109 protein-coding genes and 15 pseudogenes (2 of these 124 cut by a window edge) are annotated in these 110,579 nt (G+C 69.1%); 64 read left to right on the top strand and 60 right to left on the bottom strand.

Annotated elements, in window-relative coordinates:
• Window positions 1-601 carry the 5' portion of a metal ABC transporter ATP-binding protein gene (locus EDD30_RS05095; protein ID WP_071805045.1) on the bottom strand. 170 nt of this gene lie to the left of the window's left edge, so 601 of the gene's 771 nt are visible here — the first part of the coding sequence; it begins with the start codon at window positions 599-601; its stop codon lies off the left edge, out of view.
• Between the two features lies 1 nt (window position 602).
• A complete protein-coding gene (locus EDD30_RS05090; RefSeq protein WP_071805044.1) occupies window positions 603-1,547 on the bottom strand; it encodes a metal ABC transporter substrate-binding protein in 945 nt (314 codons plus the stop codon).
• Between the two features lie 671 nt (window positions 1,548-2,218).
• Between EDD30_RS05090 and EDD30_RS39785 the strand changes: the two genes are divergently transcribed.
• Window positions 2,219-2,485 (top strand): hypothetical protein, encoded by a 267-nt coding sequence (locus EDD30_RS39785; protein WP_211277760.1) that lies wholly within the window; start codon window positions 2,219-2,221, stop codon window positions 2,483-2,485.
• Window positions 2,486-2,677: 192 nt separating this feature from the next.
• Here the strand turns inward: EDD30_RS39785 and EDD30_RS05080 are convergent, their stop codons facing one another.
• Both EDD30_RS05080 and EDD30_RS05075 read right to left on the bottom strand, forming a co-directional pair.
• Window positions 2,678-3,145 (bottom strand): hypothetical protein, encoded by a 468-nt coding sequence (locus EDD30_RS05080; RefSeq protein WP_143162646.1) that lies wholly within the window; start codon window positions 3,143-3,145, stop codon window positions 2,678-2,680.
• Between the two features lie 1,165 nt (window positions 3,146-4,310).
• Window positions 4,311-5,189, bottom strand: a complete 879-nt coding sequence (locus tag EDD30_RS05075) for a hypothetical protein (protein ID WP_071810307.1) — start codon at window positions 5,187-5,189, stop codon at window positions 4,311-4,313.
• A gap of 117 nt (window positions 5,190-5,306) precedes the next feature.
• On the opposite strand from EDD30_RS05075, the gene EDD30_RS05070 reads away from it, so the two are divergent.
• Window positions 5,307-6,230: a trypsin-like serine protease gene (locus EDD30_RS05070; RefSeq protein ID WP_123678080.1), complete on the top strand. Its 924-nt coding sequence runs from the start codon at window positions 5,307-5,309 to the stop codon at window positions 6,228-6,230.
• 860 nt (window positions 6,231-7,090) lie between these two features.
• On the top strand, window positions 7,091-7,417 hold the full coding sequence (locus EDD30_RS40370) for a hypothetical protein (RefSeq protein ID WP_244945124.1): 327 nt from the start codon (window positions 7,091-7,093) through the stop codon (window positions 7,415-7,417).
• 39 nt (window positions 7,418-7,456) lie between these two features.
• Here EDD30_RS40370 and EDD30_RS41950 read toward each other — a convergent pair.
• From EDD30_RS41950 to EDD30_RS05040, 6 genes and pseudogenes are all read right to left on the bottom strand, one after another.
• Window positions 7,457-7,729 (bottom strand): annotated as a pseudogene (locus tag EDD30_RS41950) (Rieske 2Fe-2S domain-containing protein); the annotation flags it as partial.
• 72 nt (window positions 7,730-7,801) lie between these two features.
• Window positions 7,802-8,011: pseudogene (locus EDD30_RS05060) on the bottom strand (protein-tyrosine phosphatase family protein); the annotation flags it as partial.
• Between the two features lie 615 nt (window positions 8,012-8,626).
• Window positions 8,627-9,061 (bottom strand): helix-turn-helix domain-containing protein, encoded by a 435-nt coding sequence (locus EDD30_RS41385; protein ID WP_280526215.1) that lies wholly within the window; start codon window positions 9,059-9,061, stop codon window positions 8,627-8,629.
• A gap of 428 nt (window positions 9,062-9,489) precedes the next feature.
• Window positions 9,490-9,873: a DUF2625 family protein gene (locus EDD30_RS05050; RefSeq protein ID WP_071807350.1), complete on the bottom strand. Its 384-nt coding sequence runs from the start codon at window positions 9,871-9,873 to the stop codon at window positions 9,490-9,492.
• Window positions 9,861-10,019, bottom strand: coding sequence for a hypothetical protein (locus EDD30_RS38765; RefSeq protein ID WP_170047462.1), 159 nt, complete (start codon window positions 10,017-10,019; stop codon window positions 9,861-9,863). Before EDD30_RS38765 ends, EDD30_RS05050 begins: the two co-directional genes overlap by 13 nt.
• Window positions 10,020-10,078: 59 nt before the next feature.
• Entirely contained in the window at window positions 10,079-10,978 is a 900-nt protein-coding gene (locus EDD30_RS05040; protein ID WP_084556696.1) for a 2-hydroxyacid dehydrogenase, read from the bottom strand.
• A gap of 660 nt (window positions 10,979-11,638) precedes the next feature.
• Between EDD30_RS05040 and EDD30_RS05035 the strand changes: the two genes are divergently transcribed.
• From EDD30_RS05035 to EDD30_RS05025, 3 genes and pseudogenes are all read left to right on the top strand, one after another.
• Window positions 11,639-12,157 (top strand): SigE family RNA polymerase sigma factor, encoded by a 519-nt coding sequence (locus EDD30_RS05035; protein ID WP_071807354.1) that lies wholly within the window; start codon window positions 11,639-11,641, stop codon window positions 12,155-12,157.
• Window positions 12,158-12,159: 2 nt separating this feature from the next.
• On the top strand, window positions 12,160-13,389 hold the full coding sequence (locus tag EDD30_RS05030; RefSeq protein WP_071807347.1) for a hypothetical protein: 1,230 nt from the start codon (window positions 12,160-12,162) through the stop codon (window positions 13,387-13,389).
• Window positions 13,390-13,602: 213 nt separating this feature from the next.
• Window positions 13,603-14,097: pseudogene (locus EDD30_RS05025) on the top strand (NF041680 family putative transposase); the annotation flags it as partial.
• Between the two features lie 29 nt (window positions 14,098-14,126).
• Here the strand turns inward: EDD30_RS05025 and EDD30_RS41755 are convergent.
• Both EDD30_RS41755 and EDD30_RS05015 read right to left on the bottom strand, forming a co-directional pair.
• A complete protein-coding gene (locus EDD30_RS41755) occupies window positions 14,127-15,185 on the bottom strand; it encodes a hypothetical protein (protein ID WP_071807346.1) in 1,059 nt (352 codons plus the stop codon).
• A 32-nt stretch (window positions 15,186-15,217) separates the two neighbouring features.
• Entirely contained in the window at window positions 15,218-15,487 is a 270-nt protein-coding gene (locus tag EDD30_RS05015; protein WP_084556690.1) for a SelB domain-containing protein, read from the bottom strand.
• A 269-nt stretch (window positions 15,488-15,756) separates the two neighbouring features.
• Between EDD30_RS05015 and EDD30_RS05010 the strand changes: the two genes are divergently transcribed.
• Window positions 15,757-16,179: a GNAT family N-acetyltransferase gene (locus EDD30_RS05010; RefSeq protein ID WP_244945122.1), complete on the top strand. Its 423-nt coding sequence runs from the start codon at window positions 15,757-15,759 to the stop codon at window positions 16,177-16,179.
• Window positions 16,180-16,308: 129 nt separating this feature from the next.
• On the opposite strand, the gene EDD30_RS05005 is transcribed toward EDD30_RS05010, so the two are convergent.
• Window positions 16,309-16,839 (bottom strand): hypothetical protein, encoded by a 531-nt coding sequence (locus tag EDD30_RS05005; RefSeq protein WP_071807345.1) that lies wholly within the window; start codon window positions 16,837-16,839, stop codon window positions 16,309-16,311.
• A 336-nt stretch (window positions 16,840-17,175) separates the two neighbouring features.
• Between EDD30_RS05005 and EDD30_RS40360 the strand changes: the two genes are divergently transcribed.
• Both EDD30_RS40360 and EDD30_RS04995 read left to right on the top strand, forming a co-directional pair.
• On the top strand, window positions 17,176-17,463 hold the full coding sequence (locus EDD30_RS40360; RefSeq protein ID WP_084556688.1) for a hypothetical protein: 288 nt from the start codon (window positions 17,176-17,178) through the stop codon (window positions 17,461-17,463).
• A 163-nt stretch (window positions 17,464-17,626) separates the two neighbouring features.
• Complete coding sequence (locus EDD30_RS04995; protein ID WP_071807352.1) at window positions 17,627-18,514, top strand: hypothetical protein; 888 nt, start codon at window positions 17,627-17,629, stop codon at window positions 18,512-18,514.
• 261 nt (window positions 18,515-18,775) lie between these two features.
• On the opposite strand, the gene EDD30_RS04990 is transcribed toward EDD30_RS04995, so the two are convergent.
• Together EDD30_RS04990 and EDD30_RS04985 are read right to left on the bottom strand one after the other, a co-directional pair.
• Entirely contained in the window at window positions 18,776-19,069 is a 294-nt protein-coding gene (locus tag EDD30_RS04990; RefSeq protein ID WP_211277885.1) for a chorismate mutase, read from the bottom strand.
• Window positions 19,044-19,607, bottom strand: coding sequence for an MBL fold metallo-hydrolase (locus EDD30_RS04985; protein WP_280526214.1), 564 nt, complete (start codon window positions 19,605-19,607; stop codon window positions 19,044-19,046). Before EDD30_RS04985 ends, EDD30_RS04990 begins: the two co-directional genes overlap by 26 nt.
• Before the next feature lie 72 nt (window positions 19,608-19,679).
• Here EDD30_RS04985 and EDD30_RS04980 point away from each other — a divergent pair, with 72 nt between their 5' ends.
• The 3 genes from EDD30_RS04980 to EDD30_RS04965 all read left to right on the top strand — a co-directional run bounded on the left by EDD30_RS04980 (window position 19,680) and on the right by EDD30_RS04965 (window position 22,799).
• Entirely contained in the window at window positions 19,680-20,450 is a 771-nt protein-coding gene (locus tag EDD30_RS04980) for a DUF4184 family protein (RefSeq protein WP_170047179.1), read from the top strand.
• Window positions 20,451-21,138: 688 nt separating this feature from the next.
• Entirely contained in the window at window positions 21,139-22,134 is a 996-nt protein-coding gene (locus EDD30_RS04970) for an Acg family FMN-binding oxidoreductase (RefSeq protein WP_244945121.1), read from the top strand.
• A gap of 47 nt (window positions 22,135-22,181) precedes the next feature.
• Window positions 22,182-22,799: a chemotaxis protein CheB gene (locus EDD30_RS04965; RefSeq protein ID WP_071803894.1), complete on the top strand. Its 618-nt coding sequence runs from the start codon at window positions 22,182-22,184 to the stop codon at window positions 22,797-22,799.
• Here EDD30_RS04965 and EDD30_RS04960 read toward each other — a convergent pair.
• The 3 genes from EDD30_RS04960 to EDD30_RS04950 form a co-directional block, all read right to left on the bottom strand.
• A complete protein-coding gene (locus EDD30_RS04960; RefSeq protein WP_071803895.1) occupies window positions 22,782-23,771 on the bottom strand; it encodes an Acg family FMN-binding oxidoreductase in 990 nt (329 codons plus the stop codon). The two genes, EDD30_RS04965 and EDD30_RS04960, sit on opposite strands and share 18 nt — an antisense overlap.
• Window positions 23,772-23,800: 29 nt before the next feature.
• On the bottom strand, window positions 23,801-24,394 hold the full coding sequence (locus EDD30_RS04955; protein WP_211277712.1) for a hypothetical protein: 594 nt from the start codon (window positions 24,392-24,394) through the stop codon (window positions 23,801-23,803).
• Between the two features lie 217 nt (window positions 24,395-24,611).
• Window positions 24,612-25,196 (bottom strand): DoxX family membrane protein, encoded by a 585-nt coding sequence (locus EDD30_RS04950; protein WP_071803896.1) that lies wholly within the window; start codon window positions 25,194-25,196, stop codon window positions 24,612-24,614.
• A 185-nt stretch (window positions 25,197-25,381) separates the two neighbouring features.
• Here EDD30_RS04950 and EDD30_RS04945 point away from each other — a divergent pair, with 185 nt between their 5' ends.
• Together EDD30_RS04945 and EDD30_RS40355 are read left to right on the top strand one after the other, a co-directional pair.
• Window positions 25,382-26,248 carry a universal stress protein gene (locus EDD30_RS04945; protein WP_071803897.1) on the top strand — a complete coding sequence of 289 codons (867 nt, stop codon included), beginning with the start codon at window positions 25,382-25,384 and terminating at the stop codon, window positions 26,246-26,248.
• Window positions 26,249-26,482: 234 nt separating this feature from the next.
• Window positions 26,483-26,734: pseudogene (locus EDD30_RS40355) on the top strand (P-type ATPase actuator domain-containing protein); the annotation flags it as partial.
• Between the two features lie 98 nt (window positions 26,735-26,832).
• On the opposite strand, the gene EDD30_RS40350 reads toward EDD30_RS40355, so the two are convergent.
• The 5 genes and pseudogenes from EDD30_RS40350 to EDD30_RS04915 all read right to left on the bottom strand — a co-directional run bounded on the left by EDD30_RS40350 (window position 26,833) and on the right by EDD30_RS04915 (window position 32,783).
• Window positions 26,833-26,967 (bottom strand): universal stress protein, encoded by a 135-nt coding sequence (locus tag EDD30_RS40350; protein WP_244945561.1) that lies wholly within the window; start codon window positions 26,965-26,967, stop codon window positions 26,833-26,835.
• A 130-nt stretch (window positions 26,968-27,097) separates the two neighbouring features.
• Window positions 27,098-27,262, bottom strand: a pseudogene (locus EDD30_RS41750) (universal stress protein); the annotation flags it as partial.
• Between the two features lie 105 nt (window positions 27,263-27,367).
• Complete coding sequence (locus tag EDD30_RS04925) at window positions 27,368-29,869, bottom strand: cation-translocating P-type ATPase (protein WP_123678076.1); 2,502 nt, start codon at window positions 29,867-29,869, stop codon at window positions 27,368-27,370.
• A 120-nt stretch (window positions 29,870-29,989) separates the two neighbouring features.
• Window positions 29,990-30,853, bottom strand: coding sequence for a universal stress protein (locus tag EDD30_RS04920; RefSeq protein WP_143162827.1), 864 nt, complete (start codon window positions 30,851-30,853; stop codon window positions 29,990-29,992).
• A 205-nt stretch (window positions 30,854-31,058) separates the two neighbouring features.
• Window positions 31,059-32,783, bottom strand: a complete 1,725-nt coding sequence (locus EDD30_RS04915; protein ID WP_071807340.1) for a GAF domain-containing sensor histidine kinase — start codon at window positions 32,781-32,783, stop codon at window positions 31,059-31,061.
• A gap of 139 nt (window positions 32,784-32,922) precedes the next feature.
• Between EDD30_RS04915 and EDD30_RS04910 the strand changes: the two genes are divergently transcribed.
• The 3 genes and pseudogenes from EDD30_RS04910 (at window position 32,923) to EDD30_RS04900 (ending at window position 34,037) form a co-directional block, all read left to right on the top strand.
• Complete coding sequence (locus EDD30_RS04910; protein ID WP_084556686.1) at window positions 32,923-33,093, top strand: CBS domain-containing protein; 171 nt, start codon at window positions 32,923-32,925, stop codon at window positions 33,091-33,093.
• A gap of 115 nt (window positions 33,094-33,208) precedes the next feature.
• Window positions 33,209-33,427, top strand: a pseudogene (locus tag EDD30_RS04905) (CBS domain-containing protein); the annotation flags it as partial.
• The gene (locus EDD30_RS04900) at window positions 33,396-34,037 is read left to right on the top strand and encodes a response regulator (RefSeq protein WP_071807338.1); all 642 of its coding nucleotides are present in this window, start codon (window positions 33,396-33,398) and stop codon (window positions 34,035-34,037) included. The pseudogene EDD30_RS04905 and the gene EDD30_RS04900, both read left to right, overlap by 32 nt.
• A gap of 225 nt (window positions 34,038-34,262) precedes the next feature.
• Here the strand turns inward: EDD30_RS04900 and EDD30_RS38760 are convergent, their stop codons facing one another.
• Window positions 34,263-34,433 (bottom strand): hypothetical protein, encoded by a 171-nt coding sequence (locus EDD30_RS38760; RefSeq protein ID WP_170047458.1) that lies wholly within the window; start codon window positions 34,431-34,433, stop codon window positions 34,263-34,265.
• Here EDD30_RS38760 and EDD30_RS41945 point away from each other — a divergent pair.
• From EDD30_RS41945 to EDD30_RS04890, 3 genes and pseudogenes are all read left to right on the top strand, one after another.
• Window positions 34,389-34,541 (top strand): annotated as a pseudogene (locus tag EDD30_RS41945) (response regulator); the annotation flags it as partial. The gene EDD30_RS38760 and the pseudogene EDD30_RS41945 overlap by 45 nt on opposite strands.
• 89 nt (window positions 34,542-34,630) lie before the next feature.
• Window positions 34,631-34,753, top strand: coding sequence for a hypothetical protein (locus EDD30_RS41380; RefSeq protein ID WP_280526129.1), 123 nt, complete (start codon window positions 34,631-34,633; stop codon window positions 34,751-34,753).
• A 913-nt stretch (window positions 34,754-35,666) separates the two neighbouring features.
• Window positions 35,667-38,678 carry a glycosyl hydrolase gene (locus EDD30_RS04890; protein ID WP_211277884.1) on the top strand — a complete coding sequence of 1,004 codons (3,012 nt, stop codon included), beginning with the start codon at window positions 35,667-35,669 and terminating at the stop codon, window positions 38,676-38,678.
• 559 nt (window positions 38,679-39,237) lie between these two features.
• On the opposite strand, the gene EDD30_RS04880 is transcribed toward EDD30_RS04890, so the two are convergent.
• From EDD30_RS04880 to EDD30_RS04870, 3 genes are all read right to left on the bottom strand, one after another.
• A complete protein-coding gene (locus EDD30_RS04880) occupies window positions 39,238-40,356 on the bottom strand; it encodes an IS630 family transposase (protein ID WP_071809189.1) in 1,119 nt (372 codons plus the stop codon).
• A gap of 119 nt (window positions 40,357-40,475) precedes the next feature.
• A complete protein-coding gene (locus EDD30_RS04875) occupies window positions 40,476-41,567 on the bottom strand; it encodes an IS630 family transposase (protein WP_123678074.1) in 1,092 nt (363 codons plus the stop codon).
• Between the two features lie 308 nt (window positions 41,568-41,875).
• Entirely contained in the window at window positions 41,876-42,253 is a 378-nt protein-coding gene (locus EDD30_RS04870; protein WP_071807562.1) for a hypothetical protein, read from the bottom strand.
• A 191-nt stretch (window positions 42,254-42,444) separates the two neighbouring features.
• Here EDD30_RS04870 and EDD30_RS40345 point away from each other — a divergent pair, with 191 nt between their 5' ends.
• The 6 genes and pseudogenes from EDD30_RS40345 (at window position 42,445) to EDD30_RS04850 (ending at window position 46,876) form a co-directional block, all read left to right on the top strand.
• Window positions 42,445-42,846 (top strand): alcohol dehydrogenase catalytic domain-containing protein, encoded by a 402-nt coding sequence (locus EDD30_RS40345; protein WP_244945120.1) that lies wholly within the window; start codon window positions 42,445-42,447, stop codon window positions 42,844-42,846.
• 14 nt (window positions 42,847-42,860) lie between these two features.
• Window positions 42,861-43,253, top strand: a complete 393-nt coding sequence (locus EDD30_RS40340; protein WP_244945119.1) for a zinc-binding dehydrogenase — start codon at window positions 42,861-42,863, stop codon at window positions 43,251-43,253.
• Window positions 43,250-43,900 carry a hypothetical protein gene (locus tag EDD30_RS04860; protein ID WP_071807561.1) on the top strand — a complete coding sequence of 217 codons (651 nt, stop codon included), beginning with the start codon at window positions 43,250-43,252 and terminating at the stop codon, window positions 43,898-43,900. The genes EDD30_RS40340 and EDD30_RS04860 overlap by 4 nt, the downstream gene beginning before the upstream one ends.
• A 66-nt stretch (window positions 43,901-43,966) precedes the next feature.
• Window positions 43,967-44,086 (top strand): annotated as a pseudogene (locus tag EDD30_RS41745) (CBS domain-containing protein); the annotation flags it as partial.
• Complete coding sequence (locus EDD30_RS04855; RefSeq protein WP_342353757.1) at window positions 44,072-44,371, top strand: BON domain-containing protein; 300 nt, start codon at window positions 44,072-44,074, stop codon at window positions 44,369-44,371. The pseudogene EDD30_RS41745 and the gene EDD30_RS04855, both read left to right, overlap by 15 nt.
• Window positions 44,372-44,470: 99 nt before the next feature.
• Window positions 44,471-46,876 (top strand): phosphoketolase family protein, encoded by a 2,406-nt coding sequence (locus EDD30_RS04850; protein ID WP_071807559.1) that lies wholly within the window; start codon window positions 44,471-44,473, stop codon window positions 46,874-46,876.
• Window positions 46,877-47,016: 140 nt separating this feature from the next.
• Here EDD30_RS04850 and EDD30_RS04845 read toward each other — a convergent pair whose 3' ends face one another.
• Both EDD30_RS04845 and EDD30_RS04840 read right to left on the bottom strand, forming a co-directional pair.
• Complete coding sequence (locus tag EDD30_RS04845) at window positions 47,017-47,292, bottom strand: hypothetical protein (RefSeq protein WP_123678763.1); 276 nt, start codon at window positions 47,290-47,292, stop codon at window positions 47,017-47,019.
• A gap of 120 nt (window positions 47,293-47,412) precedes the next feature.
• Complete coding sequence (locus tag EDD30_RS04840; RefSeq protein ID WP_244945118.1) at window positions 47,413-48,300, bottom strand: DUF389 domain-containing protein; 888 nt, start codon at window positions 48,298-48,300, stop codon at window positions 47,413-47,415.
• Window positions 48,301-48,494: 194 nt separating this feature from the next.
• Here EDD30_RS04840 and EDD30_RS04835 point away from each other — a divergent pair, with 194 nt between their 5' ends.
• Complete coding sequence (locus tag EDD30_RS04835) at window positions 48,495-50,507, top strand: APC family permease (protein WP_071807258.1); 2,013 nt, start codon at window positions 48,495-48,497, stop codon at window positions 50,505-50,507.
• A gap of 473 nt (window positions 50,508-50,980) precedes the next feature.
• On the opposite strand, the gene EDD30_RS04825 is transcribed toward EDD30_RS04835, so the two are convergent.
• From EDD30_RS04825 to rpmF, 5 genes and pseudogenes are all read right to left on the bottom strand, one after another.
• Window positions 50,981-51,775, bottom strand: a complete 795-nt coding sequence (locus EDD30_RS04825) for an LPXTG cell wall anchor domain-containing protein (protein WP_143162816.1) — start codon at window positions 51,773-51,775, stop codon at window positions 50,981-50,983.
• 550 nt (window positions 51,776-52,325) lie between these two features.
• Window positions 52,326-52,484 (bottom strand): annotated as a pseudogene (locus EDD30_RS38750) (response regulator); the annotation flags it as partial.
• Between the two features lie 393 nt (window positions 52,485-52,877).
• On the bottom strand, window positions 52,878-54,140 hold the full coding sequence (locus EDD30_RS04815; RefSeq protein WP_071807255.1) for a CobW family GTP-binding protein: 1,263 nt from the start codon (window positions 54,138-54,140) through the stop codon (window positions 52,878-52,880).
• A complete protein-coding gene (locus tag EDD30_RS04810; RefSeq protein ID WP_071807254.1) occupies window positions 54,137-55,264 on the bottom strand; it encodes a GTP-binding protein in 1,128 nt (375 codons plus the stop codon). The genes EDD30_RS04815 and EDD30_RS04810 overlap by 4 nt, the downstream gene beginning before the upstream one ends.
• Window positions 55,265-55,292: 28 nt before the next feature.
• On the bottom strand, window positions 55,293-55,472 hold the full coding sequence (gene rpmF, locus EDD30_RS04805; protein WP_071807261.1) for a 50S ribosomal protein L32: 180 nt from the start codon (window positions 55,470-55,472) through the stop codon (window positions 55,293-55,295).
• A 185-nt stretch (window positions 55,473-55,657) separates the two neighbouring features.
• Between rpmF and EDD30_RS04800 the strand changes: the two genes are divergently transcribed.
• Window positions 55,658-56,989 (top strand): esterase-like activity of phytase family protein, encoded by a 1,332-nt coding sequence (locus EDD30_RS04800; protein ID WP_071807253.1) that lies wholly within the window; start codon window positions 55,658-55,660, stop codon window positions 56,987-56,989.
• A gap of 141 nt (window positions 56,990-57,130) precedes the next feature.
• On the opposite strand, the gene EDD30_RS38745 is transcribed toward EDD30_RS04800, so the two are convergent.
• The 3 genes from EDD30_RS38745 to EDD30_RS04785 all read right to left on the bottom strand — a co-directional run bounded on the left by EDD30_RS38745 (window position 57,131) and on the right by EDD30_RS04785 (window position 59,845).
• Complete coding sequence (locus EDD30_RS38745; protein ID WP_170047444.1) at window positions 57,131-57,274, bottom strand: hypothetical protein; 144 nt, start codon at window positions 57,272-57,274, stop codon at window positions 57,131-57,133.
• Between the two features lie 309 nt (window positions 57,275-57,583).
• The gene (locus EDD30_RS04795; RefSeq protein WP_071807252.1) at window positions 57,584-57,802 is read right to left on the bottom strand and encodes a hypothetical protein; all 219 of its coding nucleotides are present in this window, start codon (window positions 57,800-57,802) and stop codon (window positions 57,584-57,586) included.
• 354 nt (window positions 57,803-58,156) lie between these two features.
• Window positions 58,157-59,845, bottom strand: coding sequence for an alkaline phosphatase D family protein (locus tag EDD30_RS04785; protein WP_084556641.1), 1,689 nt, complete (start codon window positions 59,843-59,845; stop codon window positions 58,157-58,159).
• A gap of 225 nt (window positions 59,846-60,070) precedes the next feature.
• Here EDD30_RS04785 and EDD30_RS39775 point away from each other — a divergent pair, with 225 nt between their 5' ends.
• The 3 genes from EDD30_RS39775 (at window position 60,071) to EDD30_RS38740 (ending at window position 65,546) form a co-directional block, all read left to right on the top strand.
• Window positions 60,071-60,343 carry a hypothetical protein gene (locus tag EDD30_RS39775; RefSeq protein WP_071807249.1) on the top strand — a complete coding sequence of 91 codons (273 nt, stop codon included), beginning with the start codon at window positions 60,071-60,073 and terminating at the stop codon, window positions 60,341-60,343.
• A 301-nt stretch (window positions 60,344-60,644) separates the two neighbouring features.
• Complete coding sequence (locus tag EDD30_RS04775) at window positions 60,645-64,346, top strand: WD40 repeat domain-containing protein (RefSeq protein WP_143162815.1); 3,702 nt, start codon at window positions 60,645-60,647, stop codon at window positions 64,344-64,346.
• A gap of 705 nt (window positions 64,347-65,051) precedes the next feature.
• Window positions 65,052-65,546, top strand: coding sequence for an Ig domain-containing protein (locus tag EDD30_RS38740; protein ID WP_071807247.1), 495 nt, complete (start codon window positions 65,052-65,054; stop codon window positions 65,544-65,546).
• Between the two features lie 459 nt (window positions 65,547-66,005).
• Here EDD30_RS38740 and EDD30_RS04765 read toward each other — a convergent pair whose 3' ends face one another.
• Window positions 66,006-66,314 carry an ArsR/SmtB family transcription factor gene (locus EDD30_RS04765; protein WP_071807246.1) on the bottom strand — a complete coding sequence of 103 codons (309 nt, stop codon included), beginning with the start codon at window positions 66,312-66,314 and terminating at the stop codon, window positions 66,006-66,008.
• Window positions 66,315-66,388: 74 nt separating this feature from the next.
• On the opposite strand from EDD30_RS04765, the gene EDD30_RS04760 reads away from it, so the two are divergent.
• Window positions 66,389-67,477, top strand: coding sequence for a flavin-containing monooxygenase (locus tag EDD30_RS04760; RefSeq protein ID WP_071807260.1), 1,089 nt, complete (start codon window positions 66,389-66,391; stop codon window positions 67,475-67,477).
• Window positions 67,474-68,319 carry a hypothetical protein gene (locus EDD30_RS04755; RefSeq protein WP_071807245.1) on the top strand — a complete coding sequence of 282 codons (846 nt, stop codon included), beginning with the start codon at window positions 67,474-67,476 and terminating at the stop codon, window positions 68,317-68,319. The genes EDD30_RS04760 and EDD30_RS04755 overlap by 4 nt, the downstream gene beginning before the upstream one ends.
• Window positions 68,320-68,368: 49 nt before the next feature.
• Here the strand turns inward: EDD30_RS04755 and EDD30_RS04750 are convergent, their stop codons facing one another.
• Both EDD30_RS04750 and EDD30_RS04745 read right to left on the bottom strand, forming a co-directional pair.
• Window positions 68,369-68,989 (bottom strand): transposase, encoded by a 621-nt coding sequence (locus EDD30_RS04750; RefSeq protein ID WP_244945117.1) that lies wholly within the window; start codon window positions 68,987-68,989, stop codon window positions 68,369-68,371.
• A complete protein-coding gene (locus EDD30_RS04745; protein ID WP_280526127.1) occupies window positions 68,953-69,417 on the bottom strand; it encodes a winged helix-turn-helix domain-containing protein in 465 nt (154 codons plus the stop codon). Before EDD30_RS04745 ends, EDD30_RS04750 begins: the two co-directional genes overlap by 37 nt.
• A gap of 299 nt (window positions 69,418-69,716) precedes the next feature.
• Between EDD30_RS04745 and EDD30_RS04740 the strand changes: the two genes are divergently transcribed.
• The 3 genes from EDD30_RS04740 (at window position 69,717) to EDD30_RS04730 (ending at window position 72,259) form a co-directional block, all read left to right on the top strand.
• Entirely contained in the window at window positions 69,717-69,992 is a 276-nt protein-coding gene (locus EDD30_RS04740) for a hypothetical protein (protein WP_143162552.1), read from the top strand.
• Window positions 69,993-70,159: 167 nt separating this feature from the next.
• On the top strand, window positions 70,160-71,038 hold the full coding sequence (locus EDD30_RS04735; protein WP_244945116.1) for an IS5 family transposase: 879 nt from the start codon (window positions 70,160-70,162) through the stop codon (window positions 71,036-71,038).
• 465 nt (window positions 71,039-71,503) lie between these two features.
• Complete coding sequence (locus EDD30_RS04730; protein ID WP_143162911.1) at window positions 71,504-72,259, top strand: hypothetical protein; 756 nt, start codon at window positions 71,504-71,506, stop codon at window positions 72,257-72,259.
• Between the two features lie 77 nt (window positions 72,260-72,336).
• Here EDD30_RS04730 and EDD30_RS04725 read toward each other — a convergent pair whose 3' ends face one another.
• A complete protein-coding gene (locus EDD30_RS04725; RefSeq protein WP_084557078.1) occupies window positions 72,337-73,044 on the bottom strand; it encodes a transposase in 708 nt (235 codons plus the stop codon).
• Window positions 73,045-73,131: 87 nt separating this feature from the next.
• Between EDD30_RS04725 and EDD30_RS04720 the strand changes: the two genes are divergently transcribed.
• From EDD30_RS04720 to EDD30_RS04705, 5 genes are all read left to right on the top strand, one after another.
• A complete protein-coding gene (locus tag EDD30_RS04720) occupies window positions 73,132-74,223 on the top strand; it encodes an IS630 family transposase (protein ID WP_123678074.1) in 1,092 nt (363 codons plus the stop codon).
• Window positions 74,224-74,577: 354 nt separating this feature from the next.
• Window positions 74,578-74,802, top strand: a complete 225-nt coding sequence (locus EDD30_RS04715) for a hypothetical protein (RefSeq protein WP_071806737.1) — start codon at window positions 74,578-74,580, stop codon at window positions 74,800-74,802.
• A gap of 16 nt (window positions 74,803-74,818) precedes the next feature.
• A complete protein-coding gene (locus EDD30_RS04710; RefSeq protein ID WP_071806736.1) occupies window positions 74,819-76,666 on the top strand; it encodes a glycoside hydrolase family 15 protein in 1,848 nt (615 codons plus the stop codon).
• 97 nt (window positions 76,667-76,763) lie between these two features.
• Complete coding sequence (locus EDD30_RS38735; RefSeq protein ID WP_170047403.1) at window positions 76,764-76,928, top strand: hypothetical protein; 165 nt, start codon at window positions 76,764-76,766, stop codon at window positions 76,926-76,928.
• Window positions 76,900-77,097, top strand: coding sequence for a hypothetical protein (locus EDD30_RS04705; RefSeq protein WP_084556575.1), 198 nt, complete (start codon window positions 76,900-76,902; stop codon window positions 77,095-77,097). Before EDD30_RS38735 ends, EDD30_RS04705 begins: the two co-directional genes overlap by 29 nt.
• A gap of 171 nt (window positions 77,098-77,268) precedes the next feature.
• On the opposite strand, the gene EDD30_RS04700 is transcribed toward EDD30_RS04705, so the two are convergent.
• Together EDD30_RS04700 and EDD30_RS04695 are read right to left on the bottom strand one after the other, a co-directional pair.
• A complete protein-coding gene (locus EDD30_RS04700) occupies window positions 77,269-77,820 on the bottom strand; it encodes an SHOCT domain-containing protein (protein WP_143162777.1) in 552 nt (183 codons plus the stop codon).
• A 212-nt stretch (window positions 77,821-78,032) separates the two neighbouring features.
• Entirely contained in the window at window positions 78,033-78,125 is a 93-nt protein-coding gene (locus tag EDD30_RS04695; RefSeq protein ID WP_123678073.1) for an LPXTG cell wall anchor domain-containing protein, read from the bottom strand.
• Between the two features lie 344 nt (window positions 78,126-78,469).
• Between EDD30_RS04695 and EDD30_RS04690 the strand changes: the two genes are divergently transcribed.
• The 4 genes and pseudogenes from EDD30_RS04690 (at window position 78,470) to EDD30_RS04675 (ending at window position 82,935) form a co-directional block, all read left to right on the top strand.
• Entirely contained in the window at window positions 78,470-78,760 is a 291-nt protein-coding gene (locus tag EDD30_RS04690; RefSeq protein WP_143162776.1) for a hypothetical protein, read from the top strand.
• A 119-nt stretch (window positions 78,761-78,879) separates the two neighbouring features.
• On the top strand, window positions 78,880-79,872 hold the full coding sequence (locus EDD30_RS04685; RefSeq protein WP_123678072.1) for a hypothetical protein: 993 nt from the start codon (window positions 78,880-78,882) through the stop codon (window positions 79,870-79,872).
• Between the two features lie 198 nt (window positions 79,873-80,070).
• On the top strand, window positions 80,071-80,898 hold the full coding sequence (locus EDD30_RS04680; RefSeq protein ID WP_071806733.1) for a class II glutamine amidotransferase: 828 nt from the start codon (window positions 80,071-80,073) through the stop codon (window positions 80,896-80,898).
• A gap of 917 nt (window positions 80,899-81,815) precedes the next feature.
• A pseudogene (locus EDD30_RS04675) lies at window positions 81,816-82,935 on the top strand (IS630 family transposase).
• 67 nt (window positions 82,936-83,002) lie between these two features.
• Here the strand turns inward: EDD30_RS04675 and EDD30_RS40335 are convergent.
• From EDD30_RS40335 to EDD30_RS04665, 3 genes are read right to left on the bottom strand one after another with little or no spacing between them, the layout of a single operon-like run.
• Window positions 83,003-83,215, bottom strand: a complete 213-nt coding sequence (locus EDD30_RS40335) for a transposase (RefSeq protein WP_244945115.1) — start codon at window positions 83,213-83,215, stop codon at window positions 83,003-83,005.
• Between the two features lie 23 nt (window positions 83,216-83,238).
• The gene (locus EDD30_RS40330) at window positions 83,239-83,622 is read right to left on the bottom strand and encodes a hypothetical protein (RefSeq protein ID WP_244945114.1); all 384 of its coding nucleotides are present in this window, start codon (window positions 83,620-83,622) and stop codon (window positions 83,239-83,241) included.
• Window positions 83,586-84,050: a winged helix-turn-helix domain-containing protein gene (locus tag EDD30_RS04665; RefSeq protein ID WP_280526127.1), complete on the bottom strand. Its 465-nt coding sequence runs from the start codon at window positions 84,048-84,050 to the stop codon at window positions 83,586-83,588. The genes EDD30_RS40330 and EDD30_RS04665 overlap by 37 nt, the downstream gene beginning before the upstream one ends.
• Here EDD30_RS04665 and EDD30_RS41940 point away from each other — a divergent pair.
• The 3 genes from EDD30_RS41940 to EDD30_RS04645 all read left to right on the top strand — a co-directional run bounded on the left by EDD30_RS41940 (window position 83,933) and on the right by EDD30_RS04645 (window position 86,586).
• Window positions 83,933-85,288 carry an IS5 family transposase gene (locus EDD30_RS41940; protein WP_211353772.1) on the top strand — a complete coding sequence of 452 codons (1,356 nt, stop codon included), beginning with the start codon at window positions 83,933-83,935 and terminating at the stop codon, window positions 85,286-85,288. The genes EDD30_RS04665 and EDD30_RS41940 overlap by 118 nt on opposite strands.
• Before the next feature lie 708 nt (window positions 85,289-85,996).
• Window positions 85,997-86,290: a hypothetical protein gene (locus EDD30_RS04650; protein WP_071806318.1), complete on the top strand. Its 294-nt coding sequence runs from the start codon at window positions 85,997-85,999 to the stop codon at window positions 86,288-86,290.
• A complete protein-coding gene (locus tag EDD30_RS04645; protein ID WP_071806319.1) occupies window positions 86,287-86,586 on the top strand; it encodes a hypothetical protein in 300 nt (99 codons plus the stop codon). The genes EDD30_RS04650 and EDD30_RS04645 overlap by 4 nt, the downstream gene beginning before the upstream one ends.
• Before the next feature lie 299 nt (window positions 86,587-86,885).
• Here EDD30_RS04645 and EDD30_RS04640 read toward each other — a convergent pair whose 3' ends face one another.
• Window positions 86,886-88,397 carry a recombinase family protein gene (locus tag EDD30_RS04640; protein ID WP_280526126.1) on the bottom strand — a complete coding sequence of 504 codons (1,512 nt, stop codon included), beginning with the start codon at window positions 88,395-88,397 and terminating at the stop codon, window positions 86,886-86,888.
• Between the two features lie 122 nt (window positions 88,398-88,519).
• On the bottom strand, window positions 88,520-88,924 hold the full coding sequence (locus EDD30_RS38155) for a hypothetical protein (RefSeq protein ID WP_143162733.1): 405 nt from the start codon (window positions 88,922-88,924) through the stop codon (window positions 88,520-88,522).
• Between the two features lie 612 nt (window positions 88,925-89,536).
• Between EDD30_RS38155 and EDD30_RS04635 the strand changes: the two genes are divergently transcribed.
• The 4 genes from EDD30_RS04635 to EDD30_RS04615 all read left to right on the top strand — a co-directional run bounded on the left by EDD30_RS04635 (window position 89,537) and on the right by EDD30_RS04615 (window position 92,840).
• On the top strand, window positions 89,537-90,466 hold the full coding sequence (locus EDD30_RS04635) for a phosphotransferase family protein (protein WP_123678071.1): 930 nt from the start codon (window positions 89,537-89,539) through the stop codon (window positions 90,464-90,466).
• A gap of 195 nt (window positions 90,467-90,661) precedes the next feature.
• On the top strand, window positions 90,662-90,895 hold the full coding sequence (locus tag EDD30_RS04630; RefSeq protein WP_071806322.1) for a hypothetical protein: 234 nt from the start codon (window positions 90,662-90,664) through the stop codon (window positions 90,893-90,895).
• A 403-nt stretch (window positions 90,896-91,298) separates the two neighbouring features.
• Window positions 91,299-91,949 (top strand): alpha/beta hydrolase family protein, encoded by a 651-nt coding sequence (locus tag EDD30_RS04625; RefSeq protein WP_170047338.1) that lies wholly within the window; start codon window positions 91,299-91,301, stop codon window positions 91,947-91,949.
• A 618-nt stretch (window positions 91,950-92,567) separates the two neighbouring features.
• A complete protein-coding gene (locus EDD30_RS04615) occupies window positions 92,568-92,840 on the top strand; it encodes a hypothetical protein (RefSeq protein WP_071806324.1) in 273 nt (90 codons plus the stop codon).
• A 159-nt stretch (window positions 92,841-92,999) separates the two neighbouring features.
• On the opposite strand, the gene EDD30_RS04610 is transcribed toward EDD30_RS04615, so the two are convergent.
• Window positions 93,000-93,392, bottom strand: a complete 393-nt coding sequence (locus EDD30_RS04610; RefSeq protein WP_071806325.1) for a transposase — start codon at window positions 93,390-93,392, stop codon at window positions 93,000-93,002.
• Window positions 93,393-93,639: 247 nt separating this feature from the next.
• Between EDD30_RS04610 and EDD30_RS04605 the strand changes: the two genes are divergently transcribed.
• The gene (locus EDD30_RS04605; protein ID WP_071806326.1) at window positions 93,640-94,302 is read left to right on the top strand and encodes a hypothetical protein; all 663 of its coding nucleotides are present in this window, start codon (window positions 93,640-93,642) and stop codon (window positions 94,300-94,302) included.
• 273 nt (window positions 94,303-94,575) lie between these two features.
• On the opposite strand, the gene EDD30_RS04600 is transcribed toward EDD30_RS04605, so the two are convergent.
• From EDD30_RS04600 to EDD30_RS40320, 3 genes and pseudogenes are all read right to left on the bottom strand, one after another.
• Window positions 94,576-95,712 carry an IS701 family transposase gene (locus tag EDD30_RS04600; protein ID WP_084557716.1) on the bottom strand — a complete coding sequence of 379 codons (1,137 nt, stop codon included), beginning with the start codon at window positions 95,710-95,712 and terminating at the stop codon, window positions 94,576-94,578.
• A gap of 75 nt (window positions 95,713-95,787) precedes the next feature.
• A pseudogene (locus EDD30_RS04595) lies at window positions 95,788-95,927 on the bottom strand (IS5 family transposase); the annotation flags it as partial.
• 41 nt (window positions 95,928-95,968) lie between these two features.
• Window positions 95,969-96,403, bottom strand: coding sequence for a hypothetical protein (locus EDD30_RS40320; RefSeq protein WP_244945692.1), 435 nt, complete (start codon window positions 96,401-96,403; stop codon window positions 95,969-95,971).
• A gap of 148 nt (window positions 96,404-96,551) precedes the next feature.
• Here EDD30_RS40320 and EDD30_RS04590 point away from each other — a divergent pair, with 148 nt between their 5' ends.
• The 3 genes from EDD30_RS04590 to EDD30_RS40315 all read left to right on the top strand — a co-directional run bounded on the left by EDD30_RS04590 (window position 96,552) and on the right by EDD30_RS40315 (window position 98,017).
• Window positions 96,552-97,253, top strand: coding sequence for a potassium transporter TrkG (locus tag EDD30_RS04590; RefSeq protein ID WP_425321267.1), 702 nt, complete (start codon window positions 96,552-96,554; stop codon window positions 97,251-97,253).
• Between the two features lie 96 nt (window positions 97,254-97,349).
• Complete coding sequence (locus tag EDD30_RS04585; RefSeq protein WP_244945112.1) at window positions 97,350-97,892, top strand: potassium channel family protein; 543 nt, start codon at window positions 97,350-97,352, stop codon at window positions 97,890-97,892.
• Window positions 97,892-98,017 (top strand): TrkA C-terminal domain-containing protein, encoded by a 126-nt coding sequence (locus tag EDD30_RS40315; RefSeq protein WP_244945559.1) that lies wholly within the window; start codon window positions 97,892-97,894, stop codon window positions 98,015-98,017. Before EDD30_RS04585 ends, EDD30_RS40315 begins: the two co-directional genes overlap by 1 nt.
• A gap of 54 nt (window positions 98,018-98,071) precedes the next feature.
• Here EDD30_RS40315 and EDD30_RS04580 read toward each other — a convergent pair.
• A pseudogene (locus tag EDD30_RS04580) lies at window positions 98,072-98,275 on the bottom strand (transposase); the annotation flags it as partial.
• A 232-nt stretch (window positions 98,276-98,507) separates the two neighbouring features.
• On the opposite strand from EDD30_RS04580, the pseudogene EDD30_RS41740 reads away from it, so the two are divergent.
• The 4 genes and pseudogenes from EDD30_RS41740 to EDD30_RS04560 all read left to right on the top strand — a co-directional run.
• Window positions 98,508-98,601, top strand: a pseudogene (locus EDD30_RS41740) (type II secretion system F family protein); the annotation flags it as partial.
• Window positions 98,593-99,475: pseudogene (locus EDD30_RS04570) on the top strand (type II secretion system F family protein). The pseudogenes EDD30_RS41740 and EDD30_RS04570, both read left to right, overlap by 9 nt.
• A 430-nt stretch (window positions 99,476-99,905) precedes the next feature.
• Window positions 99,906-100,097, top strand: coding sequence for a hypothetical protein (locus EDD30_RS04565; RefSeq protein WP_071809403.1), 192 nt, complete (start codon window positions 99,906-99,908; stop codon window positions 100,095-100,097).
• Between the two features lie 7 nt (window positions 100,098-100,104).
• Complete coding sequence (locus EDD30_RS04560) at window positions 100,105-100,641, top strand: TadE family protein (protein ID WP_244945110.1); 537 nt, start codon at window positions 100,105-100,107, stop codon at window positions 100,639-100,641.
• A gap of 2 nt (window positions 100,642-100,643) precedes the next feature.
• Here EDD30_RS04560 and EDD30_RS04555 read toward each other — a convergent pair whose 3' ends face one another.
• Window positions 100,644-101,543 carry a class I SAM-dependent methyltransferase gene (locus EDD30_RS04555; RefSeq protein WP_280526125.1) on the bottom strand — a complete coding sequence of 300 codons (900 nt, stop codon included), beginning with the start codon at window positions 101,541-101,543 and terminating at the stop codon, window positions 100,644-100,646.
• A gap of 319 nt (window positions 101,544-101,862) precedes the next feature.
• Between EDD30_RS04555 and EDD30_RS04550 the strand changes: the two genes are divergently transcribed.
• Window positions 101,863-104,445: an acyltransferase family protein gene (locus EDD30_RS04550; RefSeq protein ID WP_244945108.1), complete on the top strand. Its 2,583-nt coding sequence runs from the start codon at window positions 101,863-101,865 to the stop codon at window positions 104,443-104,445.
• Window positions 104,446-104,515: 70 nt separating this feature from the next.
• On the opposite strand, the gene EDD30_RS04545 is transcribed toward EDD30_RS04550, so the two are convergent.
• The 6 genes and pseudogenes from EDD30_RS04545 to EDD30_RS04525 form a co-directional block, all read right to left on the bottom strand.
• Entirely contained in the window at window positions 104,516-105,055 is a 540-nt protein-coding gene (locus EDD30_RS04545) for an SUKH-4 family immunity protein (RefSeq protein ID WP_071806522.1), read from the bottom strand.
• A gap of 2 nt (window positions 105,056-105,057) precedes the next feature.
• Window positions 105,058-105,228, bottom strand: a complete 171-nt coding sequence (locus tag EDD30_RS38730) for a hypothetical protein (protein ID WP_170047372.1) — start codon at window positions 105,226-105,228, stop codon at window positions 105,058-105,060.
• A complete protein-coding gene (locus EDD30_RS38150) occupies window positions 105,225-105,629 on the bottom strand; it encodes a hypothetical protein (protein WP_143162760.1) in 405 nt (134 codons plus the stop codon). Before EDD30_RS38150 ends, EDD30_RS38730 begins: the two co-directional genes overlap by 4 nt.
• 39 nt (window positions 105,630-105,668) lie before the next feature.
• Window positions 105,669-106,535, bottom strand: a pseudogene (locus EDD30_RS04535) (IS5 family transposase); the annotation flags it as partial.
• A 117-nt stretch (window positions 106,536-106,652) separates the two neighbouring features.
• Window positions 106,653-107,297, bottom strand: a complete 645-nt coding sequence (locus EDD30_RS04530; protein ID WP_143162759.1) for a hypothetical protein — start codon at window positions 107,295-107,297, stop codon at window positions 106,653-106,655.
• Window positions 107,298-107,384: 87 nt separating this feature from the next.
• Entirely contained in the window at window positions 107,385-108,305 is a 921-nt protein-coding gene (locus EDD30_RS04525; protein WP_071806519.1) for a tetratricopeptide repeat protein, read from the bottom strand.
• 175 nt (window positions 108,306-108,480) lie between these two features.
• Here EDD30_RS04525 and EDD30_RS04520 point away from each other — a divergent pair, with 175 nt between their 5' ends.
• The 3 genes in view from EDD30_RS04520 to EDD30_RS04510 are tightly spaced (each overlapping or abutting the next) and all read left to right on the top strand, a layout consistent with a single transcriptional unit that may run on beyond the window.
• On the top strand, window positions 108,481-109,521 hold the full coding sequence (locus EDD30_RS04520) for a Bug family tripartite tricarboxylate transporter substrate binding protein (RefSeq protein WP_084556540.1): 1,041 nt from the start codon (window positions 108,481-108,483) through the stop codon (window positions 109,519-109,521).
• Complete coding sequence (locus EDD30_RS04515) at window positions 109,522-110,094, top strand: tripartite tricarboxylate transporter TctB family protein (RefSeq protein ID WP_071806518.1); 573 nt, start codon at window positions 109,522-109,524, stop codon at window positions 110,092-110,094.
• Window positions 110,091-110,579: the 5' end (the start) of a tripartite tricarboxylate transporter permease gene (locus EDD30_RS04510; protein WP_071806517.1), read on the top strand. The gene runs 1,059 nt beyond the window's last position; 489 of the gene's 1,548 nt are visible here — the first part of the coding sequence; its start codon is at window positions 110,091-110,093; its stop codon lies beyond the right edge, outside the window. The genes EDD30_RS04515 and EDD30_RS04510 overlap by 4 nt, the downstream gene beginning before the upstream one ends.

The raw sequence follows: 110,579 nt of genomic DNA, 5'->3' as shown, positions 1-110,579 counted from the left end.
GAGTGCTGAGCACCACCGCCGTGCCGGCCGCGCTGAGCTCGTGCAACACCCGCACGATGGCGTCCTGGCTGACCGCGTCGACGCCGTTGAAGGGCTCGTCCAGCAGCAGCAGCCGCGGCTCGGCGGCGACAGCCCGGGCCAGCAGCACCCGCTGACGCTGACCGCCGGAGAGCGCGCCGAAGTGCGTGCCGGCGCGGTCGGCCAGGCCGACGTAGTCCAGCGCGTCCCGGACCGCGCGGCGGTCGGCGGCGCGGGTGGGCCGCCACCAGCCGATGCGCCGGTAGCGGCCCATCATGACCACCTGCGCCGCCGTGACCGGGAAGCCGCCGTCCAGCGAGTCCGTCTGTGCCACGTACCCGCAACCCGGGCGCGCCCGCGCGGGTGCGCCGCCGAGCACGGTGGCGGTGCCGTCCAGGACCGGCACGAGGCCGAGCATCGACTTGATCAGTGTGGACTTGCCGGCGCCGTTCGGACCGACCAGAGCGAGACGCTGCCCGGCGGCGACGATGACGTCCACGCCGGTGAGTACCGGCGTGCCGCGGTAGCCGACGCTCACCCCGGCATAGCTGAGAGCGGCGTCGGCGACCGCGGACTCGCTCATGTCAGCCGGCCAGCGCTGAGGTGATGACCTGGGTGTTGTGCTGCTCGGCGCCCAGGTAAGTGCCCTGCGGTGTGCCGTCGGCGCCGAGGCTGTCGCCGTAGAGGGCGTCCTCACCGCCGATGACCTTCACCCCGGCCTGCTGGGCGATGGCCTCGGCGCTCTTGGGCGGCAGCGAACTCTCGGTGAAGATCGCCGTGGTGCCGGTGGACTTGATCCTGGCGACCAGGTCGTTGAGCTGTCGCGCGGATAGTTCGGCCGAGGTGTCGAGGCTGGGAATCACCGAACCCACGAACTCGATCTTGTACCGGTCGACGTAGTAGCCGAAGGCGTCGTGGTTGGTGACCAGCTTGCGCCGCTGCACGGGGATCTTCGCGAAGGCGGCCTCGTTGTCGGCGTCGAGCTTGTCGAGCTTGGCCGTGTAGTCGGCCGCGTTGCGGGCGAAGGCGGCCGCGCGGGCGGGGGCGGCCGTAGCGAGCGCCTTCTCGATGTTCGCGACCATGATCTTCGCGTTGCGGGGGTCGTGCCAGATGTGCGGGTCGTGCTCTTCCTCGCCGTCGGCGTGCTCCTCTCCGGCCTCCTCGCCTTCCTCGTGGGCGTGGCCGCCCTCGCGTAGGGTGACGCCCTGGCTGGAGTCCACGACCGCGCCCTTGAACCCGGCCGACTCGATGGTCCGCTCCAGCCATTCCTCGAGACCCACTCCGTTCTTGACCACGACCCGGGCCGTACCGATCGCCTGGATATCGGCGGGTGTGGGTTCGTAGTCGTGCGGGTCGACGTTCGGCTTGATGATCTGAGTGACCGCGACGTCCCCGCCGCCGACATTGCGCACGAAGTCGGCGACCTCGGGGGTGGTCGCGACGACCGCGAGCTGCGTACCAGATGAAGGGTTGTCGGCCGTGGCGGTGTTGCCGCCGTCGGTTCCGCAGCCGCCGAGCAGAGCCAGCATCACGACGGATGCTGCTGCGGTGGAAAGACGTTGTCCATGCTTCACGAGAACACTCCGTTCCTGAGGTCCGGAACGGTAATCGTTTTCAAATACTATCGTCTAATAGCGAGATGACGATGTGTCGCCTTGCTGCGGATACAGCGCCCGGCCCACAAGCTTCGGTACCGCAGCGGCAGGTGAAAGGCGGGCAGCCCCGTCATCGGCAATACCTGAGGAGACTCGGCGTTGGCGTGACCACCCCGGGTGTGCTTGTCCGGGCCCGGATTTATGCACCTCTTGAGGCCAGGTCGGGCGACGGCGAGCCAGGCGGTCGCGGCCATCCAGGAGGTCGTGCGCGCATGCCAGTCCCGCCGGTCGCGGACCTGGTGCGCGTCGAGGCCGCCGGTGTCTCTGGCTTGCTGGAAACATCCCTCGACAGCCCTGCGGGCGCCGACGATGGCACGCCGTCAACTTGTCTTTCCGGGTCCGCAGCAGAGTTGTCGGCAGCTCAGCTCCGTGCTGATGTTGCGTCGGGCGAGCAGCCGTCGCCCGTGCCGCGGATGACTCCGTGGTCCAGCCTGACGCGGCGTCAGCTGGTGTGCCGAGCGGCCGCGGTTGATCTCTTCACCGAGACAGGGAGACGTCTGGTGGTCTGTTAGCTTCGGATCTCAGTGGTCGTCCCAGTGGTCGCCGTGTCGGACGTGTCGGTGTCCTTCGTGCAGGTAGTCAGTGTGATCGCCGTGCGGGATGGCTGGGTGACCGCAGCCGTCGCCATGGACGTGATCGTGGACGTCGGTGTGGGTGAGGTGCTCAGTGGCGCCACACTCTTCCCAGTTTCCCTGCGTCCAGCGGTGGATGTGGCCTTCGTGCACGTAGTCGGTGTGATCGCCATGCCGGAACCCGACGTGGCCGCACTCCTCCCCGTGCTTGTGGTCGTGCTCGGCATGGATCTGATGTAGTGGCATTTGCCAGCTCCTTCGTGCGGCCGCACATGCACACCAGCTCTTCCCATCTTGGTACCGATGTGAGGCGCGGGCATAGCGGCATGCGAGTCTTTAACAGGAGATTCATTGCGACGCAGGTGTTAACTTCCGATGCTGGCCAGGCGCTTCGGGGATTCGCTCACGGTCAGGCCACACGCCGGTTGTTCATCAAGCGCACCTCGGCAGCGCCAGTTCACGCGTGCGTACCACCTGCACGGGCTCGGTCAACTCGCCTGCGATGAGGTGGTGTCCAGCGCGGCGACCAGCGCGGCCGGCCCGGTCGCGATCGGCACCGCAGCGACCAGCCCGATCGTGCCCACTGCCCACAACGCCGTGCACAACACCAAGGCGCGCGTCCCGCGACGGCTGAAGCCCCCGGCTCACCGCGTACCGAGAGCGCTCGAGGGTTAGCGCCCGCCGGCCGCGGGCCGAATCGCGTAACGCGCGGCGGAAGTGCAGCCGCACGCTCTTCGCCTCTTCCAGCGCCTCGGCGGGGCGTCTCCGCGCCGCGAGTGCCCAGGCGAGCGTGGAGGACGCGGTCAGCAGCGTGTGGGCGGCGGATTCCGCGTCGTCGTCGGGCGCCTCCAGAAGGCGGTTCCGCAGCGCCTCCAGGATCGGCTCGAGCAGCGCAATCACGTCGTCCGCTCGGCCGAGGAGCGCCGACGCCCGGGCGCCCAGCAACGATGCCGCCGGCGTCGGCGGCGCCTCCTGGGAGACCTTGGCGGCCTCCTCGAAGCGGCCGCGCGTAGCGATAGCCCGCGATCGTCAGGAGCTCGGGGCCGCTCAGCGAGGCGCCGGTCCGGCGTCGGCGCGCCAGAGGACGGACCAGCCCGCCTGCCTCGGCGAGGCAGCGGCGCGCCCCGGGCCGGTCGCCGTCCCGGCGCCCCCGCGCTGCCGCGCCGAGGCACTCGTGCGCGGTCTGGAGATCGAAGGCGTGCATCTCGTCCCGGGTGACCCGGCCGTGTAAGCGGTGCGCCGCCCATGGATCCACGCACTCGTGATCGTCGCCATCTCCGCGAGGAGCGTGAAGGCTGGCCCGTACTCCTCGCCGTCGAGGACCGCGTCGACAAACCTGAGCGCTCTTCCCGCCGCCGCACCAAGGCGCCCGGCAGTCCGCCTGGCGGACAGGTCCGCCAGGCGGACACTGAGAGGTGTCCGCGAGGCGGTACACCGCCGGTCCGCTTGGCGACACCTACAGTCCGCCAGGCGGACATGCATCTATGGAGAACTCTCCTTCGGAGAGTTCTCTATCCAAAGACCGTCCCGCGCGCAGGGCCCGCCCGGCTCCGGCAGATCCTCGTGGTCTCCGGTCCAATGACGTCAGCGACGGATCCCGAATACCCGACGACTTCCGGATCACCGAAGAGATGCTTGCCTGGGCCCGCGCCAAATACTCCCAAACGTCGGACCAGCCGCCACCGACGCCTTCATCGACTACTGGAAAGCCCAACCCGACCGCGGGGGCTGAGGACCGACTGGGCGGCCACCTGGCGCAACTGGATGCGTCGAGAACAAGTGAGCATCGGACTGCGGCACAGCTTCCGGGGTACACCGGTGCAGACTGTGGTGAAGGCCGTCGCCACACGATCGCGGAGCGCTGAGGAGATGTGCCGCTACCATCGCGGTCACCGTGCCAGGACCTGCGGCCTCTGCCACGCCGAGCGGATCGCGGCTGACCGCCAGGATTAGTCTGCACGGCTCGGACGCATGTGGAGCCGAGTTCCTTAGGAGATGAGCTCCCGAAGAGCTCAGTTCAGAATGAGCGGACGCGGCGGCGTCGATGGGGCCGCGGCTCGGGGCCCTACCACCGCCAGCCGATGCCCAGCAGCCCGCCGGTCATGTCGGCGGCCATCAGATGAACGGCGTGGTGGGAGGAAAGGGCCAGCTCGCCGGTGCGGCGGCGTTCGGCGGCCAGACCGGCCTGGACGAAGCTGTAGCAGGAGACCGGCAGTGCTGAGGGGTGAAAGCGCACCTCCAGCAGGTACTGCGCGACCGCATGGCGGAATCCGTACGCGTGCACGGTGCTGATCTCCGGCGACCGGTCCCGGGTCAGGGTCTCGAAGATCCAGGTGTCCCCGACGTGCAGGGCCTGGCCGAAGAGCAGCTCGGCGACCAGCACCGGAGCCCGGGGGTGGCGCAGCACTCGGCCCACGCGGCAGTTCTCCAGCGCGACTAGCTCGGCGACGGGGGACGAGCCGTCGGTGTCGCCGAAGTGGCGCACGACGTACCGGTCGACGCCGTCGCGCGACGCCCGCACACAGGTGCGCTGCCACAGTGAGGACGATCGGCGCTGGGCGTCGACGCAGACCTTGTCCTGGCGGCTGAGCACCTCGAGATCGACCCGGCGGGAGCCAGGCAGCGCGTCGAGCAGCTCCGCCAGTGCACCGTCGCGCTCTGCCAGCCCGGTTCGCGGCAGTGGGTCAGCGGGGATCTGCAGCAGCGCGGCGAGCGCACCGGGCGGCAGTCGCAGAATCTCGCTGAGCGCCTCGACGGCGAGCGGCGACGACGGACGGCTGCGGCCGTGCTGCCAGTCGCTGAGGGTGGACAGCCCCACCGGGACGCCGCGCGCCCCGAGCCGGACCCGCAGCCGGTCGAGGGTGAGGCCGCGGGCGGCCACGGCGGCACGCAGGGCGCGATGGAAGGGCCCCGTATGCAGGAGCGTGGCGACGTCGCCCGTCACAGCCGAGCATTATAGGCCGGACATCGACCGGCATCGAGCGGCGAAATTTCGGTTCTTCCACAGTCGGGCGATCAGGTATAGAAACTTAACAATTCCCGTCCCCGTCCGGAGGTGCCCATGCGCCTACGTCAGTTCAGCATGCCCCTGCTCGCCGCCGCCCTTGTCGGGCTGACCGCGCCCGCGGCCGGAGCAGCAGGCGGTAACCGGCCTACGCCCGTCGGTCCGCGCATTGTGGGCGGGCAGCCCGCCACGGAGGCGTACCCGTTCGCCGCCTCCCTGCAGAGCCGCGGCGGCGGGCACTTCTGCGGAGCCGCCCTCATCCGCCCGGACTGGCTGCTCACCGCCCGGCACTGCGTACAGGGCGACAGCCCGTCGAACGTGCAGGCCCGGATCGGCTCGATCGACCGCACGTCCGGCGGGACGGTCAAGGTGGCGGTGCGCATCGTGACCCATCCGGCCAGCGCCAGCGACGTGGCGGTCGTGCAGCTGTCGTCGCCCGTGTCGTACCCTCCGGTGGCCATTGCGCCGAGCGTCCCGATCGGTGCGCCGATCCGACTGCTCGGGTGGGGCGCGACCCGCGATCCCAACCCCGGGCCGCCGCCGGCCATCCTCCAGCAGCTCGACACCACGGTGCTGCCGGACAGCCGCTGCGGCACCGGCGGGCCGCAGCTGTGCGTCGGCAACGTCGACGGCTGGCGCGGCGCCTGCTACGGCGACTCCGGCGGGCCGGCCGTCCTGCGCGCCGCCGGCGGCTGGCAACTCGCCGGGACGACCACCGGCGGCACCTCGGCCGTCTGCGGCCAGGGCCCGTCCATCTACATGGACGCGGCCACGCATCGCGGCTGGATCGAATCGGTCGTCGGCGGGAGCGTGCCGCCGCCGACCGATCCACCGCCGGGTGGGAGCTGGGCGCCGTACACCGCGTACGCCGTGGGCGCGGTCGTCACGTACGGCGGCACGGGCTATCGCGCGCTCCAGGCGCACACCTCGGTGCCCGGATGGGAGCCGCCCCACACACCGGCCCTATGGCAGCCACTTTGACCGCACGGGAGCGACAGCCGTGACCGGCGACCGCCGGTCGCGGCCTGGTCGGTTGGCTTGAGCTCCGACCTGGAGGAACGCGCTATCCGAGCCGCCCGACCCGCAGAGAACCTGCCTGTGCCTCAACGGTGGAGCGTGGTGGTGGTCTGCTGCAGTGGGTCAGGTCGTCTCCCCGTCCCGTTGGGCCGGGCAGAGTCTTCGATAGGCGCACCATCGGCGTCGCGGGAGGGTCGCGAGCGCTGACCTGTGATCAGAGGTCGATTGGCGGCCCGGCCGAAGATGGGTGCGGATGCCATCCATTGCCGCATTGCTGCCGCCTACGGCCGGCCCACCGACAATCCACTGTGACCTGCGTTTTCACTCTCGCCAAGGGCTGTACAAGATACAGGCCGGTAATTTGATCACCGCCATACCTGGCGGAGCTGCGTCGCCTTCGATGCCCGGTCGCGTCACCTGACCGGCTGCTGTTACTGAAGCCGATACCGGCGGCTTCCAAGGCTCAGATGAGCGTCGGACCGGTGTCCGGCTCGGCCGGGCAGCCTGATGATCACATCGCGTGACCGCACCCCGTCGGCCGGCGCGCAGGACGGCGGCAGATCAGTGTGCTCGTCACCGGTTCGCTGTCAGCTTGGGATGATGAGCGCATGTCAAGATCGCGGACGAAGGCTCTGCTTGTCGTGGTAACAGCAGCTGCCACTATCGCGGGATGCACGAACGACCCGGCCCCCGGACCGAAACCGTCTGCGTCGCCTCACAATGAGAACCGGCCGTCCCAGGTGCCGTCGGCTACTACCAGCAGCGGCAGACCGCTGGTGCGCTTGGAGCCGCCTCCCGCCGTCGCCGGTGAGTTGTCTCGACGAGTGATCACCCAGAAGGACGGTCACCCTGCCGCCGAGACCACCCTGCGTCGCGACGCGCGTTCCGGACAGCAGTACTGGATGCACGCCGCCTGCACATCGGCGACCTCGGGTAAGACACTGTCAGTCGGGGTGCGCAGCGGCAGGTCCGGCGCTTCTGATGAGGCGCTTGTCACCGCTGAGATCCCCTGCGACGGAACGGTGACGGTGAACGGCTTGGGCACCCTGCCCGCCGAGCAGAGCGTTGTCTTCATGGAAGGGAACCAGTCCGACGTGCCCTGGGGCTACGCCATCATCGCGCCGACGCCATCGCTGCCGGTAGGCAAGTAGGCGTCCGCAGGGCTGCAGGACGCCGCGCGGGATGCGGTCGGCGCCCGGGACAGCCATACAGACGACGTCACCGGTGAACCGCCAATGATGGAACGCGCACCGCATCGTCCCGTCGACGACCTTGCCGTCGGCGAGGCTGGCGCCCAGGTGCGGGCAGGCGCGCGCCATCACCGAGGGCCGGCCGCTGCCGTCCCGCCAGGCGACCAGGCGGCGGCCGAACAGCGTGATCGCCTTCGGCGTGCGCCGCAGCCGGTTCGACGGCAGTGCGACGTACCAGCTCGCCGCCAGGTTGAGGCCACGGTCCGTACGCATGCCGGCCAGTTCGCTTTGCACGGTCATCGCCCCGCACCGCCGAGCGATCCGGCCGGCACGGCCACGAATCGGTTAGGGCTGGCGGTGAGCCGCCTGGTCGAAGCGAGTGACGAAACGGCGTTGCCACGGGGTCTCGACGGCCCGGTGGGAATAGTGCTCGCGGACATAGGCAACCGCCTCCGCGAGGGCCACGCCGTCGAGGACCGCCAGGCAGGACAATGCCGTCCCGGTACGCCCGAAGCCGCCTCCGCAGGCGAGCTCGACCCGTTGCGTCCCGGCCCGCTGGTACGGCGGCTGGGCCAGGTGGTAGTCCTGGTAGAGCTGCCTGACGAAGTTGTCACGCTCCTCGTCGTCCACTCGATGGATTACCGGTTGCGCGACCACCAGCCGGCCGGTCGGCCGCAGGATCCCGGCGATCGCGTGGAGCACGTCGCCGGTGAGGTGGAGGAGCTGTGCCGGACCATCGCTGACGCCGACGCCAAGATCGATCGGTATCACGCGACGCTGGACGCCGGAGGCGACCCCGCGCTCGTCGCTGGCTGGATCAGCGAGACGACCGCAATCAAGAAGGCGGCTCAGGCCCGGCTCGGCCTCACCGAGGCGCCGCCCCAGCCGGATTCGCAGCGACCGGCTCGACACCATCGCGACGCGTTCAACGACTTGTTCCGGCTGCTCCGCGACGCCGACCCCCGAGACAAGGCGGAGCTGTTCAGCCGGATCGGCCTGCGGCTGACCTACCAACCGGGCCCAGAAACAATGATCGCCGAGGTGGTCACCCCGGCGAACGATCGTGTCTTTAGTTGGTGTCCGAGGGGCGATCGACACCACAACCCCACGGGAGCCGCGCCGCGCACCTTGTCCATGGAAGCACTCATTTCAGCCGAGATGAGAACGTCGCTACTGTGGCCCTCCAAGCTGTGTGCTGGTGTCTTCCGCAACGCCGAACGTTGCATCGTCAACACCAGCAATCGCGGCCAAGTCCGCCTCGGGTATGTCCAGGGCGCGAGCGATCTCTCGGATCAGGACGGGGTGCGGATTGTGCCACCCGGTCTGAACCGCATTGATGGTCGACATCGCGCGAGCGGTTCGCATGGCTAGGTCCTTCACTGAGACGCCCCGGTTGTCCATGAGCTTGCGCAGTGCAGCACCGAACGGATGCGGTTCTGGGGTGCCAGCTTCCGCGAGCGCAGGCCCCACGACCGTGTCTGCAATCTTCGCCTGAAACCGCAGCAGCCGGTCACCCTGGAACCGGACACGTCCGAAGAACGGCAACGTCTGTCCCGGGTCGCCACTTAGCGTCCCCGGCACCGAGACCTCGGTGCACCTGTTCATCTGCCGGTCATGATCGCTGGCAATCTCCCGCGGGTGAGCCGGCTCGACGTGGATAACTCGCCAGATACCGTTCCACCACGGAAGTTCGCCTAGCAGGTCGTTAAAGAAGGACGGCAGAACCGCGAGGCCGACCGGTTGCAGCGCTTCTGCCTGCACGATTCCGGGCCAGCAGCGATCGAGAAGTTCTACACCATCGGCGCTGGTACGGGCCACCTCTGCACGCCGGCCGTCGACGAACGAGCGTAAGTCGTCGATGAGAATGATCCTCGCGTCGCCCGGCTCCATCGGACGATGATGCCGGAATGCGCACTGTCACGCATTCGACTTCGAGGCAATCCGGGCGCCGCGCTCTCCTGCCGCCGTCCGTGCGTGCAGAACGTAGGGCGAGCTGATGACCGCGGATGCGCACAACCGCAGTTCCGCCGCGGCTATGTCGAATGGTCCTGGGATCCGAGTTGGTGGGCGGTGTCCTGGTAGTAGGAGGCGAGCTGGATCAACGGCGCGGGCATCCGGGACGTGGTTGACAGGTTCTTGCCTTCCCGGCTCCGGGGCGGCGGGTAGACGGTGATGCCTTGGCCCGGCGGCAGTGTCTGCACCGCCGCCTGCCATCCGGACCAGCGCAACGTGTCGTAGAACCGGGTCAGGGAGCCGGCCAGGATGGCGGACAGCCAGTCTGCGTAGCCCTGTTCCAGGTCCTGCCAGTCGAGGACGTCCGGGCCGAAGTAGTGCACCGTGGGCGCAGCGCCGGGTTGAGCGGGTATCCAGGCGAACTGCCCGCCGAGCACGTCGTAGGCGATGATCAGGCCACGCATGGCGGGATCCGCCGCGGCGGCTCGCCCTCACAGTCGCCCATCTCGACCTCCTCGACGAACACCCGCACCTTGGAGTCGTCGCGCGTCGCCATCAGCGCGGCTTCCTGGTCCTCGGTGAGCGCAAAGAACATCCCGCGGCATGCCATGGCCAGCAGAGTGCGGGAGCGGAAACTTGGCGTTGCCGTGCAGCGGTGAGTGCCGAGCGTCATGGCCCGACGACGACGTTCGCCAGCGGCTCGCCCGCCGCGTGCCGCCGGACCTGGTCGACCAATAGTCGGCGGGCCCGAGACGACAACGCGGCGGTCAGGCCACCTACATGCGGGCTGATCAGGACATTCGGCGCATACCACAGCGGGTGACCGGCGGGCAACGGCTCGGGCTCGGTGACATCCAAGGCGGCGTGTAACCGTCCTCGCTCCAGCTCGGCGAGCAATGCCTCCGTATCCACCACTCGCCCCCGTGACACGTTCACCAGCAGGGCGCCGTCGGCCATCCTGGCCAGGAACTCCGCGTTGACCAGGCCTACAGTTTCCGGGGTCAGCGGTGTGGACAGGATGACTACGTCCGCATGCGGCAGCATGTTCGCGATCTCTGAGATCGGCCGGACGCCGGGACGGGCAGTCCGGGCCACCCGGCTGACCTCCACCTCGAACCCGGCAAGTCGGCGCTCGATCGCGGCGCCGATCGACCCGTAGCCGACGATGAGGATCCGGGCGTCAGCCAGCCCACGCGACCAGCCTGAGTCCCAGCGGCCCTCGTCACCCGCCCGGACGAAGTCCGGCAGTCGACGCCGGGCGGCCAGAGTGAGCGCCACGGCGAGTTCGGCGGTAGCCGCGTCGTGCACGCCTCGGCCGTTAGCCAGGATCAGACCGGGCCGCAGGAACGGCCGGACGTGGTCGTAACCAGCGGTGACTGTTTGCACGACGCTAAGCCGAGGCATCCGGGTGATCGGCTCGCACAGGCGCGGATCGATGATCCCGTACGGAACCGCGTATAGCTCCACATCGTCCACATTTTCTGGGATCGGCTGCGTGCCGTCATACAGCGCGACGTCAAGATCACTGAGGTCCGCCACGGCGTCGGGGTGAGGCAGCAGGTAACGCATCTCGATCATCATGCCTGGGTGAAACCAGATGCACGAGGGCGTGGCGACCGACGTCCGCTCGTCGGCTACTTATGCTGGTGGCCGAGCATGCCGAGGCCCACATCACCTAGGCCAACATCGCCTGGGCCAACATCACCCTGATTACCCGCCGGCTCGCTCGCGCACAACAGCGGTGGCTGCGATGATCGAACGACATCCGCGAGGTCATCCAGCGCGACTACTGCCACGCCGAAGCCCGCGGACTTGAGTGCGACATTCCCGAGCTGCACTTCGGCGACCACAGCTCCGACCTCAGCACGCTCTGCGCACCTCGGCACCCCTGACCCGAACCTCGGCACGCTACGGCTCCCGCGCCCCCGCCGACGTCCGGGAGCCGTTCGCGATGCCGTCACCGTGACGCCAAACCGAACGCCAGCCCCACTCCACCGCCCTCATCTCATGGCACTGACCAGCAGCGTTGCGGATCGAAGGCAGTTTCTCAGGCAGCCAAGAACGGGGGCCCGTCCATGACACGATCAGGCAGCGACTCGCTCCGGCCCCCTGACAGCAGTCGCGTCCAGTAGTCGTCCCACCATGCACGGTCATGACTACTTCCGTCGTAGATTCTGATCAAGGAGACCCAACCATTCGCCCGTCCTCCCGCGTTAGACCGGTGTGAAGATCGAGTCGGGTGACGAGCGGGCGGAGTTCGTCGCCTTCGTCCAGGCCTGCCAGCATCGGCTGCTTCGCTCGGCCTATCTGGTGTGCGGTGACCACCACCTGGCCGAGGATCTGCTTCAGGGTGCGCTGGTGAAGCTGGCGCTGCGATGGCGGCAGGTCCGCGACGGTGACCCTGCGGCGTTCCTGCGCACGGTCATGTACCGCGACGCGGTGTCGTGGTGGCGGCGGTGGCGGCGGGAGAACCTGGCCGCGCAGGTGCCCGAGCCGGCACCACGGGACCGGGCGGCAGACGAGGTGCCGGTCCGGCTGGCGCTCGAGCAGGCGCTGTTCCGGTTGGCTCCGCGCCAGCGCGCGGTGCTGGTGCTGCGCTACTTCGACGATCTCACTGAGGCCCGCACCGCGGAGGTCCTGGGCGTCACGATCGGCACCGTGAAGAGCCAGGCGAACGCGGCGCTGAGCCGGCTGCGCGAACTGGCACCAGAGTTGGGCGAAATCATGCAGACGGGACGGGAGAACTGACGATGGGAGAGAACCGACTCGCGGAACTGTTGCAGGAGGCCGCGTCCGGAATCGCGGCGCCGTCGCTCGCCGAGGCTGCCTGGGCGCGGGCCCGGCGGGTGCGCCGCCGCCGGTACGCGACCATCTGCGCCAGCGCCGCCGCCGTGCTCGCAGTCACGGCCGGCTTAGTGCTGCCACTCGGCGGCCGCGGCCTGCCGAACCCCCCGACGACGACGCCCCCGGCGCAGCAGCCGGTGGCCCACCTCATGCCCGGCACACTGCCCCGCCGCGGGATCGCCCCACTGCCGGACAACAGCACCGGCATGGCCCCGCGGGACGCGCCCAAGCTTTCCGAACATCCCCTCGATCGGGCGGTCGCCGTGGTGCAGCCGTACGCGCCGGAGGGCAGCAGCGCCCTGCAACCGGTGTACGCCCTCGGCACCGACGGCACCTGGGTCCGCGTGGACGTGGTCGACCTGGTCCTCTCCAACGACGCGCAGGGCAACCACGGCGTCCCGCTGACCGGCTCCGCCCTGTCACCGGACCGGCGCCGGATCGCCCTGCCCCAACCCGACGCGCTGGTGGTCGTCGACCTGACCACGGCAAAAGCCCATCGCATCGCGGTGCGCGGCTTCAACGAGCAGGTGCTGTGGTGGGGCAACCGAACCGTGCTGGTGGGCCAGGGCGGTCCGGGTGCGGTCGCCGTCGACTGGGCCGCGGGCACCGCCACCCCGACCACCACCGGCCTGTCCACCTGGGACAGCGCCGGGCCGGCGACAGAAGGCGCGCCGGTGGTGGAGTTGACCGCAGCGGACCCCAAGGAGGGCCAGCGGCCTCGCCTCGGCGTCCGGCAGTGGCGGCTGGGCGAACCGGCACCGGTCAGCGACGTGCCGGTCGACGACACCGGGCTGGGCCCACAGCACGGGGTGCTGGGGTGGAACGGCCCCGCCATCAGCGACGGCGCCGAGCGGGCCGTGCGGGCCGGCTGGGGCATCAGCGGCACGTTCCACGGGGTCGAGATGATGGCGGTGGTGAACACCCGCACCGGCGTGGTCGAACGGATGCTGGACCTCGGCCGGGACCGGTACAAGGGGTGCTGCCGTCCGCTCGACTGGGTCGACCGGGACACCATCCTGGCGCAGACCGACAAGGAGGGCCTGATCGCCTGGGACCTGCGCACCGGCGCCGTCACCCAGGTGATCGCAGGTTCCCTGTCAGCCGCCGTGGCGGTGCGCCTGCACAACGGCTCATGATCTCCGCACACCAGGGGTTTTGGTAACGCCTCTGCGATGAGCTTGACGTTTAACCTCCACGACAGCTGACTGCGTTCAGGGCTCAGCCGGTCGCGGCATGTTCTGCAGCGACCGGCCGCCTCGAAGGCCGCTTCTACGGACCGGGCTGTCCTGGCCGGAGTCGCAGCGGTTGATTGAGCGAGGGAATCTCGGGTCAGATGCTCAGCGTCTTGTTTCTGCCACACCTACGGCCGCGGCAAGGACGAACACCGCATGATCCCGGGCTGGCCGTACTCGATCGTCGCCGCCCTGGAGACCGGACGCACCCCCTGGACCGCCCTGCTCGACGCGAAGCACGACGGCGAGTTCGTCTTCGGCGACCCCGCCACCTGGGACGTCGAGCACGCGGTCACGGTTACCGCCACCCGCCGCTACGGCCAAGTGAAGGCGCAGGCCTGGGACCGGCTGCACCCGCGACTGACCCGCCGAGCGGCCTGGACCGACCACGACCAGACGCTGCCGATCATCGCCGGCACGGTCCTTCGGCTGACCGTCGATCACCTGCCCAGCCGCGGCGAGCCGAAGCCGCTCTGGCTGTGGTGGTCCAAGGTCGACGTCACCGCCGGCGATGTCGACCGTTGCTGGCAGGCGTTCCTGCGCCGCTTCGACATCGAGCACACCTTCCGCCTGCTCAAACAGACCCTCGGCTGGACCGCCCCGCAGCGCCGGTGGTGGCCTGCAACGCCTGTTAGGAGCGGTCATGCCAGCTCGGGGAAGGCCGCTCGGACCCGCCCCAGGGCTGGAGTTGCCCCTGTCCCGGTGACGAGCGCGACCAGGACCTCGCAGACGGTGCCGAGCGTGTCTCCGCCCGCCGCCGCGTTGCACAGCGTTTCGATGGCGTAATGCCGCGCCATGGCGCGCTGGTCGATGTCCGGTGGCATGCCGAGGGGCGGGAGTGCCTGGGCCAGCTGCCAACTGTTCGGTAGGGGCTTTCCCTCGCGGATCGCGGCTAGGGCGGCTGCGACGCCGACCTCGTCCCGCATGCCGACTCCGCTGAGCTGCTGTTCCAGGGCCCAGACGGTAACGGCACGCCGTACGGTGTCGTCGGCGTCGGCGAGGGCTTCGACCAACGCGGAGTCGAGCTGCCATAGCGTGGCCGCACCCCAGCCCGCGGCCTGCAAGCGGGGGTCGTCGGGTATCTGCCCGTCCCACATGTTGTCGAGTTCGTCCTCGGCCTCCGCGGCCTCGTATTCTGCGCGGTGCTGGCGCAGCTCGGCGACGCGGGTGGCGAGATCGTCGGCGGTCCAGGCCGGTTCCGGGCCTTCCTCGTGCCAGTAGGCGGCGGCCGGGCCGCTCTGGCGGACGATGCGGTCCTGACCGGTCGCGGGCCAGAGTTGCAGCAGGTAGTCGTCGGGCCCGGCGCCGTCCACCGCTGTATCGACGTCGCGGCCGCGGGCGAAGTCGTACGCGCAGTAGCGGGCCCAGTAGACGCCCGGGGGCAGGTCCACCGGTCCTTCAGACGAGTCGAATCCGGTCAGCATCAGGTCGTCGGCCCAGGACGTGTAGCTGACTTCCACGATGTCCTGCCAGCGGTCGCCGAGTTCCGGCTCGTCGCTGTGCAGTTCGATGCGAACGCGGACTTCGCCGGTGTGCAGGCCGGTCTTCATGTGCAGGACGCCTGGGACGGAGGCGCCGCACAGGCCGTTCACCTGTCCTCGGTAGGCGTCCTCGCTGTCGTGGTGCTCGTCGGCCTGTCCGAGGGTCAGGAAGCCGTAGTGCACGTGAATCGGAGTGTCCAGCAGCACCTCTACCAGCACGATGTCCCCCGTTCGACCGTCACCTCAGCCGATCATGACAGGAGAGTGCGGCGGCTATCGGGGAGACGGCGACTTGCCCTCCTGCTTTCGAGCAATTGCAGCAGCGGCACCGCCACGCGCCGGGTCGTGTCCAGGGCGCGGCGGGCTTCGCTGAGGGTGAACGGCTGGGCGAGTCCGGCCAGCGTCGAGCTGCGCCCACCGGCCGTGCCCGTCGGGGTCGCCGGGAATCGGGCTGGTGTCGCGGGGCGCGGGAGGTCGGGGCCGGCGGTGCGCCGTCTGGTTCTCTCACCGGAGTTCAACATCGACGTTGGTGCAGGCGGTGTCGAGTGCGGCGAGCAGCGCGAGTGTGGCGGTGCCCATGGCGTCCTCGACGAGCGGCTGTTGCCGCAGATGCGACACCCGCAGCGCGGCGTGAAGCTGATCGCTGCCGGGCAGTGGAAGCCAGGCAGCACGGCTACCGCGACATCCTCATCGTGCTGGACGCCGGCCTGGATGTTGAGCCCGCCGCGCCGTCGTGCGACAGTCCGGTGGCGGGTCCGTGGCGGGTCTCGCACTCGTTAGACTCCGCCGGGTGATCGTGCGGATGGCCAGCGTGGCGGATGTGGCAGCGCTGGCGGAGCTGCAAGACATCGAACCGGAAAGGCTCGTGGCGTTCGCCGACTGGGTGGTCACCCATGCGGAGACACATCTGCCGTTCGTTGCCGAGGTCGATGGGTATGTGGTCGGCGCCGCCTGGCTGCTCGTCGCGGAACGGGTGCCCCGTAACGACTCGCTGGACCGGCGCTACGGCGACGTCCAGTCGGTCATGGTCCGCGAGGAGTACCGCAACCAGGGCATCGGCGCCGCGGTGATGGCCGCGATCCTTGCCGAGGCCCGGGCTAGGGACCTGGCGCATGTGACCGTGCACTCCGGCCGTCGCGCGGTCGACTTCTACCTGCGCAGCGGCTTCAGTCAGCACCGCCAGCTCCTGCTCTGGGAGCCGGGCGGCCCCTGACGTGCGCCTGGCCGGTATCCCGGACCAGGACCAGGTGGCAGTCGGCAAGCGCGTCCGCCGTCGGCATCAGGTATCGGTGGTACATCGCGAGGCCGTGCAGCATCGCCATGGACACGGCGGGTAGGACGGTCACACCTTGTCCAGCCAGTATCGACGATCTTTGTTGATGTCGCCGATCCAGAAGTACAGCCGCACGGCGCGGTCGTCCTTCGATACGTACAAAGGGAACAAACTACCCCTGTCGATCCGGATGTTCTGAGATGTGTAGGTAGAGCGTGGTTCGAGGCTCCATTTTCCGGCCCCGGTCCACGGATGGGACCACGGTCCGGCCGGGTCGGGAAAGTCGATGTCGTCCAACTGGACGGGCAGCTCGGTCATGCCGCAGGTCTGGTCGGCATGCAGCACAAGTCTCGCTCCATCGGCTCCCCGCCACTCGCCGACGAGCTCCTGCGCGGTGGCCTGCGGTTCGGGCGGGTCGCTGACCCAGTCCCGTAGCCCGGCCACACCGCCCCAGAGCACCGCGGTCAGCGCGATGACCAGAGCGACCACGACGAGTCCGACTCGACACAGACGCCGGCTGGCGGAGGTCTCCGGCTGCGCGGGACCGCTCGCGGCAGCGTCGTCGAACAGCCACGCGGGAATCGAACTCGCCGTGTTCATGATCAGAACCTAGAAGGAGCCGGCGGCGCGGCGCGATCCCGTACACCGAACTTTCACAGGCCTCCAGCGATACCTTCACGAGCCCATCTGAGGAGCGCGGCACAGAGCTGGCCGGCCCCGCAGCGCCGTGACTATCCTCGCAGCGTGCTCGTACGTACCCGCTGGACTGTGCCGCACTCGCCGACAGTGCTCTGGCCGCTACTCTGTGACTCACGGCTGGAGCTGCAGCCGCGGTGCCCCGTGTTCTATCTGGGCACACCGCGGCCCTCGAGCTGTCGCCTGCCGGAAGGCCCGGGTGAGATCGGCGCTGCCCGTCAGTGTGTCTCGGAGCAGGGCGTGGTGTGGCAGCGCATCACGACCTGGGAGCCACCGACCCGGCTCGCGTTCGAGATGGAGTCGACCGACCTCGGCTTCCACCGCTTCGTCGACACCCTCGCGGACGTGTTCGAGCTCGAGGCCGGGGACGCCGGCACGCGCATCACCAGGACCACGACCGTCACGGTGGGAGGGCACGCCGCGGCCGTTCTCTACCCGGCGTTGTGGGTCGGGCTGAAGTCGGTCCACCGTTTCGTGTTCCGCAACTGGGAGCGCATGGCGTCACGGCCGCAGGAGACAGCCGCCTGACCTCCGGACGAGATTCGACCCGGAAGCTCGGGAAGAGCTCCCGGGCGGTGATGCCGTGATGGCACTCAACCAGGCCAAACCTGTACCGGCCGCGCATACGGCGCCGCGTGCCGTCTCGCCGAAAGTGTTCGTCAACGTCGTCGGTACGGCCTACCGTCGTCGGATGACCTTCCCTGCTCGTCCGCCATTACCGCCGGATGTCGACCCCGGTCTGTGGTTCGACACCGAGCAATGCGGCCGGCACTATCTTGTCGACGGCAATGCACACACGTTTCCCGGGCGCATGCTCGCCTACTGTGCCGAGCGTGGCATCCGTACCCGGGTGTCGAAGGGTGAGATCGGCGACTGCTCCGAGCAGACCCGGTACTTCGTACGCGGGTTCCTGTCCGGCAATGAGCCGGCCCCACCGGAGTCTGACAGCGGCACCGAAGCGGCCTTTCTCGCCTGGAGCGATACGGCCGTTCGCTTCCGGGACACCGGGTACTGGGGCGACGTCGATGTCGATGCGAACGCCGACGCGGCGGGTGATGTCGGTACCGATCGATCGGAAGACACCGATGCGGATACCGACGGTGGCGGTGTCACCGACGCCGAGGCGGAGGCGTTCGCGCACTTGTCGCAGACGTCGATGCGAGAGCAGGAGACGGTACGGGTGGCACTGGTCGTCGACGTGCCGAACAGCGACGCGGACCACGCCATTGAGGTGGCCGCGACACTCGCCGAACGGGTCGGCAGGCGGACCTGCGATGGCACCGGTCCTGTCGAGGTCGGCCCGCCGGTGTCGTTCACGCGGGTGTACGCACTGGTCGGTGTCACTGGACACCGTCCGTGGGTGGCGGTGCAGACGGCTATGACAGCACTTGGTCGCAGCGGCTGGGCTCCCGCGACCGCGGTCGAAGGGGAGCAATACGTGACCGCCGAGTTCAGGGCGGATCGCGAGCTCAACCGAGGTCTCGACGCGCTTGGAGTGAGCGCGGTGGAAATCCACGCCGGCTATGGACTGGGACACGACCCGTCGCGCACACCGGGCACTTGGCGGCAGGGCAACTGACGACCGAGGTCAGCACTGCGCAGCGCCACCTTCGCTTCCGCAAAGTATGTTCGGGCAACTTCGGGTCGAAAGATGCACTTACCGGCGGCTGATGCGCGACCGGCTGGTCAGTGTTGCCGTGAGGCGCTGCCACCACCGCTGCCGTGGCGGCGCAGCCGTCGACGGTGCCGTCACCACGGGTAGCTAATGGCACAGGCTCGGAGGCATCTAACAGCCACCCGGATCTGCCGCGGACAGCGCTCGCTTGAGCGCGAGCCCGAACTATCCGTCAGTTGTGCTGCGATGACGGGCCAGTTCGAGCTGGATGAACGCGGTGATCATCGCTCGCCAGATCGTCTCGGCCACGGCGGCATCCAGTCCAGCGGCTATGGCCTTCGCACGGACAGCGGTGACAACCCGTTCGACACGATCGGGCGCGCGCACGGCGTGCTCATCGTTCTTGAAGCCGGCCGCGGCCTCGACGAGCTTTTGGCGGCGGGCCAGCAGTGCGACGAGTTCGGTGTCGAGGTCGTCGATGCGGGAGCGGACGTCATCGAGGGACTGGAGTTCGGACATGTGGCTCATGATCCTTCATGCGATCAACGTCAACAGCAGCAGCTGCTGCTGAGCCCGCCTCCGGCGAGGTGGGTGACTGACGTTGAGCAGGCCATCGTCTTGAACCACGGTGTGTGAACTGGGTGCGGCCGGCGAGTCGAACACGCTCGCCGGGCAGCGGACGTCGGATGTCGGCGTCCATGCGCTCGGCCTCGGTCCGCAGTACGCCGTCGAGTACCTGGAGGCCCCAGTCGTTAAGGAGGCCGTCGTGGATGGCGTAGGCACGTCGGGGCGCCATCCGGCGTAGATAGTCGATCATGTCTGGGATGGTCATCCATGGTGCCTGGCCGGGTATGAGCAGTGTCGGCGCGTCCGTCATGGTCAGTGCGTCACCCGGGTGGAAGACCTCGTCGTCGACCAGGAAGCCGACGTTGTCCACAGGTGGGACGTCCGGGTGGCTGCGGTGGTGCTTCTCGCCGACCGCCCGTAACTGGAAGCCGGCCACCTGCACCACGTCGCCGTCGCGGACCACGCGAACCTGGTCGCCTGGATCGGTCAGGTGCCGACACCCAATACAGCAGGCGGTTGGCTCTTCCCTGAGGTTGTGCGGCGGCCGAGTAGCATCCGGGTGGTGCCGGCGACCATTCCCTCACATCAGGCGGCTGTCCTGCCGCTGAAGGTACGCTTCCCGAGCCGTTTCGACGGCGTGGCGCTGGTGATCGGGTCGGCTGCGCCGGACATCGGCTACGTCCTCGCCGGGATCGCCGAGCCGTCGTCGCACGCGTGGCACTCGCTGATCTGGTTCCATCTGCCCGTCGTCGTCGCGCTGACGTGGGTGGTGCGTCGCGCGGCGCCGACCGTCGCGGCGCACCTGCCCGGCAGCCTGCGCGACTACGGCGTGCTCGGCACGGTGCGGCATCCCTTGGCGGTGACGGCGTACTCGGTGGTGCTCGGTGCGCTGACCCACCAGTTATGGGATGCCCTCACTCATCCGTACGTGCTGTTCCTGAGCCCGTCGTCGTATCTGCCGGCGATGCACGCGACGGCTTTCGGGGCCCTGCCCTGGTGGCGGGTCGTGCACCTGCTGTCGGAACTCGTTGGCATGGTGGTCACCGTGGCCTTTGTCGTCCACGTCGGTCGGCGCCGGCTGCTGGTCGCATGGCACGGACCGGCTCCCGCTCTCGCGACCCGACCGTTCGTGTTCTGGCCGGCGGCCGTGCTGTCCAGCGTGGCTCTTGCCGTCGGATCGACACAGTTACCGGGCAACGACATCGGTATCTGGGTCGTCGGGGCTCGTTGGCTGGGCGCAGTGGTCCTCGGTCTGCTGCTCGCCGCCGCCGTCACCCGGGCAGCCTGGACACGTGACAGCGCCCGAGCCGCACCGCCAGGCCGAGGCACGTGAACATGGTGCCGGCAGACAGGGCCACGTCGGGCCGGTGCCGACGAAGTTGACAGGGCGGCGCCGCCCAACCGCGATGGAGCCGTAACCGATTCCCACGGCCGAGCTGGCCGCACTCATCGGCATACCTTCGATGGCTCAGGTGGCGAGCGCAACTGGGGGTGCACGGGCTCTACGTCTGACAGAACTCAGCTCCATCCAATCCGCGCCGGCCTTGCGAGAGGTAGTGCTGAGCCAGCCTTCTGTGACGGCGCCCCCTATCGTCGAAGCGCTCGCGGTATCGGCGACTTCGTTGACCTCTACGTCTTCGAGATGCGGCAGCAGCCTGCCGACGACCTCAGTACACCATCACCCGACGATTGATCACTGCGAGCAGCGATCACCTTCACGGGACAGAACCCATTACTCGCGAGCACGGCCAGGCTGGCCTACCAGCGATCGGTGTGCGACCCAACGGCCGGTCAGCGAAGAGCACGTCAATGCGGCGTCGGGCAACGGAGACCAGGGCGGCGACGTGGTGCTTTCCTTCGCGTCGTTTCGGAGGTCCTGCGACAGGGGGCCGGGTGCCTCTGCCGCGGGACGGCTGCCGGAGGGATCGTTGAGGAAGGAGGTGTGGCCCCGCCCCGAGGGAGTACAACGATGAAAGGTCTGTCGACCTTTCTTTAGGGCCCTCGGTCGACGGACAACGATGATGAACAGGCTGCGTACCGAGGTCGGCGCCGGGATGCCCTCACTCCTGTCCCCGGCGGTCATTGCCGAGTGCGTCCGGACCGCGACCGCCGCGCCATCGTTGCACAACAGCCAGCCATGGTTCTTCCGCATCCGTGACGGCGCCGTCGAGGTGTATGCCGATCGCCGCCGCAAGCTGGACGTGGTCGATCCGGCCGGCCGTGAAATGATCATCAGCGTGGGAGCGGCGGTCTTCACGCTGCGCCTGGCCGTTCGGCGGGAGGGCTTTCTGCCCGAGGTGGAGTCCTTCCCGGACGCCGCTGACCCCGACTTCGTGGCGCGGGTGAGCATCGGACCGGCCTGCGCGCCCAGTGCGGCCGAGGAGGCGCTCGCCGCAGCCATCGAGCGTCGGCACACCAACCGGTGGCCGTTCACCCAGCAGGTCGTCCCGTCTCCGGTTCTCGGGGACCTCAGGGACGCCGCACGGGATGAAGGCACCGCGCTGACGGTCGCGGATGCCGCCGCGCGCGACACGATCGTCCGGCTCTCCCGCCTGGCCGGTCGCCGGCTGCGTGCCAGGGGCGGCTACCACGCCGAGACCTCTCACTGGACCGCGCGGGGTGCGGGCCGCAGCGACGGTGTGCCGATCACCGCAATCGGGCCGTGGGATGTGCTCGAAACGGTGCCGACCCGCGACTTCGGGCTGTTGAGGCCGCAGCCGCCGACCATCGGCCGGTTCGAGCCGTACCCGACGATGCTCGTCCTCAGCACGAGGGGTGATGATCGCGCTGAGTGGCTGCGCGCCGGGCAGGCGCTGCAGCGGGTGTTGCTGGCGGCGACGGACCAGAACCTCGTCACCACTCCGGTCAGCCAGCCTGTCGAGGTGCCCGGGATCCGCCGGCGGCTCACCGCCACCGATGACGGAAGGTGGGCGCAGATGATGATCCGGGTGGGATACGGCCGTCCGGCGGCGGCGACGCCCCGGCGCCCGCTGTCGGAGGTGCTGCTGAGCGCATGACGCGGCCGATCGAACCTGCCTGGTCCTAGAGAGGACGGGTGGCACTGATGAATGCCGTTGCTGAGCAATGGCCCATCCCTGTCGTGGCACTGGTCTGCTCGGCCGGTGGGCTGGACGCGCTCTACCGCATCCTGGCGAAACTGCCGAGCACCTTCCCGGCGGCCGTGATCGTGCTGCGCCATCAAGATCCGCGAGGCCGTAGTCTGCTGGCCCCGCTGCTGCGCGGCCGAACGACGCTCCAGGTCGACACCGCCCGGGACGGGGAGCGCATCTCTGCGGGCCGGGTCTTCGTGGCCCCGGCGGGCCGGCACACCCTGATCACGCCGGACGGGCGGATCGCTCTGATCGTCTCCGGTGACCGTCCGCCGTACCGGCCGTCCGCGGACCTGCTGTTCACCAGCATGGCTCTCAGCGCGGGCCGCCGGTCGATCGCTGTCGTGCTGTCGGGTCACGGCAACGACGGCGCGACCGGGGCCACGGCGGTCCACCGCTGTGGAGGCATGGTGGTGGCCAGTGACAAGGCCACCTCGACCGTCTTCGCGATGCCCTGCGCGACCATCGAACGGGGCGGGATCGTCGATCATGTAGTGCCGGTGGACGACATCGCCCCGCTGCTCACGACGATCGTCGCCGCCGACGACGTCGAGTCAGCCACCGCCGCGTAGCGACGGTTGTCCCGGCTGTACGAGGACGTCGTCCACGTCGCGGCGTGGTGTGGGACGGCCGGGGTCGCCGTATCCGATGCGCAGCGTCATCTGCGGTGTCCCGGACCGGCGCAAGGAGATGCGCAGATGCTCGCGAGCAGCGGGTACCTCGATCGGCTGCGAGATCATGGAACAGGCCAGGCCGGCATCGGTGACCGTCAGCAGGACCCGTTGCAGGGCATGGCCGGCGATCAGATGGTCGGTGGGTCCGTCGCCCGCCACGCCGAGGACCGCCACCAGCGGTTCGGGTTCGAAGTCGCGGCCAGGGGCGCGGCGCCGGTCCGTGAAGGCGCGCTGGGGTAGGAGGTCCTGCGGTTCGACGACCGGCGCTCCGGCTGTCGCCGGCACCCCGTCCGCCGCCGCGTCGGCATGCGTCCAGCCTGCCAGTTCCGCCTGGTATTCCGGGTTACGCCGGAGGACGCGGTCGGCGCTCTGGGCGATCTCGGCGAAGCCGCTCAGGGCCGTCATGCCGACAAGCAGGTCGAGCCATGCACCCTCGGTGCGGGCGGCCTCGATCAGCGCGTGCCGAATGTCGGAGGGAACGGGTTCGGGCCGAAACGGCCGGCGGTTGCTGTGGCGGCGGGGGATCGCCGAGTAGAGGTCCTGCTCGGCGTAGGTGGCCGGGCGCGGCCTGGCGGGTGTGAGGCGGGCGAGGACCTGCGGTTCGGCGGGGTAGGGCCGCCATCGCACGTCGGCCGGGGTGCCGGCGACGGCCAGGGCGATCCGTGCGTTGAAGGTGGCGGCGCCGCAGGCGATCCGGACCGCCCAGCCGGTGCTGTCGGCGATCGCCTGCTGCCTGGCGGGGTCGCTGAGGATCTCGATGCCGCCGTCGTGGAGCCGGAACCGCCAGGGTTGGCTGTTGTGCAGGGACGGTGCGCGGACGGCCGCGACCGCGGCGACACGCAGAGCCGTGGCTTCGTATGACGTGCTCACAGCAGTAGTCCTTCCCCGGTCGCGGAGGGTCACAAGTCGTCGATCTCGATCACATCGGCGGCCCGGCGTCGTGGGGCCGGTGGCAGATCGTCGTCGGTGGTGTCGCGGTAGCCGAGCCGGACCACGACGTAGGGCTCGCCGACGTCGGCCAGTAGATCGGTGAGCAGCCGCCGGGGCCATTCGACCTCGATGGTGTCGCTCAGCGGCGCGGTGGCCAGGCCGTCCGCGGTGGCGGCCAGCAGCAGGGCTGACAACGCCTCACCGCCACGGAGCAGGTCTTCCGGGCGGTCGCTGGTGCCGAAGAGCACCGTGTACGCGGCGCCCAGGTCGAAACCGTCACCGGCGGCCAGCCCTGCGGTGCCGTCCGGGGCGTAGTCGCGGATCGGGACGCGCCGGGGAGAACGCTGCACGGCAGTCGATGCGGGTACGCCGTCGCCGGTGCTCTCCGGGCGGTGCGTCCATCGCCACAGCTCCTCCCGATACGCCGGATCGTCGGTCTCGGCGTCGGCGGCGCGGCTCGTGGAGGTCGCCAGCATCGGCATCTGGTCGCGGCGTACGACGTGCAGGTACGCGCCTTCGGCCTCGACGATTCGGCGTAGCTGCGTCATGACCTCGTCCGGCACGGGCCGCTCCCCGAAGGAACGGCGATCGGTGCGCCGGTGGGGGATCGCCGCGGCCATGCGCTCGCTGTCCGGGTCGGCGGCTACGGTGCCGGTTCACGCGCCTGCCTGGTCAGGGCCGAAGGTCCTGCGCCGCGACATCCGCTCTGCTGATCGACCGTGAACCCGGCGGGGCCGCAACGCTGGATCACCCGGCGCGGTGGCGGCTCCGGGGTGCAGGTCAGATGAGCCAGCGGTGGTGCTGTACGAACGGCAGGCTGCTCCACCAGCGGCCCAGTCCCCAGGTATGGCCGGCGTAGGTGAGGGTCAGGACGATGGCGCTGATGGCGTACATGTAGTGGTAGTCGGTGATGGGGTTGGTGGAGCCGCTGGGTTTGCCGCTGCTGGTGTGCTGGGCCAGGGGATATTCGGCGAACCACATGAACGCCATCATGAGCGTCGCGGCCCCGGCGGCGAGGCGCATGCCGATGCCGAGGGTCAGCGCGAGGCCGATGCCGAGCAGTCCGAGCATGAACAGCCAGTTCGCCCAGGGGTCGCCGGCGATGGCATGAGCCGTGCCTTCGAAGGGTCCGATGTCGACCGAGGACAGGAAGCCCTTGGTGGGGGACCCGCCGTTGATCCAGGCGCGTTCAGCAGGGGTTGCGTAGCCCCAGCCGAAGGTCTTGTCGAGGAACGCCCAGAGGAACACGAATCCCAGGGAGATGCGGAACACGGCCAACGCTCGGGCCGCTGCCGTGGTGAGCATGACGCCGGGTGCTTCGGCGTTCTCGAGGTGGGCTGCCGCTCCGCGGTTGATGGTCGTCATGATGTACTCCTCTGTCGATGTCTTCGTGCCGACTCTGCTCCCTCGCGGCGGTGAACACCCGGGCCTGAACGCCCGACAGGACCGGGACGAAAGTCCCGATCGATGGGCCGAACCGGGACCTCCGGCCGTACCGCCACGGCCGACCGGCCCTACATCCCGGCGCCGGCGTGATCGAGCCTGGGGCCATGACTGGATCTGCTGCACGAGTGATCATCGGCTTCGACGGCTCGCCCGCGGCGAGCGCCGCGATCGATGTCGGGGCGAAACTGTTTCCTGGCGCGCAGGCATGGATCGTTCACCTGTGGGAGCCTCCGTTCGCCAGCGAGACGCTGCGCCGGCGGCTCTGGAGCGGGACGGCGAACGTCGACGAGTACGTCGAAGCGGTCGAGCGTGAGGGGGCTCGGGAGGCCGAGCGCGTCGCCGCTGTCGGGGTCACCCTGGCCGCGGCCGCCGGCTGGCGGGCCGAGGCGATGGTGGAGCGCGGCTACGGCGGTGACGGAGTCCAGTTCGCGCAGCTGGCCGAGAAGCTCGACGCCGACGTGGTCGTGGTCGCCTCCCGCGGGCTCGGCGGCACCCGGGCCGTGCTCGGCAGCGTGTCGGACATGGTGGTGCACTATGCCCAGCGGCCGGTCCTCGTGGTGCCACACCCGCTGCTGACCGCGGAGTCCGCCGCCGTCGCCGACGGGCCAGTCGTGACCGGCTGGGACGGCTCCTCGGACGCGGAAGCCGCCCTGACCGCGGCCCGTGCGCTGTTCGGTGATCGCGAGATCGAGCCAGTCGCCGTGGAAGACCGCGGAGGGCCGCATCCCGAAACCGCCGGCGACACGGTGACGGTGCTGCACCATGACGGCATGCTGCGCCGATCCGGCCGTGCGATCGCCGGCGCGTTGACCGCGTACGCCCGTACCCGGCATGCCGCGGTCCTGGCCGTCGGCTCGCGGGGCCGCTCCGCGGTCGAGGAAATGCTGCTGGGCTCCGTGGCCATGGCGAGCCTGCACCAGGCCCACCGGCCGGTCCTGATCGTGCACCGCGCGGGAGGGTCTCCGGCGTAGCCGCCCACGCAGCGCCGGACGGCGGCGGCGCCGTCGACGTACAGCCGCGCCGGATAGTCGGGTGCTTCGGTCATGGTGAACGGTGGATACCTGTCGGGCTGGGTGGGACCCCGTCGCTGGCCGTGGCCGTGGTGGCGGTGATCCTGCTGAACGCCGCTTTCGCCTTCGCGCAGGAGAGGCAGGCGGAGCTGGCCGTGGAGGCGCTCGCCGCCTACCTGCCGGCGACCGCCGGGGGTGCTGCGTGACGGCGTGCCCACCGACGTGCCCGCCCGGGAACTGGTGCCCGGCGATGTCGTCATCGTCGGCGAAGGCGACCGGATCTCCGCCGACGCCCGGCTGATCGACGGCGAATTGACGGTGGACATGTCGGCGCTCAACGGCGAACCGGTGCCGGCCATGCGAGCCGCTGACGCCGAGGCGGTACCGGGCCCGCTGCTGGAGGCGCGAGAGCTGGTCTTCAGCGGGACCGCGTGCACCGCGGGGCAGGCGCACGCCGTGGTGACCCGTACCGGGATGCACACCGAGATCGGCCGGATCGCGGTGCTGTCGCAGCGGGGACGCACCGAGCCGAGCCCCTTGGAGCGTCAGGTCCGTCGGGCGACCTGGATCATCGCGGCAGTGGCTGTGGCGACCTGCTGGCTGACCGAGCCGAGCAGCAGGCCGGCGAAGCCGCCCCGGCCTCGGCTGCCGACCACCAGCAGGTCTGCGTCGCGGGACACCTCGAGCAGCCGCGGTGCGGCGTTTCGGATGAGGATCTCGGTCTGGATCGAGACATCGGGACGCGGCCCGCCGGGCCCGGTTCGCCGCGGCGGCCACGACCGTTTCCGCGAGCCGGCGGGCGATGTCGACGTACTCGCTGCCGATGTCGAAGCGCGCCTCCTGCCAGTCCCAGTCGAAGGCGTGAATGATCCGTAGTGGCAGGCGACGTCGGCAGGACTCCTGAGCAGCCCAGTCGACGGCGGCGTCGCTCGAGTCGGTGCCGTCGGTACCGACGACGAGGGCCCTGTTCGTCATGGCCGATCCTCTCTGGTCCCTGCTCTCATCCTCAGACCTGTCGATGCCCGGCGGCCGGGTGGCAGGTCCTGTTCCGGCGGGCCGGAGGTGCCGGCCCGACGGTCCTCAACGGCGTGCGAGGCGCAGGGCCGCGCCGGGAATCACGGCCACCGCCGCGCAGGCGACGAGTTCCGGGAGGGTGAGCGGTTCGGTGCCCAGCAAGGACTGCAGCGGGGGCAGCACGACACCGGCGACCTGGAGCAGGGCGGAGACTGCGACCGCGCCGAGCAGCGACCAGTTGCGCGGGGTGCCGGCTTCGGCCTTGGCACGCACGGCGAGGGCGACGCCGAGCTGGGCCAGGCCGAGCACGACGAACATGACGGACTGCCAGGGGCGCCCGGCGTGGTCGGCGATCACGCCGGAGGCCAGCACTACGGCGGCGAGGCAGAGGCCCCCGGCCACGATGCTGGCGAGCAGGCCGTCGCCGAGCACGGATTCCTGCGGTGAGCGGGGCTTGCGGCGTAGGACGTCGGCCTCCGCCGGCTCAGCGCCCAGGGCAACTCCGGGGATGCCATGGGTGAGCAGGTTGATCCAGAGCAGTTGAGCGGGCAGCAAAGCGAGCGGCATACCGAGCAGCGGACCGATCAGCATCACCAGCAGTTCGGCGATGCCGCCGGAGAGCGCGTACCGCAGGAAGCGGCGGATGTTGTCGTAGATGCGGCGTCCTTCGCCGATCGCGTCGGCCACGGTGGCGAGGTTGTCGTCGACCAGGACCAGGTCGGCGGCCTGGCGGGCGACCTCGGTGCCGCCACCCATGGCGACGCCGATGTCGGCGCGGCGCAGCGCGGGTGCGTCGTTGACGCCGTCGCCGGTCATCGCCACCACCTCACCGCGCTGCTGGAGGCCGGCGATGATGTCCAGCTTTTGGTCGGGTTGCGTGCGGGCGTACACCCGGGTGTGCGCGATGTCCTCGGTGTTGAGCGGGCCCGCGTCGCCGACGGCGACGCGGTCGCCGGATCCCAGGATCCCCAGCTGGGTGCCGATGGCGCCGGCGGTGGCCGGGTGATCTCCGGTGATCAGGAGCAGCCGTACGCCCGAGCGGTCGAACGCCGCGGCCGTGTCGCGGGCGCCGGGGCGCAGCGGATCGCCGATACCGACCAGGCCGGCGACGCGCAACCCCGGCGGTGCCGTCGGGTCCGGCTCCGTCTCGCTGACCGCGGCGGCGACGGCCAGCACGCGCAGGCCCTCGCCGGCCAGTTCGGCGGCAGCGCCGAGGAGTGCGGCGTCGGTGTCCGGATCCAGGACACTCTCCGGCGCGCCTTTGCACGCCGCGAGGAAGCCGCCGGCGCCGAGCTGGTGAACGGTGGTCATGCGCCGGGTGCTCTGGTCGAAGGGATGTTCGGCGATGCGCGGCGCGGCGGCGCGCTCGGTGGCCGGGTCGAGCCCGCAGCGCGCCGCGAAGGTCACCAGGGCGACCTCCAGCGGATCACCCGCGGGCTGCCACTCGGTGCGCTGACCGCTGGGCGGGACAAGGCTGGCGTCGTTGCACAGCAGCCCCGCCCGGGCCAGCAGAATCAGGTCTTCGGGCGGTTCCACCTGCTGTCCCTGATGTCGGACCTCTCCGGCGGGGTCATAGCCGGATCCCGTGAGCGTGTAGTCCATGCCGTCGGCGGTGATGGCCTGCTGGACCGACATGCGGTTCTGGGTGAGGGTGCCGGTCTTGTCGGAGGCGAGCACGGTGACGGAGCCGAGGGTCTCCACGGCATGCAGTCGGCGGGGGATCGCCCGGGTGCGGGCCATGCGGCGGGCGCCCAGCGCGAGGGCGAGGGTCACCACCGCCGGCAGGCTCTCCGGTACGGCGGCGACGACGAGGCTGACCGCGGTGATCGCCATGCGGGTGAGGGGTTGACCGGCGAGTACGCCGAGGGAGAAGACGACGGCGGACACGGCGACGGCCGTGATGCCGAGGACGCGGCCCGGACTCGCGATGCGCCGCTGCAGGGGCGTCGGCGCCGGCTTGGTCCGGGCGACCAGAGCGGTGATCCGGCCGAGTGAGCTGTCCGCGCCGGTGCGCGTGACCAGGCCGGTCGCGCGTCCGGTGGTCAGCACCGTCCCGGAACCAGCCTCTTCGCCCGAGAGCCGGTGCACGGGCACGGACTCGCCGGTCAGCGCCGACTCGTCGAAGCTCGTCCGCTGGGCGTCGGCGAGCCGCAGGTCGGCCGGGACGACGTCGCCGGCCTCCAGGCGGACGAGGTCTCCGCGGACCAGTTCCGCGGCCGGAATGATCCGGTCGTGTCCGTCGCGGACGACCCGGGCGGTGGGGGCGGCGAGCTGGTCGAGTGCGGCGATCGCGGCATCGGCGCGGATCTCCTGGACCACACCGATCAGAGTGTTGATGGTGACGACCAGGACGATGACGACCGTGTCCGGAACGTCGCCGAGGACCGTGGTCACGACGGCGGCGGCCAGCAGGAGTGCGACCAGCGGGTCGGCCAGTTGCCTGCCGATCCGGCCGAGGATGCGGCGGGGCGCCGGCGCGGCCACCGTGTTGGGGCCGTTCGCCGCCAGGCGTTCGGCCGCTTCCTCGGTGGTCAGTCCGCCCGTGGCCGGGACGACTGTGGTTTCCACGGGTGGTCCTTCCGTCGGAGTCGCCTCCACGCTGCGGCAGCAAGGGCCCGCCCGACAGGGCCGAAGGGCCCGGTTTGCCGAGGCATCGTCACGACATCGGGTGCGCGCCGTGGGGACCGTTCACAGCGGGTCCGCTTCGCGCTGGTCGAGCGGGACGACGGCGACCGGGCACGGCGCCTCGGTCGCCACGGTCAGGGGAACGTCGCCGGTGCGAGCCCGGCCGACGGCGCCGCGGCGCTTGTCGCCGACCACCAGCAGCCGCGCGCCGAGACCGGCGCGGACCAGGCAGTCGACCACGCGACCGTGCAGCACGGCGCGCCGGACCGGCACCGTTGGGCACTTGAGGGCCCACGGCTCCGTTTCGGCAGCCAGCAGCTCGAGAGCGGCCGGTTCGACGGCGAAGTGGGTGGACAGGGTGACGTCGTCGGAGAAATAGTCGTCCCGGCTCGCCTCGGACACGCGGACTGCGGCGAGTGGCAGGCGGTGGGTGGCGGCATGATGGAACGCGAACTCCATGGCGGTCCGGCCCGCGGCGGTACCGTCCACACCGATCACCACATGACCGGTGAGCGGTGAGCCGTGAGGCGATCGAGTCTCCGGACGGACGGCCACGACAGGGCAGTGTGCGTGCCGCAGCACCCGGCGTACCGTCCTGCCGCCTACTCCGGCGCCGATGACGAGCAGGCGGACGCCGGTTGACGCGTCGACCAGCCGGGCCGCCGGCTCACCGCTGCGGATCCGCAGGGCGACCCGCTGCCCGCCGAGGCGCGTCTGCGTCGTCGTGTAGGCGCGGGCCAGAGGCGGATCGAAGAGCTCCACCTCGGCCGGAGTCGGGATCTCGGCTGCCTTGTCCAGCGGTGAGCCGGGCGCGCAGACGTGCAGTAGCACGAGCCTGTCGCCGGTTCGCTCGGCCTCCTCGGTGGCCCAGGCCAGCGCCTGCCATCCGCAGGCGCCGCCGATACCCACTGCGATCGAACGGCCCATCGTGATCACCTACCCCGCTGAGATGATGATCCGGCGCGGGACACCGCACGGCGCGGCGGACATCGGCTCGCGATCGGTACGGAAGCGGTGTCGAACGGTTCGGTGTGGGCGGCCTGCACGAGCGGTGTCATGGTGGGAACCTCCGTATGGTGCCTCACCACAGTGCCGCGCCCCGGCCGCTCCGGTCAGAGCCGAAGGTCCCCCTTCAGCCGCCGATGGGCACCCGCCAGGTCAGCATGGTTCCGGTGCCGTCCGGACGCGGAGCGATGTGGAACGTGCCGCCCAGACCGTGGGCTCGTTCACCGAGATTGACGAGGCCCCCGCGGGCGAGGGCCGGGTCGAAGCCGATGCCGTCGTCCTCGACGCACAGGACGCCCTCGCCGTCGGCGGCTCGCAGCGAGATCCGGGCGGTGGACGCTTGGGCGTGCCGGGCGAGGTTGGACAACGCCTCGCGTAGAACGGCCATCAATTGCGGCTGGATCTCGTCGGGGATCGCACTGTCCACCGGGCCGGAGGTGTCCAACGTGGGCCGGAAGCCCAGTGCCTTGGACGCGGCCTCCACCGCCTCGTGCAACTCGGCGCGCAGGGACGCGCCCATGGGAGCGCGCAGCTCGAAGATGGAGCGGCGGATGTCGCGGATGGTGGCGTCGAGGTCGTCGACGGCAGCGTTGACCCGCTTGGCGACTTCCGGCTTCGCCGTCTGGAGTACCGCCCCCTGCAACTGCATGCCGGTGGCGAACAGCCGTTGGATGACCACGTCGTGCAGGTCTCGGGCGATGCGTTCGCGGTCCTCGAGGACGGCGAGCTGTTGGCGTTCCTCCTGGGCCCGGGCGCGCTCGAGCGCCAGCGCGGCCTGGCCGGCGAAGGTCGACAGTTGCACAGCGTCCTCGTCGCTGGGCGGCTGCCCGGCGGGTTGAGTCACGATGAGCACGCCGTGCAGGGTGTCGGCGGCCGTGAGGGGCACCGCCATCGCCGGGCACTCGGGAACGGGGCCGGGCCAGTCGACGGCAGCGTGAAGATTCGGCAGGGTGCGGTGCTTGTCCCGCCCGAACTCCGCCGCCACCGCCTGGTTCACGGGGACGAGCTTGCCCACGAGGTCGTCGACCGCCGGGTGTGGGCCGTCGGCGACGTCGATGGTGTAGCGGGCGTTCTCCTCGTCGTACAGCATCACCATGACCAGCTCGGCACCGGAGACCTCCCGAGCCCGGCGGGCGATCAACCGCAGCGCCTCGGTGCGCCGGACCGTGCCCACCAGGACGCCGGTGATCTCCGCGGTGGCGGCGAGCCAGCGTTCCCGGCGCCGTGCGAGCTCGTACAGCCGGGCATTGTCGATGGCCACGCCGGCCGCGGCGGCGAGGGCGACCACGATCTCCTCGTCGTCCTCGCTGAACTGGTCCGCGCCCTGTTTCTCGGCCAGGTAGAGGTTGCCGAAGATCTGGTCGCGGATGCGGACGGGGACACCGAGGAAGCTGTGCATCGGCGGATGGTTCGGCGGAAAACCATAGGAATCGGGGTGTTCGGTGATGTCCGGCAGGCGCACCGGGCGCGGGTCGGTGATGAGCAGACCCAGCACACCCCGACCGTGTGGCAGATCTCCGATCTTCGCGTGGGTCTCGGCATCGATGCCGTGGGTGATGAAGTCGATCAAGTCGGTGCGATCGGCGCCGATGACGCCGAGGGCGCCGTACCGGGCGCCGGCCAGCGCGCAGGCGGCCTCGACGATGCGTTGCAGGGTGCTGCGCAGGTCCAGGTCGGTGCCGATCCCCACCACGGCATCGAGCAGAGAGCGCAGTCTCTCCCGGCTGGTCATCACGTCGCCGACCCGGTCGAGCATCTCCTGCAGGAGCTCGTCGAGCCGGACACGCGAGAGCGGGCCGAGACCCAGCGACGGCGAGCTGATCCGATCTTCCCCCGGGGCTCGTTCCGCCATGCTCGCCAGGCTAACCCTCAATTGTTTCTCGCGAAACGGGCAATATCCGGTGACCTCCGGCCCTGCTGCGGCGGGGCATCGGCGATCTACCGTGAGTGATAGAGCAGGAAGCGCGAGATGAAAACTCCGGCGTGTCGAGATGAGGCGTGATGTCGTGACGGTGGCGGAGGACTGCACCTACGACGAAGTGGTGCGGTTGTTGACCGGTCACCGGGTGAGTGCGCTGCCGGTGGTCGACCGGTTCGGACACGTGCGGGGAGTCGTGTCCGAAGCGGACCTGCTGCCGAGGCTGGAGGCCCCCACCGGATGAGCCTCACCCGCGGTGGCCGCCGCCGGCGCGCCAAGGCAGCCGGCCCGACCGCGCGGGAGTTGAGGACCGTGCCGGCTGCGCTGGCCCTGCCGTCGCTGTCGGTCTCGAAGCCGCGGCACAGCGCATGCTGGCGGCCGGTGTCAGACGGCTTCCGGTGGAGGACGAGCTCGGCCGGCTGGTCGGCATCGTCACGCGCAGTGACCTCTCAGGACCACATTCGACATCCGGTCGTGGCGGCCGGACGCTCGGGATGGGCCTTTTGGTCCCTACGGCTCGTCGGTGGGACACGGTAGGAAGGGGAGATGATTCGGGTATTTCTGCTCGACGACCATGAAGTGGTCCGTCGCGGTCTGGTCGATCTGCTGGAAGTGGACGGTGACATCGAGGTGATCGGTGAGTCCGGCCTCGCCCAGGAGGCGATCCGGCGCATTCCCGCGCTGCGTCCCGATGTGGCGATCCTCGACGCGCGCCTGCCCGACGGTAACGGCATCGACGTGTGTCGTGACGTGCGTGCGGTGGACTCGTCGATCAAGGGTTTGATCCTCACGTCGTACGAGGACGACGAGGCCCTGTTCGCTGCGATCATGGCAGGCGCATCCGGGTATGTGCTCAAGCAGATCCGCGGCACCGACCTCGTGGACGCCGTGCGGCGGGTCGCGTCGGGCCAGTCCCTGCTCGACCCCGCGGTCACCCAGCGGGTGCTGGAGCGCATCCGGCATGGCGTGGAACAGCCGCGGGAATTCGCGTCGTTGACCGAGCAGGAGCGCCGGATCCTGGAATTCATCGCGGAGGGATTGACCAACCGCGAGATCGCCGGCCGGATGCTGCTCGCTGAGAAGACGGTGAAGAACTACGTCTCCAGCCTGCTGGCCAAGCTCGGCCTGGAACGGCGCACGCAGGCGGCGGTGCTCGCGACCCGCCTGCTCGGCGAGCATCCACACTGAGACCTGAACTCAGTAAACGGTGAAGCCGCGATCGCGGAACTGTCCACGTACCCCGCTGCAGCGAAGCGGACGGTCGGCGCCAGCCGTCCGGTGTGGGTCACCTGCCGGTAGGTGTGCGGATCGCCGGGACCGGGAGCGGCCGGGCAGGGCCGGAGGTCCGGACGGTTGGAGCCGTCCGGAACCTCCAGGTGCGGGCGCGATCTCTCGTCGGCCCCAGGGGTGTGGTCAGGGGACGAGCACGAGCCGGGACGCACCGCCGGCCAGCGGTGTGCAGCCGGAACACCTCGGCAGCACCTCCGGATCGGCGGCGAGCACGACGGCGACGTCCGCCCCGCCGACGAAGCAGCTGAGGTGCGGCAGGCTCTGTCCCGCGTCCTCACCGGCGCCGGCCACCATATCGTCACCGCCGCCGACCACTCCACCACCCTGCAACTCGCCCGCAGCTCACCACCCGACCTGGTCATCCTCGACATGTGCTCACCTCGCCTGCAAGGCGTCAGCCTGTGCCGCGCGCTCCGCCGTGATCCGGGCACCGCCACCACGGCCGTCATCCTGATCTCGGCCTGCGCACTACCGGCGGCTTCGAGCCCGGCATGGCCGCTGGCGCCGACGACTACCTGCTCAAACCCTTCCACAGCGCCGACCTGCTCGCCCACACCCACGCCCTGCTCAGGCGACCCCGGCCCGCCATCGTCAAACCAGACTTCACTGTCTGACTAGGACCAGTACCGCGCCGCCCCCGAAGGCGCGGTGCTCAAACGCGGCTGCGTCGCGGCGACGTCCGGCGAGCCTGACCGCCAGGCTGTCGGTCGGGGCTCAGGCAGCCCCCCATCGGTCGTTGGCCAGGTTGCACGGGTAGGTGCGGCGCTCGATCAGCTACTGGCGCTCGGTGGTGGCGGGCGGGTTCTGTGGAGGTCAAGTCCGTTGATTTCATGACGAGGACGAATCAGACGCATCGAGAGATGAAAAGACCCTATAGTCGGTGAAAGTCGAATCGGCTGCAAGGCCGCGATTGAGTGAGATTGAGCTAGCCAATTCATCATGATCAGTACAGAAGTCGACTTTGTCGCCATTCAAGGTGAATGGGCGCACGGCGCGGAGCCGGTAGTCACACCGGATGCGATCGGCCTTTAAGTATGTTCAAAATTAGTCTCTGCGCCTGGTTGTCTGCTCATGGACACGGTCAGTAGTCATTTGTTGCGTTCTGCTATTTCGTGCAGCCGTACGGCCGTCGTTTGCCCTCTGTCTCTCGAGCGGCTGGGAAGTTCCCTGATCTTCGCGCTCCAGAGTTCCGCTCGCTGGGATGGGTCGTGCAGTCCACGCGGGCCATGGATCCCGTGACGTGTGACGGAGCGGTGGAAGGGTGATCCGCGACGCCGCCGCTGTGGGGTGAAAGTGCCTCACGCTGGTGCGGTGGCGGCGGGCAGCGGGATCGGGCTACCGGTCGTCACCCGTCACCGCGCGTGCGTGGCCATCTGCGCAAGATCGAGGCTTCCGCAAGCCAGTCCAGATTTATCTCAGAGCACGCTGTTAAATAAGCCGAAACATTGACGACATGCATCACGCGACTTATCGTCCTGCTGAGAGAGCGCTCTCACGGCCGATGCACCGGACCACAGTGGAGGCGTGATGCAGATATCCGTCCGACGTGCGAAAGCCGGGGATCCCGGCCATCCGACGTCTCGCAGCTTTGCCGGCAGGGCACTCGTCCTGACCGTCGTCGCCTCCGTCGCAGCCGGGCTCGCGGCGGTGGCCGTCGCCACCACCGCCGACGCGGTCACGGTGGGCGCGGGCAGCCACACCGAGATCCTGCCCGCCGGCGCCGCGCTGCCCACCGGCTGCGGCACACTGTCCACCAACCCCCGGCAGTTCGTGACCGCCGACGCGCCGGCCGGCCCTGTGCCGACCAACGACTGGTGGTCGTCGCTGGTGTTCAAGAAGTTCGACTGCAGCTACAGCGAGAACCTGCACGCCCACCCGATCAGCTACGACACCACCGCGGGCGGGCTGGGATTCTCCTACAACACCACGCCGCAGATCAGCGGATCGGCCACCGGCGTCGGTGAATACCACTACGTCTACGCCGAGGACTTCACCGCCGGCGTCTCCGGCATGAACGCGCCGAAGGTGCTCGTCGACGACTGGAGCGACTGGACGGTCACCCCGTACTGGAGCGACGGCGCCCGCACCATGACGGCCACCATCGGGCACGGCCTGCCCTTCGCCTATTTCCAGATCACCGGCGGCAACGCTCAGATCACCGCGAAGAGCACCCCGACCGTCTGGTCCCACAGCGGCGCGAGCATCGGGTATTCCGTCGCGGGCAACGACTACGTGGCGTACGCCCCCACCGGCGCCACCTGGTCGGTCAGCGGCAACGTCATCAGCTCCAGCCTGGCGGGCAAGGGTTACTTCTCCGTCGCCGCGCTGCCCACCACGCCCGAGACCGCCACCGCGGAGAAGGCCAGCCTGGCGACCTCCTACGGCCGGTACGCGCACAACCATGTCACCGGCACCAAGCTGTCCTACTCGTACGACCAGGCGGCCAGCCGGGTGTCGACCACCTACAAGTACGACACCACCGCACGTGAGAGCGGCGCCACCGGCACGGTCATCGGTCTGTATCCCCACCAGTGGCGGGCACTGACCGGCGCCACCCCGATCGCACAGACCTACGTGAGCGCCCGCGGGGCGATGAAAACACTGGTCGGTAGGTCCTCGTACACAACCTCCGCGGTCTTCTCGGGCGTGCTGCCGGAGATCCCGGCGGTGGCCGACAGCAGCGGCGCCGACCTCCTCACGCTCAACGGGTACCTGGACGAGATCAAGGGCAACCCGATGGACGCGCGCGGCAACGACACCTATTGGACCGGCAAGGGCCTCGGCCGCGCCGCACGGATCGCCGAAATCGCCGACCAGCTCGGCCGCACCGAGGTGCGCGACGCCGCGCTCGGCGCCATCCGCGAGCGGCTCACCGACTGGTTCACCGCCTCCCCGGGCAAGACTCAGCGGGTGTTCTACTACGACCGCAACTGGGGCACCCTGATCGGATACCCCGCGTCGTACGGCTCCGACCAGGAACTCAACGATCACCACTTCCACTACGGATACTTCATCGCCGCGGCGGCCACACTGGCCAAGTTCGACCCGGCCTGGGCGTCGAACGCCCGCTACGGCGGCATGATCGATCTGCTGATCCGCGACGCGAACAACTACGACCGCTCCGACAACCGGTTCCCGTATCTGCGTGACTTCGACATCTACGCCGGCCACGATTGGGCGGCCGGGCACGGCGCCTTCTTCGCCGGCAACAACCAGGAGTCCTCGTCCGAGGGCATGAACTTCGCCAACGCGCTGATCCAGTGGGGGCAGGCGACCGGCAACACCACGGTCCGCGACGCCGGCATCTTCATCTGGACCACCCAATCCGCCGCGATCAACGAGTACTGGTTCGACGTCCATGACGAGAACTTCCCCGAGGCGTTCGGCCACGGCACGGTGGGCATGGTGTGGGGCGACGGCGGGGCGTACACCACCTGGTTCACCGCAGCGCCCGAGATGATCCAGGGCATCAACATGCTGCCGATCACCGGTGGACATCTCTACCTCGGCAACGATCCCGCGTATGTGCGATCCAACTACGCCGAGGTCGTACGCAACGCCGGCCACGAACCGACCGTCTGGCAGGACATCCTCTGGTCGTTCCTGGCCCTCGGCGACGGCGAGGCGGCACTGGCCAAGTTCCGCGCGAAGAGCGGCTACACCCCGGAGGAGGGCGAGAGCAAGGCACACACCTTCCACTGGATCCGCAACCTGGCCGCCCTCGGCACCACCGACACCTCGGTCACCGCGAACCACCCCCTGGCCCGGGTGTTCGTCAAGAACGGCGTCAAGACGTACGTGGCGTCCAACATCACCGCAAAGCCGCTGACAGTCACCTTCTCCGACGGCCGCACCCTCACCGCGGCGGCCGGCAAGACCGCCACCGTCGGCGCGCTCACCTGGAGCGGCGGCAACGCCACCGGCGGCGGCGCCGACCCGTCCCCGACCGGCACCACCCCCACGCCGACCGACCCGACCAGCAGTCCCACGCCCACACCGACGGTCACCACGGACCCGACGCCCACGCCGACGGTCACCACCGATCCGACGCCGACCCCGACCACCCCGGGCGGCGCGATCCGCTTCCTGCAAACCGGCGGAGCCCTGGCCGCAGCGGCCGGGGCCGCCGGGACGCTGACCGTACCGAAGGCCACAGACGTTCCGGACAACCAACCGCACGACCCGGTGATCTTCACCGCCACCGGTCTCAACCTCACCCACGAGGCCGACGAGCCGACCACCTTCGACCTGGCAGTGGACGCCGACACCACGGTCGGCAACGCCGCCCAGGTGCGGATCTCGTACGACCTGACCGGTGACGGCAGCTTCGAGCGGGTCGAGACCTACCGCTACTTCGCCACCGACGCGGTCCCCGGCTGGGAAGGCTACCGGGAAACCGCCGGCCTGGCCGCGGCCGCCGGCACCATGGGCGACCTGGAGAACGGCGCCGTCCAGGTGGAAATCTGGAGCCCCATCGGCTCCGGCCCGTCCACCGTCTCGCTCGGCAGCCTGTCCACGGTGCACCTGCCATACCGGTGAGCTGACCGGCACCGCTGACGACCGAGCAGCGCCGCATGGCTCGTGCCATGCGGCGCTGCCGCGTTGCGGAGGGCCGCGCCGCGCCGTGCTGCCGCGGGGGTGTCGCGGGCGTGCTGTAGGCCGTCGAATCAGGATCGCGCCGAGGGCTATGTCTAGGCACAGCAGTGCCGAAAGTGCCGCAGCTTCGAGTCGATCGTCCCCGCCATTTACAATCCGCGAGACTCCGCACAATACGGCGCGAGAAGGCGATGCGCCGGGCCCTTCGGCCCATCAAATGCGCGACGGTGCGACGGTAGGACCCGCCGCCGCAGTGTGCAGAACCCCTGTTCGCGGTGCGGTGACGCGCGTGCGCACGCCCGCCGAAGCAGTGTTCATATTTGTAGTGTCGCCGCCAGGCTGCGTTCTATTCCGTCCTCCGGTCGGTGGGCATGTCAGCGAAGCCTTTGGGTGTGTTCGTGCTGCGCGGCGGGAAGGTCGCCTGGCGTCCCGCGATCGACGTCAACCGGGTCATTCTCGGCGGCTAGTGCGCTGTCCATGAACGTTCACCGGGTCTGAGCGGTCAGGCGGCTTTGGTGCGGGGTCGGCCCCAACGCTGTTGGCGTTCGCTGCGGACGCGGGCTCGTTCACGGCGTTGAGCGGCAAGGACGTCGGGGTGGCGGGCGTTGGCGTTGCGCCAGCGCAGATACCTCTGCAGCTCGCGGGTCTGGACGGTGTGGTTCGGGTGGTTCGAACCGGCCATCGTGAACGTTCGGAGCGGCCCGAACTGCGCCTCGATCGGGTTCGCCCAGGACGTGCTGGTGGGGGTCAGGCAGAGCTCGACCTTGTTCCGGGCAGCCCAATCTCGGATGGTCGGGGTCTTGTTCGCCGACAAGTTGTCCATGATGACGTAGATCGGTGCCCCGTCCGGCCGCGCGGCCCGGATCGATTTGAGCGCGGACAGGGTGTGGTCTGCGCCCTTGCGGCGGCGAACCACACCCCAGAGCTGATCGTCAGCGAAGCTGTAACAGCCGTGGAAGTAGCGGATCCCGTGCGTGCGCGTGTAGGTCGCCGGTAGCCGGTCCGGACGCTTGCGCTTCTGCCAGGTGGTGCCATGGTGCGGGCGGATCGACAACGGCCCGAACTGGTCGAACGCGAAACACCGCTGCGGGAACTGTGTGGTGACCCGCTCAATGCGATCGAGTTTCGTGTCGAAGTCCGGATCCGTGGATTCCTTCCACGTCCTCGTGCGCTGCCAGCTGACGTCGTTGGCGCGCAGCAACTGCCGCAGCCGTTCCCGGCCGCAGACCACCCGCCGATCAGCGTCTCGGGCAAGATAGTCGGCGAGTTTCCGCAGGCTCCAGCGGGTGAACGGGCGTCCGAGTTTGCTCGGGCGCGTGGTGGCCGTCGCGACGATGAACGCCTCATCGTCGTCATTGATCCGGCGGGGACGGCCTCCCGCCCACTGAGGGTCCAACGCGCGAAGACCCATCTCATTGAACAGATGGATCACGTCGCGGACGGTGTCCTCGTGCGCCGCCACGAGACGAGCGATCGACACCACCGGCGTCCCCGAAGCCGACGCCATGATGATCAGCGCCCGTCGCACCCGAACCGAGTCGTGCTTACCGCGCCGCACCAGTTGCTGCAGTCTGCGGCCCTCATCCTGCGTCAACCGCCGTGCCCGAACCGGCTCGGCCAACCCGCTCACCCACTCTCAACGGCGAACATCACCGCCGTCGAGAGTGATCCCCCCAGCCCCATACCGCCCGGACGCCACACGGCGTGTCACCAACCCGGTGAACGTTCATGGACAGCGCACTAGTGTGCTGCGCCGGAAATTCGCCTACAAAATCGGGCGAGTGATTCGAGGATCTCTTCGGCGGTCTTGGTCCAGATGAACGGTCGCGGATTGCTGTTCCAGTCGGCGATCCAGGACCGGATGTCGGCTTCCAGGGCCTGGACGCTGTTGTGGGTGCCGCGGCGGATCTTCTGGTCGGCGAGGAAGCCGAACCAGCGTTCGACCTGGTTGATCCAGGACGAGCCGGTCGGGGTGAAGTGCATGTGGAAGCGGGGATGTTTCGTCAGCCAGGCCCGGATGGCGGGGGTTTTGTGGGTGCCGTAGTTGTCGCAGATCAGGTGCACGTCCAGGTCGGCCGGGACGGTCTTGTCGATGGTGATCAGGAACTGTTTGAACTCGGTCGCGCGGTGCTGGCGGTGCAGTTCGCTGATGACGGTGCCGTCGGCGGTGTCGAACGCGGCGAACAGGCTGGTGATGCCGTTGCGGTGGTAGTCGTGGGTGCGGCGTTCGGGCATGCCGGGCATCATCGGCAGGACCGGCTGGGAGCGGTTGAGGGCCTGGATCTGGGACTTCTCGTCCACGCACAGCACCACGGCTCGTTCGGGCGGATGATGGTAGAGGCCGACGACGTCGACGACTTTCTCGATGAACTGCGGGTCGGTGGACAGTTTGAACGTCTCAGCCCGGTGCGGCTTGAGGCCGAAGTCGCGCCAGATCCGGCCGATCGTCGACTTCGACAGCCCGGACTTCTCCGCCATCGACGCGCGTGACCAGTGAGTGGCGTTACGCGGTGTCTGTTCCAGGGTGGCGACGACGACTTCTTCGACCTTGTCCAGGGCGATCGACGGCGGCCGGCCCGGACGTTGTTCATCGATCAAACCGTCGAGACGTTCGGCCAGGAACCGCCGCCGCCACTTACCCGCAGTGGACAGGTGTACGCCCAGAGCCGTTGCTACATCAGTGTTCGCGGCACCTTCGGCGCACGCCAGGATGATCCTCGATCGCACAGCGAGGGCCTGCGAAGACTTCGCCCGACGCGACCACCGGGTCAACGTCGCGCGTTCCTCATCGGTCAACACCAGCGGTGCAGTCGGGCGCCCGGTACGTGCCATCAACCCACCCTACACCGACTTATCAGGCGAATTTCCGGCGCAGCACACTAGATGGTCGCCGTCACGGCGTTGCTCCTGGCACGCGCCCTGGTCCAAGCTCGCACCGGTAAGCCTCGGCACGGCAGGTGGATACGGCCGAAAGCCAAGCGACCCCGTCGGCTCGGCCTGAGCCGCCGGCGTGCCCGGACGTCGCAAATCTCTGGCCGCGCACAGTAAGTCGAGCGACCCATTCCGCGAAGGGTTGCTGAACACGGTCCCACTGCGAGTTCCCTCGCAGCGGGACCGTGGCTCACCGCAGTTGGCGCGGTCTACCTGCGTGGGTTTCCGTGTTCTTCGACGAGCCGGCGTGCGCGCAGGATTCTTGCCCACCACGGCCGATCTACTACCGGGGCCGCACGCAGCGGGGGACGGGAGGTGCGCTTCAGGCTGATCCAGCCGCCCGGTCCCATGGTGACCGTGCCGATCGCGGGGCGCCGCCGCAACGCCAGGCCGATCGACGCGCCGACGGTGGCGGTGGCGGCGGTGATCAGGGCGGCCATCGCGACGGCGGTGGCGTCCACTGCGGGCACGAATCTCGTTCCGCGCGCGTCGGTGACGTAGGCGCCGATCTCGCGGTCACCGTGGCGAACCGGGATGACGTCGGTCCCTGGCAAGGTCTGGCTCCGCTGGTCGATTGCAGTGATCATGACAGCCTCCTCGCGGCTGTGCGGGTTACGGAGACGCGGTTCCCTCCGATGAATCTGACCTGCAGGGGGCCGCGCTCCCTTCTCGTTGGTAGCCCGGCCAACGTCCCGGCCTGTAGGGCCGGACGTCCCTATTCGTCGGGGCGCAGCGCGACGAGTGTGAGGGCGAGGACGTCGAAGGAAGGGAGCCGGTCATGAAGGGGCTCGTGTACGGCGGGTCGGGTATCCGCTCGTGGGCGGACGTTGCCGACGCGCGGATCCAGGATCCGCGGGACGCGATCATCCGGGTGGACGCCGTCACCATCTGCGGCACCGACCTGCACATCCTCGGCGGGGACGTGCCCGAGGTCGAGGCCGGGCGGGTGCTCGGGCACGAGGCCGTCGGCACGGTCGTCGAGACCGGCGGTGCGGTGGCCGGCCTGCGGGCGGGTGATCGAGTGCTCGCCTCCTGCATCTCCGCGTGCGGGATCTGCCGCTACTGCCGGGAGGGCGCGTACGGGCAGTGCCGGGGCGGCGGTGGCTGGATTCTCGGCCACACCATCGACGGCGTGCAGTCCGAGTACGCCCGGATCCCGTTCGCGGACCTGTCCACGTAGGTGCGGACACCACGGTGCTGGCCGGGCCGGAGGTCCCTGCCAACATCGTGCGTGCCCTGACCGGCGGGCTCGGCGCCGACGTGGCGATGGAAGCGGTCGGCACACCGCACACCTTCGAGCTCTGCGCGTCGCTGGTGCGGCCCGGTGGCCGGGTCGCCAACATCGGGGTCCACGGCAAGCCGGCCACGCTGCACCTGGAAGACCTGTGGATCCGCAACATCACCATCACCACCGGCCTGGTTGACACCTTCTCGACGCCGAAACTGCTGGACATGATCGTCGCCGGCCGACTCGACCTCGGCCACATGGTCACCCACCGGTTCCGCCTCGACGAGTTCGAGCATGCCTACAACGTCTTCGCCGATCCGGTGCACTCCGGCGCGCTCAAGGTGGTGTTGTCGCGATGAAGCCTCGCATGTTGATGGCCGCCGCCGGTGTGCTGGCGGCGGCCGTGGCGCTGTCGGCTCCGGCCCGGCGCCGTTACCTCACCTGGGGAGCCACGCCCGAGGAGGCGGCCGGGCCACTGCCCGGAGACGACCTGCTGCCCGGCGCCACGCTGATCTCCACCCGGGCGGTCACGGTCGATGCCGAGCCGGGCGCGGTCTGGCCGTGGCTGGTCCAGATGGGCAGCGGCCGCGGCGGCGCGTACACGTACGACTGGATCGAGAACCTGTTCGGGCTCGACATGCACAGCGCCGACGAGATCCTGCCGCAGTTCCAGCATCTGGCCGTCGGCGATGTCCTGCCGCTGGGCCCGAACGGACCGCACATGCGGGTGGAAGTCTGTGATCCTGAGCGGACGCTGGTCTTCCGCTCCACCGATAGCGCCTGGGTGTGGATATTCGCCCTCCGTGCCGATCGGCGAGGGACGCGGCTGATCAGCCGTAACCGGATCACGTCGCCCGGTGCGGGTCGTGCCCGCCGGTTCCTCTACGAGGTGGTGATGTCGCCCGGCAGCCTCGTCATGGAACGCCGGATGCTGCTGGGTATCAAGCAGCGTGCAGAGGGGCTGGGCCGCTCCGCAGAACCGGTGACTGTCGGGAGGCGGGGATGAAGACCTGGACCGTGGACGACGTGATGACCAAGCGAGTCGTGTCCGTAGGGCGGACCACCTCCTACCGCAGTGCCCACCGCGACGCCGATCGCCGCCGCGGCCCGCATCATGCACGCCCAAGGGGTGAAGCGGCTTCCTGTGGTGGACGATCGGGGCCGGCTCGCCGGCATCGTGACGCGCGGTGATCTGTTGAAGGTGCACCTACGGCCTGACGACGAGATTCGCGCGGACGTCATCTCCTGCATCCAGTCGGGGGAGACACCATCCGTGCGGGTGCAGGTGAGCATCGGCGTGGTGACGCTGGCGGGGCGGGTCGAGCGCTGGTCGACCGCGGATCTGACCGGACGGCTCACCCGTCAGGTCCCCGGGGTCGTCCAGGTCGTCGGGGTCGTCCAGGTCGTCGACGAGCTGGCCTACGGCTTCGACGACCGCGACATCTTCACTTCCGGCCTGGCCTACGGTGGGGCGTGAGGGCCGAACGTCCCGTGAACCGCGTCGTCCGGCCCTGGGACCGCTGTTCGCGGCGGCCCTAGGGTCGGGACGACACCAAGACCTGCGGAAGGACCCGCCGTGACCACGGTCGCTCCAGATCTGCTGCGTACGCTCGCCGAGCCCGACGACGCCGACCTCGCCCGGCTGGACGCCTGGTGGCGTGCCGCGAACTACCTCACTATCGGGCAGATCTATCTGCGGGCCAATCCGCTGTTGCGGGAGCCGCTGACCGCCGGGCACATCAAGCCGCGGCTGCTAGGACACTGGGGGACGAGCCCCGGCCTGTCGTTGATCTACGCGCACGTGTCCCGGCTGATCCGGCACACCGGCCAGCAGGCGATCTACCTCGCCGGTCCCGGCCACGGCGGCCCGGCTCTCGTCGCGGCCGGCTACCTCGAGGGCACCTACAGCGAGATCTATCCGGGGGTGTCGCAGGACGAGGCCGGCATGCTGCGGCTGTTCCGCCAGTTCTCCAGCCCGGGCGGCATCCCCAGCCACGTTTCGGTCACCACCCCCGGTTCCATTCACGAGGGCGGCGAGCTGGGCTATGTGCTGGTGCACGCGTTCGGTGCGGTGATGGACAACCCCGACCTGCTGGCGATCGCGGTGGTCGGCGATGGCGAGGCGGAGACCGGCCCGCTGGAGGGCTCGTGGAAGGGCATCTCGTTCCTCAATCCCGCCCACGACGGCGCGGTGCTGCCGATCCTGCACCTCAACGGAGCCAAGATCTCCGGGCCGACGGTGCTGGCCCGCAAGGACCCGGCCGAGGTCCGCGCGCTGTTGCGCGGGCACGGCTACGAGGTGATCGAGGTGGAGGGCGATGACGTACCGGGCATGCACTACCGGTTCGCGGCCGCGCTCTCCCGGGCCTGGGGCCGGATCCGCGACATTCAGGCCGCGGCCCGGGTGGGGGAGTGGGACGGCGTCCGTCCGGTCTGGCCGGTGATCGTGCTGCGCTCGCCGAAGGGCTGGACCGGACCGCAGCAGGTCGACGGGATCCAGGTCACCGGCACCTGGCGGTCGCACCAGGTCCCGCTGTCCGGTGTCCGCGACAACCCGGAACACCTCGCGCTGCTCGAAACCTGGCTGAAGTCGTACCGTCCGGAAGAGCTGTTCGACGCGACTGGCGCGCCCACCGCCCTGGTGTGTGAGCAGGCGCCGGAGGGCGACCTGCGGATGAGCGCGACGCCGCAGGCCAACGGCGGGCTGCTCACCAGGGATCTCGACCTGCCGGACTTCCGTGGCTACGCCGTGTCCGTGAAGCGGCCTGGGGAGGGGCGCGCCGAGTCGACGCGCAAGCTGGGTGAGTTGATGCGCGACGTGTATGGGCGCAACCCCGATCGGTTCCGGCTGTTCTGTCCCGACGAGACCAACAGCAACCGCCTCGGCGCCGTCTTCGAGGTCTCCGACCGGGCCTTCGCTGAGCGCGTGACACCGGAGGATGTGGCGATCGGCCGTGACGGCCGGGTCATGGAGGTGCTGTCCGAGCACAACTGCCACGGCTGGCTCGAGGGCTACACCCTCACCGGCCGGCACGGCATGTTCGCCACCTACGAGGCGTTCGCCATGGTCAGCGCCTCGCAGACGGTGCAGCACGGCAAATGGCTGCAGGAGGCGAAGAACCTGCCGTGGCGGGCCAAGGTGCCGAGCCTGAACGTGCTGCTCACCTCGACGGCCTGGCGCAACGACCACAACGGCTTCTCCCACCAGGGCCCCGGCCTGATTCAGGTCGTGTTGACCCAGCGCGGCGACGTCTCCCGGGTCTACCTGCCGCCGGACGCGAACTGCCTGCTCTCGGTCGCCGACCACTGCCTGCGCTCCCGGTCGTACATCAACCTGATCGTCATCGACAAACAGCCACAACTGCAGTATCTGACGATGGATCAGGCCGTCGACCACTGCACCCGTGGCGCCGGCATCTGGGACTGGGCCGGCACCGACGACGGCACCAGCGACCCCGACATCGTGCTCGCCTGCGCCGGCGACGTCGTGACCATGGAGACCGTCGCGGCCGCGCAGATCCTGCGCGAGCGACTACCAGGATTCAAGGTCCGGGTCGTGAACGTGGTCGATCTGATGACCCTGATCCGGCCGAAGGACCACCCGCACGGCATGAGCGAGACGCTGTTCACCGAGCTGTTCACCGACACCGTCGACGTGGTCTTCTCCTTCCACGGCTATCCCGGAGCCATCCATCAACTGGTACACGGCCGGCCGGACGCCGACCGGTTCCGTGTCCGCGGCTTCATCGAGCAGGGCACCACGACCACCCCGTTCGACATGACCGTCCGCAACCGGGCCTCGCGTTACCACCTGGTCATGGACGCCATCAACAACGCCAAACGACTGCCCCGCGGGGCAGCCGACCTCAAGGCCTGGTGCGAGAGCCAGCTCGAACGGCACGACGCGTACGTGGTGGAGCACCTCGAAGACATGCCGGAGGTCCGCGACTGGACCCTTGGCGACTGGGCACAGCAAGGCTGAGCCGCCCGGAGCAAGGGCAGGAGAATTTGACGCATTCGCCCGGCTCCGACGGCCCCTCGCAGGAATCGTCCATCCGCTTTGCTGACGTGATCGCGTCCGGTCCGCGAGCACATCCTTGGCAGTACGACACGCGCCATACGTCAATCGCCGCAGTGTCCTTGATCGTTGAGTTCCGTCAGGACCTCAGCGGCGTCGCGGTTGCCCGCGTCGGCGAGGCGGCGCAGCTCGTCCATGTCGCCTCGCTCGCTTGCGAGCTGGACGAGCTCATCGGCCGCGTCGCGGCTACCCGCCGCGGCGAGGCGGCGGAGCTCCTCAAAGTCACCGCGCTCGCCCGCGAGTTCGACAAGCTGGTCGACAGCGTCAGAGTCGCCGCTCTCGGCCAGCGCCCGGAGCTTCACCACGTCGTCGTCGGTCATGCTCGCCTCCCAGGCGGTGGGCAGCACCCGCCGTCCGACTGTCTGGGAACCCAACACGGGGTTCGGTAGGGCACCAACCGACCGTAGCTCAACCGACACGTATTGCTGGCGCGCATCTCCTCAACAGGTGGTTCGGGGCCGCCGCTTCCATGCCACCTGCTGCACCAGCAGGGTCAGCACACCGGCAAGGATGATCGCGGCCACGTTGATGACCAGCTGTACCGCCGAGCCGTACGCCTCCGGGCCGACCCCGTACGCCAGGGCGACCGCGGCGTTGGCAGCGGCGGGCACGGTGGTCACCGAGATCAGCACGCCGACCAGCGTTCCGGCCTTGGCGGATGTGAGCGACAGGATGCCGGCCACCCCGCCGAGGAAGCCGATCACCCAGGACAGGGCGTCGGGCCGCCAGATGAAGTCAGTCAGCGGCCGCTCCGCCAGCAACATCGACTTGTCCACCAGGCCCGCGGCGGTCAGCGCCCAGACCGCCACGACGGTGACGACCATGCCCACCGGGAAACCGACCGCCAGCGCCACCGCCGAGCGACGCACCAACGCATACTTGTGCTGCACCAGTCCGACACACAGCGCGGCGAGCGGCCCGAACTCGGGGCCGACGACCATCGAGCCGACGATGAGAATCGGCTGGTCCAGCAGCACACCGACCGCCGCGATGACCATGGCGACGCCCATGAAGGTGAGGAACGAGGCCGACAGAGCCGCCTCCTCACCGGTCTGGTGCTCGATCTCGTCCCACACCACCGCGTCCACGCCCAACCCCGGGGTGCGTCGGGCAGCGCGGTCGGCCGCGGCGGACAGGGCGGTGTCGACCCGGTCGATGACGATCGCGCCGTCGCGGTCCACGCCCAGCTCGCGCAGGCCGTCGAGGATGTGGCTGGCGCCTTCGCGCACGACATCGAACTCCAGCACGTCACCCTGCGGCGATCGTGCCGCGCCCGGAAAGACGATCACGTGGGTGACCGCGTCGTCGTCGGCCAGCAGCTGCCGCACCCGCGTACTCACCGATGGCGGCGCAATGACTCGAACGTGCAGCATCCGCGCCCTCTCAAGACCTCGTGACCGGGGCAGTGTACGGCCACCTCATTCTCGAGGGATTCGAGATCTCGACGAGCGCCGTCGACCGTGCGTCGTACCGTGACCCCCGGTGCTAAAGCAACGCCGAGGCTGGCACGGGGAGTGAGCTGATGGACACCACCGATGGGGACCCCTCCGGCGAGCCCGCGGAACCCGCATACGCGATTCCCGCGGTCGTCGACACCCCCGACGGGCGAGAACACCACGACGGGGCGCTGCCGCGGTGGCTGCTCAAGCACCAAGTGCAGCCGGTCGGCCCGGCCGCCGGTGAGGCCCACGCCGAGCAGCACGCCTGGTGGAAGGTGATGTGTCTGACCGGGGTGGACTACTTCTCCAGCCTCGCCTACGTCCCTGCGATCGCCGCCGCCGCGGCCGGCGCGGTGTCCCCGCTCGCCACGTTGCTTATCGTGCTGCTGACCCTGGGCGGGATGCTGCCGATGTACCGGCGGGTCGCCAAGGAGAGCCCGCACGGCGCCGGCTCGGTGGCGATGCTGGAACGGCTGCTACCGTTCTGGCGCGGCAAGATCTTCGTGCTCGTCCTGCTCGGCTTCGTGGCCACGTCCTGGATCATCACGATCACCCTGTCCGCGGCGGACGCGAGCCTGCACGTGCTGGAGAACCCGCACGCCCCGCAGTTCCTGCACGGCCACGCCGTCGCGCTCACCGTCATCCTGCTGCTGCTGCTCGGCGGGGTGTTCCTGCTGGGCTTCAGCGAAGCCGTCAGTGTCGCGATCCCGCTTGTCGCGGCGTTCCTCGGCCTCAACGCCGTCATCATCGCCGTCGGACTGGCGGAAATCGTCACCACACCGGGCGCCTGGTCAGCGTGGATGGATGCGTTGACCGCCGGAGGCGGGGGAGCTGGGGACTTCGTCGTGCCGGCGTTGGTGGCGTTCCCGCTGCTGGTGCTGGGCCTGTCCGGGTTCGAGACCGGGGTCGCCATGATGCCGCTGGTCGCCGCCCAGGGAGCCGACGAGCAGCAGCGGTTGCGGTCGCGGATCCGCAACGCCCGCAAGCTGCTCACCGGCGCCGCCGTGATCATGAGTGGGTACCTGCTGGCGAGCAGCCTGGTCACCACCGTGCTCATCCCCGCCGCCGAGTTCGCCGAGGGCGGCGCCGCCAAGGGCCGGGCCCTGGCCTGGCTGGCCCACGAGCAGCTCGGCGAGGTCTTCGGCACCGTCTACGACATCAGCACCGTGCTGATCCTCTGGTTCGCCGGCGCGTCGGCCATGGCGGGCCTGGTCAACATCGTGCCCCGCTACCTACCCGCCTACGGCATGGCCCCAGCATGGGGACGCGCCGTGCGACCGGTCGTGCTGGTCTACACCGCGATCAGCGTCGTCCTCACGATCGCGTTCGGCGCCGACGTCGACGCCCAGGCCGGCGCCTACGCCACCGGCATCCTCGCCATGATGGTCTCCGGAGCATTCGCCGTCACCGTCTCCGCCGTACGCGGTCGGCAGTATCCCGCCGCGACGGGATTCGGAGTACTCACCGCCGTGCTCGGCTACGCGCTGGTGGAGAACGTCATCGACAAGCCCGACGGTCTCGCGATCTCCGCCATGTTCGTCGCCGGCATCATCGTCGTCTCACTGATCTCCCGGGTGGCGCGGACCACCGAGCTGCGCACCGACTGCATCGAGTTCGACGACAATGCCCGCCGGTTCATCACCGACACCCTCGCCTTCGACCGGCGCATCAACCTCATCGCCAACCGCCGTCAGACGGGGTGCGCCGCCGAGTACGCCGACAAGGAACACGAACAACGCGGCGACAACCCCGTACCCGGCACCGCCGACGTGCTCTTTCTCGAGATCGACGTGGTGGACCCGTCGGCGTTCAGCGACACCCTCACCGTCCGCGGCGTCGAGGTCGACGGCCACAGGGTCCTGCGCGCCGAGGCGCCCGCCGCACCGAACGCCATCGCGGCGATCCTGCTCGCCCTGCGCGACACCACCGGCATACGCCCGCACTGCTACTTCGCCTGGGCCGAGGGCAGCCCGCTGGTGCACATGATCCGCTACTTCCTGCTCGGCCGCGGCGACACCGCACCCGTCACCCGCGAGATCATCCGTACACACGAAGCCGACCCCGATCGGCGGCCGGGCATCCACGTCGGCGCGTGACCTGGGGATCCGCCGCCAGGGGTGGTCAGGGCCGGAAGCGATAGCCCATGCCGAGCTCGGTCAGCAGACTTGTCGGCCGGCACTGCGCGGCGGCCGGAGACGGTGGCGACTACTGCGGATTCCTCGCCGGCAACGAAGGCGTCCGGTGCGACCATGACCGCGATCGGATCGTGGCGGGTGGCGAGCACGCCGCGGATCGCACCGGCCAGGTCCGTCGGAAGGGGGAGGTGGGTGGTCCGTGCGCCGAGGCGCGGGCGAGCTGCAGGCCGTCGAGGACCAGGTGCGGCCGGTATGTCAGCAGCGTGCGATCGTTGCCGCTGGCCGGCTCGCCCTCGGCGCCGTTGCCGATCACCACGGGTCTGCCGGATCCGGCAGCCACCGCGTCGGTTTGCGCATGGAGACACCGGCCGGGGTCGATCTATGACAGCGCGACGCCGGCCACCGAGGTGGCCGGCGTCGTCGGGGGATTCGGTTCAGGTGTTGTCGGTCGCCTCGGCGGAGAAGACCAGCGCACCCCGGCGCCGGCGGGCGACCAGGAGGACGATGCCACCCGCCACGAGGGCCGCGCCGGTCAGTGCGATGCCGGTTACCGCCGTACCGGTGAGGGGCAGGCTGTCGGAGTCGCCGCCCGTGCCGGATCCGCCGGAGTCGCCGCCCGTGCCGGATCCGCGGGAGTCGCCGCCCGTGCCGGATCCGCGGGAGTCGCCGCCGGAATCGCCGTTGGAGTCGCCGCCGGCGCCGTTGTTGGAGCCGTCGTTGGAGCCGCCGGTCGGGCCGGGGGAGGCCGATGACTTGGAGACCGGCGAGGTCGGCTTCGGCGTCTGACCGCCGCTGGCGGCCGGGCAGGTGTGGGTGAGGTTGAACTTGTCCGCCGTACCGGTGATGACCGCGGTCGCGCCGGTCAGCGTCCATCCCGCTGGGGTGGTGATCCAGGCCTTGCTCGCGCCCTTGTCCGTGACGACAGCGCCGCCGTCGGCCGGGATTGTCAGCGTTCCGCTCGCGCGGAACGTCGCCGTGACCGAGACGAAGTCGCCCACCGTCTTCTGGTTGCCGGGAAGGACGAACACCCATATGTCCTTGCCCTGGCGCGGTCCGCCGCCGAAGTTGTCGTCGCAGTCGTGCGTTCCGTGCGCGGAGGCGGTGGTGGGCACGTTGCCGGGGTTGACGGTGACCGTCGTGTCGGCCAGTGCGGGCGACGCGGCGCCCAGCCACACCACGGCCGCCGCCCCGGCCGCGACCGTGAGCCTACCCAGCAGTTTCATCCCCATCGTGCGATCCCTCCTATGTGCCCGTCCGGGCGCCCCGAGGGGTGATCCGACCAGATCACGACCGGTGCGACGACCGGTGGTTCGGGTCATCTGCGACGAGGAACCGGTCCCATCCACGGACGAATGGACAGACATTCTCCAGACGCTGACTTCGGTGTAACGCCGTGCCGGCAGGGTTGAGCCGCTGCCGCTCAAGAGGTGCGGCGAGGAACGCTCGGAAAGCCTCGAATGCTGGCATAGCAGGCGGACCAGGCATACTGCCCAATTAGGGCAGAATGCAGGCGGACGAGTACGGCTCCTGAATCGGGACCCCGGCCGGCCCTGTACTACTTGACCTCAGCCAACCAGCATTGTGTACGGGCCCGGCCAGGGTCGCTCCGGCGTCCAGGCGAACGTGCCCGGCATCGCGCCGCGCGGTCCGGTGACGCTGACGGAAGTGCGGTAGTCCGTGGATGTCGTGCCCCGAGCTGCTGCACCCCTGCGCCGGCACCAGGTGTTGCAGGCCCGGCCGGGGACGTGACGTTCCCCGCGGGGCAGCGAGCACCGGGACGGGTGCGGCCTGCGCACGACGGACCACCGCGCGGATGCGGGCGACGAGTTCGCGGAGACTGAACGGTTTGGCGAGGTAGTCGTCGGCGCCCAGCTCGAGACGGACGACCCGGTCGCATTCGCCGGCTCGGGCGGTCAGCATGATCACTGGCGCGGCGGAGGTGGCGGAACGTACAGCACGTCCACGGCGACGGTTGCGGCCATGTGGCCATTCCGCACCAAGGGCACACGGGTTACCTGCATGAAGGACATCGACACCCAACACGGGCGATCATTGGGACGATCACTGAGCCCGGAGGCTGACCTATCAGACACTGCACAGACCCGGTCAGAATCACACCAAACAATTCATCCCAGTCGCTCCGCACACCAGCCATCGATCGACACCTCCCGGCGTCGCCCCGGCGACTCACGCCCTGAGACGGCGACGTGGCGCCAATGGAAGGACAGCGCCGCGTCGTGCGAGTCATAGCAGGCTGCGACAGCTCACGTCCCGACCGGGACCGCCCCGTCTGGGCCGCCCGGCCTGCAGCATCCGCCGCGGAGACGGCTATCAGGGACGCCATACCCGCCGTGTCGACCTGACGGAGTCCGCGAACGGGTCGGTCAGCTCCGACCAGGAGTCGGCCCCGGCGGCGAGTTCGGCCTCGGTGAGCAGGCACCCGGTGAGGACGTCGGAGAGGGCGGCCGTGTCGGAGTCGAGGCCGATGAAGGCCAGCGCGGTGCGGCGGTCGCCGTAGTAGGGGTCCCAGGTGGCGTCGGCGGCGAGCCGGCGCAGGACGCTGGTCTCGTGCCAGCGCTCGCGTGGCAGGGCGGCGAGCCAGGGCCCGAGGCTGGTCATGCTGATGGCCTGCCCGGCGGTCTCCCAGCCGATCACGGCGGCGGGCTGGCTGGCGATCCAGAGCTGACCCCGGCCGCGCAGGGCGTCGCCGGTGAGCCTCGGCAGGGCGTCGTGCAGGCGATGCGGGTGGAACGGTCGGCGGCTGTCGAACAGCAGCGACGTCGCCCCGCGGGTGCCCTCCAGGTCGTGCACGCCGATCGGACGGCATTCGAGGGCGCGGCTGAGGATGCCGGGTGTCAGCGGGTCGTGGCGGCCGGTGCGCAGCAGCCGGGCGGCGAGCTCACGGTCGTCGGAGGTCGCGGGGTCCTCGACGTGGACGTACGCCGCCCAGGGCGTGAGGCGTTGCACGAGGGCCGTCAGCCGGGCGGCCTGGTAGACGTCGGCGGGCCGGCCCCAGATGACGACGGTGTCGCAGAACTCGACCTGGCGGGCGACGACCTGGGCCACGGACCGCCCGTCCCCGGGCGCCGCGTGCAGGTCCCGGTCACGCAGATCGTCGGTGGAGCTCAGGTCGTCGAGAAATGCGGCGGCGTCGACGACGGTGACGAAGGAGTCCACGTGCAGCAGGTCGCTCAGGGCGCTCCCGTGGACCGCGCGGTGCCGGCAGGCGGTCGCGATCTCCTCCGGATCGATCGCCTCCGGCAGGGCGAGCAGCAGGTCACGGCCGGGATGGTGGCGGCTGAGCCGGGCGAGGGACGGGATGACGTCGTCGCGCAGGGTGCAGGAGACGCAGGCCTGCACGAGGGAGACCACGGTGTCCTCGATGGTGCGCTCGGCGGTGCGTACGATGCGGCGTACCGTTCCCGTGCGGATCCGGCTGATGTCGTAGTGCAGCAGCAGCGGACGGTCGTCGTCACGCAGTAGTACCTCGCCCGCGGCGAGCGTGGCGGTCGGGGAGAACCCGGACACCACGGTCACCCGGGCCCGGTTGTCGAGATCGTGCGGTGCGGCCGTCGTGGCGGCGCGGGTGTTCATAGTCCATCCCTTGGTCGTGCGGTAGTGGTAACCGGGGGTGCGGGGTAGGAGCGGGTGAAGGGGTCCGCCCACCGCCGCCACACGTCCGGTCCGCGGGACAGTTCGTCGTCGGTGAGCAGGCAGCCGGCGAGCGTGCGGTGCAGCCGTACCGGGTCGAGGTCGATGCCGATGAAGGCCAGGTGCTGGCTGCGGTCGCCGTAGTAGGGGTCCCAGTCGATCTCGGTGGCGAGGCGGCGTTCGTCGTCGACGTCGTTCCAGCACTCGTCGGGCAGGTCGGCGAGCCAGCCGCTGGTCGGGCCGAGGCTCAGTCCTGCGGCGGACTCCCAGGTCATGACCAGGTCCGGGCGGCTGGCGAGCCAGAAGTGTCCGCGCGAGCGCACGACCCGGTCGGTGATCTCGTCGAGGGCCTCGTGCAGCCGCCCGGGGTGCAAGGGTCTGCGGGCGTGGAAGACGACCGCGACCACGCCGTGCTCGGGTAGTGGCGCGTGCACGCCGACTGTGCGGCCGCGCAGTCCTCGGGTGAGCGGGGCGAGGGGCTCGGAATGCCCCTCGGCGGGCAGGCCGAGGTCAGCCAGGCTGCGGTGCTGTGACCAGGGCGCCATCCTGTGCAGGAGGATTCGCAGTTGTTCGGCCTCCCACGCGTCGTCACCGTCGGGTGGGCCGGCGAACAGGACGGTGTCGGCCTGCTCGATCTGGCGGCACACGACCTCGCCGACGCTGCGCTCATCGGCGGCCGTGCGGTGCAGGTCGACGGCGCGCAGGACGGTGTCGTCGGCGACGCCGTCCATGACGAGGTCGGCCGGTACGACGGTGGTGAGGCTGAGCGGCGCGCCGCCGGTGTGCGCGTGCCAGGCGGTGCGGATCTCGTCCGGCTCATACGCCTCGGGCAGGACCACGATCAACTCGGACGGCTTGCCTCCGTCGACGACAGCGGCGAGATCGCGGATCAAGGCGCCTGCCGGGTCGTCACCGTACGGGATCTCGACGGCGCCGGTACGGGCCAGCACGCCCGGGCGGGGACTCTCGTAGCGCACGAGGCGCAGGCCCGGGTATTTCGCGAGCAGCGCGCTCGCTGCTTCGGAGGTGGCGTGGGGCCAGAAGCCGCCCAGGACAGAGATGGTCATGAACGCATTCCGATCGTCCTCAGCACGCTCATCGCGGGGCGGCGACCTGACGGCCGCGGCAGAGACCGCAGTGGATGCAGGCCCGATGCGACACCACCATCTCCCGGCGCGGGCACGGGCAGTTCGCCAGCGTCGGGGTGGTCCTTTTCCACTGCGCACGGCGGTGGCGGGTATTGGCGCGAGAGGTGCGCCGCTTCGGGACAGCCATGAACTTCCTCGCGTGTCGAGAACCGGTGAGGACCTTCATCTTGTTGGAAACGGTTTTCATCGTAAAGTAGCTAGGTGCCGACGTCCTCGCGGGTGGTGAGGGTTTGCGCGACGACGAGCAAAGGTGACGGTGGGATTCACTCGCCGGTCAGATGGCGTTCATCCGTCCCGGGCAGCGTCCCGGCCATGGCACTTCGACTCTCCCTGGCGCGCTCGGTCGCCGTCCTCGCCCCGGCTCTGATGCTGACCGCGGTAGCCGCGAACCCCGCCGCCGCCACGGCACCGAGCTGGCCCGGCCTGTCCGCGAGGGTGGTGGACGCGGCCACCCTGCCGGCGATTCCGCTGAGCTCCTTTGGTGTCGCCGACGACCGGGGCGTCAACCTGGGCGGCATCGGCAGTGACATCTTCCCGGCCGAGCGGGCCGGCGAGTATTGGACGGTCACCGACCGCGGCCCCAACGGCCAGATCAAGGTCGGCAAGGACAAGCGGCGTACGTTCCCGGTGCCCGACTTCGACCCGATGATCGTCAAGGTACGCGCGGACCACGGTGTCCTGCGGGTGCTGCAGACGATTCCGATCAAGACGGCCCACGGCGCCCCGGTCACCGGGCTGTCCAACCAGCTGTCGCACGACGAGGCGCCGTACAACTTCAACGCCACCGTGGCGCTGACCACCAACCCCAACGGTCTGGACACCGAGGGCATCGTGCGCGCCGCGGACGGCACGTTCTGGCTGACCGACGAGTACAGCCCGTCGCTGGTGCACGTGGCCGCGACCGGCCGGATCATCGCCCGGTATGTGCCGGCCGGCCTGCAGCTGACCGGAACCGACTACCCGGTGATCGAGGCGTTCCCGGCGATCTACGGCTCCCGGAAGATCAACCGTGGCTTCGAGGGCCTGGGCAAGCTGGCCGGCGGTGACCTGGTGCTCGCGCTGCAGAGTCCGCTCTCGGTGCCGGACAAGGCCGCCGGCGAGGCCTCGCTGAACACCCGGCTGCTGCGCTTCTCGCCGCGCAAGGGTGTGGTAGTCGGCGAGTACGCGTACCGCTTCGACGCCGTGAACATCGTCGACCCGGCCGAGGACGACCCGAGCGAGCTGAAGATTTCCTCGATCGTCGGCCTCGGCGCCTCCTCGGTGCTCGTCGAGGAGCGCACCGACCAGGCCGCCCGCCTGCAGATCGCCGACCTGCGCCGGGCCACGAACCTGCTCGGTGGCCGGTACGACGATCCGGCCACCACCCCGTCGCTGGAGCAGCTAGCGAAGCCGGCTGACCTCAAGGCGGCCGGCGTGACCGTGGCGCCGAAGGCGCTCGTACTCGACCTGAACACGGTCGCCGGCGTACCGAAGAAGATCGAGGGCGTCGCGGTGCTCAACCCGTGGACCATCGCCGTCATCAACGACAACGACTTCGGCATGACCGACGGCACCGGCGCCTTCGACGCGAACGGCCGCCTGATCGACAGCAACATCCCGACCACGCTGGTGACCCTGCGCCTGGGCTTCCCCGCCTTCGACTGACCAGAGCCTGGCCGGGGCCGAACGGCCCCGGCCAGGCCGGGTTCATACCCTCACCGCCTGGCGCGGCAACACCTCCTGCAGCCTGGGCCCTGCTGGCCGACTGACACCGGACGCGCTCCCCGCGCTCCGCGCCCTCGCCGACTATCCCCACACCCATGGCAGCGCGTATCGACTACCGCCGACGAGGGGGTGCACGTGCAACTCCGGCGCCTCGCCCTGCTGCTCGATGGTGACCGTGAGCTGCGGAACCGGCGCGAAAATCAAGATCGTGGCGTTGTCGGCCATGCCGTCGGATACCCCGGCCCGGCCGGGACACCCTGCGCGGGACGCGAATTCGCCATGTAGCGCATGCAACCTCCGGTTGCATCGGAAAGACGCCTCGAAACGGCTGGGACTGTCGCCATGCGTGCCTGAACAGCGCCATGCTTACCGGGCGGATGGTGGTCCGTCCTCATCCCCTTCGAATGAAGGCGCCATCGGTTCGCGCATCGCGCCGAGGGTGACGCTTCTGCGGCCGACCGTCCTCCTCCTGCAGACCCGGTCGGCCTCCGGGCGGCATCGCCGTCCAGGCGGGACGCTCTTGGAAGGGCCTCCTCACCGAGTGGCGGGCTCACCCGGTGCGCCGCCGTATGGGTCGTCGCTCGCCAGTAGGCGGGAGAGGATCCGTGCGCACTGCTCGGCGCAGGTCATGGCGTCGGCGGCGATCCGCAGCCGCTCGCCCGGCGCGATGGAGCGCTTGGCGACCAGATCTCCTCGAAGGGTCGTCAGCCTCTGCAGGTGAGTATCCAGCGTGTGGAGAACTTCGCTGTGCATGCGTTCGTCGCCTCGCTCAACGGGGCGGCGGGCAGAACGTCGTTCGACGCGAGCGCCGCCGCAGGACTCACAGGGAACGGCCTTGTCGGCCGGCCCGCCTCGCATCTCAGGTGGTATGCCGTGACGATGAGACGGGCCGTGCGTGACTACTTCTTCTTGGCCTTGCCCTTCTTGTCCTTCTTCTTGCTCTTCTTCGCCATGGTCGCCACCCCATCTCTGTCAGCGCATGCCAGGTTCGGCTTCGCGTAACCTTCCGTACTCCTGCGGTTACGCTCCCGGCAGCCTATGCAGACATTGATAACCCGGAATTTCTGGGTTGTTTCTGCAAGAGGTGTAAGAGGCCGGTCTCCGGCATCAGGGCTGGTCGTCGTCGACGGCGTAGCGACGCAGGGCGGCGGGGTCGGCGGCGGGCGGAGTGTCGTGGGCGAGCACGTCGAGGCCGAGCCTCCCGGCGGTGACCTGGAACTGCGCGGCGGTCGTGACGCCCGCGGTGGGTGCCCAGACGGTGCTGACCGTACGCAGCGAGGCCAGCAGCCTGTCGGCGGTGAGTTCGCACAGCAGGTAGCCGCGCCGGTTGTCGATGTACTTCCAGTGCGGACTCTCGGCCTTGATCGGATCGTACGTACGGTGGAACGCGGCGGTGTCCGGGTCGCCGCCGGAGGAGATTGACGTTCCGGTGATCTCGGCGGCGACGGCGGGGGTGTCGGGCCGGTCGAAGTCCGGGCGCAGGTCGCAGGCCCAGGTGGCGTGCCGGTCGCCCGTCAGCACGACCGGGTTGCTGGTGGCGCCGGAGCCGAAGAAGTCGAGCAGCCGGCGGCGTTGCACGCGGTAGCCGTCCCAGTTATCGAAGTCGAAGCTCTGTGCGGGGCCGGCGGTGCGGTCGTTGCTGGCCCACATGACCTGACTGGCGAGCAGGTTCCACCGGGTGTCGGAGTAGCTCATCCCGGCGGTCAGCCACTGTTCCTGCTCGGCGCCGGTCATGGTGCGAGCGGGATCGTCGGCTTGGGCCAGGGTGCCGGGCTGATCGCTGCGGTACTGCCGGGTGTCGAGGACATGCAGGGCGGCGAGGCGGCCGAAGGTCAGTTGCCGGTAGGCCCGCATGTCGAGGCCGCGGGGCAGCGAGGAGCGCCGCAGCGGCATGTGTTCGTAGTAGGCCTGGAACGCCGCTGCGCGGCGCGCCCGGAACACCTCCGGACTCTGCTGGGCGGGGTCCTGGGGAAGCTCGTCGGCCCAGTTGTTGTCGATCTCGTGGTCGTCGAAGGTGACGATCCACGGTACGGCGGCGTGCGCGGCCCGCAGGTCGGGGTCGCTCTTGTAGCAGGCGTGCCGGTTGCGGTAGTCGGTCAGGGTGTAGGGCTCTGCGGTGCCGTCGTGCTGGCGGTAGGCGGCCGAGTTGCGCGGGTTCTCGTAGATGTAGTCGCCGAGGAACGCCACGAAGGCGAGGTCCTCAGCTGCGAGGTGCTGGTAGGCGGTGTACCGGCCGGCCTGGTAGTCCTGGCAGCTCGCGAACGCGAACCGCAGCCGGCTGAGCTGGGCGTCCACGGCGGGTGCCGTGCGGGTGCGTCCGACCGGTGACACCTGGCCGGCAACGAGGAACCGGTAGAAGTAGACCCGGTCCGGCTCGAGCCCGGACACCTCAGCGTGCACACTGTGCCCCCAGCCGGGCTCGGCCGTGACGGTGCCGCTGCGCCGGGTGTACTGGAACCGCTCGTCGTCGGCGATCTCCCAGGTCACCGGCACGCTCTGGTTCGGCATGCCCCCGCCGTGCACCGGATCGGGGGCCAGTCGGGTCCACAGCACTACGCCGTCCGGGCTGGGATCGCCCGAGGCGACACCCAAGGTGAACACATTCGCCGGCACCCGCGCGGTCGGGCCGGGACGAGGCACCGGCCGGGCGGCGCCGGCAGGGTCGATGAGGGCCGGGCCGCAGATCAGCCCGGCGACTGAGCCCCCGGCAACGGCCACGAACCGGCGGCGCCCGACGCGGGCTGGCCGCTCCGATGGTTCCAGCGGCGGCAGCGGAGCAATCGAATAAAAAGACATGCATCGATGCTCGAAGGCGCGGCGTGGCCATCGACACCGTACTCATGCGAACCCCGCATCAACACGCCATGACAACACCATGACGGCGTCGACGTGTGTCCGCCAACGGAAGGACTGTCACCACTGAACTGGCTAGGCAGGTCGGGTGCAGGGTCGCAATGGGAAGGTGCCTGACTTCCGCTGCGATCTGGAACAGAGGCGCTGGCGGCCGAGCCTCGTCGCCAGATGCTCTCCATCGGTGACGTGATGCTGCCGGCCAGCGGCGCCTCCCGCCGGGCGCGTGACCTGGCAGTCGAGGCCTGTGCCGAAGGTGTCCAGCAGTCCCGTGATGCGCAGAACCTGGTGAACCACGGAACTCACCGCAACGATGACGAGCTGGCCACCAGCGTTGCGCGCCCGTCATGGCTCGGTCCCGACCAGGATGCCGGCGAGGGTGAATCGCGTGACCGCCGCCGCAACCATCACATGATCCTTACGTTGCGGCCGGTGATGTGTTGACCGGGAAGCCAATTGATAGCCTTCACTGACTGCCGTTTGGGAGGGCAGTGTGGCAGCGGACGGCGGCGGCAGTGCTGCGGGATGGCGCCGTACGGCGGTTGGTGGCGCCGAGCGGATCCCGACCGCTTGTCGTCCAGGCGGGTGGCGTTGGTCGCGGAAAGCCAGGGGCTTCGGAGCGGACCGCGCGGCGCGGGATGGCGCAAGGCTCGCCTGCGGCGCGGTTGAACGATAGCTCGATTGCGAGCGCCAGGCGGTCCGGATCGCCGGTTCACCAGCGCGTCGGATGGCAGGTGGAGGGATTGTGGGTCGTCCTGAACGCAAGCTGGACCCGGATGCGGGCCCGCTGCAGCGGTTCGCGTTTGACCTGCGGCAGTTGCGAAACGCCGTTGGCCGGCCCAGCTACCGGGAATTGTCTAAACGTGCGCGTTTCTCGGTGACGGCGCTGTCGGAGGCGGCCGGTGGTGAGGTCGTACCGAGCCTTGCCGTGGTCTTGGGATATGTAGCGGCGTGCGGTGGGGGCGAGGCCGACTGGGAGCTGCGATGGCACCAGATGGTCGCGGAGTTGACCCCTGCCGGGCCGACAGTGGAGGGCGACGGGGAGCAAGCACCGTACCTGGGACTCGCGACGTTCGAAGCATCTGACGAACAGCGGTTCTTCGGGCGGCAGGACCTGGTCGAGGAGATGTGTCAGCGGCTGGCTGCGTGGCCGTTGCTCGCGCTGTTTGCACCGTCGGGTGCCGGTAAGTCGTCGCTGTTGCGCGCCGGTCTGCTGCCTGCGATTGCCAGGGATGCTATTGCCGGCAGTCAGGAATGGCCTTGGGTGCTGATGACGCCGGGGGAGCACCCGGTGGATGAGTTGGCTGTTCACCTGGCGAACCTGAGACATCTGGCGGCTGCTTCGGTGCGCGAGGCGTTGACCGCCGATCCCACCGGCCTTCGCCTCATGCTTCGGCAGGTTCTGGCCGACCGGGCCGCTACGGCGCGAGTGGTGATCGTCGTCGACCAGTTCGAGGAGGTCTTCACCCTGTGTCGCGCCGAACGCGAACGAGCGGCCTTCATCGACATGCTCGTCGCGGCGGTCGATGAACCCGCCGCGCGTGTCGTGTTGGGGGTACGTGCGGATTTCTACGCGCGGTGTGCGGCGTACCCGGAACTGGTCGCGGCGCTGCAGGATCGGCAGGTATTGGTCGGCCCCATGTCCGAGGACGATCTGCGGCAAGTGATCGTCGGGCCGGCACGGCGGATGGGCTTGCGGGTCGAATCGGCGTTGGTGGAGGTGGCCGTCGCGGACACCCGAGGCCAGCCGGGTGCGTTACCGCTGCTGTCCCACGCGCTGCTGGAGACGTGGCGGCGGCGGCGAGGCCCGACGCTGACCCTTGCAGACTACGGGGCCGCAGGCGGCGTGCAGGGCGCCATCGCGCAAACAGCCGAGCGGGTGTACGCGAGATTCGGCCCGGTGCAGCGGGACCTTGCCCGTGGGGTGTTCCTGCGGCTGACCGCATTCGGTGAGGGCACCGAGGACACCCGGCGGCGCGCTACTCCGGCGGAGCTGCTCGGCGGACGGGATCCCGACGCCGTGGCGGCGGTGCTGAGCAGCCTGACGGCGGCGCGTCTGGTCACCGCGGATGAAGACTGCGTGACGGTCGCCCACGAGGCACTCATCCTCGGCTGGCCTCGGTTGCGTGCCTGGCTCGCTGAAGATCGTGACTTCCTGCGCGCCCACCGCCGGCTGACCGAGGCCGCCGCCGAGTGGGACCAGCACGATCGGGAAGACGGCTATCTCTACCGGGGTGCACGTCTTGTCCGCTGGCAGGGCCGACCGTTGGATCGGCTCAACGATTTGGAGACCGCTTTCCTCGCCGCCAGCCGTAGCCGCGATGTGCACGAGCGCACCGCCCGGCGGCGACGTACCCGGCTCGCGCTCAGCGGGCTGGGAGCGGCCGTCGTGATCGTGGGGGTGCTGGCGGCGATGGCCCTGGTGCAGGGCCGCCAAGCCAGCGCGGAGCGCGATCTCGCGTCGTCGAGGCAGTTGGTCGCCGAGGCCTACAACGAGTTACAGCTCAATCCCGCGCGTGCGGTGACGCTGGCCCGGCGGGCATTCATGATCGCGCCGACCGTGGAAGCGGAGATGGTGCTGCGCCAGGCTGTCGGGGACTACGGGGTACGCGCGGTGGTGCCGCTCGGCAGTCCCCAGGCGCTCAACGTGGTGTTCAGCCCGGACGGGCGGCGATTGGCCGCTACCGGCGCTGACGGCGCCGTACGGGTGTGGGCCTGGAACGGCCAGACGGTGTCGGGATCCCCGGTCGTCCTGCGCGGGCACACCGGCAATGTGTGGTATGCCGCATTCAGTCCAGATGGGCGGCGCCTGGCCACGGGCGGCGCAGACGGCACCGTCCGGATCTGGCCGACGGACGGCACGGGCGCACCACGGCAACTTCGCGGGCACACCGGCATCGTCTGGGCGGTGGCCTTCAGCCCGGACGGATCCCGCCTAGCCAGCGTCGGCGAAGACACCACGACCCGGATCTGGGACACCAGCGGCCGTGTCGCGCCAGTCGTGCTGCGCGGCCACCGTGGCATCACCTCGGGCGTCGCGTTCACCCCAGACGGCCGGCGACTGGCCACTGCCAGCCACGACCGTACGGTGCGAATCTGGGACCTGGCCGCCCACACCAGCCTGACCGTCCTGCGCGGACCACAGGACGCGACGAAGACGCTGGCCTTCAGCCTCGACGGGACACGTCTGTACGCCTCCAGCATCGACGGCGCCGTGTGGGCGTGGCCGACCAGCGGCGGTGACGCCGAGGCCACCTGGCGCGGTCATCAGGGCACGGTGGAAGGACTCGCCCTGAGTGCGGACGGACGGTGGCTGGCCACGACCAGTGACGACACCACGGTGCGAATCTGGTCGGCCACCGGCGACGGCGAACCGCTCGTGCTGCGCGGGCACAACCGCATGGTGTGGGCGGTGGCCTTCAGCCCGGACGGTTCCCGCCTGGCCAGCGCCGGTGAAGACGGCATGATCCGGATTTGGGATCCCCGCGGCCCGGGTGATCCCGCGCTGCTGCTGCGCGGTCACGACGGCGCAGCCTGGACGGCCGCGTTCAGCCCGGACGCGAAGCGGGTATTCAGTGGAGGCGCGGACGGCGTCGTGCGGCTGTGGACCCTGGCCGAGCCCAGGAAACCGCGCGCTCTGCGCGGCCATCGCGACGAAATCCTCGAACTGAGCGTCAGCGCCGACGGCCGGCGCGTGGCCAGCGCCAGCCGGGACGGCACCGTCCGTATCTGGGACGCGGCGGGTACCGCCGGACCTGTGGTCCTGCGCGGCCATGAGGGCCCGGTCTGGCAGGCCGCCTTCAGCCCTGACGGCACGCGCGTGGCCAGCACCGGCAGCGACGGCACCCTACGAATATGGAACATCACGGGAACGGGCAACCCGTTAGTGCGTCACGCCAAGTCGGGATCGTTGGGATACGCCGCGTTCAGCCCGGACGGGAAGCACGTAGCGACAGCCAGCAAGAACGGGTTAATCCATATCTGGGAGGTTGGCGGATTTTCCGAGCCGCTGATCCTGCGCGGGCACGAGGGATTGGTGTACGCCGTCGCCTTCAGCCCAGACGGACGCAGCCTCGCAAGTGTCGGCGTCGACGGCACCGTACGAATCTGGCCGCTCTCGCAGAAAGGTACGCCGCTCGTCCTGCGCGGGCATTCCGGCTTCGTGTGGCGCCTGGCATTCAGCCCCGACCGGAAATGGCTACTCAGCACCGGCAAGGACGGAACCGTACGCGTATGGCGCACCGACGGTGGCGGTCCACCGGTGACCTACAGTGGATTCGGTGCATCCGTGGAAACCGTCGCCTTCAGCCGCGACGGTACCCAGTTGGTAACCGCGCACGACGACGGCACCGTACGCGTCTGGCGCTGCGACGCCTGCGGCCCTATCCGCCAGGTCCTCACACAGGCGGAGGCGATCGACAACGCCACCGGGAACCGTACCCGCTGATCCTCGGTTCACGGCCTGCCCCGCCCATCGCCCCCCGTGGACAACGACTCCCCTCATCCGACGGCACCCGCGCAGAGCGCCACAGCCTCGGACAACGCCGGCCACCGTAGCCTCCGATCAGGACACCGACCCTCATCGTTGTTTGTCCAGCCGTCGGGCATGTTGCTGGACAACCGGCCGCCACCTATACAAGTAGTCGCGGCCATCCATGGAGGAGTCATTTCTCCCTCTCCGGCGATCGGCCGCAGGTACGAGAGCATTTGCCCACCTCGCCGCGCATCTCGACGAGCCGGATTCCCCATGTGGTCGATCCGCACAACGGGGGGACCAACCACATGCGCGGGAATCCTCCACACGGAAGCACGAAACCGTTAGGACTGCGACCGGATGTCGAAAGACGATCTGAGCGCTGAACGCCGGCACTCATCAAAAGATGACGGCCGTCACCTACTACATCGTCTTTGCCGGTACGGGAAAGTGCTCCAATTTCGTCATCAACCACTGGGAGGTCAGTTCAGCATTCAATGTATCCATCCTTCCACGCCGTCGAACGCTTCGCAGGCACCGGTCCAGGAATTGATTCGAAGCTCCTCTGGAGGGAACATGTTGTCTAGTAAACGCCTAACCGTCGCAGCTGCAGCCGCCGTGTTGTCGAGCCTGATGTGGACGGCCGCCCCAGCCGCCTCGGCGCCTAGTCAAAGCGACGTGCGGGACTCGGCGCGAACCGCGGCCGCATCGATCGACGAACCGAGTCTGACGCAGGCCCGTGCCCGGGTAGCGGCGGCCGCCAACCAACGGCGTGCCGTCAGCGGCGCCGCTCGGTCGGTCTGCTACCAGGCGCACGTGCAGAACATCGGCTGGCAGAGCATCAAGTGCGACGGGCAGACCGCCGGCACGACCGGACAGAGCCTGCGGATGGAAGCCATCGCCATCGTCGTAAGCTTGGAAGTAGGCTGGGTCTGCTACCGAGCGCACGTGCAGAACATCGGCTGGCAAGGTCAACAGTGCGACGGGCAGACCGCCGGCACAACCGGAGCGAGCCTGCGGATGGAAGCCATCCAGATCAAGGTTCAGAACGGGTCGGTCTGCTACGAGGCACACGTGCAGAACATCGGCTGGCAGAGTCGCCGGTGCAACTGGGCGGTCGCCGGCACGACCGGACAGAGCCTGCGGATGGAAGCCATCAAGATTACCGTGTAGGACACTGCAAGCCACCGAACGCGCAGGTCCAAACGAAAGGCCGGTGCCGTTCGCGCGTGCACCGGCCTTTCGCGCTGCGAGGCAGTGCTCGGACGCTACACAGCCATCGCCTACGCATGACCGTCGGCCGTCCGGGCGAAGATGAGCAGATGAGCCGACGAGGGCACCTGCATCACCTTGAGCTGTGGATGGACGACGCCACCTCCGCGGACGGGTCGTGGCCGTGGCTTCTCCAACGACTCGGCTACACGAAAAAATCTGCATGACGTGGGGCCTGCACCGACCGCGCTGGAGCCGGGGGAGCGCCCCATCGGCCGGTCCGGACGAACTCGGGCCGAGCGACCACCTTCACGCTGGCCTGAGTACCGCTTCTCAGCTTCCACGAGCCCGACGGCGACCGAGCCGTCGGGCTCGTTTGCTGTCCGGTTCATCGTTCCCCTGGCGGCCCGAGACCGCCGATCAGATCGGTGGGGGGCAGCAGGCGCGCAGGATGGTCTGGAGTTCGTCGAGGGCGGCGATGACGCCGTCGCGGTCGGCGCAGTAGTAGACGGTCTTGCCCTCGCGTCGGGCGTGGACGATGCCGCCGCGACGCAGCGCGGCGAGTTGTTCGGACGCGGTGGACTGACCGATGCCGAGGTCAGCGGCGATCTGCCCGACGCTGCGAGGCTGCCCGTCGGCGAACAGCAGGAGGACCTGTTGGCGGTTCTCGCTGGCGAGGGCACGCAGGAACTCGCGGGTGCGTTCGCTCAGGCCCAGGGTGTCGGACATCGGCTACCTCCGCCGCCAATCCTAACTCACATCGTCATATCGCTAATCCATGAAATGACGATACGATGCCGGGCATGACCCTCCTCGACGCCGTCGTCATCGGTGCCGGCCAAGCCGGCCTCGCCACCGCCCACGTGCTCCGCCGCCACGGCCTTGATCCGTTGCTGCTGGAGGCGGGTCCGTCGCCGACGGGATCGTGGTCGCGCTACTACGACAGCCTGACCCTGTTCTCCCCGGCCCGCTTCAGCGAGCTGCCCGGCCTGCGGTTCCCCGGCGACCCGGAGCGGTATCCGACCCGCGACGAGGTGGTGGCCTATCTCGCGGCCTACGCCGAGGGTCTGGACGTGCCGATCGAGGTGAACACGCGGGCCGTCGCCGTGACCCGGACGGCGCAGGGGTTCGTGACGCGGGCGGGGGACGGCCGGGAGTTCACCTCCCGGCTGGTGATCTCTGCCAGTGGCGGGTTCGGTGCCCCGTACCGGCCGGCGCTGCCGGGCCTGGACGGGTTCGCCGGTACGGTGCTGCACTCGGCCGACTACCGCGCTCCGGAGCCGTTCGCCGGAAAGAGGGTCGTGGTCATGGGAGCGGGGAACTCGGCGGTGCAGATCGCCGTCGAACTGGCCGAGGTCGCCGCAGTGACCCTCGCCTCCCGGGGACCGGTGCGGTTCATGCCGCAGCGCCCGCTCGGGCGTGACCTGCACGAGTGGCTGCACCGGAGCGGGCTGGAGCGGCTGCCGTTGGGGCGGCTACTGCGGGGCAGGACCGTGCGGGTGCTCGATGACGGCCGGTACCGGGCCGCGATCGAGGCGGGGCGCCCGGACTGGCGGCCGATGTTCGCCCGACTCACGCCGGACGCGGTGGCGTGGGCGGATGGCATGGTGGAGCCGGTCGACGTCGTGCTGCTGGCGACCGGCTTCCGGCCGCAGGTGGCGCACCTCGCCGGCTGCGCCGGCCGGGACGGGCGTAGCGCTCTCGACGGGACCGGTTACCCGGTCCATGATCGGGGTGCGTCGATCACCGTGCCGGGGCTGGGCTTTGTCGGGTTGGAGGGACAGCGGGGCATCGCGTCGGCCACGTTGCGGGGTGTGGGCCGCGACGCCGCGCACGTCGTGCAGCGCCTGACCGCTGATGTCCGACGCATGGCAGCGGTGGGAGCGGCGTGAACGTCACCGCTGTGGTCCTCGCCGGGCTGCTGGTCGCGGCGATGCTCGCCGTCGGCACCACCGTGGACCTGGCCGGGCTGCGGCGGGTGCTGAGGCAGCCGGCACCGGTCGTTGTGGCGGTGAGCGCGAACGCCGTGGTCATGCCAGGGTTGGCTCTGCTGTTGCTCGGCGCCGTCGACGTGTCCGGCCCGGCGGCGATCGGCGTGCTGTTGGCGGCAGCGGCACCCGGTGGAGGGTCCGGGGCGCTGCTGGCCCACCACGCTCGCGCCGACGCGGCTTCGGCGGTGAGTCTGCAGGCCGTGCTTGCCCTGGCGGGTCTGGTGATCCTGCCCTTCTGGTTGACCATCGCCGAGGCACACCTGCATCTCGGCCTCGCCGCGTTGCCGACCGGCGGTGCGGTCCTGCTCGTGGTGGGCAGCCTGGCCGGACAGGTAGTCCCCCTCGCCGTCGGGATGTGGCTGCGCGAGCGTCGCCCGGCCCTGGCGGCGCGGGTGCACGCCGTGGCGCGACGTACCGCGGACGTGTTGCTCGCCGGGATTGTGCTGTGGTCGTTGGTCGCCAACCTGCACCGGCTCGGCGATGTGCCGCCCGCCGCGTACGCCGTCATCGCCGTGGTGGTGGCCGCCGGGCTGGTCACCTATGCGAGTCCCGGGCTGGGTGGCGCGGCCGGTCGGGGTGCAGTGGCGATGACCACGACGGTGCGAAACCTGTTCCTGGCGCTGTTCGTCGCCGCATTCGCCCCCGACGCCGCACAGGTGATCCTGACCGTCCTCGCGTACGGCTTGGTGATGTACGTGGCGGCGGTCGCGGCGATTGCCCCGATGCGCCGGGCGGTCACCTGACGGACGGCGGTGGCGGGCTACAGAGGTTGAAAGGCTGAGGTTCGAGTCGTCACGGTGGCTCGGGGTCGAGGGTCATGCCGGTGCCGGCGAAGAAGCCAGCGAGGAGATCGGTTTGTTGCTGGCAGGCGCGTAGCCGACGTTTGACGAGGTCGGCGAGGTGGTCGACGCCGCGGGCGGCGGTGTTGGTCAGGCCGCGTTTCATCCACCGCCAGACGCCCTCGGCCGGGTTGAGGTCCGGGGCGTAGGCGGGTAACCGGATCACGGTCAGCCACCTCCGGGCCGTGATCAGTTCCCGCATCCGGACGCTGACGTGGGTGTTCAGGTTGTCCCAGATCAGCACGATCGGTGCCCGCAAGCGTTGGTGGGCCTGATCGAGGAAGGCGATGTAGTCGTCCTCGCTGAAACTGCCACGCTCACCTTTGCGGTTTCGGTGCAGCCTCGTGCGCCACATCAACCGGCCGCGGTGTCCGGGCTTGAGGCAGACCAGCCCGGCAATCGAGACCCGCCCGGAGCCCTTGCCGGAGACCTCGACCACGGGAGTGTGCCCGCGCCGGGCCCAGGTCTTGGCCACCGGCGGCCGCATCACCTGGCCCGCCTCGTCCTGGAAACAGATCCCCGCGCCCTGAGCCGCCGCTAACCTCTTACCGACGGCCACCGCCGGCGATGCCACGTAGCGATCGCCTGAGGGTCGCGTTCGATCGCCCGACGAGTGGGAACCTGCTGGCTGTAGCCGATGCGGTGCAGCAGATACGACACTCCGCGCAGCGTGTAGGTGATCTCGAAGCGACGCTCGATCAGCTCCGCGACCCTGGCGAGGGTCCAGCGGGCGTCGTCCCAGCCGTGCACGACCGGGCCGTCATCGAGCATCTCGATCAACTGTTTCTGCTGGTCGCCGGAGAGTTTGCAGTCCGAGCCGCCAGGGCCGGCCGACGCCAGAGCCGCCGTCCCGCCGGCCGTCCACCGTCGACGCCACTGGCGTACTGATTTCTCGGAAACTCGCAGCTCAGACGCAATCTGCGCGGTCGTTTGGGATTCGGCGAACATGGCCGCAGCCTGGATCCGAACCTTCTCACGCCGGACCCGGGCTGCCGCGTTCATGCCACCACCAGCCGGATACCTCATCCCTTCGGCCTACCGAACCCATCGAGATCTATCACGCCGCCACGCCGACGAACCTCAGCTATTCAACCTCTGTAGCTGGTTGGCTATGGGTGGATCGTGGAGTGGGCGTCGGACTGCGTCAGCACGCCCAGGAAGCCTTGGCACGGTATGACGGTGCCGCTCAGGAGGTTGCCGGCGCGCCGAGCGCGGCCGTTGCTGCGCCGCCACCGCCTTCGGACAGGTTTCTGTCAGGGACCCAGGTCGAATCCGCTACGACAACGGCAAGCGGTACGCGCTTGACTGTGAAGTTCGCTGGGGAAGCGCCGGGGAACGGTCCCTGCGAACGTGACTATCACGCGGAGGCCTTTGAATCGGCAAATGCTGTCGTCGTGGTCTTGGAGGGAAAACCCCGCAACATCCTGGAAAGGCTCCATCTCAGCGTCGACACAGAGACGTGCCTCGCCCTCGGGCATCCGCGCACCGTCACGGTCGTCCTTGGTCAGCCGCTAGGCGACAGGGCGGTGCTTGACGGGCGCAGCGGCGAGCCGGTCCGGGTGGTAGTTACCGGCTGAGAGACCCCGGCCGAAAGGGCTCATCAGCTCACAGCTCTTAGTGCCCGTCTGGAAACTTGGGTCTGTCGATGGGTAGGCGGTGCGGCGCGTCTGAATGACATGGGTAGGGCCTTGAGGTAGAAGCGCAGGTAACCACACCAAACACGCTCGATCCCTCAAGGCCCTGTATGACTTTCTACCTGGTCGGTGGCGCCGGCGCATCCACCGCCTCTGTCGTGTCCGCCGATCACCTGCCAAGCAACCGTGCCCGTCTTTATCCGTCGGACACCAGCGACGCGGAATGGCAGGTCATCGCCCCGCTGATCCCGGCTGGACAGCCGAGCCGTCGCGGCGGGCGCCGGCCGGTGCATTCACGCCGCGACATCGTCGACGCGATCCGCTACCTCGCCCACAACGGCTGCGTCTGGCGGGCCTTACCCGCCGATTTCCCGCCCTGGCAGACCGTCTACGACTACCACGCCCGCTGGAGCACCGACGGCACCGTCAACCGCCTGCACAACACCCTGCGCGACCAGGTCCGCACCGCAGCCGGCCGCGAACCCGAGCCGAGCGCAGCCATCATCGACTCACAGTCGGTGCGCGCGGCCGAGACCGTCGCCCGGGCCAGCCGCGGCTACGACGCCGGCAAGAGGGTCAACGGCCGTAAACGCCACATCGCCGTGGACACCATCGGGCTGCTGCTCGTCGTCGCGGTCAGCGCCGCCTCGGTGCAGGACCGCCAAGCCGGCCGAGTCCTGCTCTGGGCCGTACACACCGTCTGCCGAAAGGTGACGATGACCTGGGCCGACAGTGGCTACAGCGGCACGCTGGTCGACTTCGCCGCCGCACTCGGCGTCACCGTCACGATCGTCGCGAAATTCGCCGGACAGTTCGGCTTCCACGTTCTACCCCGGCGCTGGGTGGTGGAACGGACTCTGTCCTGGATCAGCCGATGCCGACGCACCGTACGTGACTACGAACGCCTACCCGAACATCACGCCGCGATCGTGCAATGGTCAATGATCATCATCATGAGCCGCCGCCTGGCACGCCATCACCGACCCTGAAACGGTTTCCAGACGGGCACTTAGACCCTGATAAATAAGGGGTTGAGGCGTCCGGCGCCTCCACCGGAGATCGATGATCATGCTCGCGTGCGGCGTGGCGAGATGACATGAGGAAGGGCCTTCGATACGAGCAAAGGTGACTAAACCATCAGCTCGACTCCGAAGGCCCAACCCTGTTTGTATACCTCGTCGCCGGGACTGCCACACCTTCGACCCCAGCCACCCTCGCCGATCATCTGCCGACCAGCAGGCCACGGCACTACCCGTCCTGCCCTCCGGGTGATCTACGCGGTGTTATGAAATTCGTCACGGCCGGTAGGCGTCTCCGGATCGTCAAAGGCATACCTCGCGGTCCGACATTCGATGACCATGACGGACCGAACGAGGTAAGCGTCGGAGGCCCCGGTCGCGGCAGAGTACAAACCCGGCATTCCCGCCTCACGGAACGAGGACACTTTGCGAAGCATGCCCAGCAGAGTTGCGTTGGTCGCGCTGGCCGTCGCGGCTACGACGCTCGCCGGTTGTCAGAACGGCAAGGCAAACACCGCGCAGCCGGCCGCCGTGCCCGCCGCTTCGTCGGCACCTGCCGCGTCGTCGGCGCCCGCCGCCTCCGGAGTCGCGGAGCTGAGCGCGGACAAGATCCTCAAGCAGGCGCGGGAGGCCCTCGACGAGGCGGGGTCTTACCGGGCGAAGGGCAAGATGGTCCAGGACGGTCAGAAGACGGAGATCGACCTCAAGGTCGACGGGAAGAGCTTCACCGGCTCGCTGTCCTTCGGCGGCGCCGAGGTCGAGCTCCTCGTCATCGGGGGCAAGAAGTACCTGCGGCCCAACGAGAAGTTCTGGGTCATGTCGGCCGGAGCCCAGCAGGGAAAGAGCATGGCCCAGTTGATCGGTGACCGATGGGTCGCCGGCGTCGACGACGACAAATCCCTCGAAGACCTGTTCGCCATCGGCGACGTCGACGCCGTCCTCAAGCCCACGGGCAAGTTGAGCAAGGGTGCGGAGAAGGAGATCGACGGAGTCCCGGCCATCGCGCTCAAGGACGCTGCCGACCCCGACTCGACGCTCTACATCGCGACGACCGGAGAGCCCTACCCCCTCCGGTTGACCGGCAAGGGCGGATCCGCCCTGGTGTTCAGCGACTTCGGCGAGACGTTCGACGACATCGAGAAGCCGGCCGCGGACGAGGTCGTCGACCTCGGCAAGCTGGCCGGGAAGTAGGCACCGCCGCAGGCGGAATCGGGTGGTGCGGTGGGTGCCGCACCACCCGATGGTGTCTCGCGGCGGTCAGCCGCCGATCAGGGACGGATGCGGTCCGCCCGCACCGCCAGCAGGAGCGTGGGCAGCCGCGGTCCGGTCTCCTTGCCGATCAGTAGCCGGTACACCAGCACGAAGAACGAGCGCTGCGTCATCTTCAGCTCCGGCGTTGGCTTGGTGTCCGGCGACAGGCCGGCCATGACCTTGGGTACGCCATACACGAGCGTCGTCAGCCCCTCCAGCGACCAGTGCTCGTCGAGCCCGGCCGCCAGCAGCCGCACGCACCGCCTACATACCTGGGCTTTGCAGAACTGGCCTTGCCCGGTCAGTTTCGTGCGGCCGACGAACGTGCCCGACAGCTTCTCCCGCGGCGCCAGACCGGCGTGTTTGACCAATGCCCGAGCGGTCGCGAACCGGTTCGGGTTGGCGGTCTCGGCCAGGCTCGCCGCGGCGCCGGTCGTCGACAGGCCGGGGATCGAGGTGACCAGCTCGGTCAGCTGCAGCTGGTCCAAGACCGCCGTCATCCGGGTCTCGGTATCGGCCAGCCGGCGGTGGGTCTCGAGCCAGTCGTGCAGGATCAGTGCGACTCGTTCCAGGGCACCGAGGCGGTGCGCGGTCACGCCGGCCGGGTCGCTGAGTGCGGCGAACAACAGCCGGACGATGCGCATGCAGGGCCTCGTCCGGCCGCGGCGGATGATCTCCTTGCGCACGTCGAGCACCGAGATGCCGCAGCCGGCCCCACGTCTCATCGACCGTCTCGGGTACGTAGCAGCGCAGCTGCGCCGCTAGTGTGCTGCGCCGGAAATTCGCCTGATAAGTCGGTGTAGGGTGGGTTGATGGCACGTACCGGGCGCCCGACTGCACCGCTGGTGTTGACCGATGAGGAACGCGCGACGTTGACCCGGTGGTCGCGTCGGGCGAAGTCTTCGCAGGCCCTCGCTGTGCGATCGAGGATCATCCTGGCGTGCGCCGAAGGTGCCGCGAACACTGATGTAGCAACGGCTCTGGGCGTACACCTGTCCACTGCGGGTAAGTGGCGGCGGCGGTTCCTGGCCGAACGTCTCGACGGTTTGATCGATGAACAACGTCCGGGCCGGCCGCCGTCGATCGCCCTGGACAAGGTCGAAGAAGTCGTCGTCGCCACCCTGGAACAGACACCGCGTAACGCCACTCACTGGTCACGCGCGTCGATGGCGGAGAAGTCCGGGCTGTCGAAGTCGACGATCGGCCGGATCTGGCGCGACTTCGGCCTCAAGCCGCACCGGGCTGAGACGTTCAAACTGTCCACCGACCCGCAGTTCATCGAGAAAGTCGTCGACGTCGTCGGCCTCTACCATCATCCGCCCGAACGAGCCGTGGTGCTGTGCGTGGACGAGAAGTCCCAGATCCAGGCCCTCAACCGCTCCCAGCCGGTCCTGCCGATGATGCCCGGCATGCCCGAACGCCGCACCCACGACTACCACCGCAACGGCATCACCAGCCTGTTCGCCGCGTTCGACACCGCCGACGGCACCGTCATCAGCGAACTGCACCGCCAGCACCGCGCGACCGAGTTCAAACAGTTCCTGATCACCATCGACAAGACCGTCCCGGCCGACCTGGACGTGCACCTGATCTGCGACAACTACGGCACCCACAAAACCCCCGCCATCCGGGCCTGGCTGACGAAACATCCCCGCTTCCACATGCACTTCACCCCGACCGGCTCGTCCTGGATCAACCAGGTCGAACGCTGGTTCGGCTTCCTCGCCGACCAGAAGATCCGCCGCGGCACCCACAACAGCGTCCAGGCCCTGGAAGCCGACATCCGGTCCTGGATCGCCGACTGGAACAGCAATCCGCGACCGTTCATCTGGACCAAGACCGCCGAAGAGATCCTCGAATCACTCGCCCGATTTTGTAGGCGAATTTCCGGCGCAGCACACTAGCGTAGGGCGGCGCTGTGTCGCTCAGGTTGACCAGGCCGCCGAACTCGGCCAATCAGACGCTGATGCCGTAGGCGTGCAGGTGGGCGATGATGTTGCGGCCTGACCGCGCTGAAGCCGCGTTCGAACTCGTCGATCACGACCGCGTTGCATCGGCGGTGCGGGTCGGCAGTTGCGCGGAGCATGGCGGCGGCCTGGGGTCGACGGCCGAGGGCAGGCGGCGGGAGTAGCCGACGTCGAAGTACTTGAACCACCCGTGGGCCGGTGCGCCGCTGACGGCCAGTTCACTCGGCGCGGATGAAGGCCGGTCCCGGCGTGCGGCGGATGCTGGCATCAGCGGGGTTTAGGGAGGCCGCAATGACCAGGACAAGCAGAAGGCACCTGCTGGGCAGGAAGGCACAGCGCCGCACCGGCCCCGTCGGCAAGGCCCTCGTCGTCGGGGCCGTCGCGGCCGCCGGCGTGATCACTGTCGCGGCGCGGAAACGCTCGTCGCACCGCGTCCGCGGCGTCACCACGGAGACCGCGACAGAGCCGGTCTCGGTGACCACCGGCACCTCGGCGGAGCGCGAGAGCATGGCATAACCGGAAGGGCCGACCCATGTCCGAGTATCCGCTCATCGCTGACCACGGCCTGATCGGCGACCTGCAGACCGCGGCGCTGGTTGCCACCGACGGCACCGTCGACTGGTTCTGCGCTCCGCGGTTCGACTCGCCGAGCATCTTCGGCGCCCTGCTCGACCACGGCCACGGTGGCCACTGCCGGATCCGGCCCACCGCCGAGGCCTTCACCAGGAAGCAGCTGTACATCCCCGGCACCGCCGTGCTCGTCACCCGGTTCCTGACGGAGGCGGGCGTCGGCGAGGTGGTCGACTTCATGCCCGTGGCGAGCAGGGCCGCCTCCGAGAGCCATCGTCTCGTCCGCACCGTACGTTGCGTGCGCGGGCGGATCACCTTCGACGTCGAGATCGCCCCACGCTTCGACTACGGGCGTGAGCGGCATCAGACGCGCCAGTGGGCGCAGGGAGTCCAGTTCCGGGGCGACCGTACGGCGCTGACCGTCGACCTCATCCGTGATCCGGACGACGGGCGAGAGACCGAGATCTGGGTCGACTCCGACGGTGACGTGCACGCCGAGGTGGAGCTGGTGGCGGGCGAGACTCGTGGCCTGGTCCTGGACACCGGCGTCCGGGCGGCGCCGCGGCAGGTGCCGACGGTGGAGGCGCGGCGACTGTTCGACGAGACCGTCGGGTACTGGAAGCGTTGGCTCGCGCAATCCACCTACGCCGGGAGATGGCGGGAGACGCTGCACCGTTCGGCGATCACGCTGAAACTCATGACGTACGCGCCGAGCGGTGGGCTGGTGGCGGCGCCCACGGCAGCGCTGCCGGAACAGGTCGGTGGCGAACGGAACTGGGACTACCGCTACACCTGGGTCAGGGACGCCTCGTTCTCGGTGTACTCGCTGCTCGGCATGGGGTTCCGGGAGGAGGCCGCGGCGCTGGGGCGGTGGTTGCGGGAGCGGGTGGAGGAGCGGGTCGACAAGGACGGCGGCGGGCCGCTGAACATCATGTACCGCATCGACGGGTCGAGCGATCTCACGGAAGAGACCCTCGACCACTGGGAGGGGTACCGGGGCTCGGGCCCGGTCCGCATCGGCAACGGCGCCGCGGGGCAGCTCCAGCTCGACATCTACGGCGAGGCACTGGACAGCATCTACGTCGCCGACCGGCACGGGCAGCCCGCCGGTCACCAGGGCTGGCGACGGATCTGCGACGTGCTGGACTGGCTCACGGACAACTGGGACCAGCCGGAGGAGGGCATCTGGGAGACCCGAGGCGGCCGCCAGGACTTCACGTACGGGCGGCTGATGTGCTGGGTGGCGTTCGACCGCGGCATCCGGCTCGCGACCGCGCACGGGCGTCCCGCCGCCGTCGGTCGCTGGCGGGCGGAACGGGACGCCGTCTACGACCAGATCATGACCCGAGGCTGGAGCCAGGAACGCCGGGCCTTCCGGCAGCACTACGACACCGACGTCCTCGACTCCGCGCTGCTACGGATGCCGCGCGTCGGCTTCGTCACCCCCACCGACCCGATGTGGCTGTCCACGCTGGCCGCGATGGACGCCGAGTTGGTCACCGACAGCCTGGTGTACCGCTACGACCCGGCCGCCTCGCCCGACGGGCTGCGGGGATCGGAGGGGACCTTCTCGCTGTGCACGTTCGCCTACGTCGACGCCCTGTCGCTGGCCGGGCAGGTCGACCGGGCACAAATGGTCTTCGAGAAGATGCTCACCTACGCCAACCATCTGGGCCTGTACTCGGAGGAGATCGCGCTGACCGGCGAGCAGGTCGGCAACTTCCCGCAGGCGTTCACTCACCTGGCGCTCATCGACGCGGCGATCAGCCTGAACCGCCGACTCGACCGCAGGGCACCGGACACCACCTGAGACCGAGACCCGCACCACGAACGGCACCGCCGCCCTCGACACGCTGATACCGGCGGCGCACAAATCCGTTGCGCTGTTCGACGAAGCGGAGGAAGCGATGTCGGCTCAGACCGAGGCGGACGCCCTGCTGCGGACTCTTGCCCAGAACGGCGGCCCCTTGCTCGAGACACTCGCGGAGATGAACACCGGCGCGCTCACCAAGGCCGACATCGACGAACAGACCGCGCTCCCCCGTGCGGCTCCGTGCTCTGGTCGCGCTTGACGCGCCGACCGAGTCGTACCTGATCCATCTGGGGCTGGCCGACGAGGCGGGGATCGAGCCGGAAACCGTACGCGCGGTTCTGGTCACGCTTGCTCCGCTGGTCGGCAGTCCACGGATCGTGGCCGCCATCGGCAAGTTGCAAGACCTACTGGGCCAGGCGAACAGGTGAAGCCTTGTCCGTGAGTGGCTTCACCTCCCCGACGAGATCGCCGCCGGGTCCGTGGTGTGCCCATCCCCGAGGGTGGAGCCGTGTCGACCATCGTGCCCCGTCGACCATCGTGCCCCCGCGGCGGGCCGCGGTGGACCGCGGCCCCGCTAGAGCTTCTCTCGACCGCCGGTGTCACGTAGTCCGGGCGGCTTGCGGACCACCCCGCTGGGTGGAGTTCGCAGCCGGGGTGTGGCCGAGCACGTGGGCCTTGGCCTGCTCGTAGTCCGCCGCCGAGATCACTCCGCGGTCACGCAGGTCGGCCAACTTGGTCAACTCGTCAGCGATGCTCACCGCGCCGCCGCGAGACTCCGCGTCCTGAACGTACGGATACGGTCCCTGCTGGTGGCGCTGGGCCGCATGTACCTGCGCCCGTTCGTTCATGGACCGACCCCGGACAATCACGTAGGTCAAGGCACCCAGCCACGGCACAAAGATGAGAAACGCCGTCCAGCCACCCTTGGCCCAGCCTGACATCTCGTGGTCACGGAAGATGTCGGCCAGAATCGTGATCAGCAACCAGATCCAGGCGAACAGCATCATGAACCAGAACATCGACACCATCACGTCCCACAACGACATGGTCAGCTCCTCATCGGGGCCGACCATCGGTGCCGGAGTTGGCTCGAGGCTGTAGCCCCTGACCGCAGCTTGCTGCGGTCGAACGAGAATGACTTCATTCGCCACGGATGAAGGTCGAAGCCCTCAGCTAGCTCGTGGTTTCCTTCGGCGTGTGAGGCACGCCGACTCCACCTGCTCGGAGAGTTCGCTGTAGCCGGTGTCGAAGCGGTACCGGTTGTGCTGCTCTGCTTCGGCGCCGCCGTCCTGGCGCTCAGCTGGACCCGCGCGCCGTCGCAGCGGTCGGCGCCGCGTCCCGGCGACTGGGTAGCCCTCGGCGCTCAGCGCCGGTTCTTCTTGCGGCGCAGGGTGATGATTCCCGCGACGATGAGCAGGATGGGCAGGATCAGTCCCCACATCAACCAGCCTTGCATCACGGATGTCCTCCCGATCGCGTCCGCACAAATACTGAGCGTCGCGGTCCGGGCCGGTGCCCGACTCATCCCGACGGGATGGGCGCGGTTTCAGATCCACGAAAGTATCCCGTCCACACGTCGAGTAGCAGGTCCGGGACGTGGTCTAGCCAGACGGTTGCCGGTCACCCGCCGCATCCTCGGGAGCCAGGCTGGTCCTTCGGCAGGTATCCACTCGCTCGGGGTGAGACCTACCGACCCGCCGGGCTGTTCACTGGAGCGATGAGACGGATCTGCCCGTTCCGCGGCTGCCCGGAAGGGATCGGCCAGCCGGTGCGCGGTCGCCCGGAGCAGAGGTGATTGTGGTGCTGTGCACCCTTCTGCTGGTGGTTCTGATAGCGGTGGCTGTCGTTGCGGCATGGCCGAAGATCCGCCGGGCCGTCCATGACGCCGCGAGTGAACCGGCCGGGCCGGCCATTGCCTCCGCGCCGGCCCGGAGCCCGCAGACCCTCGAGGGCGTGCTGACTCTTCAGCTCGTGGCCGGCGAGATCACCGGGACGCAATACCGGCACGCCATGTCGACCCTCGCGGCCCGCGACGCCGAACGTCATCCGCTTGACGCGCCCCCGGACGTCACCCCGCCGGAAGCCGCCTGACGGCGTAGTGATCACCGCCCACGGCGACGCGGCGGAACGAGACGAATCGTCAGTCTCGAATGATTCGCGAGCTCGCGCGCCCGGGTTAGCGTCGCGTCACCGACCAGCGAGGAGCCGGCATGGCATCCAGGCGAACCCATCGGCGGCCCGGCGCGGTGACCGTCCTGTCAGCGTTCGTGATCGGTGTGGTGCTCGGTCTGACCGCATGCAGCGCAGGTGACGGAGATCCGTCCACCCTGCCGTCTCCCCGCGCATCGCAGCGGTCCGCCGACCGCCCCGCATCGGAGGAACCGGAGGCCGAGCCCACCGCGGCGCGGCCCAGCCGGACCGAAAGCACCCAGCCGGCACGGTCCCGGCAACCAGAGCCGACCACGGAGCCCGCCGAGCCCACCGCCGCGGAGCCGGAGCCGGCCCGGACAACCAGCACCCGGGCCGCCGCACCGGCCCAGACCACCACCACCCGGCCCATCGCACCGGCCCAGACGACGACCCGGCCTGCGACGTCGGCGCCCGTCGCGGCACCCGCACCGGTGCAGACCACCGCGGCCACCGCATCAGCGCAGGGCAGTGCGGCACCCACCGTGTCCGCCACCGCCGCGGCGGCTGCCGCTTCGACCGGCCTCGGACCGCTCGGCTGGTTCTCGCTGCTCGTCCTCTTCCCAGCGCTGATCGTCGGCGGGTTGCTGGTCTACCGAGCACAGCGCAAGTCGGCCTGGGACGCGGAGGCTCGCGCCCTGGCGCAGGAGACCCGCGCCCTCACCGGCACGCGGTTGCCGCCCGTGCTGACCACCACCACCGCCGCCCAGCGGGACCTGGCATGGCTACCGGTACGCGCCGGCCTGACCGAGCTCGCGGGCCGGTGGAACGCCCTGATCGAACGGGCCGCCACTGAACCACGACGGAACTGGTCGCTGGGGCTCAGCGGCCTGCTGCAAGACCTCGTCGCCGCGGTGGACGCCGAGAACGAGGCACTCACCTTCGGACGGGACTGGATGCTCCTGCGTCCCCAGGTCAACCACGTGGAGCAGGCACTCGCCGCGGTCCTCGCGGGCCGACCGCAGTCCGAGCCGCCGGCAGCCGGCGAACCAGGGCCGCCCACACTGCAGACCTGACGACCCGTCGCGGCGCGCAGGGCTCCGCACAGCCCGGGGCGCTCGGCAATCCCCTGACGTCACCGTTGGCGGCCGGCCCGCCGCCCAGCGGCGCCGGCTCACCCCCCACGGGTGGCGCTCGAAACGTCACGGCGTGGTCTGTTGGTGTCGGCTGTCGAGTCACACCAACAGGGAGGCATGGTTGCGATGTGCAGGTGGATGGCCTATTCCGGCGCCCCGATTCTCGCCGACGACCTGCTGTTCCGGCCGAAACACTCGATCATCGACCAGAGCCTGCACTCCGACCTCGGGACCGTGACCACCAACGGTGACGGCTTCGGTATCGGCTGGTACGGCCACGGGGGCACAACGACGCCGGCCGTGTACAAAAGCACCCACCCCGCCTGGAACGACGAGAACCTACGCGAGATCGCGCGCCAGATCCGTACACCACTGCTGTTCGCACACGTCCGCGCCTCGAGCGGAACGCCGATCCAACGCAGCAACTGCCACCCGTTCCGCTATGGGCGATGGCTGTGGATGCACAACGGATCACTCGCACAGTTCCAGGAGGTCAAACGCGATCTGCAGGTAGCGGTAGGCCCGACCCTGTACGGCCAGATCGACGGATCAACCGACACCGAAACGCTGTTCTTCCTGGCGCTCACATTCGGCCTGACCGACGACCCGCCGACCGCGGTCGCCCGTGCGGTCGGTCTCGTCGAAGACGTCGGACGCCGACACGGCATCGAGTACCCGGTGCACGGAACGATGGCCACCACCGACGGCGACTCGATCTGGGTCTTCCGCTACTCCAGCGAGAAGAACACGAGCTCCCTCTTCTACTCCAACGACGTGTCCCAGGTGCGCGAGCTGTACCCGGAGCTGGACACCCTCGAACGGCTCGGACCCGATACCCGCTTCATCGTCTCCGAGCCGCTCCGCGACCTTCCCGGCGCCTGGACCGAGGTGCCAGAGGGATCGTGTGCGCACATCCGGCGCGGTACCCACGACATCCAGCCCTTCCAGCCGGCGGCCCCCGCTTGACGATCGTTGAGCTCGCAGGACGGATCGCCGGTGTTCTCCGACAATGAGAGGTCGCGCCAGGTAGTTCCCTCTGTTCCGTGCGGGCGGAAGGAAGTCGGCCGTTGGCCGGGCGTGCGAGGCGGCGGCCGACGCCGCCGGAACGACTCCGGCTATGGAACGATCTCTTGGGGCAGTGGTTCATTGGTAGAACGGGGCAGTTCGTCGAGGGCCTTGGAAGCGATATCGGCCCGGCTGAAGCCTCATCTGCCGGACCGGCCGCCACCACCCGGCAGCCGGCGGGGCCGACCACCGCGAGGCGATCGAAGCGATCGCGGGAAGTACCGCACCGGGGCCACCATCGCGGGACCATCCGACGCGGACGAAGCACGTGTCGGCAGGAGCGCCGATGCTGAACCCGTCGGCCCGGTCCGCTGAGGGGGTGGAGGCCGCGAGTGGTCGGAAGCACCTGTGACCGTGCACCGCGACAACCATCCAGAGCATTGGCGCCGTGGTTACAGCCTTGAGCTATCACTCCGGTCGAGCATCACGGGACCGGGCCGGCACCCGCGACTGTCGCACAGGGCAGCGGGGGTTCGCACCCAGTCGGACCATTCACCTCGACGATGTCCTCGGCCACCTTGTCCGGCCGGTCCGCCGGACCTCAGCGCTACTCCTGGTTCGGCAGCACGCGTGACTCAGACCCTGGTAAATAAGGGTTTGGGGCTACTGACCTCTCAGGTGGATATCGATGCTCGTGCTCGCGTGCGGCGTGGCGAGATGACATGAAGAAGGGCCTTCGGTACTCGCAACGGTGACTAGTGCGCTGTCCATGAACGTTCACCGGGTTGGTGACACGCCGTGTGGCGTCCGGGCGGTATGGGGCTGGGGGGATCACTCTCGACGGCGGTGATGTTCGCCGTTGAGAGTGGGTGAGCGGGTTGGCCGAGCCGGTTCGGGCACGGCGGTTGACGCAGGATGAGGGCCGCAGACTGCAGCAACTGGTGCGGCGCGGTAAGCACGACTCGGTTCGGGTGCGACGGGCGCTGATCATCATGGCCGTCGGCTTCGGGGACGCCGGTGGTGTCGATCGCTCGTCTCGTGGCGGCGCACGAGGACACCGTCCGCGACGTGATCCATCTGTTCAATGAGATGGGTCTTCGCGCGTTGGACCCTCAGTGGGCGGGAGGCCGTCCCCGCCGGATCAATGACGACGATGAGGCGTTCATCGTCGCGACGGCCACCACGCGCCCGAGCAAACTCGGACGCCCGTTCACCCGCTGGAGCCTGCGGAAACTCGCCGACTATCTTGCCCGAGACGCTGATCGGCGGGTGGTCTGCGGCCGGGAACGGCTGCGGCAGTTGCTGCGCGCCAACGACGTCAGCTGGCAGCGCACGAGGACGTGGAAGGAATCCACGGATCCGGACTTCGACACGAAACTCGATCGCATTGAGCGGGTCACCACACAGTTCCCGCAGCGGTGTTTCGCGTTCGACCAGTTCGGGCCGTTGTCGATCCGCCCGCACCATGGCACCACCTGGCAGAAGCGCAAGCGTCCGGACCGGCTACCGGCGACCTACACGCGCACGCACGGGATCCGCTACTTCCACGGCTGTTACAGCTTCGCTGACGATCAGCTCTGGGGTGTGGTTCGCCGCCGCAAGGGCGCAGACCACACCCTGTCCGCGCTCAAATCGATCCGGGCCGCGCGGCCGGACGGGGCACCGATCTACGTCATCATGGACAACTTGTCGGCGAACAAGACCCCGACCATCCGAGATTGGGCTGTCCGGAACAAGGTCGAGCTCTGCCTGACCCCCACCAGCATGTCCTGGGCGAACCCGATCGAGGCGCAGTTCGGGCCGCTCCGAACGTTCACGATGGCCGGTTCGAACCACCCGAACCACACCGTCCAGACCCGCGAGCTGCAGAGGTATCTGCGCTGGCGCAACGCCAACGCCCGCCACCCCGACGTCCTTGCCGCTCAACGCCGTGAACGAGCCCGCGTCCGCAGCGAACGCCAACAGCGTTGGGGCCGACCCCGCACCAAAGCCGCCTGACCGCTCAGACCCGGTGAACGTTCATGGACAGCGCGCTACAGAGGTTGAAAGGCTGAGGTTCGAGTCGTCACGGTGGCTCGGGGTCGAGGGTCATGCCGGTGCCGGCGAAGAAGCCAGCGAGGAGATCGGTTTGTTGCTGGCAGGCGCGTAGCCGACGTTTGACGAGGTCGGCGAGGTGGTCGACGCCGCGGGCGGCGGTGTTGGTCAGGCCGCGTTTCATCCACCGCCAGACGCCCTCGGCCGGGTTGAGGTCCGGGGCGTAGGCGGGTAACCGGATCACGGTCAGCCACCTCCGGGCCGTGATCAGTTCCCGCATCCGGACGCTGACGTGGTGTTCAGGTTGTCCCAGATCAGCACGATCGGTGCCCGCAAGCGTTGGTGGGCCTGATCGAGGAAGGCGATGTAGTCGTCCTCGCTGAAACTGCCACGCTCACCTTTGCGGTTTCGGTGCAGCCTCGTGCGCCACATCAACCGGCCGCGGTGTCCGGGCTTGAGGTAGACCAGCCCGGCAATCGAGACCCGCCCGGAGCCCTTGCCGGAGACCTCGACCACGGGAGTGTGCCCGCGCCGGGCCCAGGTCTTGGCCACCGGCGGCCGCATCACCTGGCCCGCCTCGTCCTGGAAACAGATCCCCGCGCCCTGAGCCGCCGCTAACCTCTTACCGACGGCCACCGCCGGCGATGCCACGTAGCGATCGCCTGAGGGTCGCGTTCGATCGCCCGACGAGTGGGAACCTGCTGGCTGTAGCCGATGCGGTGCAGCAGATACGACACTCCGCGCAGCGTGTAGGTGATCTCGAAGCGACGCTCGATCAGCTCCGCGACCCTGGCGAGGGTCCAGCGGGCGTCGTCCCAGCCGTGCACGACCGGGCCGTCATCGAGCATCTCGATCAACTGTTTCTGCTGGTCGCCGGAGAGTTTGCAGTCCGAGCCGCCAGGGCCGGCCGACGCCAGAGCCGCCGTCCCGCCGGCCGTCCACCGTCGACGCCACTGGCGTACTGATTTCTCGGAAACTCGCAGCTCAGACGCAATCTGCGCGGTCGTTTGGGATTCGGCGAACATGGCCGCAGCCTGGATCCGAACCTTCTCACGCCGGACCCGGGCTGCCGCGTTCATGCCACCACCAGCCGGATACCTCATCCCTTCGGCCTACCGAACCCATCGAGATCTATCACGCCGCCACGCCGACGAACCTCAGCTATTCAACCTCTGTAGCCAGCAGCTCGATCGAAGGCCCAACCCTGTCTGTATACCTCGTCACCGGGACCGCCGCACCTTCGACCCCGGCCACCCTCGCCGATCACCTCCCGACCAGCAGGCCACGGCACTACCCGTCGGACACCAGCGACGCCGAATGGCAGGTCCTCGCCCCGCACATCCCCGCCGGCACCGGCCGCGGCCGTCCGATCATCTACCCGCGCCGCGACATCGTCCACGCGATCCGCTACCTCGACCGCACCGGCTGCCAGTGGGACGCCCTACCCGCCGACTTCCCCCACCCGAAACTCGTCTACCACTACCTCCAACGCTGGACCGCCGACGGCACCCTGACCCGGATGCACAACCACCTGCGCGAACAGGTCCGCCAGCAGGTCGAAAGCCGTAACGCGCAACCCACCGCCGCGCTGGTCGACTCCCAGTCCCTGCGCGGCGCCGAGACCGTCGCCCGAGCCAGCCGCGGCTCCGACGCGGGCAAGAAGATCAACGGCCGGAAACGTCACATCGCCGTCGACAGCTGCGGACTGCTACTCGCCATCCCGGTCACCGGCGCCGGCGTGCAGGACCGCGACGGCGCCCGGCCCTGCTCTGGGCGCTGCACGCCTGCTTCCCGACCATCCGCCCCGTCTGGGCCGACTCCGGCTACGCCGGCAAAGCTCGTCGGCTGGGCCACCGATCAGCTGCGCCTGACGGTGCAGATCGTCGCCAAACTCGCCAGGCAGACCACCTTCATCGTCCTGCACCGCCGATGGGCGGTCGAGCGGACCTTCTCCTGGATCAACCGCTGCCGACGCACCGTCCGCGACTACGAACGCCTACCGCAGCACCACGCAGCGATGGTCCAATGGGCAATGATCATCATCATGACCCGACGCCTCGCCCGCCACCGACACACCAGAACCCCTTATTACCAGGGTCTCAGAACTGGCGCAGGAGACCGGCACCCAGATCAACGCCGCCCAAAAAGGACTACGCGGGCGCCGATACGGGCGCGGCGGCACGGCTGGACGCCGGCTACCCCGGCGCCAAGGACGCCGCCGCGGTGCGCGGCACCCTGTCTCAAGGCCGTCCGGACCTGTGGCCGCAGGCTGCCCGCTCGGCGTTCGCCGACGTCGCCGAGCCGACATCGCACCTGAACAACCCGGAATATGTGACCGAGATCGAAATGTGGTCGATCAACCCGATCGCCGACCTGATCAGCCCGTCAGCGTGGCTGCGACAGGTCAGCATCTGGCTGTTCAGCTACGACCCGTTCGAAGGCTGGGCCAAGCAGTTCAGCGGCGACTGGAACGCGTACGTGCACTGCGCGGTCGCCTGGGGCCACATCGGCGGCGCCTGCCACGACATCGGCCGCATCCTGGTGACCGGCGCGCAGGACGTGTCGACCGTCTGGCGCGGCAACGCCGCCGAGGCCGAGCAGGAATTCCAGCTGAAGCTCGGCGGCGCGGCGATGGGCCTCAAGGGCGCGTGCGCCGAGTACAACGACCTCTACACCAAGGCCGCCGAGTCCACCAAGAATCTGTTCGAGGTCGTCAGCGGGCTGATGAGTCAACTGCTGGATATTCTGATCATCATCAACGCGGCCGGTGCCGTCGGCACAGCCACCATCGAGACTGTCATCGGGCCGGTGGTCGGTTACAGCGTCGCCGGATACTACATCTACCAGGCCTACAAGCTGTACGAGGAGATCTCGCGATTCTTCGGCACCGCGGACAACGTCATCAAGGCGATCGCCGGCACCGTGGAGTCGGTCGAAGCCAAGCTCGCCGTCGACGTCCTGCCACAGACCCAGCCTTATCGGCACCCCGCCGGATACTGATCAGACGAAGGAGTATCCCGCGACGATGAACGGTGACATCGCCGAACAGCCACTCGCCCGTGCGCTGCTGCGCCACCTCGCCGTCACCCGAGGCGAGAACGATCCTCTCGGCTCCTTCGCCCGTACGGTGATCAACGGCGAGGCCACCCTGCGCGCCGCGGCTGACTTCCCCTGGCACAGCGAGGCCCTCGCCACAGCAGCCGCCAAGGCGCAGGAAGAACAGCAGCAGATGACGCCCGAAGAACGTGCCAGCTACGAACGCGCGGCCGAAGACCTGCGCGCCGCGCCCGAGCTTCAACCCGGGCAGGACCAGCAGTGAAGACCTCACACCGCCTGAGACTGGCCGCTCCTCTGACCGGACTCACCGGCCTGAGCTTCGGCGCCGCCCTCCTCGGAGCAATCGGCCTGTGGTCGCAGTACACCAACGCCGAACGCGCCATCACCGCCTTCCTGTGCCTCATCACCGGACTCAGCCTCGGCATCAGCATCTCCATCGCCGTCGACCGGCGCATCACGGACACACCGTGGCTCAGAATCGCGACGATCGCCGTTTTTCTCCTGCTCTCCTACGGCGTTGCCGTCGTCCGCCGCAACCTCGTCCTCGAAGGGGTCTGACCCACTGTCGGTGTGGACTTCACTCCAGGAGCGGGCCGTTTCGAGGGTTTCGGCTGGCGCTAAGGTCCCCACCCTCAACGGCGAGCGAACTGACGCACCGCCAAATCAGACCGCGCATGCCAGCTCGCGGGAAGCGATCACTGTGTGCGTGTCCATAGTGTTGATCTCGGACACGTTAACCCCCACCAAGGTCATTCACGTTTCGAATGACCTTGGTGGGGGTTAAATGCTGTCCGCCGCTGATGAGGAATCGTAGATTCCGGCATCGGCTGTTGGACAGAGACAACTGGGCGAGATGACTACTTCGGGGTTTCGTCGGCCCCTTCGATCGGCGCCTCCTTTTCCCCAGCCGGGCTGGTCGTGTCGCCTGGGCTGACGGCGAGGCGCGGCGAGGTTGGAGGCTCGACTGGGGAATCAGCACCGACGTCGAGGGTGATACTGACGGGCGTACACACGATGGTGATCTGCCGCTGGCGCAGCTGTCCGGCGAGGTCATCGGGTGCCAGTGCGTGCGGGTCGAGGTCGATGAGGTGGGCGAACTGGATACGCGCTTGTTCCAGGACGTGCTCCTCGCGTAGGTAGAGCGTCTTGGCGCGGTCCGGCTGGACGTCGCTGCCGCTCGTGTAGCCGTGTCGGCAGCGGTAGCCGGCGCGGCCATGCACCCACTGGCCTTCCAGGCGGCGCCGGCACAACCCGCAGATCACTAGACCGGTGAGCCGGTAGCGGTGCGGGTTGCCGTAATCGGGAACGTCGAGGGCCTTGATCTGCTGGGCGCGCAGGAAGTCTTGTTCGCTGACGAGCGGCGGGTGCACGACGACCGTGGAGATCACCCACTGGTCGCGCTGGTTCCAGTGATGCGACGGCTTGCGGCCGGGTGGCCGGCTAGTCTTGTCGCCGGGGCGGGTCTCGTGGTGGTCGATGCCCTGCCGATTCCACACCTGCCGACCGGTGTATCTGGGGTTCGCCAGGATGGCCGCGACCGTACGGACCGTCCAGGCCGCGCCGCTGCGATGGGGGTTCCGGGCCCGGTCATGCGCCGACGGCGGCGCTACTGCCATCGCGTTCAGGGTCCGGGCGATGCCCGCCACGCTGCATCCGGCCAGTCGCTGCGCGAACATCCACCGCACCGTGAGTGCAGTCTCCGGATCCGGGTCGAGGCGGTGCAGCCTCCTACCCCACCGGGCGTGTGCCGCGTTCGGATGCGGGCCCGCGTCTACGAGTCGGTACCCGCACGGTGGTCGACCGCCCAGGTGCCGGCCTTGGTCGCGGGCTTGGACCTGCATCGCCGCCGTGGTGCGAAACCTCGACCGGAGGATCTCGCGCTGAGACTGGTGACCCAGCATCAGGACCAGCGCCTGGTGCACCGGATCGGCCGGGTCGATCGGACCTCCGGCCTCGGGTAACCACACCTGGATGCCGTGCTCGTCGAGCAGCGGAAGCAGCACTTCGAACTGCCCGGCGCAGAAGGCCCGCTCGAACTCGCCCACCATGAGCGCATCGAACGGCCGGTCCGGATCGGTGATCGCCGCCAGTAGAGCTGCGGCCTGTGGACGCTGTTCCCACGGCAGACTGCGTGAGCAGCCCACGTCGAAGAAGCTCGCGACGATGACGCCGTACCCGGCGATCAGTCGCTGCGCGCTGTCGTGCTGCCAGGCCCGCGAGGACACATCGTCCTGGTACTCCACCATCGACATCCGCCCGTAGAACGCGACATCCGCCCGTAGAACGCGAAACGCAGCCCGCCCATCTGGGTTGGGACGCAGCGGCCCCTGACTCGCACCTGGCCGGTCGTTGGCGGGCTGGTCAGCCACGCGGTGAGCGGGTCGCAGGTGTCGGCAGGGAGGGTCATGACGGCCACCTCATCCGGTCCGGATACCTGAGAGAGCCCACCGGCGACAACGGATGACGCGGTATCGACCGCGATCAAGGTCATCTATGTGACTGATCGTGTTGCGAACACCACCCGACCAACTGCTGCGGTCTGGCGGCGGTAGTGCTCGGTCAGCAGTTGTGCGATCGTGGCGTGCGGGTGGACCACCAGCACGCCGAGTTCAGGTGCGGCCGCCAGGATCACCCGATGATCGGATTCCAGGCCGAGCAATGAGCGTGTCGGTGCCGGTACTGCGACCTCTCCCCGCACACCTACCGCTTGTCGGCCGGTGGCAGAGGATCCGATCACGACTGCATCGGCGACGACGGCCAGATCGATACGCTGGCCGGGCGCCCGTTCCAGTGCTTGCAGCAGTGCACGGGCGTAGAAACGGCCGGAGGCGTCGAGATGGCCATGTCGAGAAGCAACGCCGCGGGCCCATTGTCCACAGGCAGGCGGGGCCGCCACGGCTCCGGCAGCAGTAACGGTATTGAAGGTTTGGGCCTACGCGTCCCAGGGGGAATCAACGCACCGATCATTCGTTCGGTGCTACTGGCACTCGACCCCGCTGACGAGCCCATGACGCCTATCGTGACGCTTCTAGAAGATCATGAGACGAAAAATGGCAAGGTCTGATCGTTCGACGCCACCCATCGTCGACACCGGAAATGTGGGCCCTGATCCGCGACCGGCGCCTCTACGAAGTAACACCACCGCTTGCCATGGCGTCGCCCTGATTGACCATCTCCGTGGGTCTGGGCCTGGACACCGGTTGAAGACGGCCCCAGCACCAGGTGATCGGTCTGGATGCGGCAGTGTCAGTCAGTCAGCCAGCCCACATCGGCTGCGGTGATACGAATCACGATCTTCGCAGCACGAAACGTTCGGCCAGCAGGGCTTCCTTCTATGTTCAGATCGACGCAGGCGGCCGAAATCCGCTCGCGTGAGGGGAGATGCAAGCGTGCCGATTCAACCCTCCCTATCGCCGCTCACGTGGTTCGCGTCTGTTCGGGCCGACGTCAGTCGGGTTCTACCGTGCTCCAGGCTGTAGAGGGACTGCAGAGGGGTTGGTGAGGACCGGTGGTGGTTGATCTCAGTCGGACGCCGCAGATCGCGCGGGTAGCCGCGATGTCGGCCCTCGGACGCGATCCGGGCCCGATGGAAGCGGCGGCTAGCTTGTCCCACCACGTCTACGTCGGTTCGGACATCGTGGTGAAGCTCATCGGCGAGGCGCGACATCCGCGGCTGAACCGAGAGGTCGCACTGGCTCCCCACCTACCCGAAGGGCTGACCGCGCCGCTACTCGCCAGCGGCCTTGACGAGGTCAATGGCCACAAGATTCGGTACGCGTGCTACGCCCGCATGGCAGGCACGGCGCTCGCGATGGGCCTGCCCGGTGTTGAAGCGGCGACCGCGCGGTCCCTGGCCGAGCAGGCCGTCCAGCGGCTCGAGGTGCTGCATCGCTGGGCTCCTTCGCCGCCCGCACGGAAGGTGCTGGCGGAGCCGCTCGACCACGGAGGCCTCGTCACCAAAGCAGCGCTGCTGGCACTGATCGATAGCCTTGCCACGATCGATCGGAACAGTGTTGTGCGGCCTGCTCTGCTCAAGGGCCTGACGGCGATAGCGGACAACGCGCCGGTGTCCGCGAGCACGGATACGCCGGTCCATGCCGACTGTCATTGGGGTAACTGGTTGGCGTCCGCTGGCAGGGTGACGGCGTTGCTGGACTTCGAGTGGGCACGGCTCGGCGAGCCCCTCGACGACTGGTGCTTCCTCATCGCGTTCAGCGGCGTGCACCGGGAGGCCGTCCTCGACGTCGTCGCCCGAGAAACCGCGACTGCGCCGGAGATTCTCCGAGCCGGATGCGAAATCCGAAGCGCCGCCTACCTTGCCTCTGACCTGCATCTGGCCCTCACCCGCCCCGATAACGTCCCCGCCGAGATGCTGACCGATCGCCTGAGTGAGCTCGAGCAGATCATCGTCGAACGTTCCTGGTGGAAGACGCGCTGAACTCGGGCACCGGTGAGATCTGGCTTTGGCCGCCTTCCCAGGCCGCTGATCAACACGGCTCCACGGCGGCGCCAATAATCAGGCGCCCAGCACAGACCCCGAGGCTTGACTTCGCCATTGGGAAGCCAGTTCGTGCCCGGGGACCGGCTGACGCCGACCGGGTTGCGACGCGTAGTTGGCCGGCCCGGACTACGGTTGGCAGCCTGGCGGGCGGTCTGGGGCGCACAACGCGCCAACCCCGTCTACGCCGCCCGCTTCACTCACCTGACCACCCGGGCACAGAACAAACTCACCGTCACCCAAGCCCAAGCCGTGATCGCCGCTGCGATCCTGCGGCAGCTGCACGCGGTCGTCACCACCGGCCAACCCTGGGACCCCGCCATCGCCACCCACGGCACACGAACCGCGGTGATGTCCCTCGCCGCCTAAACCACCAGACGGCCCGTCAAGCAAGGTCGGGGCGAGCCCCACGCGGCATTGAGGAACCCCCGGGCAACCTCGTCTCTCATCATGGGCAGCTCCGCCCGCCGTCGTATCAACCCGGTTACGCGCTGCAGGGACCAACCCCATTACGACTATGCAGGGACCGACGACGGACGAGGCACCCGACCAACCGCTTGACCAGAACGTCTTACGCTGATGAAAGGATGTTGGCCCCTCGCCCACGGCGCCGCCGGATGGCGCGCGATGCTCGCACGCAACGGCCAGGTCGGTGCCAGTGATTGCCAGCGCGACGTCCGGACGGACCCGCGAACGCAGACGCTCCGGCATCTGCGAGTCTTGTGTCCGAAGCCTTACCCGCCATGTCATGCCGGTTCGCTTGGAGGAGCCCGTGAAAATTCTGACGCTCGGCCCCACCGATGCCGGACCAGTCGTGCTGTTCGCTGCCGGAGCAGGCGGCGACCCCCAGCGTCACCGCCCACTTCTGGAGCACTTGGCGGCCCATGACTGCCTCGTGATCGCACCGCACTTCGAGCGAATAGTCCCGAAGGCGACGACCACTGCGCAGCTTCTGGCCCGTCCCGCCGGATTGCTCCGGGCGCTGGAGGAAGCGGCTCCGCCGGACGTGCCCGTCGCTGTAGTCGGCCACTCGATCGGAGGGTGGGCGGCCCTGTGCCTGGCCGGGGCGACGCCGTGGGGACGCGACGGAAAGCCGATCGACGTTCCCCACGAGCCGCGGGTCTCGCGATTGGTCCTGTACGCACCCGCCGCCGGATGGTTCGCCGCCCCCGGCGCCCTCGACGCGATGACGATTCCCGCGCTGGTCTACGCGGGAGAACAAGACACTGTCACGCCGATCACGCAGGCCCTGCACTTGAAGAACGCGCCCGGGCTCGTCGATGTACGTCTCGTGCCGAATGCAGGCCACTTCAGCTTCATGAACGTCCTGCCACCCGGCATGAGCGACAGCCCCGAATTCCACCGCGGCGCGTTCCTCGCCGACCTCGCGGAGGCAACCCTGCGCTTCCTCATCGAGGTATGAGGAGCTATGCCCGGCCGGGAGACAGCCCCGGCATGCCGGGAAACTGCGCAAGACTGCATGAGCGTTGATGAAACACATCCGCTCATCGGACATGAGCGTGCACGCGATCGTCAGCCGGGCAGGCACCGACGATGGCTGGCGCACTCAGCGGTCCGCCACAGCTCCGGGCATGCTGGTGAACTCGGCGGCTGCCGCGACCATGGAACGCCTTGCCGGCACGAAAACGCGTGTTTCTCTGAACTACCTAATCTTGACTGGCCAACTGGAACGACGGATCTCTATATGAGTCTTCGCGTGTCGCGGCAGCTGACTCGGGTAGGAGCTTCAGGCCGCACCATCCGGGGGTGTGTCGCGAGTCCAGTGCAGCCAGTCCTTGAGAGCGGCGTAGTCAGCATCGGTGAGACCCAGGGGGGGCGACTCGATGAAGTAGGGCGTCCCCTGGGTGATGTGCTGACGCCCAGGCTCGGTCGGTGTCGGTGATTCCGTCGTCGACCCAGGCGAATGGGCGGCCTGCGGCCCAGTCGACGAGGGCGCGGGTCTTCCAATGCAGTCCGATCCGCTCGTCGTGCTCGTCGTGCTCGTCGGTGTCGGCCGGCTCCGGCTGGCGATAGCCCGGTCGTGCTCCTACCCTTCAACTTTTCCGACCAGTGCACCGGGTGGCTGCGGGTCGGACCGGCACGCGACCGCCTTGTGGAGGTGCAGGCTGGGTGGAGCAACGTCAGTCAATACGACCTCGCCCCTTCGGATTTCACTGCAGCCAGCACCCGCATTCTTGATTTCGAACCTGTGCGCAACGCCAGAATCGAACGGTCACTGGACGACATCATCGCGGCGGTTGCCACCCTGCGGGAATCTTTCGCCGCCAGCCCTGAGGAGACGGCAGAGTCCTGAACTGCCTGCTCACTCTTATTGCCGCAGACAACGCGCGGTCCGCTGCGCGCCGCCGCCCGCCAAAGCGTGTCGCAGCTACGTCAGTTATGCCCGGTGGCGGCAGCCGAGTCGCAAGCGGGGCCGGTTATGGCCGCCCTGGCGGAGCCCAGTTCGTCCGTCCTAGCCAGCGGTGACGTGTTGGCGTAGGTGTGCGATGAGTACGACTCGTTGGCGCAGGAGCGGAACTTTCGCGCGACCGCCCATGAGTCGCTTCTGGAGTTTCACGTCGGTGATGCGGCCCTCGTTGATGCCGGAGCTGTAGGGCGACGTGATGGCCTGGACGACTGCCGGTAGGTCGTCACGGATGACGTTGGCGAGGCTGGGCAGGCCGGGCAGGCGGCTGGTCTCGAGTTGGTTGAGCCAGTCCGGTAGTGCTCCGGGGCCGCCGCTGTCGAACATGGCGGCGAAGGCTCGGACCAGGGTGTGCGCGCGGTCGAGTTCGGGGCAGTGCGTGAGCAGCCGCTGGAGCCGTTCGGCGGTGTCGAGGGTCCGGCGTGGCGGGCTGGTGGTGATCCAGCGGGCGACTTCGCGTGGTGCCCAGAAACAGTTCCCGTCTCCCCCTGCCGGGAGACGCTAGCGATGACGCGATCATCCACCAACTGCCGTCGGGCGATGGAACTCAGCCGGCGAGGCGGTGGTAGGGCCAGCTTGGCGGGATCCGCGCAGAGCGGGCTCCCCTGGCAGGCGCCTCGTACGCCAGAATGGCCGTGCATCGCGCGCGTGGAGGTGAGGGTGACCGTTGTTCAATGCAGGCGCTGTCATGTTGGTCCACCGCCGGAAGTCTCCCGCTCCAGGTATCCGCAAGACGCTCTACGGTCTGGTACCTCTGATCATAGCGGTCGTCAGCTTCGTGGCCCTGCTGCGCGCCGGCGGAGACGGTGCGCTGCAGATCGGGGCCATTGTGCTACTGTTGGCATCCGGCATGCTGTTGGCCTACCGGGGCGCATGGTGGTTGGTAGACGGCATCACCGACCTGATCGCCTGGTGGGCGGTGCACCGCGGGCCTCCCACCGCCATGCGGCTGAGCGCCTGGGGCGTGGAGTACGCCCCGTCGTGGCGCGGCGGCGAGTTTCCGATGTCGGTGCCGTGGTCCGAAGTGACCGCCACCACCTTCCGCCCCGGCTTGGGCCGGACGCCGGTCTTCTGTGTCGACGCGGACGGCCAGTACCCGGCCCCGCCGGCCGACCGCCTGCACCATCTGTCCCCTCGCCCGCTGAGTGGCCGGGCCCTGGCGTGGGCCGATGCGCAGGCACCCGCTTCGGACGCCGAGCGCACCATGCTGACGAACACGTACCTCTTCGGCACCCCCATGGTGATCAACCTGAAGCTCTGCGACGGCATGGACGTCGATGAGATGGATCGCCGCCTCCAGGACTGGACCGGCGGGCGTTGCCGTTGCCGGCCACCGACTGACAGCCGCTAGTGCGGTGTCCACGAACCTTCGCCGGGTCGGCGAGCCTTCCGGACCAGCGCTGACGGCGGCAGACAACCCGGTCAACGTGGTGGTCACCGCACTAGTACTGCAACGGCAGTTAGGTGAGTGGATAGCCGCGTCGTCGGTAGTGGCATAGCCGTGCCTGGTATTGGCGTGTGCGGCGCCATCGTGACCACCACCAGACGTGGTGTCTGTGCTGGTGGGAGCGGACGACCAGTGCGGCGATCAGGCGCCTGATCTCGGGTACGGTGAAACCGATCATCATGTGCTCGCCGGTGCAGGTTCCCCCTTTGCGGTAAGGGTTTTCGCGACGACGAGCCAAGCGTGCGCGGCCATCGACAAGGTGATGTGGGCATACCAGGCCCGCCAGTCACGGACCTGATACTCGTCGAGACCGGCACCGTTTTTGGCTTGCTGGAAGCATTCCTCCACGGCCCAGCGGCTGCCGGCTACGCGGGCCAGGTCCATCAGCCGGGTCTGGCGAGGTCCGTAGCAGACGTAGTAGGCCAGCTCGCCCGTGCTGATGTTGCGGCGAGCGAGCAGCCAGTGCCCGCGACCCGGCCGCCAGAACACCCGGATCGGCGTCCGCGCCCAGTGGTATTCGCGGGGTCCGTGAGCGCCGGGCCCGGCCGAGATCCTCGACCAGGCCCGGCCCGGCAGCGCGGCGATCAGGTTGTCGACGCGGGCGAAGCCCATGCTGGTGGTGACCACGTCATCGTTGCGGCGGGTGGCGACCACATGCGCCTGGTCGTGCTCTTCCATCCACACCCGCAGCGACTTCGACTGCCCGTAGGCCTCGTCCATCGTCACCCACCCGGGTGCGATCCCCGCGGCGAACGCCCGGCCGAGCATGGTGCGGGCCATCTCGACCTTGGTGGCGAAGCCGACCTCGTCCGGGATCCCCGCAGCCCGACAGCGTTCACGGTCGTCGGTCCAGGCCTGCGGCAGATACAACTGCCGGTCGATCAACGCGTGACCCTTGCACGAGCGGTAAGCCAGGAACACCCCGACCTGGCAGTTCTCGACCCTGCCGGCCGTTCCCGAGTACTGACGGGCCACGCCGGCGGACTTCACGCCCTTCTTCAGAAAGCCGGTGTCGTCAATGATCAGTACACTCTGCGGGTCGCCGAGGTGCTCGACCACGTAGTCCCGCACGTCGTCACGGACTGTGTCGACGTCCCAGTCCGCCCACCGCAACAGGCGTTGCATTCCGTCCGGCGACACATCGCCGGCCTGCTCCGCCAGGGTCCAACCATTGGTCCGATCCAGGCCCGCGACCAGCCCGCACAGGTACTGCCGGGCCCGCCGCCGCGGCTCCGCACGCGTGAACCGGCCCGCGATCCGGGCATGCAACCGATCCAATTCCGCCGACCACACCGCAACATCGACATTCGTCACACCATGACCAACGACCCGATCATGAACTCGTTTCGCCTGCTGAGTGCCGTTGCAGTACTAGGCCGTGTATCGAAGTCATAGCCACTCGTTGATCGCGGCGATAGTCACGGTGGCTTCGTAGCGAACGGCGAGTCGAACCGGGTAGCGACGGCGCGGTGGCGTTTGAGCCGGTTGATGCCGCACTGGACGGCGTGGCGCTGCTGGTAGATCTTCGGGATGCAGCGGGCGCTGCCAGCGAATACCGCAGCGGCATGGATCATGTGCTGATGGACTCGATCGGGGGCAACTGCTGCTGGGCCTGTTGCTGATCGCGGGCATGTTCCTCGTGGTCGGGCTTGGCATCGCACTGCTGCTGTGGATGCCACTGGCCCGACCGCCGGAATCGGCGGGGTCGTCGCGGTGGCGTGTGCGGGCCGGCGGCGGTGTGCGGGCTGCGAGGGCGGGGGGCCTGGCGCGCGCTGGCTGTGGTGCGGCGGTGGCGGCTACCGGGGTTGGTGACCGGGCCGCTGGCGCGGACGGTGCGGCATCCGGCCCGGATGGTGGTCCTCGGGTTCGCCGCGGCGGTGCTGGTCGGTTCAGGGTTGCTGGCGTTGCCGTTCGCTACCGAGAGTGGCCGCAGTGCTGGTCTGGTGACGGCGTTGTTCACGGCGACGTCGGCGGTGTGCGTGACCGGTTTGGTGATCGAGGGCACCGGTACCTTCTGGTCGGGTTCGGGGAGGTGGTGATCCTGGGGCTGATCCAGATCGGCGGGTTCGGGATCATGACCTTGGCGTCGCTGCTCGGGCTGCTGGTGGCCCGCCGGCTACGGATGCGGCTGGCCGCGCGCAATCTATCTGGGGGTGTTCCACGCGGTGTCGGCGTTCAACAACGCCGGCTTCGGCCTGTACCCCGACTCGCTGATGCGGTTCGCTACCGACCCGCTGATCTGCCTACCGATCGTGGTCGCGGTCATCATCGGCGGCCTCGGGTTTCCGGTGCTGTTCGAGCTGCTCCGCGAGCTGCGCACACCCCGCAAGTGGTCGATCCATACGAAGATCACGGTGGGGATGACGGTGGTGCTGCTGGCCGCAGGGTGGGTGGCGATCAGCATTGCGGAGTGGTCGAACCCCGGCACGCTCGGCGGCCTCGGGATGGGCGGCAAGCTGCTCGCCGGGTTCACCACCGCGGTGATGCCACGCACCGCCGGGTTCAACAGCCTCAACGTGGCCGAGTTCACCGACGTCACCCTGCTCATCCACGACGCGCTGATGTTCATCGGTGCTGGTAGCGCCGGCACCGCCGGCGGTATCAAGGTCACCACGTTCGCGCTGCTCGGCTTCGTCATCCTCGCCGAGATCCGCGGTGAGCCCAGCGTGCACGCTATCGGCCGGAAACTGCCCGGCGGGGTGCAACGTCAGGCGCTGACCATCGCGCTGCTCGGCGTCGCCGCCGTCGCCGTCGGCACCCTGACCCTGCTGGCGCTCACCCCGTTCCGCCTGGACCAGGTGCTGTTCGAGGTCACGTCGGCGTTCGGCACCGTCGGACTGTCCACACCCTGCTGATGTTCATCGGCCGGCTCGGCCCGATCACCGCCGCAGCCGCCCTCGCCCTGCGCGAGCGGACCCGCCGCTACGAACTACCCGAGGAGCGGCCCATCGTTGGCTAGAAACCCCGCCACCAGCAACCGCATCGCCGTGCTCGGCCTCGGCCGGTTCGGCAGTTCCCTGGCACTGGAGCTGATGCGCCAAGGATGGGAAGTCGTCGCCATCGACTCCAGCACCTCGGTCGTGCAGAACTACGCCGACCGGCTCACCCACGCCGCGATCGCCAACACCACCGACGAGCAGGCACTACGGCAACTCGGCGTACACGACTTCGCCCATGCCGTCGTCGGGATCGGCACCGATCTGGAGGCCAGCATCCTGACCACCTCACTGCTGGCCGACCTCGGCGTACCCAACATCTGGGCGAAAGCCATCAACCGCCAACACGCCAGCATCCTGCAACGCGTCGGTGCGCACCACGTCGTGCTCCCCGAACACGAGATGGGCGAACGCGTCGCGCACCTGTCACCGGGCACATCCTCAACTTCATCGAGTTCGAGGACGACTACGCCATCGTCAAGACCCGCGCCCCCGAGGAGACGTTCGACAAAACCCTGGCCGACGCCGCCCTGCGCTCCAAGTACGGCGTCACGGTGATGTCCATCAAGCGGCCCGGGGAGGACTTCACCTACGCCACGGCCGACACCATCGTCTACGCCGGTGACATCCTCATCGTGGCCGGCAAGATTCGTCACGTCGAAGCGTTCGCCAACCTCAGTTGACGGGACTGTCCAGTTAACGGCTGATCTTGGTGGTTGAACGGACCAGTAGGCGGCCGGCGTCAGCCGGCCTTCGAAGGCGACCTGGAAGGCGTTCAGGGATGCCTTCCAGTGCATGGTCCACCGGCGGCGGCCGGCGCCGGTCGGGTCGAGGTTCATCAGCGCCAGGTAGACGCATTTGAGCGCGGCCTGCTCGTTAGGGAAGTGCCCGCGGGCACGGACCGCCTTGCGGATACCGGCGTTGACGCTCTCGATCGCGTTGCCCGGCCACCAGGCCGGGCGAGGATCGTAACGCGGTCAGGGCGTGGTAGTCGGCGGCGGCCGGTCGGTCGGGCTGCGGCCGGCCACCGGGGCGGGCCAGGATCGCAACGCGCAGTGCTGCCGGTAGCGGTCGCCCCATTCCTCGGTTGCGCCCGGCCACTAGGGCGCGTCTCGAAGTGCGTGTAGCCACTCGTTGATGGCGGTGATGTGCAGGGTGGCTTCGTAGCGGACGGCGGGGCTGGAGCAGGCCATCACCACCAGCTCCATCGAGTGCCCCGAGCCAATCCGCGACGAGGTGACCCGCCTGGCCACCCGCCTTGTTCGGCGTCGGCACCGGCCTCGGCCTGTGGCTCATCGTCGTCGGCTGGGCACCCCCGCCGCCCCGGCTGGCAAGGCCCTCGACGCGCCGTACGGGCTGAGCCGCCGCGCCCAAGCCGAGGCACAGGAGGCCGCCGCCCCCGGGTGGGCCGGACGGTGGGGCCGCCGGCGGTGCGCTGGCTGCGCCGCCTCGGCCTACCCACCAAGGGCACCCGCCGGGACCTGGCGACGGTGGACAAGCCGATCGACGTGCACCTCGCCGAGCGGGCCACCGCCACCGTCTTCGGACTCCTGGTGCCACCGGTGCTGGCCACCCTGCTCGCCTTCGTCGGGATGGCACCCGGGTTCACGATGCCCGCCGCCGCGTCGCTCGTGCTCGGCATGGCCGGGTTCCTCGCGCCGGAGCTGTCCGTGCGCTCGGATGCGGCCAAGCACCGGGCGGCATTCCGCGACGCGCTCTCGTCGTTCCTCGACCTGGTGGTCATCTCCCTGGCCGCCGGGTCCGGGGTCGATCAGGCCCTGGACGAGGCCGCCGCTGTCGGCTCGGGTCCGGCGTACGCGGAGCTGCGGTACGCGCTGACCGAGGCCCGGCTGGCGCGGGTGCCACCGTGGGACATCCTCGCCACCCTCGGCCAACGCCTCGCCGTCGCCGAGTTGCAGCAGCTCGCCGCGACCGTCGGCATGGCCGGCACCGAAGGAGCCCGGGTCCGCTCATCGCTGCGCTCACGCGCGGTGGCCATGCGCGACCGGTAACTCACCGACGCCGAAGGCGAAGCCAACGCCGCCACCGAGCGCATGAGCCTGCCCATCGTCGCCCTGTTCGGCGGCTTCCTCATCTTCCTCGGCTACCCCGCCCTCGCCGCCGTCCTCGGCGGCCTCTAGACCCCCGGCCAGTTCACCAATCTCGACACCGCCCCGCTGACCTGGAAGGAGCCCGCAAGTGAGTACCGAACAGTGGCTCATGCCCCGTCTTCGCCTGGCGGTGATCGCCGTCCTGGCCGTCGTCGTGCTCGTCGCCAAGTGCATCTGAGCACCACCCGGCCAGCCCTGCGGCCACCGCGTCGGTAGCCCCCCGCCGTCCTCACCCGACCGCACACCCAAGGATTTGCGATGACCTCGACCGCCACGAGACAGCAGGCCACACCGTGCCGACGGGACGGCCCCGCATGGTGAGCGATCAACGGCTCGTCTGGTACCTCACCGCCGTCCCCGGCACGGACACCAGCCGCCGCCACCTGCGCTCCCTGCTGACCAGCCCCAGCGCCTGCTCCCACCGTTCCGTACTCGCCCGCATCCGAAGGAGGACCACGCCATGCCCGCACTGCTGAGCTACCTGACCGCCGAGATCCGCCACCGCTGGAGCCAGGTGCGCGACACCAAGGACGGCGGCTACTCCACCGAGGCCGTCCTCGTGACAGCGCTGCTGGTGGTGCTGGCCATCGCGGTCATCGCCATCATCGCCACCAAGGTCACCGGCAAGGCCAACAGCATCAACCTCGGCTGAAACTGCCATGCCCACGGTGACCCTGCCCCGAGACCGCCGTGCCGCGCGCCCCTCCTCCCCGGCGCGCGGCACGGCCGGGCGGCTGCGTGCCCGCTGGCGGCGCGTGGCCGCCCGCCCCGACGCGGGCGGCGCCACGGCCGAGCTGGTCATCGCCATGCCGCTACTGCTGCTCATCGTCATGTTCGTCATCCAGGCCGGAGTGTGGCTGCACGCCGGCCACGTCGCGCAGGCCGCCGCGACCCGGGCGGCGAGCACGGCCGCCGCCTACCAGTCCAGCGCCGGAGCCGGACAGGGCGCAGGCAACGACACCCTCGCCGCCATCGGCGACGGGGTGCTCAAGAGCCCACAGGTGTCGGTCACCCGCACCGCCACCGAGGTCCGCGTCGAGATCACCGGCACCGCCGCCGCCGTCGTCCCGGGCGTGTACTGGCGCGTGCGCGCCGTGGTGGTGCGACCGGTCGAGCGGTGGACCGACGTCTCCCGTGAGTTTACGAATTCTGAAGGATTGTTAGACGGGAACCGAAGCGGTGGGGGTGGCTGGTGACGCTAGCCGGACACCTCGGTTCGCGAACCGGAGCACGGTCGACATTGGGTTGCCGTGTGAGCCAGGGTCAGTTGGGTCAGGTATCGCTTGCTGATCTGGCCGCCGTGGTCTCGGTTGATGAGGTTGGCGATGCAGGCAAGGAGGCCCTCGCGTGCTGGTTCAGCCAGCGCGCGGTGGCCGGAGTAGGTCATGAGCAGGTCGAGGTATTGCTTGGTGGTGTAGGTCTGCTCCCACTCATAGCGGCGGAATTGTGCCGAGCCGAAGCGTTGAGACCGCTCGAATTCGGTCGGGTCGTCGGGGATGTCTGCGGCCGGCGTTTGGCGCAGTCCTGGAGGAGTCTTGGGGTCGAAGCGTTCGTAGCACTCCTGCACGTCCGCGAAGAAGCTTTCCGTGCCGCCGGCGACGTGTTCTGTGGATACCACGGCAAGTGTGCCGCCTGGGCGGAGCACGTCCGCCGACTTGCCGACGCGGATATCCGGATCAATCCAGTGAAACGCGGTCGCCGACAGGATCAGGTCGAACGGGGTGGCCGGTGGTATCCAGTCCTCGAATGGGGACACCTCGACGGTCACGTTCGGGAATGTTTGCAGGTTACGTCGAGCCACGGCTGCCATCTCGGGGCTGAGTTCCACGGCGACGATGGTGCAACCGAGCTGGGCCAGTGGCGCGGTGGCTTGGCCGATGCCGCATCCGATTTCCAGCACCCGAGACTGCCGGGTCAGGCCGCCGAGCACTGCCAAGTCCTTGAAGAGCTGAGCTGGATAGCCCGGCCGTGTGCGGTCGTAGAGTTCGGCGTGGGCTGACCTTCGGGTCCCTTCAGCGGGACAGCTCCGTACGCCGCACGAGTCATCACCACCGACGGACGGCGCCGCTGCCAGGTGAGCGGCAGGTTGCTTCGCCACGGCCAAACGCCCGAACCACCGAAGCCATCCGCGCGATCCTGCCGACCACCCGGCCCGCCGGGTGAGCCATCCGGCGCCCGCCGCGCGACGATGAGATCAAGGCCACCGGCCAAGAGCAGCGTACGGGGCGGCTGATCTGCCCTACTGGTCGGTACGATCCTCCCTCCCTCCGTGGAGCGGGTCAGCGCTGCGGGGATCATCGCGAAGGCAGGTCATGTCGGTAATCCACGACTCTCTTGTTCCCTCGCGCGCTTCCGAGGTTTCGGCCGCGGCTGGGCAAGCGCGCGCACACTCCGGCTTCCGGCCCGACATCGAGGGCATGCGCGCCATCGCCGTGACCCTCGTGGTCCTGTCGCACGCCGGCATGGCGACCCTGGCCGGCGGATACGTGGGCGTCGACGTCTTCTTTGTGATCTCCGGCTTCCTGATCACGACGCTCCTCCTGAAGGAGCTGGACCGCACCGGCACCATCTCGCTGAGTGACTTCTACGCGCGCCGGGCGGTCCGGCTGCTGCCCGCGTCGGCGCTGGTCCTGGTCGCCACGTTAGCGGGCGCCTGGTTCTGGCTGCCGTCGACCCGGTTCCACTCGATCAGTCTGGACGGCCTCTTCGCGACGTTCTACGGCATCAACTGGCGCCTCGCCGACGAGGGCGTCGACTACCTCAACGCCGATGCCGCGCCGTCACCGTTGCAGCACTTCTGGTCACTGGCCGTAGAGGAACAGTTCTATCTCGTCTGGCCTCTGCTCATGCTGGTCTACGCCGCGATCTGGGCCCGCCGACGCGCGAAGAACGCCCCGGAGACGACTCCGGCACGGCAGACCACGGGCTCCGCGTCCGTCCGGCCCGGTGGTCCGATGCCCATGCAGCAGCGGAGTGCGGGCTCCGCGCAGGTCCGGCCGGGTGGTCCGGTTCCGGCGCAGCAGGCTTGGGGCTACGGGTCTGCCCGGCCCGGTGGTCCGATGCCCATGCAGCAGCGGAGTGCGGGCTCCGCGCAGGTCCGGCCGGGTGGTCCGGTTCCGGCGCAGCAGGCTTGGGGCTACGGGTCTGCCCGGCCCGGTGGTCCGATGCCCATGCCGCAGCGGAGTGCGGGCTCCGCGCAGGTCCGGCCGGGTGGTCCGGTTCCGGCGCAGCAGGCTTGGGGCTACGGGTCTGCCCGGCCCGGTGGTCCGATGCCCATGCCGCAGCGGAGTGCGGGCTCCGCGCAGGTCCGGCCGGGTGGCCCGATGCCGGCTCAGCAGGCCAGAGGCCACGGAATGCCCAGGTACGCGACCGGCGAGCCGCGCAAGGAGGTCGTGGCGCCGGTCGTCGACAAGACCCCGGAGAGGAAGCCCGCGACCCGGGTCCCCCTCACCCTGGCGCTGATCGCGGTCGCCGGGATCTCGCTGGCCGCGTCCGTGACGCAGACGAAGTCGGCGGCGCCGTGGGCGTACTTCGGTGCGCACACCCGGGCCTGGGAACTGGCGGTGGGCGCGCTCGTGGCCGTCGCCGCATCCCGGCTCGCCCGGCTGCCCGGCCCGCTCGCCGCCCTGCTCACCTGGGCCGGCCTGGCTGCCGTGATCACGTCGGCATTCCACTACGACGAGAACACGGCGTTCCCCGGCACGGCCGCCCTGCTGCCGGTCCTCGGTTCCGCGGCGATCATCGCGGCCGGCTGCGCGTCGCCGCGGGGCAGCGTCGCCGTGGTGCTGCGGGCGTGGCCGTTCCAGCTGATCGGGCGGTACTCCTACAGCTGGTACCTGTGGCACTGGCCGGTGCTGATGATCGGTCCGGCCGCGCTGGGCCGCGAGCCGTCGCTGCGCCTGGGCCTGGCGCTCTCCGCCGCCTCGCTGGTGGTCGCCGTCCTGTCGTACCACCTGGTGGAGAACCCCGCCCGGAACGGACCGTGGATCAAGGCGCGGGCCCGGCGCGGCATCGCCGTCGGGCTCGTCCTGTCGACCGCCACGGCCGGAGTCGCCCTGGGTGCGGGCCAGTTCACGCCGCCCGTCGAGACCGGTGAGGCGGTCGAGGACCCTACCAGCCTGCTCGCCAAGGCGGCCGATCCCCAGGCGGTCCTGCAGACGCTTCTCGCCGAGTCCGCCAAGCGGACGAGGCTACCGTCGAACGTGCGGCCCGCGCCGCAGTCCGCGGCGACCGACCAGCCGGTGATCTACAAGGATCAGTGCCACCTCGAATACGAGGTCGTCACCCCGGACGGTCCGTGCCTGTACGGCGACCCGGACGGCAAGAAGAGCATCTTCCTGCTCGGTGACTCGCACGCCGCCCACTGGTTCCCGGCGGTCGACGCGATCGCCAAGAAGCGTGGCCTCCAGCTGTACTCCCGCACCAAGAGCGCCTGCCCGGCCTCGTCGGTGCTGGTCTTCAACAGGGTGCTGAAACGTCCCTACCGGGAATGCGCCGAATGGCGGGAGAAGGTCCTCGACGAGATCGCAGCGAAACGCCCGACGTTCGTGGTGCTCTCCTCGAACGGCGGCAACTTCGACGGCCTGGTCTCGCCGGACAACAAACTGCTGGACAAGTCGAACTGGGACAAGCTCTGGTTGGCCGGTTGGATCAAGACGGTGGACCGGATCAAGAAGGCCGGCTCCGTGCCCGTGCTGCTGCTGGACACGCCGTGGCCGCCCAACTCGACGCCGGAGTGCATGGTGACCAACCCGTCCGCGGTGGACAAGTGCTCCGCCCGGGTCGCCGAAGCGTTCTACGAACCGGTCCGCCGCAAGGCGGTCGCGGCGAAGGCCGCCTCCCTGGGCGCCAAGGTGATCGACTCTCAGGGCTGGTTCTGCACCGCCGAAGTCTGCCCGGCGGTGATCGGCAACCTGCTGGTGTGGAAGGACGGCAGCCACATCAGCACGGCGTACTCCGCGGCGCTGACGCCGCTGCTGAACGCCAGCCTGCCGAAGTGACCAGGTCGCCCTGAGCCGAGTTTTCCGAGAGCTCACGGGCGGCGGACCGAAGGGTCGCATACGGGCTCCACTAAGGGTTTGCGAGCAATTGCGCGAAGGCGGCGGACCACCAGGATTCGGGGTCCTCGAACGCGTCGGGGTCGAGATCATGCAGGTCGCGGCGTAGCGTGGCGGCCTGGTCGGCGCGGGCGCTGCCGCCGGGGTCGGTTTGGATGAGTTCGTCGAGGCGGTAGAGGAACTCGATGAAGTGGGCGAAGGAGGTGTTGACCAGTTCGTATCCGGGGTGCTCGGGGTCGAGGTCGAGCAGCATGATGGCGCCGGTTGCCGGGTTGAGGCAGAACAGCATGTCGGGGTCGGAGGGGACGCAGCCGATGACGATGAGGCTGGTGGGCTGGTCGTCGCTGAGTTGCAGGTTCAATAGGCTGAACAGCTCAAGATCGGGTGCGGTGACCGCGACGGTGAACAGGATCGGTACTTCGGTGGGGATGGCCCCGTCGGGTGGGAACGCTTCGGGGCCGACCTGGATGCGGGACAGGAAGCGGTCGAGCGGGAAGTAGATGATGCGGCGTGCGCCCCATTGTGCGAGCAGTTGGCCGTGGGTGACGGGCAACGTCAGTCCTCCGCGTCGTCGTCCTGGGCCCAGCCGAGCTCCACGAGCAGTCTTGCCCATTGGTTGTCGGTGGCGCAGATGTCGAGGTAGCCGTCGCCGAGCAGGTAGTCGGTCATGAACGTGGTGACGTCGTCGGTGAGTTTCTCGAACTCGGTGCTGTCGAGCCAGGTCACGCCGGTGTCTGGGAACCACCAGACTTCTCCGGTCTCGTTGTGGATGAGTAGGGTTCGTCGTTGAGGGTTGCGAACCGAGTCCAGACGGGCGGGTCGGCGACGGCTTCCACGCCTTCGAGCGAGAAGTGCTGCTGTTGTGCAAGCTCGGCGTGGGAGTAGACGACGATTTCGCCGCCGCGAGGCCCGTCGCTGAGCGGGAGGACGGCGGCCAGTCCGGGGGGAAGGTTGTTGTCGTCGTGCGGCCGGCCTGGTGGGAACTTGCCGAACTTGATGCCGTCGGGGCGCGCGGCGAGCTCGGTGCGGGCGTGTTCGACGCGCCTTTGCAGCTCACGATCGATCACCTCTATGCGGATGGGGGTGCCGTCTTCCAGTTTCGCTATTTGCGGGCGTATCTGGCGCATCCCGATGTCTTCATTGGTGGGCCCGTGCAGGAATCTGAGTGAGTGTTTGAGAGGGCTGTTATCCGGGCGTGCTGAACGTCCGGCGGGTTTGCCGGGTGGCGGGCCGTCCGCGGTCGAGGCGGCGGACCATGGTGTTGATCGCTGCCCAGCGGATCAGGGCTTCGGAGACCTCGGGATCACGTTCGTAGTCGCGGGCCAGGCGGCGGTGCGCGGTGAGCCAGGCGAGGCTGCGTTCGACCACCCACCGTTTGGGGTGCCCGACGAACCCTTGCTGGTCGACGGGCTTGCGGACGATCTCGACGGTGGTCTTGAGCGTCTCGGCGGCCCAGTCGACCAGTCGGCCGGCGAAGCCCTGATCAGCGAACACATGCCGGATCGGCGAGGTCAGGTAGGTGCTGAGCAGCGTCGTTCTCGCGCCATCGCGGTCCTGCCAGGACGCCGACATCACGCACACCACGACGAGCAGGCCGAGGGTGTCGGTGACGATGAACCGCTTGCGGCCGTTGATCTTCTTCCCGGCGTCGTAGCCGCGGCTGTCTCGCCCGACGGTGTCGGCGGCCTTGACCGACTGCGAGTCCATGACCCCGCCGACGGCTCGGGCTCGCGCCCCTCGGCGATCCGCAGCTGCTCGCGTAGTTCCTCCAGGATCCGTTCGGTGACCTGGCGTTTCTCCCACTGTTGGAGCTGCCAGTACACGGTCTGCCAGGGCGGGAAGTCGACCGGTAGCTGCCGCCACGAACAGCCGCTACGCACCACGTAGAGGATCGCGTCCACGATTGCCCGGCGTGGATGCTTCGGGATCCGGCCCGGTTCCTTGATCAGGGGGAGCATCGGCTCCACGATCTCCCACTGCTCATCGGTCAAGTCCGACGGATACCTCCGCTCACGCTCCACCGAAACAGAGTCACGCTGCCTCGACCACCGCCGCGGACACGCCGTGCGACACCGCTCTCAAACACTCACTCAGAGACGCAGGCCGGCACGAGACGCGAGCTCAACTGGTTTGATCCACGGTCTCCTCGGCTAGCCGACGCCGTTCAGATCGTAGAGGCGGGTGACGGTGGTACCGGCCTCGGAGTGCATGGCGACCAGCCGGGTGTCCGTCCACCGCCCCACTCCGCTCAGGTGTGGCCCGGCGACCTGCGCAGTGTCGCAGGCGTACCCGTCGAACGGCGCGAACCGGTATCCCTCGAGGCGCAGCTCGGCGACCGGGCGCAGCGGGTCCGGGCTGAGCAGCAGCAGGTGCTCCTCCCGGGTGAACGCCGCGAGGTGGCCGCCGGCGAGGTAGAACGTGTTGAAGTACCAGGTGTCGTCCGCGTCGTCGGTGTCGGCCGCCGCGCTCATCGTGAGCCGTCCGGTCGGTGTCTGCGTCGCGAGGTCGACGGTGACCAGCTCGCTGGGATAGCCGTCGAGTACCGCCGCGTACTCCAGGCCGTCGCCGCGGACGTCGGTGAGCAGCGTGTCCGGGCCGGGCTCGCCGGCCACGACGGCGGCGCCGTCCCACCGCGGCCAGCTCAGGTACGCGCCGTCGCTGTCGGCGAGCAGGCCGAGCACTCCGATCCGGTCGGCGAGCGGGTCGGGGATGATGGTGTAGCAGGCCTGGTTGGTGCTAGGCGCGCGTACGGTGACCGCGCTGGCCAGCGTCCAGCGGGCGGGATCGATCGCCACCACCCGGTCCGTGCCGGGCACCTCCGTCGGCGTTACCGCCCACAGCAGACCGCCGCCCGACGTCCACGCGCAGGCGTACCGGTAGCGTCACTGCTCCATCCCGCCCCGGGCGGGTGCCCCATCGCCGAGCACCTCGGCGGCGCGGCCGTGCAGCGCCGGGTCGCGCGCCACCGCGGCGTCGAGGCTGCGTCGGGCCTGCTGGTGCTGTCCGTCCGCCGCGTAGGCCCGCGCCAGTTCGTAGTGGCCGGCGCCGCTGTCGGGGTTCAGGTCGCAGGCGGCCTGCAGCTGCGCGATTTCCCCGGCCGCGTCGCCCACCTGCCGGTACGCCAACGCCCGTTCGTGCCGGAACCACGCCGTCTGCGGGAACCGTGTCACCGCCGCGTCGAGGTGCCGGGACAGCTCCTGGTGCGCCGCCGGGAACGACACCCAAGGGGCGATCCCGGCGACTCGGCTCGCGCGTTCCACGGACTGCGCCGCGTGCGCCAGCATCGCTAGTACACGTGCCTTGCCGGCCCAGGCGCCGGCGTCGCCGGCGTCCAGCGCGAGGGCTTGGTCGTAGGCGGCCACTGCCTGCCGGAGTCGTCCGTCCGGCCTTTCGTCGACGTGTCCGTCTGCGGGCAGCGCGGCCAGCGCGTCGCCCAGCTCCCGATGGGCGCCGTGGTCGCCGGGCCGCAGGGCGGTCACCCGCGCGTAGTCCTCGATCGCCCCGTCCTGGTCGCCTTGGCGGGCCCGCAGGATCGCCCGGCAGCGCCAGGCAGGGACGAGCTCGGCGTCCAGCGCGAGCGCCCGGTCGAAGGAGGCACGCGCCTCGTCCGCGCGGCCGAGATCGGTGAGGGCGATGCCCCGGTTCACCCAGGCAGGCGCGAACGCGTCGTCGATGGCGAGGCTGCGGTCCAGCTCGGCGAGGGCTCCGGCCGGGTCGCCGTGGCGCAGCCGGGTGGTGCCGGCGTCGTACAGCGCCCGTGCACCGGACGCGACCGTCCGGTCCGCGTCGTCGTCGTTCGGCATGCGCGGAAGGTTAGCCGACGCCCGTCACCGTCGGAACACTGCGCACGACCAGAAAGGCCACAACGAACACCGTGACCGTAAGCGTGACGGCGGGACGGTCCGGCCGCAGCATCGGCGCAACACATCCCTAACGGCGCGGTAATGCGCCGATCTGAGGAGGACCGCCGTGCGGACCATGGACATACTCTCGCCGACCGCTCGGCGGTCGAGCCGGATTCTCGCGGCCTCGGCGGCGGCGCTGCTCGTCGCAACCGCCGCCGGCTGCCAGAAGGACACCGCCGGCAGCAGCAATACGGCCGGTGGCGAGGTCAGGTACCCGACGAAGACACTGCAGCTGATGGTGCCGGCCGCGCCGGGCGGCGGATGGGACCTGACCGCACGCACCATGCAGAAGGCCATGACCGACGGCAAGCTGCTCGACAAGGGTGTCGAGGTCTCCAACGTGACGGGCGCGGCGGGCACCATCGGCCTGGCCCAACTCGTCGCCAAGCACCGGGGCGACCCGCATCGTCTGATGGTCATGGGACTCGTGATGGTCGGCGGCGTGGTGGCCAACAAGTCGCCGGTCAAGCTCGACCAGGTCACGCCGATCGCCACGCTGACCGCCGAGCAGGAGGTCATCGTCGTACCGGCGAAGTCCAAGTACACGACGCTCAAGCAGCTGATGGACGACGCCAAGGCGAACCCGGCCTCGGTCAACTGGGGTGGCGGCTCGGCCGGCGGCACTGACCAGATCCTGGTCGGACTGCTCGCCAAGGCGGCCGGCGCCGACCCCAAGGCGATGAAGTACGTCGCGTACTCCGGCGGCGGTGAGGCGAAGGCGGCACTGCTCGCCGGCGACCTCACCGCGGCGGTCTCCGGGCAGAGCGAGTTCAAGGACCTGGTCGCCGCGGGCAAGGTCAGGGCCCTGGCCGTCTCCGGCGCCACCGGTGTCGACGTGGGCGGCGGCAAGCCCGCGCCGACCATCAAGGAGCAGGGGTTCGACGTCGAGCTGATGAACTGGCGCGGAGTCGTGGCACCCCCCGGCATCAGCGCCGCCGACAAGACCGCGGTCACCGCTTTCATCGACAAGCTGCACTCGTCCCCGGGCTGGACCTCGGCGATGCAGGCGCAGGGCTGGGAAGACTTCTACAAGAGCGGTGATGAGGCGGCCACCTTCTTCACGAGCGAGAACGAGCGCATCACGACCGTCCTGACCGACATCGGGCTGGGCTAAATGCGGCCACCTTCCGAGCCGGTGGGGCGGCCCGCCACGGGCCGTCCCACCGGCATCTCCGCCCACGCCCTCCTCGCCGGCGTCCTGCTCGTCGCCGGCCTTCTCCTGCTCTGGTCGGCGGTGACGGCCGAGGGTGACTTCGGCCTGCAAGGCCCGCGGCTCGCGCCGGTCGTCGTGACCGTCGCGTGGGTGGCCGTCGCCGGCGTCTACCTCGTCATGCAGCTCCGACCGCGGCCGCAGTCGCGGCTGATGCCCGAGACCGCCGGCGAAGCGTCCGCGGACTCCGCCGAGGAGAGCGGCCCGGAGGCCGAGGTAACGCCCGAGGAGCAGCACAAGCCCGGTTGGTGGGCTCCGGCCGGCGTCCTGGCCGCCCTGGTGGGCTTTGCCGTCGCGCTGGAGTACGCCGGTTTCGTCGTCTCCGCCGCGCTGTTCACCGTAGCCACCGCGCGGGTGCTCGGCAGCCGCAACCTGGTCCGTGACCTCATCGTCGCCGTGCTGCTGCCGATCGCCGTCTACCTGGGCTTCACCCGGTTCCTCGACATCTTCCTACCCGCGGGGGTGTTTCCGCTGTGAACGTCTTCGGTGATCTGCTCGCCGGCTTCGGCACAGTGCTCACTGTCGAATATCTGCTGTACGCGGCGATCGGCGTCACCCTCGGCACCTTCGTCGGCGTGCTGCCCGGCATCGGCCCCGCGCTGACCATCGCCCTGCTGCTGCCCGTCACGTTCAGCCTGGACGATCCGATCGGCACGTTCATCATGTTCGCCGGCATCTACTACGGCGCCATGTACGGCGGGTCGACCACGTCCATCCTGCTGAACACGCCGGGTGAGTCCTCGTCCGTGGCGACCGCCATCGAGGGTTATCAGATGGCCCGTCGCGGCCGTGCCAAGGCGGCCCTCGCGACGGCGGCGATCGGATCGTTCGTCGCGGGCACGATCTCCACGTTGCTGCTGAGCCTGTTCGCCCAGCCGGTGGCGAAACTGGCCACCACGTTCCGGGCCGCCGACTACTTCGCGCTGGCGCTGCTGGCCATGGTCGCGGTCACGGCCCTGGTC

Origin of the sequence: Couchioplanes caeruleus (assembly GCF_003751945.1) — a bacterium.
Classification (GTDB): Bacteria; Actinomycetota; Actinomycetes; order Mycobacteriales; family Micromonosporaceae; genus Actinoplanes; species Actinoplanes caeruleus.
The sequence above is the reverse complement of the archived record's forward strand: the minus strand, read 5'-3'. Positions and strand labels throughout refer to the sequence as shown.

What these genes read in the sequence shown, in the direction of transcription:
- EDD30_RS05040 (WP_084556696.1), bottom strand. Translation starts at nt 10,978, where the DNA reads ATGCGTTACCTGCTGCCTCACCCCGACGCCGTGGCGGACCTCAGTGAT.
- EDD30_RS05030 (WP_071807347.1), top strand. Translation starts at nt 12,160, where the DNA reads ATGGGAGAGAACCGACTCGCGGAACTGTTGCAGGAGGCCGCGTCCGGA.
- EDD30_RS04990 (WP_211277885.1), bottom strand. Translation starts at nt 19,069, where the DNA reads ATGTCCGAACTCCAGTCCCTCGATGACGTCCGCTCCCGCATCGACGAC.
- EDD30_RS04650 (WP_071806318.1), top strand. Translation starts at nt 85,997, where the DNA reads ATGAACGGTGACATCGCCGAACAGCCACTCGCCCGTGCGCTGCTGCGC.
- EDD30_RS04745 (WP_280526127.1), bottom strand. Translation starts at nt 69,417, where the DNA reads ATGAACGCGGCAGCCCGGGTCCGGCGTGAGAAGGTTCGGATCCAGGCT.
- EDD30_RS04680 (WP_071806733.1), top strand. Translation starts at nt 80,071, where the DNA reads ATGGCCTATTCCGGCGCCCCGATTCTCGCCGACGACCTGCTGTTCCGG.
- EDD30_RS04765 (WP_071807246.1), bottom strand. Translation starts at nt 66,314, where the DNA reads ATGTCCGACACCCTGGGCCTGAGCGAACGCACCCGCGAGTTCCTGCGT.
- EDD30_RS04785 (WP_084556641.1), bottom strand. Translation starts at nt 59,845, where the DNA reads ATGTCTTTTTATTCGATTGCTCCGCTGCCGCCGCTGGAACCATCGGAG.
- EDD30_RS05070 (WP_123678080.1), top strand. Translation starts at nt 5,307, where the DNA reads ATGCGCCTACGTCAGTTCAGCATGCCCCTGCTCGCCGCCGCCCTTGTC.
- EDD30_RS41380 (WP_280526129.1), top strand. Translation starts at nt 34,631, where the DNA reads ATGGCCGCTGGCGCCGACGACTACCTGCTCAAACCCTTCCACAGCGCC.
- EDD30_RS04910 (WP_084556686.1), top strand. Translation starts at nt 32,923, where the DNA reads ATGAGGCGTGATGTCGTGACGGTGGCGGAGGACTGCACCTACGACGAA.
- EDD30_RS04710 (WP_071806736.1), top strand. Translation starts at nt 74,819, where the DNA reads ATGTCCGAGTATCCGCTCATCGCTGACCACGGCCTGATCGGCGACCTG.
- EDD30_RS38150 (WP_143162760.1), bottom strand. Translation starts at nt 105,629, where the DNA reads ATGCGCCAGATACGCCCGCAAATAGCGAAACTGGAAGACGGCACCCCC.
- EDD30_RS04715 (WP_071806737.1), top strand. Translation starts at nt 74,578, where the DNA reads ATGACCAGGACAAGCAGAAGGCACCTGCTGGGCAGGAAGGCACAGCGC.
- EDD30_RS05005 (WP_071807345.1), bottom strand. Translation starts at nt 16,839, where the DNA reads ATGAACACGGCGAGTTCGATTCCCGCGTGGCTGTTCGACGACGCTGCC.
- EDD30_RS04950 (WP_071803896.1), bottom strand. Translation starts at nt 25,196, where the DNA reads ATGACGACCATCAACCGCGGAGCGGCAGCCCACCTCGAGAACGCCGAA.
- EDD30_RS04890 (WP_211277884.1), top strand. Translation starts at nt 35,667, where the DNA reads ATGCAGATATCCGTCCGACGTGCGAAAGCCGGGGATCCCGGCCATCCG.
- EDD30_RS38760 (WP_170047458.1), bottom strand. Translation starts at nt 34,433, where the DNA reads ATGGTGGCCGGCGCCGGTGAGGACGCGGGACAGAGCCTGCCGCACCTC.
- EDD30_RS38765 (WP_170047462.1), bottom strand. Translation starts at nt 10,019, where the DNA reads ATGGCATGCCGCGGGATGTTCTTTGCGCTCACCGAGGACCAGGAAGCC.
- EDD30_RS04920 (WP_143162827.1), bottom strand. Translation starts at nt 30,853, where the DNA reads ATGGGCCGTTCGATCGCAGTGGGTATCGGCGGCGCCTGCGGATGGCAG.
- EDD30_RS04860 (WP_071807561.1), top strand. Translation starts at nt 43,250, where the DNA reads ATGAAGCCTCGCATGTTGATGGCCGCCGCCGGTGTGCTGGCGGCGGCC.
- EDD30_RS04900 (WP_071807338.1), top strand. Translation starts at nt 33,396, where the DNA reads ATGATTCGGGTATTTCTGCTCGACGACCATGAAGTGGTCCGTCGCGGT.
- EDD30_RS04810 (WP_071807254.1), bottom strand. Translation starts at nt 55,264, where the DNA reads ATGACCATCTCTGTCCTGGGCGGCTTCTGGCCCCACGCCACCTCCGAA.
- EDD30_RS04800 (WP_071807253.1), top strand. Translation starts at nt 55,658, where the DNA reads ATGGCACTTCGACTCTCCCTGGCGCGCTCGGTCGCCGTCCTCGCCCCG.
- EDD30_RS04815 (WP_071807255.1), bottom strand. Translation starts at nt 54,140, where the DNA reads ATGAACACCCGCGCCGCCACGACGGCCGCACCGCACGATCTCGACAAC.
- EDD30_RS04515 (WP_071806518.1), top strand. Translation starts at nt 109,522, where the DNA reads ATGCGGCCACCTTCCGAGCCGGTGGGGCGGCCCGCCACGGGCCGTCCC.
- EDD30_RS04695 (WP_123678073.1), bottom strand. Translation starts at nt 78,125, where the DNA reads ATGCAAGGCTGGTTGATGTGGGGACTGATCCTGCCCATCCTGCTCATC.
- EDD30_RS04835 (WP_071807258.1), top strand. Translation starts at nt 48,495, where the DNA reads ATGGACACCACCGATGGGGACCCCTCCGGCGAGCCCGCGGAACCCGCA.
- EDD30_RS04560 (WP_244945110.1), top strand. Translation starts at nt 100,105, where the DNA reads ATGCCCACGGTGACCCTGCCCCGAGACCGCCGTGCCGCGCGCCCCTCC.
- EDD30_RS04995 (WP_071807352.1), top strand. Translation starts at nt 17,627, where the DNA reads ATGACCTTCCCTGCTCGTCCGCCATTACCGCCGGATGTCGACCCCGGT.
- EDD30_RS04525 (WP_071806519.1), bottom strand. Translation starts at nt 108,305, where the DNA reads ATGCCGAACGACGACGACGCGGACCGGACGGTCGCGTCCGGTGCACGG.
- EDD30_RS04720 (WP_123678074.1), top strand. Translation starts at nt 73,132, where the DNA reads ATGGCACGTACCGGGCGCCCGACTGCACCGCTGGTGTTGACCGATGAG.
- EDD30_RS05015 (WP_084556690.1), bottom strand. Translation starts at nt 15,487, where the DNA reads ATGTTGAACTCCGGTGAGAGAACCAGACGGCGCACCGCCGGCCCCGAC.
- EDD30_RS04870 (WP_071807562.1), bottom strand. Translation starts at nt 42,253, where the DNA reads ATGATCACTGCAATCGACCAGCGGAGCCAGACCTTGCCAGGGACCGAC.
- EDD30_RS04875 (WP_123678074.1), bottom strand. Translation starts at nt 41,567, where the DNA reads ATGGCACGTACCGGGCGCCCGACTGCACCGCTGGTGTTGACCGATGAG.
- EDD30_RS05090 (WP_071805044.1), bottom strand. Translation starts at nt 1,547, where the DNA reads ATGCTGGCTCTGCTCGGCGGCTGCGGAACCGACGGCGGCAACACCGCC.
- EDD30_RS04665 (WP_280526127.1), bottom strand. Translation starts at nt 84,050, where the DNA reads ATGAACGCGGCAGCCCGGGTCCGGCGTGAGAAGGTTCGGATCCAGGCT.
- EDD30_RS05050 (WP_071807350.1), bottom strand. Translation starts at nt 9,873, where the DNA reads ATGCGTGGCCTGATCATCGCCTACGACGTGCTCGGCGGGCAGTTCGCC.
- EDD30_RS40345 (WP_244945120.1), top strand. Translation starts at nt 42,445, where the DNA reads ATGAAGGGGCTCGTGTACGGCGGGTCGGGTATCCGCTCGTGGGCGGAC.
- EDD30_RS40315 (WP_244945559.1), top strand. Translation starts at nt 97,892, where the DNA reads ATGTCCATCAAGCGGCCCGGGGAGGACTTCACCTACGCCACGGCCGAC.
- EDD30_RS04725 (WP_084557078.1), bottom strand. Translation starts at nt 73,044, where the DNA reads ATGAGACGTGGGGCCGGCTGCGGCATCTCGGTGCTCGACGTGCGCAAG.
- EDD30_RS04965 (WP_071803894.1), top strand. Translation starts at nt 22,182, where the DNA reads ATGAATGCCGTTGCTGAGCAATGGCCCATCCCTGTCGTGGCACTGGTC.
- EDD30_RS04730 (WP_143162911.1), top strand. Translation starts at nt 71,504, where the DNA reads ATGCCCAGCAGAGTTGCGTTGGTCGCGCTGGCCGTCGCGGCTACGACG.
- EDD30_RS39775 (WP_071807249.1), top strand. Translation starts at nt 60,071, where the DNA reads ATGCTCTCCATCGGTGACGTGATGCTGCCGGCCAGCGGCGCCTCCCGC.
- EDD30_RS04550 (WP_244945108.1), top strand. Translation starts at nt 101,863, where the DNA reads ATGCGCGCCATCGCCGTGACCCTCGTGGTCCTGTCGCACGCCGGCATG.
- EDD30_RS04760 (WP_071807260.1), top strand. Translation starts at nt 66,389, where the DNA reads ATGACCCTCCTCGACGCCGTCGTCATCGGTGCCGGCCAAGCCGGCCTC.
- EDD30_RS04915 (WP_071807340.1), bottom strand. Translation starts at nt 32,783, where the DNA reads ATGGCGGAACGAGCCCCGGGGGAAGATCGGATCAGCTCGCCGTCGCTG.
- EDD30_RS04945 (WP_071803897.1), top strand. Translation starts at nt 25,382, where the DNA reads ATGACTGGATCTGCTGCACGAGTGATCATCGGCTTCGACGGCTCGCCC.
- EDD30_RS04825 (WP_143162816.1), bottom strand. Translation starts at nt 51,775, where the DNA reads ATGGGGATGAAACTGCTGGGTAGGCTCACGGTCGCGGCCGGGGCGGCG.
- EDD30_RS04795 (WP_071807252.1), bottom strand. Translation starts at nt 57,802, where the DNA reads ATGCACAGCGAAGTTCTCCACACGCTGGATACTCACCTGCAGAGGCTG.
- EDD30_RS04520 (WP_084556540.1), top strand. Translation starts at nt 108,481, where the DNA reads ATGGACATACTCTCGCCGACCGCTCGGCGGTCGAGCCGGATTCTCGCG.
- EDD30_RS04970 (WP_244945121.1), top strand. Translation starts at nt 21,139, where the DNA reads ATGAACAGGCTGCGTACCGAGGTCGGCGCCGGGATGCCCTCACTCCTG.
- EDD30_RS04605 (WP_071806326.1), top strand. Translation starts at nt 93,640, where the DNA reads ATGTTGGTCCACCGCCGGAAGTCTCCCGCTCCAGGTATCCGCAAGACG.
- EDD30_RS38745 (WP_170047444.1), bottom strand. Translation starts at nt 57,274, where the DNA reads ATGGCCGACAACGCCACGATCTTGATTTTCGCGCCGGTTCCGCAGCTC.
- EDD30_RS38735 (WP_170047403.1), top strand. Translation starts at nt 76,764, where the DNA reads ATGTCGGCTCAGACCGAGGCGGACGCCCTGCTGCGGACTCTTGCCCAG.
- EDD30_RS04735 (WP_244945116.1), top strand. Translation starts at nt 70,160, where the DNA reads ATGACTTTCTACCTGGTCGGTGGCGCCGGCGCATCCACCGCCTCTGTC.
- EDD30_RS04565 (WP_071809403.1), top strand. Translation starts at nt 99,906, where the DNA reads ATGCCCGCACTGCTGAGCTACCTGACCGCCGAGATCCGCCACCGCTGG.
- EDD30_RS04845 (WP_123678763.1), bottom strand. Translation starts at nt 47,292, where the DNA reads ATGACCGACGACGACGTGGTGAAGCTCCGGGCGCTGGCCGAGAGCGGC.
- EDD30_RS41385 (WP_280526215.1), bottom strand. Translation starts at nt 9,061, where the DNA reads ATGAACAGGTGCACCGAGGTCTCGGTGCCGGGGACGCTAAGTGGCGAC.
- EDD30_RS04685 (WP_123678072.1), top strand. Translation starts at nt 78,880, where the DNA reads ATGGCATCCAGGCGAACCCATCGGCGGCCCGGCGCGGTGACCGTCCTG.
- rpmF (WP_071807261.1), bottom strand. Translation starts at nt 55,472, where the DNA reads ATGGCTGTCCCGAAGCGGCGCACCTCTCGCGCCAATACCCGCCACCGC.